We start from the raw sequence: 111,683 nt of genomic DNA, 5'->3' as shown, positions 1-111,683 counted from the left end.
GGGGCGGACAGTAGCAGTGCACCGGTACAGGCGCATCGGTCTTTAGTCGTAGGGACGGAAATTCGCCATTCTGGCCGGCGCGGCCTCGCGCCTACGACCAAAGACCGATTCGGCGCCGCAGGTCCACTGCTACTGTCCGCGTCGAGCCGTTCAACGGCCGGTGCGTCGGTGTTCCTGTCCGCGGGACCATGGGCTGACGCCGTCCGTCCGCTGACGCTTGGCCGACGCTGGCGCGGCTTCCTTCGTCAGCACACAGCAGGAGAACGGCATGAAGAAAACGGAGCAACCGAACCGGCAGCAGGCTGCCGGGGATCAGATCCGCCCCTTGAGCGCCGAGGAAACCCACGCAGTCAGCGGCGGCGCAAACGGCAAGAAACCGGCGATTCCCGGGCCGCAAGGCGGGCGCGTAAATTCCACGTCTGTAACCAAGGCAAGCTTCTATCGTTGAACGCGGGATCGGGCGGCATGGTTCCCAGCCATGCCGCTCTGAGGCCATAATCCAGAGACAACTGGACGGGCGCGACCGAGGCCTCGGGCACGGAATTTGCTGCACAGCGTTCCCCCGCCGGAACCCTGGCGGCTCGTTTGGGCCCGCAGGCGAGGCCGCGTGCCCATCACTGGGAGAATGCTCATGGCCACGCGAACCATCTGGAAAGGCGCGATCACCTTCGGCCTGGTTCATATCCCCGTTGGCCTGCATACGGCCACGACGGAATCGGGCGTGGATTTCGACTGGCTGGACCGTAGGTCGATGGACCCTGTCGGCTACAAGCGCATCAACAAGCGCACGGGCAAGGAGATCGAATCCAAGGACATCGTCAAAGGGGTCGAGTACGAGGACGGCCAGTACGTCATCATCTCGTCCGATGAAATCGCAGCGGCCTATCCGCGCACGACCCAGACCATCGAAATCCAGCAATTCGTCGAGGCGGCCGAAGTCTCGTTCGTCTATCTGGAACGCCCCTACTATGTCGCGCCGATCAACAAGGGGCAGAAGGTCTACGCGTTGCTGCGCGACACGCTGGTGAAAAGCGGCAAGATCGGCATCGCGAAGGTCGTGATACAGACCAAGCAGCATCTGGCGGCATTGATTCCGATGGGCGACGCGCTGGTCCTGAACCTGATGCGTTGGGGCGACGACGTGAAATCCGTGGAGGATCTGGATCTACCCAAGGCCGGCGCCAAGAGCATGTCGCCCAGCGCGGCCGAATTGAAGATGGCCAAGATGCTGGTGGACGAGATGTCGGCGCAGTGGGACCCGGCCGATTACCAGGACGAATTCAAGGCGGCCATCATGGGGCTGGTGGAAAAGAAGGTAAAGGCGGGCAAGACGGAAACCGTGGTCGAGCCGCAGGAGGAAGCGCCGGCGTATGCGGATAACGTGATCGATCTGACCGAGCTGCTGCAGCGCAGCCTGCGAGGCGGAGAGTCCAAGGGGCGTGCCAAGCCCGCGAAGAAAGCCGCGCCGCGTAGCTCCGCGGTGAAGAAGGCGCCCGCGAAGAAGGCCGCCAAGAGCGCCAGGCAGGCGAAAAAGGCGGCGTAGCGATGGCGGACAGTCTGAAAAAATACCGCGAGAAGCGCAATTTCGCCGTCACGCCGGAACCGGCGGAAGGCGGCGAGTCAGGCGGCGCCGGCCTGGTGTTCGTCATGCAAAAGCACTGGGCCAGCCGTCTGCACTATGACTTCCGCCTGGAACTGGATGGCGCGATGAAAAGCTGGGCGGTGCCGAAAGGGCCGTCGTTCGATCCCTCCGTCAAGCGCATGGCGGTGCAGGTCGAAGACCATCCCATCGCGTACAACCAGTTCGAAGGCACCATCCCAAAGGGGCAATATGGGGCCGGCAAGGTGATCATCTGGGACGAGGGGCGCTGGACGCCCATAGGCGATCCGCGCAAGGGATACAAGACAGGCCATCTGAAGTTCACGCTCGAAGGCGTGAAGCTGCGCGGGCGCTGGGCGCTGATCCGCATGAAGGGCAAAGAGAGCGAGCGCCAGCCGCCCTGGCTGCTGATCAAGGAAAACGACGAGTACGCGCGGCCAGACCAGGATTTCAGCGTCGTGGATGAGATGCCGGACAGCGTGGTGCCGCTGCGGACGAAGAAGAAGGCGGCTGCGCGCAGCAAACCGCAAGCCCGCGCCGCTGCGAAAGCCGCAGAAGCCGTCACGGCCTTGCCGGGCAAGGCCGCTGCCTTGCCTGCATCGCTCAAGCCGCAGCTGGCTACCCTGGTCGAGGGCGTGCCACGGGGCGCGGACGACTGGTCCTACGAAATGAAGTTCGATGGCTACCGGATCCTGGCCAGGCTGGAGGAGGGTCGAGCGAAGCTGTACACGCGCAACGGCCACGATTGGACAGCCAAAATGCCGCGGTTGGCCCAGGAGCTGGCGGCATTGCAGATCGCCAATGCCTGGATCGATGGCGAGATCGTGGTGCTGACGCCCGAAGGCGTGCCCAGCTTCCAGGCCTTGCAGAACGCCTTCGATGCCGCGAGCACGGCGGATATAGTCTTGTATGCCTTTGACCTGCCCTACGTCACGGGGCGCGATTTGCGCGACGAGCCGCTCAGGCTGCGGCGGGATCTGCTGCGGCGGATCATCGCCACGAGCAAGGGCAAGCATCTGAAGTTCAGCGAGGCCTTCGAAAAGTCGCCAGCAGACCTGGTCGCTTCGGCCTGCAAGCTGGGCCTGGAGGGAATCATCGGCAAGCGCCTGTCCGCGCCCTATGTGTCGCGCCGCACGGACGACTGGATCAAGCTCAAGTGCACCAAACGCCAGGAGTTCGTCATCGTGGGCTACACCGAGCCCAAGGGCAGCCGCAAGGGCTTTGGCGCGCTGCTGCTGGCGGTGCATGAGCCGGGCGGCGGGCTGCGCTACGCCGGCAACGTGGGCACGGGTTTCGACGACAGGACGCTGCAGGACCTGCATCGCAAGCTGGCCAGCATCGAACAAAAAGCTAGCGCGTTGACCCAAGGCAAGCCGCGCGCCCTCAAGCAGGTCCACTGGGTCCAGCCTACGCTGGTGGGTGAGGTTTCGTTCGGCGAATGGACTGGCGACGGCCATGTGCGCCATTCGACCTTCCGCGGGCTGCGAACCGACAAATCACCCAAGAAGATCACGCGCGAGGTTGCCATGCCGGCTGAGAAGATATCCACCCGCGAACGCCCCGCCAAGGCCATGAAACAGGGCGCTGCTACGCCTCCGAAGGGGATGAGGCTGTCCAACCCCGACCGCGTCATCGATCCCTCTTCGGGAGCGACCAAGCTCGACCTGGCGCGCTATTACGGGTTGGTGGCGCCTCTGATGATGCCGCACCTGCGCGGCCGCCCGGTTTCGTTCGTCAGGGCGCCCGCGGGGATCCAGGGCCAGCACTTCTTCCAGCGGCATTCGGAATCCCCCATCCCGGGGGTGCTGGCGCTGCCTGAACGCCTGTATCCCGAACATCCGCCGCTCATGGAAATCTCGAACGAAGCAGCGATACTCGCTGCCGCCCAGCTGAACGTGGTCGAGTTCCATACCTGGAATGCGATCAAGACCTCGATCACCAAGCCGGACCGGATGCTGTTCGACCTGGACCCCGGAGTAGGGGTGGATTGGCCGGCGGTGCAGCAGGGCGCGGAACTGGTGCGCGTGCTGCTGCAGGAGCTCGGCCTGCGCGGCTGGCTGAAGACCAGCGGCGGCAAGGGCCTGCATGTGGTCGTGCCGATCCGCAAGCAGTACGGCTGGGACGCCGTGAAGGACTTTTCCGAAGCCATGGTGCGCCATCTGGCGCAAACGCTGCCGAAGCTGTTCGTCGCCAAGAGCGGGCCCAAGAACCGCGTGGGCAAAATATTCGCCGATTACCTGCGCAACGGTTTCGGCGCCACCACGGTGGCGGCCTGGTCGGCCCGCGCCCGGCCCGGCCTGGGCGTGTCCGTACCCGTCCGCTGGGACGAACTGGACGGGCTGAAAGGCTCGACGCAATGGACCATCGCCAACATCCACACCCGCCTGGATGCGGGCAACGAGCCTTGGGACGATTACGCGCCCCAGGCCATCGGCCGGGCCATGAAACAACTCGGGGTCGAACCGAAATCCTGAACCTGAACATGGCCGTCAGCGCGCGCTGACGATTGTTGCCGCCGCGGCAACATCATGGTCCCCTCCGCGGGCCTACTGCCGTTTTGCGGGCAGACCTACGATTTGGCCGTCGTTCAACCCATCGAAGGAGTCACCATGAGTCAACGCCTGAATGCCTTTGCGCAATCGCCCGAACTGTTCAAGAAATTCGTCGAGTTCGGCATGCTCCTGAAGTCCGGGGCGATCGAACAATCGATCCTGCGCCTGGTCGAAATCCGCGCCTCCCAGATCAACGGCTGCGGCTTCTGCCTGGACATGCATGTGAAGGATGCCAAGATCCACGGCGAAGGCGAACTGCGCCTGCATCATGTGGCGATCTGGCGCGAATCCGGCGAGTTCTCGCCGCGCGAGCGTGCCTGCCTGGCCTGGACCGAAGCGCTGACCACGCTGGGCGCGCAGGGCGTGCCGGACGAGATCTATGAACGTGTCCGCACGCAACTGTCCGAAAAGGAAATCTCGGACCTCAGCTTCGCCGTCATGGCGATCAATGGCTGGAACCGCCTGAATGTGGGTTTCCGCACCGTGCCCGGTTCGGCCGACAAGGCATATGGCCTGGATAAGGCCAAGTTCAACTAAGGAACCATCATGAAAATCCTGGTTATTGGCGGCACGGGCCTGATAGGCTCCAAACTTGTCAAACTGCTGGTCGAGCGCGGCCATCAGGCGATTGCCGCGTCCCCCGCCACCGGCGTCAACACCATGACCGGCGAGGGCCTGGACGCCGCGCTCGCCGGCGTCGATACGGTGGTCGATGTCGCCAACTCGCCATCGTTCGAAGACCGGGCCGTGCTGGAGTTCTTCCAGACCTCGGGGCGCAATCTGCTGGCCGCGGAGGCGCGCGCCGGCGTGCGCCATCACGTCGCGCTGTCGGTGGTCGGCACGCAACGTCTGGCCGAAAGCGGCTACTTCCGCGGCAAGATCGCGCAGGAAGCGCTGATCGTGGCTGCTGGAATCCCGTACACCATCGTGCATAGCACCCAGTTCTTCGAATTCCTGGGCGGTATCGTGCAGTCGGGGACCGAAGGGGCGGAAGTGCGGCTGTCGCCGGCCTACGTCCAGCCCATTGCGTCGGACGACGTCGCCCTGGCCATGGCCGATGCGACGCTGGCGCCGCCGGTGAACGGCATCGTGGAAATCGCCGGCCCCGAGCGGGTGCGCCTGGCCGAGCTGGCGCAGCGCTACATGGCCAGGATCGGCGACACGCGCAGCGTGCAGGCAGACGCCGGCGCGCGCTATTTCGGCGCGCTGCTCGACGACGACACGCTGGTTCCGGGCGCGGGCCCACGCCTGGGCCAGATCGACTTCGAAACCTGGTTCAGCCGTTCGGGCGCAAGAAAGTAGCGGCGGATACAAGGACCTTCATGAGCAAACTGCGGCCTCCTTCCCAGAGCCTCCTGGAAAAGTACCGAGGCGGGGATTTCCATCCTCTGTACACCACCAGCGTGACGGTGCGTGGCGGGGAGGCCGCTCATGGGCGGGCTTCCGGCATGGCTATTTCGGACGATGGCGAGCTGATCGTGGAACTGCGCCTGCCAGTGGAACTGGGCGGCACGGGCGGGGGCACCAACCCCGAACAGCTATTCGCCGCCGGCTATGCGGCGTGCTTTCACGGTGCGCTCAGCATGCTGGCCGAACGTGCCGGCCTGGCCATTCCGGACGCTTCCGTGACCGCCACCATCTCGTTCGGTCGCGACCCCGTCGACGGCTTTTTTGCCCTGACCGCGGACGTCAACATCCACCTGCCCGGCGTGCCCAAGCCCATCGCCGAAGAGCTGGTGCGCAACACCGAACGCCTGTGTCCGTACGCCAAGATGGCCCAGGGCGGGATCCGGAGCGTGGTGGCCCTGACTCAGTAGCGTTCAGGCCTGCTTCAACAGCAGGCTGTCGATGCTGTGCAGATCCAGCGCGCGGATGCGTTCCGTCATGAAATCGATGAACACCCGCATGCGCGCCGGCAGGTGCTGGCGGCTGAGAAAGCACAGATAGTGTCCCCGGTCGTCGGGGGCATGCTGCGGCAGGCAGGCGACCAGCGTACCCGCGCGCAGATGTTCGCAGACCTGATAGGCCGCCATCTGCGCGATGCCATGGCCGTCCAGCACCGCCTGCAGCACCAGGTCGGCATCGTTGAAGGTGAGCATGGCGGGCGGCGCGAACTTGCGCAGATGGCCGCCGACCTTGAACTCCCATTCGTATACGCGGCCCGAAGCCAGCAGAAAATTCACGCAGCTGTGGCCGGAGAGTTCATCCACGTCCCGCGGTAGCCCGTGCCGGGCGGCATAGTCGGGCGAGGCGCACAGCATCATTTGCATAGGGATGATTTTCTTGGCGATCACCTGGCTGTCTTCCATGCGGCCATTGCGAAACGACACGTCGACGCGATCCGTGGTGAAGTCGGTCGGGCCGTCATCCAGCAGCAGCTCCACCGAGATGTTCGGATGGGCCAGTCGGAACTCCTTCAGCAGGGGCGCCACGACCTTGCGGCCAAAACCCACGGTGGAGCAGACGCGCACCAAGCCGGAAGGCGGGCCCTCGCGCAGCTCACGCATATCGTCCAGGGCCTGGATGATCCGTTCCACGCCAGGATGGCATTGTTCATAGAAGCGCTGCCCCTCCGCCGTGAGCGAGGTGCTGCGCGTGGTGCGCACGAAGAGCCGCACGCCCAGCTGGTCTTCGAGCTTCTGTACGCTGCGGCTGACCGCCGAACGCCCTATGCCCAGCCGGTCGCCGGCCTTGGCGAAGTTGCCCTCGGCGGCGACGGCCAGGAAGGCCATGACGCCGGCATAGCTGGTGGCGAAACTGTCGGCCAGGGAGTCCGGGCCGTTCGCGGGAGGGGTAACCGGGGAGGCGGGGATAGGGGTAGGCATGGTGGCAGCGCCGCTAGTTGGTTGATCCTACCCGCTAAGACGTTGCGCTGGACGATTTTGTGACGCTACCCCGAAAAAAAATGGCCAGCCCCGGGCGCGAGGCGCCCGGGGCTGGCCAGGATGGGGCGAAAGCCTGTCCCTTATTGGATCGGGATCAGGGCAGGAGCGCCCTTTTTCTTGATCAGCACGACCACGAACTTGGCCGGCTGGGTCTGGCTGGCGTTGCGGCCCACGGTGTGGATATCGTCCGGCCCTTCGTAGAAGGTCTGGCCCGGGGTCAGCGTCACTTCCTTGCCTCCCTTGACCTGCATGACGATGCTGCCCTCCAGCACGTAGACGAAGGCCGAAGCGTCATGGCGGTGCAAGGGGTCGGCGGCCCCGGGCGGGTAGTCGACGACGAGCATCACCGCATCCCGGCCGGGAATGTCGGGCAGGTCCTTACTCATCACTTCGGTGACGATGGGATCGGCCGGCTTGCCGGCAGGCGCGCCGTGGTGCGATGCGGCATGGGCGGGCTGGCCCAGTAGCGCGCCGGCGGCGATGAAAGACAACGCGAGTTTCGTGAGTTTCTGCATGGCCTGTCCTGAGTGGATTGGTGACAGGTCCATCGTAGAAGCGCGCGCGGCGCGGCGGTAGGCCCGTGCAAGGGACCACCATGTTGCCTGTCGTGCACCAACGGGGGCGCAGCGGGCCTCAGCGCCGCGCCAGGGCGGCGGCGATGCGCGCCAGCTTGTCCGGATTGCGCTGCACCAGGACCCGCGTCAGGCGCTTGCCGTCCGTTTCGTAGGACTGCACGGATTCAAGGTGGTCGTCGATGAAACGCAGCAGCGTCCATTGCCCGTTTACCTGGACCACCTCGGTGCGCAGCGCGTCGCGGTAGCGGCGCTTGCCGGCGTAGAACAGCTGCGCCAGCCGCTTGCCGCCCACCAGGCTGGCAAAGGCGCTGACCTTGTCGCCGCCGTCGCCGATGAGCTCGGCGTCGTCGCTCAGCAGCGCGTGCAAGCCGTGGAAGTCGCTGCGGTTCATCGCGTCGGCGAAGGCCTGCAGCAGCCGCTGCAGCGTGGCGCGCGGCACGGCCTCGCGCGGGGCGCCCTGGCGCAACTGCAGCCTGGCCCGCCGCACCAGCTGGCGCACCGCGGCCTGGGTCTTGTTGAGGGTCTGCGCGATGTCGTCGTATTCGGCGTCGAACACGTCGCGCATCAGGAAGGCCGCGCGGGCGTCCGGCGACAGGCGCTCCAGCATGAACAGAAACGCCACCGAAACATCGTCGGCCAATTCATGGATCTGTTCAGGCGTGGACGGCGTTGCCATCAGCATCGGCTCCGGCAGCCAGACGCCCACGTAATTTTCCCGCTCGGCACGGGCGGCGCGCAGGCGGTCGATGGACAGGCGGGTGGTGACGGTGACGAGCCAAGCCTCGGGGTTCTCCACGCTGGCGCGCTCGGCGCCATGCCAGCGCAGCCAGGCGTCCTGCACCACGTCTTCCGCTTCGGCCACCGAGCCCAGCATGCGGTAGGCGATCGCGTAGAGGCGGGGGCGATGGCGGTCGAACAGGGTCACGGAGCCGGTCATGAAGTGGGCCAACGCCAGGGGAAAGGGAAGCGGGAGGGCAGCGTATTTTGCCGTAGCAGCCCGGTCAGGACAAGCGTCGAAAGGCCTCTGGCGGGCGGCGTGCCATGGGCCCTGTTTCCTACAGCACGATCACCGACGTGGGCAGGGCGGGCAGGTCGGCGCTGCCCGCCATCTGCTTCAGGTCCCTTTCAATCATGGCGCTCAGGCGGCTGATGGGCACATCGTTCGCGCTGCCCTCGAAGGGGTTCTCCGTGCTTTCGCCTACCTGCTCCAGCGAGGTGTAGATCCACGAGATGATCACGCTGAAAGGCACCGCCAGCCACGTCATCTGGCCTTGCATGTAGCCGCCGATATCCTGGCCGATCTGGGCGAACTGGCCGGTCAGGCCGAATGGCAACGCCACGCAGAAGGAGCGCACGAACAGGGTGTTGATGATGGCGTACTGGCGCGGATACGGGAAATTCTTGATGCGCTCCGCCTGCCCCTGGAGATCGAGGAGTTCCCGGATGCGGCTGTTGAGTTCGGCGCATTCGGCTGCGGTGATGGCGCCCGCATCCAACAGCCCGCGGGCCGCCCGGCCCTGCATGGCAAGCAGCTGCGCGGCTTTGTCGTCGGCCTGCATCAAGGCCGCGACGTCCTGCGGCGGCAGATAGCGCGACAGCGCGGATTCCAGGGGCTCGGCGCGCTCCGGAATTACATACTGCCTGCGGTACTCGGCATTGGGGCGGCTGCCGACGGTCTCCCATACGCGCGCTTCGCGCAATTGGTAACGAAGCGCCGTCAACCAGGCCAGGTGCTGCTGCACCATTGCCGCGCCGCGCTGGTCATCGCCGGCGTAGCTGCGGCTGATGATGCCCCAGTAGCGGCTGGCGCTGACGATGCTCATCCAGATCTTCTGCGCTTCGACCGTGCGCGCATAGGTCTGCACGTTCTTGAAACCGACCACAAAGGTGGTGGCGGTGCCCAGCAGCGACACCACCGACAAGGGCAGCGTCAGCCATGTCAGCCCGGCAAGCTGATGGAGCAGCACAGGCGCCAGGCCCAGCGCCAGCAGGACGTAGATCTTCCTTCGGGTCCAGATGACGAACTCGCCCAGGCGATAGGATTTTCCCAGATGCATGATGTCGGCCCCCGGTCGGCGCGCGGCTGCGCGTCAGAGGTGGCGGCGCCGGCAATGTGGGTGAGGGCATCCTAAGAGCACCGCGCGTGACGCGGTAGGGCCATGCAAGGACGCATGGTGTTGCCGGCGCGACAACAATCGTCCCTTTCCCTTCCGAGTTGGCGCGGCCAGCGCGGCCCCAGCCCGCGGTGCGTGCGTCGCGGCCACGTTGCGGGTGCACCGGTGCGCATTGGTGCGCGTCGCACAACAGCGTGCTTCCCGCCGCGTGCCTACCGCGCACGAAGTCCCATACCTACCATGCCATCACTCACTTTCCCGACACAGGAGTTCCCGTGAACGACTCGCATGACCCGGCCCGCCGCAGTCTTCTCGCCGGCAGTGCCGTCCTGGCGGCGGGGGCATTTGCCATCCGCGCAGAAGCAGCCGCGCAGAGCAACGCGCAATCCAACCGGAGCACGACCATGACCCGCAATACCTTCACCACCAACGACGGTACGCAGATCTACTTCAAGGACTGGGGCGAGGGCCCCGTCGTTACCTTCTCGCATGGATGGCCGCTGAACGCGGACGCCTGGGATGGGCAGATGCACCACCTGGCGCGCAATGGCTTTCGCGTCATCGCGCACGATCGCCGGGGCCATGGCCGTTCGTCGCAGCCGTCAGCCGGCAATGACATGAACGGCTATGCCGACGACCTGGCGCAGTTGATCGAGGCGCTCGATCTCAAGCACATCACCATGGTCGGCCATTCCACTGGCGGCGGCGAAGTGGCGCGCTACATCGGCCGCCACGGCAGCAAACGCGTGGCCCGCGCGGTGCTGATCGGCGCGGTGCCGCCGGTGATGCTCAAGTCCGCCGCCAACCCCGAGGGCCTGCCGATCGAAGTCTTCGATGGCATCCGCGCTGGCGTGGCGGGGGACCGCTCGCAGTTCTACAAGGAGCTGGCGATTCCCTTCTATGGCGCCAACCGTCCGGACGCCAAGGTCTCGCAAGGCATGCTGGACCAGTTCTGGCTGTGGAGCATGCAGAGCGGCCAGAAGAACGCGTATGAATGCATCAAGGCGTTTTCCGAGACCGACTTCACCGAGGACCTGAAGAAGATCGACGTGCCGACCCTGTTCATGCACGGCGAGGACGACCAGATCGTGCCGGTGCACGATTCAGCGAAGAAGGCCGCGCGCCTGGTGAAGCACGCCAGCGAAATCTATTACTCCGGCGCGCCGCACGGCCTCACCGCCACCCTGCAAGACCGCATCAACGCCGATCTGCTCGCGTTCATCCGCGCCACCGCCTGACGGGCGCACCTTCCTGGAGATACCGCCATGTTTGCCATTGAAAACACTGAATCCATCGACCTGGTCCCCTCGCGCTACGCGCTGCAGATCGGCGACATCGACGCGCTGGTCGTCAGCGATGGCGTGCTGCCGCTGCCGACCGCGACGATGGCCACCAATGCCGATCCCGCCGATCTCGCGGTCTGGCTGGAGCACATGTTCATGCCTCCCGATGCGTTCGACTGGCCGCTGAACGTGATGGTGGCCCGCAGCGGTGATCAGACCATCCTCATCGACGCGGGACTGGGCGGGCAGTTTGCGGGCTTTCCCCGCGCCGGGATGTTCCCCCAGCGCTTGGAGTCCGCCGGCATCGCGCTGGAATCCGTGACCGACGTGATCATCACGCACATGCACATGGACCACGTGGGCGGGCTGCTCGTCCCCGGCGTCAAGGAACGCTTGCGGCCCGACGTGCGCATCCACGTGTCCGCGACCGAAGTGGCGTTCTGGACTTCGCCGGATTTTTCGCACACCGTCATGCCCAAGCCGGTGCCTGCGGTGCTCAAGTCCACCGCCACCAGCTTCTACAACGAATACCGCGACCAGCTGCGGCTCTTCGACGACCGCCATGAGGTGGCGCCGGGCGTCATCGTGCGCATGACTGGCGGCCATACCCCGGGGCACAGCGTGGTCGACCTGGTCTCGGGCGGCGAGCGGCTGACCTTTGCCGGCGACGCCATGTTCCCGGTCGCATTCGATCATCCCGAATGGCAAAACGGTTTCGAACATGATCCCGAGGAAGCGGCGCGCGTGCGCATCGGCCTGTTCCAGGAGCTGGCGCAGAACCGCGGGCTGCTGGTCGCCGCCCACCTGCCGTTTCCGTCCCTGGGCCGTGTCGCGGCCGACGGCGACGCGTTTCGCTGGGTGCCCGTGATCTGGGACTTCTGATCGCGTCGATATCCAGGCCCAGGCCGGACGGCGGGTAAGGCCCGCGTCGTCCGGTTTTTTGCTCGCAAACCGGCAGCGGCGTGCAATCGAACAACGTTGGATGCCCCGGTTTGGATACTTTTGCTTGCCTCTGCGCGAGACGGATTTCCTATTCCGGCAACGATTTTTTATTACTGATTATTAGCAACTGGGACGACGGTTCCAAGCCCCGATTCCCTCGTGGCCGAGGGCGACGATTGCTAATTTTGTTGCACCGAACCATGCGGAATATTGCGAATATCAAATTCCATGGTTTTACATGGGTTGGCGCAGTTTTACAAAGTCGAGGTGAGCGGAAAAACACGAAGTTTTGATAGGGTCAGTTTCTGCGGAAAATCCGGAAATTTCGTTAAAATCAATTGCTTGGGATTATGAGCGGGAGCCTCGTCTCCCGCTTTGCATTCAGGTTCGCACACCCGTACCAGCGTTTGCGAGCCGTGAGTGGAAACGGGTTAACAGCCCTTTTTTCCTCCAGAGTCAGCCTTCGCTCGCCAATCCGGCGAGCGTGATGACGCGTTGCAGCATGGAAACCCAGCCCCATTCCGATTCTGGCAACTCGTCCCAGTGCAAACCGGGATTGTCCCGGCGCGGCTGGGGACTTGGTTGTGTCTCAGGCTTAGGATATCCACCGCATGAATCTCCGGTTTCTGGAAACGTTTGTTCGCGCCGCCAGGCTCAAGAAAATGACATTGGCCGCGGAAGAGCTGCATGCTTCCCAGGCAGCCATCTCGGCTCGCATAGCAGCCTTCGAAGAAGAGCTGGGGGTAAGAGTATTTGTACGGGAAAAGGGTAAGCAGCTGAGTTTGACGCCGGTTGGCGCGGAAATGCTCGGGCCCGCGGAAGAATTGCTGGCTCATGCAAGAGCATTCACCAGCAGGTTTGGGACCACGGATGTCAGGCTCACGCAGGTCAGCATCGGCATGAGTGGAACCGTCGCGCAAGCCATACTTGAACCCATGGCGGCAACGCTTTACAGGCAGTGGCCGGACGTTACGGTGCACCTGCAGTCGTTGACCAGCACCGATATCCGTCAGCAACTGCTGGACGGCGCGCTCGACATAGGGCTGCTGCTGGGCAGCATCGACGAGCCGAATGTGGTCAACCGGAAGTTGCTGGAACTGGATTATGTCTGGGTCTGCAGTCCGAAACTGATCAACTGTGACACGGAACCCACGCTGGACCAGATGAAGCAGCTTCCCCTGCTGTGCTATCCGGTGGATTCGCTGCTGTATTCGGCGATAGCTGCCCACTTTGCGTCTCCACAGATGCAGGGCTTCAAGCTGATCGTGGTGAGGTCGCTGTCGGTCATGCTGCGCCTGGTACTCGCGGGCGCCGGATACGCGGTCTTGCCGGCCGATCTCATCCGCGATGAACTCGACTCAGGCAAGCTTGCGCAGTTGCCATTTTCCAGGCGGTTTCCGGCGCAGACGTACTTCGCCTCTTATGTTGACCAGCCCGCGGTTCCTCTGCGCACCGCCATGGTGGATTGCATCTGCGAGGTCGCGCGGCAGGTCTTGAACAGTGTGCCGGAAGATCCGTCGATGACGGCATGAAGAACCTGTCCTGAGAACGACGGAGGGCGCGGCATCAATCTCGTTCCGACGCGCGGGACGCCGCGATGATCTGTCGCCACGCCAGGGCATCGCGCTCAATCGTCTGCGCAAACGCTTCGGGGCCTGCGCCTATCGGTTCCACAATCTGCGTGGCGAACTTTTCCCGCAACGCCGGTTCGGCCAAGGCCTGCTGCACGCTGCGGGCGATCTTGGCGATGAATGCGGGCGGCGTGTCCCGTGGCGCGCATATGCCGACCCAGCCCACGAAACCCAGGTCGCCCAGGCCTTGTTCGGCCAAGGTCGGCACGGACGGAATCCGCGGCATGCGCTGTGCCATGCTGACGGCCAAGCCCTTGACGCGGCCAGACTCGACAAAAGGCAAGGCCGAAACGATGCTGTCCATCATCAGGTTCACGCGTCCCGTGGCGAGGTCCGCATAGGCGGGCGTGGAACCCCGGTAAGGCACGTGCAGCATGTCCAGCCCATTGCGCGCCTTGACCTCCTGGCCAGCGAGGTGGGGCATGGTGTTGGTGCCTCCGGAGGCGTAGCTGTATCTGCCGGGAGCCTGCCGGGCCGTGGCGATGAATTCCTTGAGCGTGGAGACGGGAGCGCCGGGATCGGCGACCCATATCGTGGGCGTATTGGCGATGTGGACGACGGGCACCAGATCGTCGACACGATAGGGCAAGCTGGGATAGAGCGCGGTGGCCACGACCAGGCTGCTGGTGGAGCAGAGCAGCAGGGTATGGCCATCGGGGCGGGCCCGCACCACGGTTGCGGACCCTATGGTGCCGCCGGCGCCCGGCCGGTTATCCACGACCAGCGGCTGGCCCAGCGCTAGGCCCGCCGGGCCCGCGATCTGGCGCGCGACGGTGTCATTGCCCCCGCCAGGAGGAAAAGGCACGACCAGCGTCACGGGTTTGGTGGGCCAGTCGGAGGACTCGGCCGACCGCGCAGCGGGCATCAGGGCGCAAGCAATGGCCAAGAGCACGGCCATGGCGGAGCAACGCAAGGGAAGTCGGCGAATCATGCTGCTGCTTGGTGGCAAGGATGGAAGGGAGGGCTGCGCGAAGCACAACATCCTGCCGGACATCCTTGTTCCGGTGAAGCTAATAAATATTCATACCCACCAAGGAAAATCTATAGCCTGACTTTCGCGACAGGGAACCCCCGCGCCGCCCGCTTGCGGACGACACGGGGGCTGTGGATTCAATCGTCCAGCGCCGGCACCGTCCCGATCTGCATGAGGATGCGCGGCGATTCCATGTCGCCGGTTTCCTTGTCGATCAGCACTTCATAGGCTGCGACGCCGGCGAACTTGGACGCCATGGAGTTGGCGATGCGTATGGCGCCGAACTCGCTGCTGGCGGGGCGGATTTCACCGGGAGCAACACCATTGGCCGCGGCGCGGTAGGGAACGACGATGTACTGGACGAGATGGGCAGCTTCTGACACAGGATTCTCCTGGACGACAGTTTTTGGGCGAGCGAAATGTATCACGTTGTACTGTGTTTTTGTACAGTATTGTTTGGTGCCGCGCCAACAATTTTCAACCGGCCTGGGAAAACCCCTAGCGCGCGCTCGTTGCCCGAATTCCGGCTCGCCTCTATTATTTTCGAAAATATTTAAATTTTTATAAAAAGAGGCAAGGGATGGAAGCGAACCGCTACGACGCGTACCGCGAGGACACCATAGGCCGCGCCAATGTGGCCGACTCGCCCGAGCTCATCGCCTACTACAAGGAGCTGGCCCGCCTGGAGACCGGCGCCCTGTGGACGGTGGCGAACAAGATCGAGCCCTGGGCGCCGCGCTCGGTCTCGGTGCCGGTGGTGTGGCGCTACCAGGACCTGCGCGGCCACGTGCTGCGTTCCGCTGAACTGGTTTCCCCCGAAGAGGCGGGCCGACGCGTGATCTACCTGAACAACCCGGGCCGGCGCGATGTGGCCGCCGCCGTGGGCTGGCTGTATTCGGGCCTGCAGGTCATGAAGCCCGGCGAACTCGCTTCCGCCCACAAGCATTCGCATTCGGCGCTGCGTTTCATCATGGAAGGGCGGGGCGCGTTTACCGTGGTCGACGGCCACAAGATGACGCTGGGCGCGAACGATTTCGTGCTGACGCCCAACGGCACCTGGCACGAGCATGGCGTGGCCGAGGACGGCACCACCTGCATCTGGCAGGACGGCCTGGACATTCCGCTGGTCAACGCCATGGAAGCCGGGTTCTACGCCGTGCATCCGGATCTGAACCAGACCGTGACCTACCCGGTGGACGACACCACCGCCGCCTGGGCCAACGCGGCGTTGAGGCCGCAAGTGTCCGGCTGGACCAAGCCGTATTCGCCGCTCTTCAAGTACGAATGGGAGCCCACCTACGAGGCGCTGCGCCGCTATGCGCGCACCACCGCGGGCAGCCCCTACGACGGCATCCTGCTCGAATACGTCAACCCGGCCACGGGCGGCCCGGTCATGCCCACCATAGGCGCCAGCATGCAGCTGCTGCGGCCAGGCGAACACACCAAGGCCCACCGCCACACCGGCAGCTTCATCTACCAGGTGGCCAAGGGCAGCGGCTATTCCATCATCGACGGCAGACGCTATGACTGGACCGAGCGCGACATCTTCTGCGTGCCGTCCTGGGCCATCCATGAACACGTCAATCTGTCGTCCAACGACGACGCCTGCCTGTTCAGCTTCAACGACCTGCCCGTGATGCGCGCGTTGGCGCTCTACCGCGAAGAAGCGGTCAAGGAAAACGACGGCCATCAAGTGCTGATCTAGCGTCACCGGTTCCCTATTGGATTTTTTTCCGCCGCGCGGGCCAGGCCCGCGCGCCTGACTCAACTCGTCCTGAATTTATGGAGTTCTTATGCGCCTGGTAACTTTTCGCGCCCATCCCACCGCCGCTGCCCGATTGGGCGCGCTGGCCGAAGGCTATGTGATCGACCTGGCCCTGCTGGGCCGCGCCGGCGGCGTGGACCTGCCCGACGACATGCTGACCTTCATCGACCTGGGCCCCGTGGCCGTGGCGCAGGCCAGCAAGCTGATGGAGGCCTATCGCGGCAACTGGCCCGTGGGCAGCGCGCTGCCGCAGGAAAACGTCAAGCTGCTGGCGCCGATTCCGCGTCCGCGCAAGAACATCTTCGGCATCGGCCTGAACTACGTGGAGCACGTGGCGGAATCCAGCCGCACGCTGGATACCTCGGCCGACCTGCCCAAGCAGCCGGTGATCTTTTCCAAGCCGCCCACCACCGTCATCGGCCCGGGCGATGCCATCGAGCACAACGCCAAGATCACGCAGCAACTGGACTGGGAAGTGGAGCTGGCCGTGATCATGGGCCGCCGCGCCTCGCGCGTGGCCGAGGCCGATGCGCTGTCCTACGTGTTCGGCTACAGCGTGATGCTGGACATGAGCGCGCGTGATTGCCGCCGCGCGGGCCAGTGGATCTATTCCAAGGGCCAGGACACCTATGCGCCCTTCGGCCCCTGCATCGTGACCGCCGACGAGATCCCGGATCCGCAGGTGCTGGATCTGTGGCTGACGGTCAACGGCGAGAAGAAGCAGGGCTCCAACACGCGCCACATGCTGTTCAAGGTGCCGTTCCTGATCTCGGACATCAGCGCGGGCATCACGCTGGAGCCGGGCGACATCATCGCCACCGGCACGCCGGAAGGCGTGGGCGCTGGCCGCAAGCCGCAGGAATGGCTGTGGCCGGGCGACGTGGTGGTGGCGTGCGTGGAGGGCATCGGCACGCTGCGCCATCCGGTGGTGGCCGTCTAGAAAACGCCTGGCCGCGCCGCGGCGGGCAACGCAGTCTCAAAGGGGAAAACATGATCAAGAAACAGATACTGGGCGGCGCGTTGTCCGTCGCGCTGGGCGCCGCGGCGTCCATGGGGGCGGCCCATGCCGCGGAACCGGTCAAGATCGGCTTCATCGCCACCTTGTCCACGCCGGCGGGTTACATCGGCGAGGACGAGCGCGATGCGTTCAACCTGGCCATCAAACAGGGCGGCGGCAAGCTGGGCGGCGTGCCGGTGCAGCTGGTGATCGAGGACGACGGCCTGAAGCCCGCCAACGCCAAGCAGGCGGCCGACCGCCTGCTGCAATCGGGCGTCAAGCTCTATACCGGCGTGAACTTCTCCAACGTGCTGGCGGCCGTCGTGCCCAGCGTGGTGAAGTCGGGCGCGTTCTACGTCAGCCTGAATCCTGGCCCGTCGAACTTCGCGGGCGAAAAATGCGATCCCAATTACTTCGTCGCGTCCTACCAGAACGATGCCTTCCATACGGCGGGCGGCGTGGCGGCCAACGAACTGGGCTACAAGAAGGTCGTGCTGCTGGCGCCCAATTACCAGGCGGGCCGCGACGCGATCGAAGGCTTCAAGCGCACCTACAAGGGCGAGGTGGTCGCCGAGATCTACACCAAGCTCGACCAGTCGGACTTCTCGGTGGAATTGGCGCGCCTGCGTTCGCTGGCGCCCGACGCCATCTATCAGTTCCATCCGGGCGGCACCGGCATCAACTTCGTCAAGCAGTACGCGGCGGCCGGGCTGAACAAGAGCATCCCGATGCTGATGCCCAGCTTCTCGATGGACGCGCGCATGATCCAGGCCACGGGCGACGCCTCGGCCGGCGCCTACATCACCGGCATCTGGTCGCAGGACTTCGACAACGCGCAATCCAAGGCTTTCGTGCAGGCGTTCAAGGACGCCTACGGCCGCGTGCCAACGGACTACGCCATGCAGGCTTACGACACCGCGCAGCTGATCGGCGCCGGCCTGAAGGCCACCGGCGGCGACCTGTCCAAGGCAGCGGAGTTCCGCGCCGCGCTGCGCAAGCCCGAGTTCACGTCGTTGCGCGGCAAATTCAGCATGAACACCAACCAGCATCCGATCCAGGACCTGTACCTGATGCGCATCGAGAAGGGCAGCGACGGCAGCCTGTCGCCGAAGCTGGTCCGCAAGCTGGTGTCCGATGACAAGGACGCCTACGCGCAACTCTGCAAGATGCCGTCATGACGCTTCTGTTTGAACAGCTGCTCAACGGGTTGCAGTTCGGCGCCATGCTATTCATGCTGGCGGCCGGACTGACGCTGATCTTCGGCATCATGGGCGTGGTCAACCTGACGCACGGCTCGTTCTACATGGTGGGGGCGTATTGCGCGGCCTACGCCATCGGCACCACCGGCTCGTTCCTGGCGGGTGTGCTGGCGGCGTTGCTGGGGGCGGGCCTGTACGGCATTTCGGTCGAGGTGCTGGTGATACGCAAGCTCTACAAGCGGGATCACCTGTACCAGGTCCTGGCCACCTTCGGCCTGCTGCTGTTCTCGAACGAAGCGGTCAGCCTGATCTTTGGCCGGCGTCCGCCGCTGGTGGGCATCCCAAGCTTCCTGGAAGGCGCGGTGACGCTGGCGCCGGGGTTCCAGTATCCGCTGATCCGCCTGTCGTTCATCGCCATCGGCGCATTGGTGGCCGTGGGCCTGTGGTGGCTGGTCAACCGCACGCGCATCGGCATGCTGATCCGCGCGGGCGCCGACGATCGCGAGATGGTCGACGCGCTGGGCATAGACATCCGCAAGCTTTACACGCTGGTGTTCGGCCTGGGCGCCTTGCTGTGCGGCCTGGCCGGCGTGATGGCCGCGCCGCTGCTGGCGGTGGAAATCGGCATGGGCGAACGCATCCTGATCACCACCTTCGTGGTCATCGTGATCGGCGGGGTCGGTTCGGTGCGCGGGGCCTTGGCCGGCGCCTTGCTGGTGGGCATGGTGGACAGCCTGGGGCGGGCCTTCCTGCCGCAGCTGTTGTCGACGATGTTCTCGCCCGCCACCGCGGACCCGCTGGCTGCGGGCCTGGCTTCGGCCAGCATCTATGTGTTGATGGCGATCGTGCTGATCGCCAAGCCGGGCGGGCTGTTCCCGGCGCGAGGATGAAGATGGCATACACACTTACGAACCGCGCGCGCTGGGGGCTGGGCGGCCTGGCGGTGCTGATCCTGCTGCCAGCCGCGGCGCTGGCCTCGGGCTCGCCGTTCCTGATCGGCGTGGTGACGCGCTTTTTGATCTACGGCCTGGCCGCGGTCAGCCTGGACCTGGTGATCGGCTACGGTGCCATGGTCAGCTTCGGCCACGCCATGTTCTTCGGGCTGGGCGGCTATGCGGTGGGCATCATCGCTTTCCATACGGCGGAGGCCGGGCCGATCTTCGGCTGGGCCGGCAGCAACGCCGCGCTGGTGGTGTGGCCGATAGCGCTCATCGTGTGCGCGCTGGCCGGCTGGCTGTTCGGCTATCTGGCGCTGCGCACGCGCGGCGTGCAGTTCATCATGATTACCCTGGCGTTCGGCCAGATGGTGTACTTCGTGCTGGTGTCGCTGCAGTTCTACGGCGGCGACGATGGCCTGATGATTCCGCAGCGCAATGAGCTGCCTGGCATCAATCTGGAAAGCCCCATGGTTTTCTACTACGTGTGCCTGGCGCTGCTGACCTTGTGGACGCTGCTGTGCATCCGCGTGACCAACTCGCGCTTCGGCATGGTGCTGCAGGCGCTGCGCCAGAGCGAGCGGCGCGCCATCAACCTGGGCGTGGCGCCCACGCCTTACCGGCTCAGCGCCTTCGTGCTGTCGGCGGTAGGCACGGGACTGGCCGGCGTGCTGTGGGCCAACTATGCCGGGCTGGTGACGCCCGACATGGCGGCCTGGACCAAGTCCGGCGAACTCATGGCCATCGTCATCCTGGGCGGCGTGGGCACCTTGCTCGGGCCGATCGCGGGCGCGGCGGTGTTCCTGGGGCTGGAGCAGATGCTGTCGTCCCTGACCGAGCACTGGCTGTTGTACATGGGACCGATCCTGGTGCTGGTGGTGCTGTGGGGCCAGAAGGGCCTGTTCGGAAAGCTGCTGGAGACGCGCCATGCCGACTGACGCAAGCGCCAGCCTGTTGCGCCTGACGCAGCTGCGCAAGGCCTTCGACGCGGTGGTGGCCACCAACGGCGTGGACCTGGACGTGCGCGCCGGCGAGATCCACGCCATCATCGGCCCCAACGGCGCGGGCAAGTCCACCTTGATCGCGCAGATCTGCGGCGAGATCCGGCCGGACTCCGGCACCATCCATTTGGATGGGCAGGACGTGACCGCGCTGCGCGCCTTTGAGCGCGCCCGCCTGGGGCTGGGCCGCTCGTTCCAGATCACCGAGCTGTGCCAGGAGTACACCGCGCTGGAGAACGTGATCCTGTCGCGCATGCTCAAGGGCGGCCGCGCCTTCCAGGCTTGGTCCAATCCGCGCCATGACGCGGCGTTGAAGACCGAGGCCATGCAGTGGCTGACGCATGTGGGGCTGGAGGACCGCCGCCACGTGCGCTCGGCGGATCTGGCGCACGGCGAGAAGCGGCAGCTGGAACTGGCGGTGGCGTTGGCGCGCGCGCCGCGGCTGTTGCTGCTGGACGAGCCCATGGCCGGCATGGGACCCGAGGAATCGGCGCGCATGACCCGGCTGCTGCAAGGCATGAAGGGCGACTACGGCATCTTGCTGGTGGAGCACGACATGGACGCGGTCTTCGCGCTGGCCGACCGCATCAGCGTGCTGGTCTACGGCCGCGTGGTGTTCAGCGGCTCGCCCGAGGAAGTGCGCCGCCATCCGGAAGTGCGCGCCGCCTATCTGGGAGAAGAGCATGTTGAAGGTTGAAGGCCTGACGGGCGGCTATGGCTCCAGCAAGGTCCTGTTTGGCATGTCGTTCGAGGCCAGCGAGGGCGAGGTGATCTCGCTGATCGGGCGCAACGGCATGGGCAAGACCACCACGATCAAGACCCTGATGGGCATGCTGCCCGCCACCGGCGGCGCGGTGCAGTTCCGCGGCCAGACGCTGGGCCGCTCCGCGCCCAGCAGCGTGGCGCGCCTGGGCGTGGGACTGGTGCCCGAAGGCCGGCGCGTGTTCGGATCCCTGACGGTGCAGGAAAACCTGGTGGCGACCTCGCGCGCGGCGCCGGGGGGATGGGATCTGGAGCGGGTCTATACGCTGTTTCCGCGATTGAAGGAACGCCGCGGCCAGTCGTCGCGGACGCTGTCGGGCGGTGAGCAACAGATGTTGGTGGTGGGCCGTGCGCTCATGACCAATCCCAAGCTCCTGATCCTGGACGAAGCCACCGAGGGGCTGGCGCCGCTCATCCGCCAGGAGATCTGGCGCTGCCTGCGGGCGCTGAAGGCCGAAGGACAGACCATCCTGGTCATCGACAAGAACCTGCCCGAAATGGCGACGCTGGTGGACCGCCATTACATCGTGGACAAGGGCCGCGTGGCCTGGTCGGGGCAGCCCGCGGAACTGTCCGCCCAGCCTGAGCTGGCGCAGCGCTACCTGGGCATATGAACAGGCCATGCGTCGAGGATCATTGCCCCGGGCAGGGCGCCGGCGTGCGCTGCCCAGGGCTGGAGTGCGCGGGTAGAATGGGCCGCCTGCGCGCGGATACGCGCCCCGGCCGCTGACATCTGGAGACCATCTTGAAGCCTAGAATCAAAGCTTCCCGCCAGGACGATCCCGGATCGGACGGGAGCGCCGGCATTGAGGAAATCACGCTGTCCGAGCAGGTCTACCGCCTGCTGCGGCGCGACATTATGCGCGGCGCCTTCGCGCCGGGCCAGTCCTTGCGGCTGGAATTGTTGAAGCAACGCTACGGCAGCAGCTTTTCGCCCATCCGCGAGGCGCTCAACCGCCTGCGCAGCGAACGCATGGTCATCAGCACCACCTCGCGCGGCTTCAGCATCGCGCCCTTGTCGGTCGAGGAAATGTGGGATGCCTGTGAAACCCGCATCCTAATCGATTGCGATGCGCTGCGCCGTTCGCTCGCCAACGCCGACGACGCCTGGGAAACGCGCCTGGTCGGCGCGTACCATGCGTTGACGCTGGCCGCGCAGCGTGCCGAGGCCGCCGCCGAGCCTTCGGAAGAGTTGGACGAACTGCTGGAGGCGCGCCACCTGGAATTCCACCACGCGCTGATCGGCGCCTGCCGCTCCCATTGGCTGCTCGACCTGTCCACCCAGCTCTACGCGCAGACCGAGCGCTACCGCCGTCCCGCGCGCGCCGGCGCAACCGCCTACGGACCGGAACGCAACGTCGACGACGAGCATCGCCAGTTGCTGGACGCCGCCATCTCGCGCGACGTGGAAGGCTCGGTCGCCATGCTGGCCGCGCACTACCGCAAGACCGCGCAGTTCATCGAACGCATCATTTCCCAGCCCAAATCGCAGGCCAGGCATGCATAACACCGACATCGATCTCTTCTTTCCCACCATCGCCGAGCGCGAGGTGCAATACAACGCGCGCGAATCGGTGCCGGATTTCGACGCCTGCGTGCGCCGCTATGCCGAATCCTCGGCCCGGGTGCGCACGCGCCGCCCCGGCGTGCTGGACCTGCGCTACGGCATGGGCCAGGATGAACGGCTGGACCTGTTCCTGCCCGCCGCCTCACAGGCGCCGGCGCCGTTGTTCGTGTTCATCCACGGCGGCTACTGGCGCGCGCAGCGCAAGGAAGACGCGCCCGTGATGGCCGAGGCCTTCAATGCCGCGGGCGCCGCCGTCGCTACCCTCGAATACACGCTGGTGCCCGAGGCCACCTTGGGCGAGGTGGTGCGCGAGGTGCGTTCCGCCGTGGCCTGGCTGTACCGCAACGTGGCGGCCTACGGCGTGGATCCTGAGAGGATCTACGTCAGCGGCAGCTCGGCGGGCGGCCATCTGGCCGGCATGCTGGTGGCGCCAGAATGGCAGGCACGCTACGGCGTGCCGGACGACGTGATCAAGGGTACGCTGGCGTTGAGCGGGCTGTTCGATCTGCGTCCGCTGTGCGATGTCCTGCCCAACACCTGGCTGCAGCTGACGCCCGAGCAGGCGGCGCACCAAAGCCCGATCTTCCATCTGCCGAAACGTGCAGGCCCGATGCTGCTGGCCGTGGGCGGGTTGGAGACCCAGGGCTTCAAGAACCAGACGGCCGCATACGAAGCCGCCTGGAATGCCGCGGGGCTGGCTTCCACCCGCATCCCGACGCCCCACTGCAACCATTTCGACCTGGTCAACGAGCTGGAAGATCCAGATAGCGACCTGACCCGCGCCACCCTGGCGATGATGGGGCTGGGCGCCAAGTGAAGGGCCGGCCGATGGCGTAAGCTTGACGCCCATGGCCGACCTGAAACTCCTTGAGGACCTGATTGCCCTGGCGCAGACCGGCAGCTTCGTGCGCGCGGCCGAGCTGCGCCACGTGACCCATCCTGCGTTCGGCCGGCGCATCCGCGCGCTGGAGGCCTGGGCGGGCGCGCCGCTGATCGAGCGCCAGCGCCTGCCGGTGGTCCTGACCGCCGAAGGCGAGGCCCTGCTCAAGACCGCGACGCAGGTGGTGGAGCAGATGGGGCAGGTGCGCCATCGCATCCGCAGTTTCGGCGCGGGCGGCGAGGCCGTGCTGCGCATCGCCACCGGCCGCAGCCTGGCGCGCACGCTGGTGGCGGACTGGATCGCGCGCCTGCGCCACCGCACGCCCAAGGTGCTGACCGAGGGCACCCAGGTCGAATTGTCCACCGGCATGATGCAGGACATGGCGGCCCGGCTGGAGCAGGGCCGGGTGGACCTGCTGTGCTGCTATGAGCATCCGGCCCTGTCCGTGCAGTTGAGCCCCGGGCGCTACCGCTACATGACGCTGGGCACCGACAAGCTCGTGCCCGTCAGCCAGGCGGATTCGCGCGGCCGGGCCCGCTACGTGCTGCAGGAAGGCGGGCCGTCCGTGCCCCTGATCACCTATGCGGGCGGCCTGGCGATGGAGCGCATCGTGGGCGACCGCCTGGAGGCCACGCCCTACGCCCTGGCGCCATTCCTGCGCAGCGATTCGCTGGACGCGGCGCATGGCGCGGTCGCCAAGGGCCTGGGGGTGGCCTGGCTGCCCTGGTCCATGGTGGCGGCGGACTGCCGCCGCGGCGCGCTGGCCGCCCTGGGCGGGCGTAGCGAGGAAATCTCGTTCGAGGTGCGGCTGTATCGGTCGCGGGCGCGCCTGGCCGACCTGGCCGAGGCGGCCTGGGAAGCCACGGCCAGCCGCAAGGCCTGACATCCGATTGCCACCTGGCGTGCGTGTGCCAAATCCGCACGGCAATGTGTCGATTCGGCACGGAATATCCCTGGTGTACGTCCGAGAATAGCTCCCGAAACGTCAAATGAGACGGCGACGCCGTCCGCCACAGTACCCAGGGAGAAAACATGAAATCCGTCCTGCATCCGTTGCGCGGCGCGCTAGCCGCCATCTGTACCGTCTCCGCGCTGGCCGCGGCGCCTGCCGCCCACGCCGAGTATCCCGAACGCGCCATCTCGCTGGTGGTCGGCTATCCGGCGGGCGGCAGCGTGGACCTGACCGCGCGCCTGTTTGGCGAAGAGCTGGCCAAGCGCCTGGGCCAGAGCGTGGTGGTTGAGAATGTGGGCGGCGCCGGCGGCACCATCGGCGCGCAACGCGTAGCGCGCGCCGCGCCCGACGGCTACACGTTGCTGCTGGGCTCGACCAATGAGATGGTCATCGCCAGCATGATCAACAACGCGGTCAAGTACGACAGCGTGAAGGACTTCTCGCCGCTGGGCGTGATCGCCTCGCAGCCCATGCTGCTGGCCGCCAGCAAGAATTCGGGCGTGAAGACCGCCGCCGAGTATCTGCAGAAGCTGCGCGCCGCCGCGCCCGGCAGCTTCAACTACGGTTCCTCCGGCGTGGGCACGACCCTGCACCTGGCCGGCGAAATGATCAACCAGTCGACCGCCACGCGCGCCGAGCACGTGCCATACCGCGGCGTGGCGCCGCTGGTGACGGACCTGATGAGCGGCCAGCTGGACTACGGCATGCTGGTGCTGTCCTCGGGCCTGCCGCAAGTGCGCGCCGACAAGATCGTGGCGCTGGGCGTCACCGAAAAGAAGCGTTCGCCGGTGGCGCCGGACCTGCCGGCCCTGGCGGAAACCCCGGGGTTCGAGTCCGTCGACATCAGCGTCTGGTTCGCGCTCTATGGTCCGGCCGGCCTGCCCGAGCCGGTGGCCGCCAAGCTGCGCAGCGCGCTGGCCGACACGCTGAAATCGGAGCAGTTCCGCGCCAAGATGCAGGAAGCCGGCGGCGTGCTGTCGCAGCCGGGCCTGGACCCGGCGGCCTATCAGGCCGAGGAAACCAAGAAGTACGGCGCGCTGGTCAAGGCCGCCAAGATCGAAGCCCAGTGATCCGAAACCGGATCATCGCAACACCCTAGCACCGCAGCGGACGACATCCATGGAATTCAAGCTTCCCGTACCCGACCTGAGCGCCGAGCGCGCCGGCAATACCGGCACTCCTGGCGTGTGGCATTTCGATTCAGGCCTTCCGGGGCGCGCGTTGATGCTGTCCGCGCTGGTGCATGGCAATGAGCTGTGCGGCGCCTGGGCCTTGAAGGACCTGCTGGCGGCGGGCCTGCGGCCGCGCCGCGGCAGCCTGACGCTGGCGTTCTGCAATCTCGACGCGTTCGACCGTTTCGACCACGCCAACCACGATGCCTCGCGCTTCGTCGCCGAGGACATGAACCGCGTTTGGAGCGCCGAGCGCCTGGACAACCCGACGACGCCGGACCGCCGGCGCGGCGCCGAGCTGCGTCCCTGGGTGGAACGCGCGGACTGGCTGCTGGACCTGCATTCCATGCATGAGCCGGGCGCGCCCCTGCTGCTGACCGGCGTCCTGCCGCGCAACATCGCGCTGGCGCGACGGCTGAAGGCGCCGCAACACGTGATCGTGGACGCGGGGCACAAGGACGGCGTGCGCATGCGCGACTTCGGCCAGTTCGGCGACCCCGCCCGCGAAGACGCCTGCGCCTTGCTGATCGAATGCGGCTTCCATGGCGAATTGGCCGCGCGCGACGTGGCGCGCGACATGGTGGCGCGCATGCTGCTGGAGTCGGGCGTGGCGGATGCGACGGACGTGCCAGCAGGCTGGCTGCTGCCGGATGCCGAAAACCAGCGCGTGCTGGAAGTGACGGACGCGGTGGTCGCGCCCTCCATGGACCTGCGCTTCTCCGAGCCCTGGACGGGCCTGGAGACGTTCGAGCGGGCCGGTTCGACGATAGGCTGGGCCGATGGCCAGCCCATCGTGACGCCGTATGATCAATGCACGTTGGTCATGCCGTCGCTGCGGCAGCTGAAGCCAGGCGTGACGGTGGTTCGGCTGGCGCGCGACTACGCAGGATAGGGCGCCGCGGCGCGTCTTACTTCTGTGGCGTGAACCGCAGTTCGTCCAGCTGGTAGCCTTGGGCCTTGGCGGCGTCCAGGGCCTTGTCCAGTTCTTCCTTGGGCAGTTGCGGCGAGCGCGACAGGATCCACAGGTATTTCCTGTCCGGGGTGCCGACCACCGACCAGCGGTATTCGGGATCCAGGCCGATCACCCAGTAATCGCCCTTGAACGGCTTGAAGAACGAGACTTCGAGCTTGGTGTTGTTGCTGCCTTCCACCACGGTGGCGGTACCCGAGGCGGAGTCGACGTCGCCATCCTTGGTGCGGCAGCGGTTGTTCACGCCTACCGTGCCGTCGGGATGCGCGGTGTATTCGGCGGTGGTGTCTCCCACGCAGTCGCGCTGGAAGAACATGGGGAAATTCGCGATCTCGTACCACATGCCTGCGTAACGCTTCAGGTCCACCGATTCCACGGTCTGCATGGGCGGCGGCGCGGCATGGACTATCCCCGCCACGCTGGTGGCCAAGGCCAACAGGAATGTTGCGGTGCGGCGCATGGGGAAAACCTCCTGATGTGACAGAGCGGTCCGCGCCGGCCGGAGGGCCGGCGGCGCGGATCAAAACCCTAACGATACGCCTTATTTGCGCGGGGCCTTCAGTGCGGCGTGGTAGCGGGCCACATAGGTATCGAAATCCTCGGTGTCCGATTGCTCCAGGCGCAGTTGTTCCGCCGTAGATTGCGCGGCGGCCTGTTCGTACGCTGCCGCCAGGTCGGCGGGCAAGGCCTGGGCGCGCAGCGCATCGGCATGCTTGCGGCTGAGGTCCAGCGAATAGTCATGGAACGACAGGCCGCTGTCGGAAAGCGAGGCCAGCAGGCGCGCCGACGGCGTGGAGTCGGGCTGGTCGAGCTTGGCGCGCTGGGCCGCCAGGGCCTCGGCATAGGCGCTGCCGCCCAGGGCGGAGTCGAATAGCGCGGCGTAGGGCGCGATCTGGTCCAGCAGTTCGTGGCCCCATTGCACCAGGTCGATGGGCTGGCCTTCGCGGTCCAGCGTCAGGCCGGGCTTGCGGCCTTCCTTGACCACGGTGGAGAAGTTGTCGGCGCTGCGCTGACAGTAGCCATTGGCGGGGAAGTAGGGGCTGTCGGACGCGGTGCAGAACAGCAGGAACGCATCGACGAAGCGGCCCGTGTCGGCGTCGATGCCGACCGGCGAGTTCGGATCGATGTCCAGGCAACGCACTTCGACATATTGCACGCCGCGTTCGGCCAGCGCCGTGATCGGGCGTTCGCAGCGGCCGGTGGCGCGCTTGGGGCGGATGCTGGAGTAGTACTCGTTTTCGATCTGCAGCACGTTGGTGTTGAGCTGGATCCATTCGCCGTCGCGGTGGGTGCCGATCTTCTGGTAGTCGGGCCAGGGCTGCGTCACCGCGTCGTACAGGCGGCCCAGGAACGTGTCCAGGTCGTTGTAGCAGAGCTTGAGCTGCGACTGCGCTTTGTTCTGGTAGCCCAGGTCGCTCATGCGCAGGCTGGTGGCGTAGGGCAGGTACAGCGTGCTGTCGCCCAGTTTCTGCAGCGGGTGCTCGCGTCCGCGCAGGAAGTCGCTGGCCAGCGCCGGGGCGGCGCCGAACAGGTACATCAGCAGCCAGGAATAGCGCGTGAAATTGCGGATCAGGCCGATGTAGCCGCGCGAACGGCGGTCCTGGGCGCTGCCCGGCTGCGTGTCCAGCACGGACCACAGGTCCTCGGCCAGCGAGAAGTTGTAATGCACGCCGGCGATGCATTGCATGGTCTTGCCGTAGCGCACGGCCAGGCCGCGGCGGTACACGTGCTTGAGCATGCCGGTGTTGGACTTGCCGTACCAGGCGATGGGAATGTCGGCTTCGGACGGCAGCGTGGCGGGCATGGACTGGTTCCAGATCAGTTCATGGTCCAGCACGCTGTAGACGTGACGGTGGGTGTTGGTCAGTTCGGCCAGCAGCGCATCCACGTCCTTGTGGGTGCCCGTGATGAGTTCGAGCAGGGATTCGGAATAATCGGTGGTGACGTGTTCGTTGGTCAGCGCCGATCCCAGGCCGGCGGGGTGCGGCTTGCGGGACAGGACGCCCTGTTCGTCCACGCGCAGGCCTTCCTTTTCGATGCCCCGCAGGGTCTGGGTCAGCAGCGATCGGTTGGCCTCCAGGCGGGAGAGGCGGTTGGCGGCAGTATCAGTCACGGGTTCTTCTCGTTTGGGTCTGTCGCCGGATTTTACGGGGTGCTGGCCTCCTGTGCCGAGGGAGTCAATACTGGGGACAGGGACAATGCCTGTGCGGTGCGCGCCAGCCACTCGTCGAGGTCGGCATAGACCGGGTCGGCGATGGGGGCGGTTTCGTTGAAGATTTCGTGCCAGGCGGTGTCGTACCAGCGCAGCGTCAGCAGTTCGGCGGGCGCGCGTTGGGCGAACTGGCGGCTGCCTTCGGCGGCGACGATGGAGTCGTCGCCCGCCACCATCAGCAGGGTGCGGCAGGCGAGTTGCGGGGCGTCGCGCAGGGAGTCGCGGCCGCCTTCGTCCACGAAGCGTGCCAGGCGCCCCGTCATGTGGCGGCGCACCAGGGGATCGCTGCGGTAGGCCTTCACCACGGCCGGGTCATGGGAGATGCGGGCGGGCGCCAATCCGTGGGGCACGCGCAGGTCGGGCGCATGCAGCGACATCCAGGTCAGCGTGCGCCGCACCCAGGGCGGCACGTGCACCACGAAGGGCGGCGAACTGAGCACCAGGCCGTCGATCTCGGCCAGGCGGCGCAAGGCGATCCGGACCGCGACCAGGGCGCCCAGGCTGTGGCCCAGCAGGATGGGCGGGCGGCCGTGCGCAGCGGTCCAGGCCCGCAGCCGGTCGACCGCGTCGACGACCAGATCGTCTTCGTGGCTCAGGGTCGCGGGCCGGCCGCCGGATCGGCCATGGCCGCGGTGGTCGTGGGCGCCCACCGTCCAGCCGCGCGCGGTCAGCCAGCGCGCCAGGCGGTCATAGCGCCCGGCATGCTCGCTAAGTCCGTGCAGCAGGTAGATACTGGGAGTGCCCGGACCGGCGATCGGCGCGGGCACGTTGGGCGCGGCCGGCCACGCATAGTTGGCCAGTGGCGTGCCGTCGGGCGCGGGGGTCATGGAAATCGGCGACAATTTCTGGCTTCCTCGAGATGAATAAACAGTCCAGGTCCACGGGTAATGACGATTTCATCGCTGTTTCGTTTCATGTTCAAGAAAGCCGGAGCGATTGCCGCACTGGCCCTGCTGATCACGGCCTGCTCGCCCAGTTACAACTGGCGCGAAGTGGACGTGGCCGACGGCCACGCGCGCGCGGCCTTTCCGGACCGGGTGACGACGGACACCCGCGACCTGAAGCTGGACACCCATACCTTGCGTTTTACCCTGGCCAGCGCCACCGTGGGCGAGGCGGTCTTCGCCGTCGGTTCGGCGCCCCTGCCCCCGGACATTGCGAAGGATCCCGCCGCCAAGCAGGCGCTGGGCATGGCGCTGATGCACTCGCTCTATGCCAACATGCAGTCGCCGCCGCCCAATGAATGGCCTGCCTACGGACAGGACATCGAGGTCCAGGGCAAGGCCATGGGCAAGCCGGGCTGGCTGCGGGCCAGGGTCTGGGTGACCGACACCATGCTGATCGAGGCCGTGGCGGCCGGCACCGTGGAAAGCCTGCCGGCAGAGCGGGCGCATGAGTTCCTGCGTTCCGTCGTCATCAAGCCGTGACGGGCTGGATCAGGCCCAGCCGCAGCGCCGTGACCACCGCGGCGCGCCGGCCGCGCACGCCGAGTTTCTCGCAGGCGTTGCACAGGTGGAAATTCACGGTGCTTTCGCTGACGCCCAGGATGCGGGCGGTTTCCCAGCTGGTCTTGCCCATGGCGGCCCAGTGCAGGCAACTGGCCTGGCGTTCCGACAAGGGTTTGATGGGCAGGGCGGGACTCGGCGCTGCATGCAGCGTGGATGTCTGGGCCGGGTTCGCGGCCGAATGCGGGGGCGTGGCGGAAAGTGCGGTGGCAGGCATGGCGGTTGGGGGCAAAAGCCCGGCGATTGACGAGTTGCCCCATGCTGCCGCCCGGGTAGGCCGTCCGGCAAGCGATGATGCCTTCGCGCATCGATCTTCTTATCTCTAACGGAATAAGCGCATGTCCGCCGTCGTGCAGTTCTATTTCTCATCGATCGTGCTGATGCTGCCTTTGCTCTTTTGCGCGGGCATAGGGGTGTATTGGGGCAAGCGGGACCTGCCGTTCGGCGGTTCCTTCATCACCATGCTGGTGACCTCGGTGACCACGCCTGCCCTGGTGTTCCACACCTTCGTCACGACCCGCCTGGACGACCGCGCGCTGGCCGACGTGGCGGTGGCGACCTTGCTGGCGCTGTTGCTGTGCGCATTGATATGCGCGCTGCTGCTCAAGGCATGGAAGCTGCCCGTGCGCACGCTGCTGCCCACCGCCTTCCTGCCCAACGCCGGCAACCTGGGGTTGCCGATTTCGCAGATGGCCTTCGGCGACGCTGGCCTGTCGGTGGCGGTCGCATTCTTCGCGGTCAGTTCCTTTGTCATGCACACCATCGCGGTGCGCCTGTTGCCGGGCGTGAACACCAAGGGCAGCTGGAAGAGTCCGATTTTGCTGGCTTCGCTGGTCGCCGTGGCCCTGCGCCTCATGCACGTACCGGTGCCCGAGTGGCTGATCGAGACCTCGCGCATGCTGGGCGCGGTGACCGTGCCGCTGATGCTGCTGAGTCTGGGCCATGCGCTGGCCCTGATTCCGTCCAACGGCTTGCGCGACGGCGCCAAGGTCGCCGCCATCCGCCTGGCCGTGGGCCTGGGGGCGGGGCTCGCGGTCGTGTGGGCGCTGGATCTGGAGCCGGTGCTGGCCGGGGCGCTGAGCCTGCAGATGGCCATGCCCTGCGCGGTGGTGAGCTACATGTACGTCAAGCGTTACACGACGCAAGGGGATACCGCGGCGGGCGCGGTGCTGGTGTCGACGGTGGCGTTCCTGCTGCTGGCGCCGGTGATGCTGTGGTTCAGCCGCGGGGTTTGATATCGGGACAATTGTCGCGACGCTGTCGCGACAATCGAGTGTCCCCGCGAGCGCTGCGGAAAACGATCTACGCCGCGCCCGACATCGCGCGCAATTGCGTCATCAACGCGTCCGGAATCGCCACGCCATGCTTGAGCGCTTCGTCGCGCAGCTTGCGGCGGCGGTCGCCCGGCAGGCGCACGCCTTCGTCTTCCAGCATGGCGTCGACCAGGACTTCGACGCGGTCCAGATAGGTGTTGTTGCCTGCCAGGGCGCCGGGGTCGATCGCCATGAAGGCCTGGCCCAGACGCGCCGGGCCGCCTTCGTCGACGAAGAAGGATTCGGTCTCGAAACCGAAGTGCGAGCCGGTCAGCGCGCAAGCCAGCAGTTCGACGATCAGCGCCAGCATCGCGCCCTTGACGCCGCCCGCGGGCAGCATGCTGCCCGCCAGGCCGGCCTTGGGATCGGTGGTGGGCTGGCCGTCGGCGTCCAGCGCCCAGCCCAACGGGATGGGCTGGTTGTCGCGGGCCGCGATCATCAGCTTGCCGCGCGCGACCTGCGACAGCGACAGGTCGATCACCAGCCGGGCGCCGCCGCGCCGCGGAAAGACGGCGGCGATGGGGTTGGTGCCGAAGAGCGGCCGCTTGCCGCCCCAGGCAGGCATGGCGGCGGGCGAGTTGCTCAGTGCCAGTCCCACCAGCCCCAGGTCGGCCAGGGCTTCGAGGTGGTAGCCGGCTTCGCCGAAGTGATGGCTGTTGGCGACGCCGATGAAGGCCACGCCGTGTTCGCGGGCGCGCAGGCCGGCCTGCTCGATCGCCATGGCGCACGCGGGAAAGGCCAGGCCGGAGCCGGCGTCGATCAGCGCCGCGCCGCCGCGCTCATGCACGATGCGCGGCACCGCCGTACCGATGGCGCGGCCGGCGCGCAGGTGCCCGGCATAGAAAGGCACGCGCGACAGGCCGTGGGAGCTGAGCCCCTGGCTTTCGGCGAAGACCAGCGCGCGCGCGGTGCTGTCGGCCATGGCGGGGTTGGCGCCGGCGGCGGCCAGGCCCGCCGCCGCCAGGTGTTGCAGTTCGTCCAGATAGATGTGAGCCATATCCTTCTCTTCAAGGGCGCGCGCCGGGCCGTGTGGCTTCATCGGTCGCCGCCGGTAAGCGCCATTGTCACCCCGGCGGCCACCATGTCGGAAACGCGGGTGTTGGCTTCCTGCGTCAGTCCGGCGATGTGCGGCGTCAGGATCAGGTTGGGCGCGCCGGCCAGCGGACTGCCGGCGGGCAGGGGTTCCTGCTCGAACACATCGAGCGCCGCGCCGCGCAGATAGCCGGTACGCAGCGCATCCGCCAGTGCGGCTTCGTCCACGATGCCGCCGCGCGAGGTGTTGATCAGCACGGCGCCCCGCCGCATGCGCGCGATGCGGCCGGCATCCACCAGCCGCCGCGTGCCAGGCGTGAGCGGCAGGTGCAGGGTGACGGCATCGGCCTGGGCCAGCAGTTCGTCCAGCGGCAGGGCGGTGACGCCGGTTTCGCGCCAGGCGGGATGATTCGGCGGTAGCGCCGCGTCGCAGCCGGCCACGCGCATTCCCAGTCCTTGCGCCAGGCTGGCGGTCAGCCGGCCTATGCCGCCGAAGCCCACGATGCCCAGCAGGCGGTCGTGGGCCTCCAGCCCCTGCGAGAGCGCGTTGCGCGGCCATGCGCCCGCCGCGACCTCGGCCGTCGACCCATAGGCGCCGCGCAGCAGCAGCAGCATGGCGCCCACGACGTACTCGGCGACGGCGCGCGCATTGGCGCCGGTGGCCGGTATCACCGCGATGTTGCGCGCGGCGCAACCGTCCAGGTCGATGTTGTCCAGCCCTACGCCCAGGCGGCCCACGGCCCGCAGCCGCGGGGCCGCCTGCAGCAGGGCGGCGTCCACCTTGCTGCGGTTACGCACGATGAGGGCGTCGGCATCGGCCGCCGCGGCCAGCAGGGCGTCGCGCTGTTCCACCAGTTCAGGCTCGTACCGCACCTTGAACCGCTGGCGCAGCGCGTCGACCGCGGGCGCGTCCATGAACTCGGAAATGAGGATATGCATCGATTGGGACTCCAAGGTGCTCAGGCGATCTGGATGTTGGCGTCGCGGATGATCTTGGCCCAGCGGTCCACCTCGGATTTCAGGTAGGCGCCGAACTCCGCCGGGCCGCGCGGCTGCGGCGCAAAGCCCAGCTGCAGCAGCGCCTGTTTCATGGCGGGCTGCGAGACCTGCCGGACGATGGCGTCGCCGATGCGCTGCACCAGCTCGGGCGGCGTGCCCGCGGGTGCCAGCACGCCGGTGAAATTCTCGACGATCAGGTCTGGCAGGCCGGCTTCCTTCACGGTGGGCACGTCGGGCAGGTCAGCGCTGCGTTCGCGCGTAGTGATGGCCAGCGCCCGCAACGAGCCATTTTTCACGTGCGAGAGCGATTCCGGATAATTGGAGAACACCACGTCCAGGTGGCCGCCTATCAGGTCGGTGAGGGACGGCGCGCCGCCCTTGTAGGGGATGTGCATCATCGGCACGCCGGTGAGCTTCTGGTACAGCGCCAGGGTCAGGTGTGGCGGCGTGCCGTTGCCGCTGGACCCGGCAGAAAGCGACTTCGAGCGGGCCGCCTTCGCCAGGTCGGCCATGCTCTTGATGTCGCTCTTGGCGTTGACCACCACCATGATGGGCGAGGACGCCAGGCCCGCCAGCGGCGTGAGGTCGCGCGTCAGGTCGTAGCCCGCCTTGCCGGCAAAGAGCGTGGCGTTGGCCGCGTGCGACAGCGTGATCGCGAGCCACGTGTAGCCGTCCGGGGCGGCGTGGGAAACGTGCGCGGCGCCGATGTTGGCGCTGCCGCCGGGCTTGTTTTCCACCACCACGTTCCAGCGCTCGGCGTCGCTGAGCGCCTTGCCTACCTGGCGAGCGGCCACGTCGGTCAGGCCGCCGGGCGGAAACGGCACCACGTAGTTGATCGGCCGTTCGGGCCAGGCTTTCTGCGCCAGCGCGCGCTGCCATGGCGCCAGGGCACAGAGGCCGGCCGCGCCCAGGGCGCCGAGCAGGCGCCGGCGTTGCGCGGCGTCGGGGTGGTGATCGTGTTCGCTGTTCATCTGTCTTCCTCCTTGGGGGATGCCCGGGTAGGAATGCAACCGCCTGTGCTGCCGTGGCGGGTGTCGCCCGGGTCTGCTGGTGTGGTTCTGAGACGATGCTGCGGGGGATGCTGGCGGCAGGACGGCGCGTCCGCAATCCTGCTTGCGGACGCGCCGTTGCCAGGGACGACAGGCGCGATTAAGCGCTTTCGAAGATGCGCGTCAGGACGAATTCGCGGTGGCCCAGCGCTTCGGCCGCGGTCCAGCGGCCGTTGGCGGTGGCCAGCATGCATTCCAGCAGCTTGTCGCCGGCCTGGTTCAGGTCGATATCACGCTGCAGCAGGCCGCTGGTGTCCACGTCGATGTGTTCGGACATGGTGCGCACCGTGCGCGGATTGGCGCAGATCTTGATGACCGGCAGGATCGGGTTGCCGATGACGTTGCCCTGGCCGGTGGGGAAGAAGTGCACCGCGTAACCGGAGGCCGCGCACAGCGTCACCATTTCGGCCGCGGCCGAGGACGAGTCCATGAACCACAGGCCGGGACCGTCGGGGATCTCGGCCTTGTCGATCACGCCGTCCACGCGGCATTGCTTGCCGATCTTCTGGATATTGCCCAGCGCTTTTTCCTCGATGGTGGTCAGCCCGCCGGCGATGTTGCCCTTGGTGGGCTGGGATTCCGACAGGTCGCTGGTCTTCCAGCGGTCGATCATGGCCTGGTAGCGGTCGAACATGAACATGAAGCGTTCGCGCACCGCGTCGTTGGCGCAGCGCTCGGCCACGATGTGCTCGCCGCCGGTCAGCTCCGAGGTTTCGCCAAAGACCAGCGTGGAGCCCAGCGCGTACAGCTTGTCGAACGCGTTGCCCACGGTGGGGTTGGCGCCACAGCCGGAGGTGGTGTCGGATTCGCCGCACTTGGTCGATACCCACAGATCCGCGATGGGGCACTCGCTGCGCGTGAGCGCCGTGGCGTAGTGCACGAATTCCTTGGCACAGCGCGAGGCGCGCATGATGGTGTCGTGGTCGCCATGCAGTTCGATGCTGAAGCCCATGACGGGCTTGCCGGTGGCGGCGATGCCGTCCACCACGCGCTTGGTCCAGCCTTCCTCGATGCCGATCACCACCACTGCGGCGACGTTGGGATTGCAGCCGGTGCCGATCAGGGTGCGGAAGTGCAGCTCCAGGTCCTCGCCGAATTGCAGTCGGCCATAGGGATGGGGCAGGGCCATCGTGCCCTTGATGTTGTTGGCCACGGCTTCGGCCGCGGCATTGGATATATCGTCCACCGGCAGGACGATGACGTGGTTGCGGACGCCGACGCGGCCGTTGTCGCGGCGGTAGCCCTGGAAAGTGGTCGAGGCGTTGATGATGGACATGGCGGATTCCTGTGCGGGTTGAAGGGCTTACCAGCGCTTGGTCTTGATGTTGTGCACATGGGCGTGCTGCCCGGCCTTGATGGGCTCCACCACGCGGCCGATGTCGACGCCGTACTTGAAGACGGTGTCGCCCACGGCCATGTCCTTCATCGCCACTTTGTGGCCGATGGGTATGTCCTGCGATGCGCGCACGTGGATGATCTTGTCTTCATCCATGATCCAGGCGTTCAGTTCAGTTCCGGCGGTGACTCCTTCCACCACGGCGACCGCCACCGTGTCCTTGGCATCGTGCAATACGGCGTGAATCATTTGTCTTCCTCTCTTGGGCTTTGGGGGCGCCCGGCGGATGCGGCGGCGGGGCGCGGATCACTACGGCCAGGAAATCTTAGGACCGGGTTTCGCGCATGTCAACTAAATCATATATATGAATTGTATGACTTGAGCAGGTTCCGTCCCCGCCGCTACACTGTGGGTTCCTGATTTTCGCGATGCACCCATGAACACCAGCCTGTCCACGACCGTGCCTTTGGGCAGCCCCCTGTACGCGCAGGTCAAGCAGGCCGTGCTGGCCGCGCTGGCGCAGGGCGAATGGAAGCAGGGCGAGGCGATTCCGCCGGAGAAGCTGCTGGCGGAACGCTTCGGCGTATCCATCGGCACCCTGCGCAAGGCCATCGACGAGCTGGCCGCGGAAAACATCCTGGTGCGCCATCAGGGCCGCGGCACCTATGTGGCCGTGCATACGCGCAACCACCATTTCTTCAAGTTCTTCCGCATCGTGCGCCAGGACGGCGACAAGTCCTATCCCATGACCGAGCTGCTGCGTTTTCGGCGCGTGCGGGCCTCGGCCATCGCGCGCGAGAAGCTGAATCTGGAGGCCGGCGCCATGGTGATCGAGTTCCTCAATGTGCTGTCGCTCAATGGCGACGTGGTGATGATGGACGAGATCTGCCTGCCGGAATCGTGCTTCCCGGGCATGACCGAGGCGCACCTGCGCGACCGCGCCAGCACGCTGTACGCGCTGTACCAGGACGTTTTCGGCGTGAACGTGATCGCCACCGACGAGCGGCTGCGCACTTGCGTGGCCGAGCGCGTGCAGGCGCGGGCGCTGGGCGTGGCCGAAGGCAGCCCCTTGCTGGAGATCCGCCGCGTGGCGTTTTCCTACAAGCGGCAGGCGGTGGAATGGCGCATATCGCGCGTCAACACGGAGCGCTACGAGTACCTGGGTCAGGAACCCTGGGAGGCCGGCGCCTGAAGCCCGCCGCATGCCGCCGACGGGGCGGGCAGGCCGCCCGCCGTTGCGGCGCGCTTCAGCAGTGCTAGAATTCCTGCTGCAGTACAAAATTTTTCGGCGCCGATTTGCCTGATCCGCTTGCGGGCGCCTTCCAATAAATCCAGCTAAAGAGGTCCGTATGACCACTCCTGCCCAGAATTTGGCCGGTGATTCGGCCAGCGGGTTCGTACCCGCAACCGTCACGACTTCCGATGCCGTTGATCCCGGTTCGGTCGGCCTCGTCGCTCCCACCTTCATCCGTTTCGATGAGCCGCTGCCTTTGCAGAGCGGCCAGTCGCTGGCCGCCTACGAGCTGGCCGTCGAGACCTACGGCACGCTCAACGCCCAGCGCAGCAACGCGGTCCTGATCTGCCATGCGCTGAACGCCTCGCACCACGTGGCCGGCCAGGCGGCGGACAACCCCAGCGACGTGGGCTGGTGGGACAACATGGTGGGCCCCGGCAAAGCGGTGGACACCAACATCTTCTTCGTCATCGGGGTCAACAACCTGGGCTCCTGCTTCGGCTCGACGGGCCCGGCCAGCATCAATCCGCAAACCGGCAAGCCCTGGGGCGCCGCCTTTCCGGTGCTGACCGTCGAGGACTGGGTGCGGGCGCAGGCCAGGGTCGCGGACCACTTCGGCATCGAGCGCTTCGCCGCGGTGATGGGCGGATCGCTGGGCGGCATGCAGGCTCTCAGCTGGGCCATCACGCTGCCGGACCGCGTGGCCAATTGCGTGGTCATCGCCAGCACGCCGCGCCTGTCGGCGCAGAACATCGGCTTTAACGAAGTGGCGCGCCGCGCCATCATCACCGATCCGGATTTCCACGGCGGCGACTATTACGCGCAGGACACCGTGCCGCGCCGCGGCCTGTCGGTGGCGCGCATGCTCGGCCACATCACCTACCTGTCCGATGACGACATGGCCGAGAAGTTCGGCCGCGCCCAGCGCGCGCCGGCCGAGAACGGCGCCTACCACTACGGCTATGACGTCGAGTTCGAGGTGGAGTCGTACCTGCGCTACCAGGGCGAGAAATTCACCCGCTATTTCGACGCCAATACCTATCTGTTGATCACGCGCGCGCTGGACTACTTCGATCCCGCGCGCACCACCGGCGGCGACCTGGCCCGCGCGCTGGCGCCGGCCAAGGCCGATTTCCTGCTGGTGTCGTTCTCGACCGACTGGCGCTTCCCGCCGGAACGCTCGCGCGAAATCGTGCGCGCGCTGCTGAAGAACGCCAGCCCGGTGACCTACGCCGAGATCGACGCGCCGCATGGCCACGACGCCTTCCTGCTGGAAGACGCTCGCTACCATGCCGTGGTTCGCGGCTATTACGAACGCATCGCGCGCGAGCTCGGGCTCGGCGATGCCGCCCAGACCGAAGGACGTTCCGCATGACTCCCGTGACTCCCCGACCCGCGCACAACGTCCTGCGGCCCGACCTGGCGCGCATCGCCAGCTGGATCGAGCCCGGCAGCCGCGTCCTGGACCTGGGCTGCGGCGATGGCGCGCTGCTGGCGCATCTGCGCGACCACCGGCAGGTGCGCGGCGCGGGCGTGGAACTGGACGACAACTGCGTCATCGCCTGCGTGCGGCGCGGCGTCGAAGTGATCCAGCAGAACCTGGAAGACGGGTTGGCGCTGTTCGACGACAAGCAGTTCGATACCGTGGTGCTGTCGCAGACCCTGCAATCCATGCACCGCACCGAGCATATCCTGCGCGAAATGGCGCGGGTGGCGCGCTTTGGCGTGGTGTCGTTTCCCAACTTCGGCTATTGGCCGCATGGCTGGGCCATCCTGCGCGGCCGCATGCCGGTCACGGGCCAGATGCCCTACCAGTGGTACAACACGCCGAACATCCACCTGTGCACGCTGCGCGACTTCGAGCAACTGGCGGGCGAGGTGCGCCTCAGCATCCTCGAACGCGCCACCTTCAACGAAGGGCGCGAGGTCAAGCTGCTGCCCAGCTGGCGCAGCACCCTGGCGGTGTACCGTTTCGCGTCTCCCTGACATTCCGACACGCCTGCCGCCTGCGGCGCGGGCGCATAGGCCCTAAAATGCCGCAAGCCTGCAGCCGCCAGCGGCGCGCCGGCGCGTTGTTTTAGGAGACCGTCATTACCGCTGCATCCAACGTCTACACCAGCCCCCGCGTGGCCCCCTTGCTGGTCCTGGGCTTTGCCAGCGGACTGCCGTTGGCCCTGACCAGCGGCACCTTGCAGGCCTGGGCCACGGTGGAAAACGTGCCGCTGCAGCAGATCGGTTTCCTGACCCTGGTGGGCAGCGCCTACACCCTCAAGTTCCTGTGGGCCCCGCTGGTGGACCGCTATGCGCCGCCCTTGCTGGGGCGGCGGCGCGGCTGGATGCTGCTGACGCAGTTGCTGCTGGCCGTGGCCATCATGGCAATGGGGGCGCTGTCGCCTTCGTCCGCCTTGCAGACCCTGGCCCTGCTGGCCGTGCTGGTGGCGTTTCTGTCGGCCACGCAGGACATCGCCTTCGACGCCTATTGCACGGACGTGCTGCGCAAGGACGAGCGCGGCGCGGGCGCGGCCATCAAGGTCATGGGCTACCGGCTGGCCATGATCGTGTCGGGCGGGCTGGCGCTGATCCTGGCGGACCAGTGGATAGGCTGGGGCAGCACCTATGTGCTGATGGGCGGGCTGATGCTGCTGTGTGCGCTGGCCACGTTCTGGGCGCCCGAGCCCGAGCACGTCGCCCGCCCGCCGCGCACGCTGCGCGAGGCCGTGGGCGAGCCGCTGCGCGAGTTCTTCACGCGGCGCGGGGCGCTGGCCGTGCTGCTGCTGATCGTGCTGTACAAGCTGGGCGACGCGTTCGCGGGCGCCCTGTCCACCACCTTCCTGATCCGCGGCGCGGGCTTCACGCCGACGGAAGTGGGCACGGTGAACAAGGTGCTGGGACTGGCCGCCACCATCATCGGCGCGCTGGCCGGCGGATCGCTCATGTCGCGCTGGGGCCTGTACCGCTCGCTGATGGCGTTCGGGCTGCTGCAGGCCGTGTCGAACCTGGCGTACTGGCTGATCGCCATCAGCCCCAAGAACCTCTGGCTGATGGCCGCGGGCGTGGGCATCGAGAACCTGTGCGGCGGGCTGGGCACGGCGTCCTTCGTCGGCCTGTTGATGGCCCTGTGCCGCCAGCGCTTTTCCGCGACCCAGTTCGCGCTGCTGTCGGCGCTGTCGGCCGTGGGCCGCACCTATCTGGCCGGTCCGCTCACGCCGCCGCTGGTGCAAGCCATGGGCTGGCCTGGCTTCTTCCTGCTGACCGTGGTGATTGCGCTGCCCGGCCTGGTGCTGCTGCACCTACTGCGCGGCACGATAGAAACCATGGAGAAGCAGGGCGAACAAGCCTAGGGCCGAATCCGGCGCCAGCCAGGCGGCTCGGAGAGCACCGCAAAAAAAACGGCGCCGAGGCGCCGTTTTTCATTGCCGGATGGGCTTATTCGTCGCCAAGCAGCCTGACGATCAGCACGTCGCTGGGCAGGGACTCCAGCAGCCGTTCGGCCACGCTGCCGATGGCGGTGCGCAGGATGCCGGTGCGGCCGTGGGTGCCGGTCACGACCAGGTCGGAGCGGTGGTTGAACGAGTATTCCGACAGCACGGTTTCCGGTTGGCCGCTTTCCAGCACCACCGTGGGGGCGGCGACCTGGGCCAGTTCGGGGGTTTCGGCGATGAACTCGCGGGCGCTCTGCTCGGCAGCCTTGTAGAAGCTGCGGGTAATGGCGTCGTCCGGCACGTTCTTGCCCTGGAAGGGGACGTCATAGGAGTGGAACAGCGTCAGGGCTGCGTTCGGCACCAGTTGCAGCGCGGCACGCAGCGCCTGGCGCGAGCCGGCGGAGAAGTCGGTGGCGACCAGCACGTCGCGGTACGGACGGCGCGGACGGGTCTTGACCACCAGCACCGGCTGGCGTGCCTGGCGCGCCAGCTTTTCGACCGTGGTGCCCAGCAGCAGGCGGCCCAGTGTTTCATCGCGCGCGGTGCCGGTGACGATCAGCGAGCAGCCATAGCTGTCGGCGGTTTCCATGATGCGGACCAGCGGATCGCCGCTGACCACGACCACTTCGGTGGGCACGTCGGCGGCGGCCAGGTCGTCGGCCAGCTCGCGCTCGGCCAGGGCCTTGTGGTCCGTCGACAGGCGCCGCCACACGGGCGTGGTCAGGCGGGCCGGCGTGGCATGGGACTCCATGACATGCAGGACGATGAGCTTGGTGCCGAGTTCCTTGGCCAGTTGCAGCGCGCGGTCCAGGGCGCGGTCGCCGCGCGCGCTCAGGTCGGTGGCGAGCAGGATGGGGCCAGTTTGCTGTGTCATACGTTCTCTCCCGGTTGTGGCTGGACCGCCGACTCCCGCATGCGTGCGTTCCAGCCGTTCCGCCCTCGCGGGCCTTATCCCCATTGTCCCGCGGCTGCGCGGAGGGGGACTTGATAGATATCAACGCAAAGTCGAGCGTAAGGGATGGCGGGCGCGCAGGCAATGGCCGCCCGCCGCGCCGCCGGCTTAATACAATGGGGCCAGTCCAACTTCCTGCCTGCCCATGTTTCCGGATCTGTCTCCCGCCTTGCTGCACACGTTGTATCTCGTCGCCATCGTGGCGGAAGCGATGACTGCGGCGCTTTCGGCCGGCAGGCGCGACATGGACTGGATGGGCGTCTGCATCATTGCCTGCGTGACGGCGCTGGGCGGCGGCTCGCTGCGCGACGTGCTGCTGGGGCATTACCCCCTGACCTGGGTGGTCCATCCCGAGTATCTCTGGATGACCGCGGGCGCCGCGATCGTCACCGCCCTGATCGCGCCGGTCATGCGGCGCCTGCGCAGCGTGTTCCTGCTGGCCGATGCGCTGGGCCTGGTGGCGTTCACGGTCATCGGCTGCCAGGTGGCGCAGCTGATGCAGTTGCCTATCACGGTGGTGCTGATCAGCGGCATGATCACCGGCTGCGCCGGCGGGGTCTTGCGCGACGTGCTGTGCAACGAGGTGCCGCTGCTGTTCCGCAAGGAACTCTATGCCAGCGTGTCCTTCGTGACCGGCGGACTGTACCTGGGCTCGCAGGCTCTGGGCTTGTCCGCCAACGCCGCGGTGCCGATCGCGCTGGCCGCGGGCCTGGCGGTGCGCCTGTTGGCCCTGCGCTTCAATTGGCAGATGCCGAAGTTCGTGTACCGGGACGACTGGGACTGAGGCGGGGCGGCAGGACGCCCTGCAACAATTTTCTTATTTGTGTTTCAAGAGATTTCTAGTATCTTCACGAAGTCTCATACCATGCATTGCGCAGTACAAGGGGAGCCGATTGGACGTCAAAGCGCCCGCCACGATTCCGTATTTCCTGCAGGAACAGATTCGTGAATTGATCGTGGACGGCTCCATCCGGCCGGGCCAGCCCCTGCGCGAACAAGAACTGGAGCAGCGTTTCGGCACCAGCCGCAGCCCGATCCGCGAAGCGCTGCGCCTGCTGGAGCTGAGCGGCCTGGTCACCCATATTCAGCGCAAGGGCTTCAGGGTCACGCTCTACACCGAGGCGCAGATCCGCCATCTTTACCAGTTGCGCGCTGAACTCGAGGCCTATTGCATCCGCCAGGCGGCAGAGGCGGCCGATCAGGCGCCGCTGCTGGCCGAACTGCGCGTCCATGATGCCGCCATCGGGGCCGCGCTGGCCTCGGGCGATGGACGCGCCGCCATTGCCTCGGCCTGCGCGTTCTACCTGGCCGCGGCCCGCAGCACGGGTAATACCCCGCTTGCCGACATGCTCAGCAAGCTTTACGAGCAGATCGAACCGCTGCGCTACCTGCTGGCCAGGCAGGCGCTGCCGTTCAGCGGCATCCAGGCCTGCACCAGCGGCGTCATCGAGGCCTTGGCCGGCCGCGATGTCGAGCGCGCGGCCAATCTGACGCGCAGCTATCTGGCGGATGTGCTGCCCAGCGTGGTGGAAGCGTATCGCTACGCCTCGCTGCAGGACGGGGAAGAACCGGTGCAGCGTTACGGCCGCGCCTAAGCCGGCCGCGCCTAAAGCCGGCCGCGCCTAAGCCCTCGGGGGCGTGCGGACTTCGATGCCCGCCTGTTCCAGCGCCTTGCGGATGCCGTCGGCGAAAATCAGCGCGTTGGGCTGGTCGCCATGGATGCAGAGCGTGTCCGCCTGCACCGGCACGTCCTTGCCGTCGACCGAGCGGACCTTGCCTTCGCGCACCATGCGCACCACCTGCGCCACCGCCTGATCCAGGTCTTCGATCATTGCGCCCGCGCGGTTGCGCGGCGTGAGCGAGCCGTCGTCCTGGTAGGAGCGGTCGGCAAAGACTTCGTTGGCGGCGGCCAGGCCGATGGCGCGGGCCGCGTCGATCAGCTTGCTGCCCGCCAGCCCGTACAGGATCAGCGAGGCGTCCACGTCCTTGACGGCCTGGCAGATCGCGCGCGCCAGTCCTTCGTCTTTGGCGGCCATGTTGTAGAGCGCGCCGTGCGCCTTCACGTGGTGCAGCCGCGCGCCTTGGGAGGCGGCCACGCCGGCCAGCGCGCCGATCTGGTAGACCACGATGTCGTAGGCTTCGTCGGGACTGATCTGGATGACGCGGCGTCCGAACCCGGCCAGGTCCTGCAGGCTGGGGTGCGCGCCCAGCGCCACGCCGCGCGCCAGCGCGGCCGCCACGGTCTTGCGCATGGTGGCCGGGTCGCCGCCATGGAAGCCACAGGCGATATTGGCGGAGCTGACGAACTGCAGCACCGCCGCGTCGTTGCCCATGGTCCAGGCGCCATAGCTTTCGCCCATGTCACAGTTCATGTCGATGCGGGTGGTCATGGCAAATTCCTTTCTAGGCCAGGAGCGCGCGCAACGGCGCCAGCGCGTCCTGCAATTGCGTGAAGGCGCGTTCGCGTTCGCCGTCCAGACGTTGCGCTTCTGCCAGTTCGATCAGCTGGAAGCGCAGCGTCTGGCCTGGCGCGCACTGCGCCAGGACGGGCAGGTCCACCGTGGCGATCTGCGCGATCTTGGGGTAGCCGCCGGTGGTCTGCCGGTCGGCCATGAGGATGATGGCCTCGCCGCCCGAGGGCACCTGCACCGTGCCGAAGCTGGCGGCTTCCGACAACATCTGGCGCGGCTGGCTCATGGACAGCGTCGGGCCCAGCAAGCGGTAGCCCATGCGGTCGGACTGCGGGCTGATGCGGAATTCGGCGTCGCCGCAGAAGGCCTGGCGGGTGGTTTCGGAGAATTCTTCCCAGTGCCTGCCGGGCAGGAAACGGATGAATTCGCGGCGCTTGGCGCCCAGCGCCGCCGGCAGGTAGACGCGCTGGTTCCACAACGCTTCCTGCAAGGCGTCCAGGTCGCGGCCGGCGGCCAGAGGCGCATGCAGCGGCACCTGGTCGCCCTTGGCCAGCGCGCGCCCCTGGAAGCCGCCGAAGCCGCTGCGCAGGTAAGTGCTTTCGCTGCCCATGACGCGCGGCAACGCGAAACCGCCGTGCACCGCGAGATAGCCGCGCACGCCCACGGCCGGCCTGGCGCCGAAGGCCAGGGTGTCGCCGGCCCGCGCCACCAGGGGGCGGTGGACCGGGATGTCCTGGCCGTTGAGCGTGGCGCCCAGGTCGGCGCCGGCCAGCGCGAAACAGGCCGCCGCGTCGAAGCGCAGGGTCGGGCCCGTCAGGGTCATTTCCAGCGTGGCGTGTTCGTCCTGGTTGCCGGCCAGCGCGTTGGCCAGCCGGTGCGCGCGCTCGTCCATGGCGCCGGCGGCCGGGATGCCCTGGTGCTGGTAGCCCTCGCGGCCGCGGTCCTGGAAGCTGGACAGCATGCCGGGCTTGATCACGGCGACGCTCATGCCTGGGTTCCCCTGATGCGGTCGAATTCCTCGGGCCCGATGGGCACGAAGCGGACCGAGTCGCCGGGTTGCAGCAGGGCGGCGGGGTCGCGGGCCGGGTCGAACATGGTGAGCGGCGTGGCGCCGATGATGTTCCAGCCGCCCGGCAGGCGGTTCGGGTAGATCACGGTCTGCCGGTTGGCCACCGCCACGGCGCCGGACGGCACCGCGGTGCGCGGCGAGGCGCGGCGGGGGATATTCAGTTTCTCGTCGTGCACGCCTAGATAGGCATGCCCGGGCGCGAAGCCCAGCATGAAGACCATGCTGCGGGGCTGGCTGTGCAGTGCGATGACGCCTTCGGGCGTGAGGCCGGCGGCCTCGGCCACCTCGGCCAGGTCGGGACCGTGTTCGCCGCCGTAGCAGACCGGGATGTCGATCTCGCGTCCGCCCAGAGCGTCCGCGGCGATGCCTTCGGACAGCAGTTGGCCGATGCGTTCGGCCAGTTGCGGGTAAGTGGGGCCGCCGCTGGCGCCGGGACGGTAGTGCACCGCCACCGCGACGAACGACGGCACCACGTCGGTCACGCCGGGAAGCCGCGCATCGCGCAGCTTGCCGGCCGCGGCCAGACAGGTTCTGCCCACGCCCGCGTCGATCTGGTCGCCAAAGGAAACGATCAGGCAGCGGTCACCCTGGGGCAGGATGCGCCACGAGGTTTCGGCCGGAGAAGGAGGTTCTGAATTTGCGTTCAACGACACGAAACCTGTAGAGACGGATTACTTGGCGAACAGGGAATCCAGGTTCTTGAACGCCTTGAATTCCAGCGCGTTGCCCGACGGATCCAGGAAGAACATGGTGGCTTGTTCGCCGACTTCACCCTTGAAGCGGATGTAGGGCTCGATGACGAATTCGGTGCCGGCGTCGGTCAGACGCTTCGCCATCGCTTCCCATTGTTCCATGGAAAGCACGGCGCCGAAATGGCGCACCGGCACATTGTGCGAGTCCACGGCGCTGGTGGCCTTGTGGCCGCATTCGCTGGGCGCCAGGTGGGCGACGATCTGGTGGCCGTAGAAGTTGAAGTCGATCCATTCGGGCGAGCTGCGGCCCTCCGGACAGCCTAGTTTTTCGCCATAGAAGGCGCGGGCTTCGGCCAGGTCGCGGACCGGGAAGGCGAGGTGGAACGGCGGCAGGTTGGTTTGAGCGGTCATGGAAGGCTCCGGGTCAGGCAAAGGAAAAATGATCGAACAGATTGCGGGCCATCGCAAGACTGCGCAGGCTTGGCATCAGTGCCTAGTTTAAGTATTGTTTTTTTGATTGAAAAACGATATTTTTCTTTTCTTAGCATCGAAATTATTGATCGTGATCAAAGAGTTCAAGACCTTTCTGGCGGTGGCGAGGGACGGCACCTTCACTGGCGCCGGCGCTCAATTGGGGCTGACCCAGTCGGCCGTCAGCGCCCAGATCAAGCGCCTGGAGGAATACCTGGGCGTGGCGCTGTTCGACCGCAGCGCCCGCGCGGCCGTGCTGAACATCCATGGGCGCGAAATGCTGCCGCAGGCGGAGGAACTGGTGGCGATGGCTGAGCGCATGGCGGCCACGGCCGGCGCGGGGCATGTCAGTGGATCGCTGCGCATCGGCGCGATCGCCTCGGTGCAGCAGGATCTGTTGGTGCAGGCGCTGGGAGAGTTCCGGGCGGGCTATCCCGACGTGCGTGTGCGGATCGTGCCTGGCGTGTCGCTGTCGCTATTGGGTCAGGTGGATGCGGGCGAGGTGGACATGGCGTTGCTGATCCGGCCGCCGTTCGCCTTGCCGCCGGAATTAGGCTGGCAGCCGCTGCTGCGCGAGGAAATGGTGCTGGCGATGCCAGAATCGATGGCGCCGGCGCCTTGGCGCGAGCTGTTGGCCACGCAGCCGTTCATCCGCTACGACCGGGCCTCGTTCGGCGGACGGGGAGTGGATCTGTTTCTGAAAAAGCAACGCATCAGGGTGCACGAGGCGGTGGAACTCGACGAGATCGAGGCCATCGCCAACATGGTGCGGCATGGTCTGGGGGTGGCGCTGCTGCCGCGCTTGTTGGGGCTGGATCTGGACGGCTTGCGCCTGGTGTCCCTGGATGAGGCCGCCTTCTACCGCGAGATCGGCATCATCGGGCGGCTGCCGTTCGACGCGGCAAGCGTGAGGGGCAAGATGGCAGAATGCCTGGTCCGCGCGGCGCCATCCGCCGATGGCTCGCATCGTCTGCTTCGCTAGTTCTTGCGCTTGCGCCACAGGTAGAGGCCGCTGCCCAGGACCACTATCGTGATCAGGTCCAACGCGGCCCAGATCAACTTCAGCGGCAGGCCGGCGGTGTCGCCATAGTGCAGCGGCCGCGAAAATTGCAGTACGCGCAGGTACCAGGGCATTTCGAGTACCGCGGTCAAGCGGCCCGTCCGCGCGTCCACCAGGACACCGTCGAAGAGCTCGGCGGCCAGCGGCGTTTCACCCTTGGCCCACAGCAGGTAGTGGTGGGGCAGGCCCAGGCCCGCGTCCGGGAAGCGCAGGGACTCCACCACACGGCCAGGGACGGCAGCCCGCGCGGTGGCGTAAGCCTGTTGCGTCGAGGCCAGTTGCGACGGGTCGGCGGTCGGATGGCCGTCGGCCGTCGCCACCGCGGCCTGGACGTCGTGGGACAGCCAGTATCGGAAGAGTGGCACGGCCAGTTCGTGGATGGCGCCAGTGACGCCCATCATCAGCGCCCAGACCAAGGTGACGATTCCCAGGAGGTTGTGCAGGTCCAGCCACTTCAAGCGCTTGGCGCGCGTGGCGCGGACGGTGCCAAACGGGGTTTTCTTCATGTAGGGGTGATAGAGGACGGCGCCGGATATCACCGCCACCGCGAAGAGCAGGGCCATGAATCCCAAAAATAGCTGGCCGGGAAGGAGCGCGTAGAGATCAATGTGCAAGCGCGTCATGATGGTCATGGCGCGCGTGCCCAGGCCTTCGTTGGCGCTATCCAGCGACTGCTGCAGCAAGCCGTTGCGAGCGTCGTAGTGCAGCTGGATCGAGGATGTTCCGGACGGAGCCTGGTCGCCAGGGGCCAGCGCCAGGATGACGCGGGGCGAGCGGGCGGCCACTTCGACCTCGACGATGCGATGCGCCGGATGATGGTGGAGAGCCTGCGCGATCAGGCCGTCGAGAGCGGGCGCGGACGGGTCTGGCGCGACGCTGGGCCAGGGCGGCGGAGCGTCCAGCCACTCCACGATTTCGTCGTGGAAGATCAAGGGCAGGCCGGAGACGCAGACCACCAGCATGAAGAGGGTACAGGCCAGGCTGGTCCATTTGTGGACTAGATACCAGGTCTTGCTGCGCACCGCCCGCGCGGGCGATGCGCTCCCTGCAAGCAGCCGCATCAGAACTCCGCGGTGACGGACAGCAGCAGCGTGCGTGGCGCGGCTACCGTCAGGCCTTCACGCGCGGCCGACAGCCAGTAGTGCTTGTTGAACACGTTCTCCACCGTCGCCCGCAAGGTGACCGGCGTACGGTTGATATTCATCGCGTAGCGCGCGCCCACGTCGAAGCGGGTCCAGGCGGGCAGCTGCTGTGTGTTCGCCGCATCGACATACTGGGTGCTGGTGCGCAGCACGCGCGCCATCAGGGTCAGGCCTTGCGCGAAAGGCGTATCCCATTCCGCCGAGGCGTTGAACTGCCAGCGCGGCACGGCAGGCGCGACGTGGCCGTCGTTGACGCCGCCTTCCGTCTTGGTCAGGACGCCAGCGGTGTAGGCCACGCCGCCCAAGAGCCGGACGTGGCGTGCCGGCTCGCCCTGAATCAGGAATTCCACGCCGCGATTGCGCTGCCTGCCGGATGCCTGGTAGCGCAAGGTAACCGGGTCCAGGTAAGCGCTGGGCTGCTCGATCTGGAACGCGCTCAAGGTGGTTGCGACGGTGCCGAAGTCGTACTTGGCGCCGACTTCATATTGCTTTGAGACGCCGGGCTTGAAGGTCTCGCCTGCGTTCACGGCCTCGGCCGGCGCCGTGCCGCCCTGGCTCAGGCCCTCGATGTAGTTGCCGTACAGCGCCAGTTGCGTGGTCGGCCTCACCGTCAGCGCGAACGCCGGGGTGAGTGCGGATTTGCCGTAGTCCGATACGCGCTCGCCGGTCGCGGGGTTGTAGTTCACCGATTGCACGCGTTGCTGGCGCAAGCCGCCGGTCAGCTGCACCGCGCCGTCCATCGCCGAAAGCGTGTCGGCCAGTGCAACGCTGTACAACCGTGTCTCGCTGGTCTTGCCCAGATCGTTGGGCTTGGGGATGTTCGGCTTGGCCAGATCCGCCGGGTCGTACAGGTCGGAGAAAACCGTGGTGGTGGAGCGCACCCGCGCCGACGAGTAATCGATATCGAGGAAGCTGGCCGACAGCACCGGTTCATGCTTGATCGGGCCGGTATTGAAGCGGCCGCGGATGCCGACCTCGCCGGTCTTGCTCAGCAGCCTTTCGTTCAGGCGGGCGGGTACGGAGCCTATCATGCCGGCCGAGTCGAGCATCAGCCAGGTGGTCTGCAGGCTTTCGAAGTCGTGCTTGCGCGCGCCCAAGGCGCCGTACACCGTCCAGTCGTCGGACAGGTCGTACTCGGCGCGCACGTCGCCGGTCCACTCCTTGGCTTTCCAGTAGGTCCAGTCGGGGAAGAAATTGCGCTTCGGGTCCGGTGCATGGCCGATGTCCTCGCCCGAGGGGGGCGGGAATAGCAGGCCGCTGCGCGCGTCGGTCACGCGGTTCTGGTAGTTGATGTCGCCTTCGATGCGGAAGCGGTTGCCGCGGTAGTCCAGGCCGAGAGAGAGCGCGCCCATGTCCTCGCCAGCGCCGGCGATGTTCATGTCGCCGCCGCTGCGCAGCATGTTCAGGCGCACGCCGGTGCGCTGGTCCTCGCCGAAACGGCGGGCGATGTCCGCCTGCAGGCCGAATTGGCTGTTCTCGAGATAGGACAGCGTCACGCGGTTCAGGGGCTCGGCGTCGGCGCGCTTGGGCACCAGGTTGATCGAGCCGCCCACCGAGCCGTACGGCGCCATGCCGTTGAGCAGCGCGTTCGGACCGCGCAGCACCTCGACGCGCTCGATTCCTATGAGGGACGTGGAGTTGCGGGGAGAAATGCCATAGAGGCCGTTATAGGCGACGTCATAGTTGAACAGCGTGAAGCCCCGGACATTGAATTCGTCTCGGCCCGCGCCGCGCGAGTAGGTATTGCGCACCGAGGGATCGTTGAGCAGTACGTCGCCGATGTTCTGTGCCTGTTGGTCTTCGATCAGCTTGGACGTGTATGAGGTCACGCTGAAGGGCGTATCGAGAAAATCCCTGTCGCCGAGCAGGCCGATCTTGGCGCCGCGCGCGACCTCGCCGCCCGGGTATGGCTCGTTGTACGCCGCAGTGGCGGAGCCGGTCACCAACACGGCGGGCAGTGTGGTTTCGGCGGATACGGGTGCTGGCCGTAGCGAGTAGCCGCCGTCAGCTTGGCGCACGGCTTCCAGGCCGGTGCCGTTGAGCAGCAGCCGGAATGCGCCATCGACCGTATGGGTGCCGCGTACCCCGGGACTGGTCTTGCCCGCAGTCATGGCTGCGGGCACGCTGAGAAGAATATTGGCCTGATCGGCGTAGCGGCTCAATGCGCCCGCCAGAGGGCCAGGGGGGACGTCGTAGGCGCGGACCGAGGTGCTTGCGGCGGCGGGTCCGGCGGCTTGCGCGTGGACCGTGCTGGCGCCTGCCACCAGGATCGCTCCCAGCAAGGCCTTGCGCGCCACGGCGGCAGGGCGCAGCAACCGGGAAGTGGACGATACGGGGTGGGCAGGTGGCGGCAGGCGGCGCATGGAACGGCTTTCCTTGGAATGGAGTTGGGCAAGGAGAGGTCCACCGCTTACGGACATGGGCGTCAGCCGGCCGTCACTGACCGGTATTGCCGCAGGGGTGTGGCAAAGGCCGGCGGGGTCCTCTTTCCTTGTTGATCGAACGAACACGAGAAAAGCGAACCGCGCTGTGAAAATTTTCCGGGGGGCGTGCTCACCGGGGCGCTAGCGTTACCCACCAGGGCAGCGTGCGCTGGATGCGTATTGGCAGGTCCCGCGCGACCATGGCCAGGGTGCGCTCCAAATCATTGGCCGGATAGCGGCCGACCACGCGCAGGCCGGCGATGCGGGGATCGACGCCGACATGCCCGAGGTGATAGCGGCCCAGTTCCGCGATGAGATCGGCGAGCGACAGGTTCTCCGCCAGGATCACGCCGCGCGACCAGGCTTCGCGCGCGGGATCGGCCGGAGCCGCCGCGGAAATATCGTCCGCGGTGTAGCGCCTTTGCTCTCCGGCCCGGACGAGCGCATTGCGGCTGGCCAGATTCTGGATGCCCACCTGTCCGTCATAGACCGCCAACAGGACATCGTCGTCCGTCTGCCTCACCGTGAAACGGGTGCCCAATGCCTGTACGCGGCCAAAGCGGGTATCGACGAAGAACGGCCGTCGCTGCGTATCGTGGCCGGTTTCGACAAGGATTTCGCCGTCGGCCAGCGTCAACAGACGGTGATCCTGGTTGAAATCGACATTGATCGCGCTGCGGGTATTGAGCCAGACGCGGGTGTCGTCGGCCAGGACGATGTTGCGTTGTTCGCCGACCCCGGTGGCATAGTCAGAGCGCCAAGCGGCCACGATGGCAGGCAAAGGCGTGCGCCGCCAGGCGAGCCAAGCCAGGATCCCCACGCCGCCCAGCGCCAGGACGTGGCCAACGGCCCGGCGGCGCGAGGGCGTACGGCGGGAGGCGACCTGTACTGCTTTCTCCGCGGCTTCGCGCTCGCCGTCGTTGCGCAGCGGCGCAAAGCGCCGGCTGACCGCCATGACATGCGCCCAGGCGCGGTGGTGTTCCGGCCGCGCATCCAGCCAGGATTGCCAGGCGGCGTGCTGCCGGGAGCCGGCTTCGGCATCCTGCAAAACCGCATACCACTCGGCCGCCGCTTTCAGGCTTTCATAATCTGCTTGTGCGGGGAGGGGGCCGTCCGCGAGGACCGGCCGGGGCGGCGCAGGCATGGTCAGGGCCTGTGGATACCGGACGAAGCCAGCCCGGCGTCGATCAGCGCGAGATGCAGCATGGCCTGAGCCAGGTACTTCTGCACCATGCGCATGGACACGCCCATGTGGTCAGCGATCTCGCGGGTGGAAAGCCCATGTATCTGGGCCTGGATGAAGGCTGTGCGCACCTTTTCCGGCAGGCGCCCCAGCCATTCGCCGACTTCCATCAGGGTTTCGATGACCAGCGACTGGTGCTCCGGAGACGGCGCATAGGACATGGGCTGCGCAGCAAGGCTTTCCAGCCAGGCGTGTTCCACTTCCCGCCGCCGCCAGAGATCGGTGCATAAGCCTTGCGCCATGGTGCGCAGATAGGCGCGAGCGGCGCCCGCACTGGCAAACCCGTCGGGCGCCGGCCGGACGATCAGACGCAGGAAGGCGTCGTGCGCCAGGTCGGCGGCGTCAGCGGCGTTGCCCAACCTGCGGCGCAGCCATCCCAGCAGCCAGCCGTGATGATCGCTGTATAGAGCGTGCAGGTCTTGCTGCACGGGGAGATCGGCGGCGGACATCGGGCAACCCAGGCGCGAGATGTGCGCCCCATTTGGTAAGAGTGGGAATGGTTATCGTTTATAACTGAAGTCTGCCGCATTGCGCAATGCCGATACGCGTGGGGAGCTGGACTGCTGTTGGAGCGCGGCAGCAAGAAGGCCCGCTTGCGCGGGCCCTCTCCTTCCATCTCGGCGAACTTACAGCCGGTCGCAGCGGACCGTAATGGGATGGTCGCGTAAGGTGGTCATGACGACGTCGTTGACTTCGCCTTCCACGTCGGTGATCACGTAGCCGATCTGGCCGCGGGTCTGCAGGGTCTGGCTGACGATGTTCAGGCCGTGCTGCGCCATCAGGTTGTCCAGCGTGCCCAGCGCGCCTGGAGCGTTGCGGTGCACGTGCAGGATGCGCGTGCCGCCGGCCGGTTCCAGATACGGCAGTTCGGGGAAGTTGACCGCGCCCTTGGTGGTGCCGGCCTGCAGGAAGCGCACCAGCTTCTCGGCCACTTCGCGGCCGATGTTCTCTTGCGATTCCTGCGTGCTGCCGCCGATGTGCGGGGTCAGGATCACGTTGGGCAGGCCGATCAGCGGGCTGGCCAGGGGCTCGTCCGCGCCCTTGGGCTCGGTCGGGAAGACGTCCAGCGCGGCGCCGGCCAGATGGCCGGATTTCAGCGCCGCGTGCAGCGCGTCGATATCCACCACCGTGCCGCGCGAGGCGTTGATCAGGATGGCGCCACGGCGCATGCGTCCGATGGTTTCCGCATTCATGATCTTTTCGGTGGTCTTGCCGCCCGGCACGTGCAGGGTCACCACGTCGGCCTGCTCCAGCAGCTCGTTGAGCGTGGCGGCGGGCCGGGCGTTGCCCAGCGGCAGCTTGGCTTCGACGTCGTGATAGACGACGCGCATGCCCAGGCCTTCGGCCAGCGTGCTGATCTGCGAGCCGATGTTGCCGTAGCCCACGATGCCCAGCGTCTTGCCGCGGGTTTCGAATGCGCCCGCGGCGCTCTTGTCCCAGTGGCCCAGGTGCACGCGTGCGTTCTTTTCGGGAATGCGGCGCAGCAGCAGGATGGCTTCGCCCAGCACCAGTTCGGCCACCGAGCGGGTGTTCGAGAACGGCGCGTTGAACACCGGAATGCCGCGCTGCATGGCCGCGTCCAGGTCGACCTGGTTGGTGCCGATGCAGAAGCAGCCCACGACGCGCAGGTCGGGGTTGCCGGACAACAGGGCGGCATCCAGGTGCGTGCGAGAACGGATCCCCGCCACCTGAGCGCCGCGCAGGGCGTCGCTCAGTTGCGACGCCGGCAGAGCGGCGGCATGCGTGACGATGTCGGAGTAGCCGGCGGCTTCAAAAACAGCGCGGGCGCTCGGGTGGATGTTCTCGAACAGGACGATTTGTGCCATGACAGCCTGAGGGGTGGGTGAGGAATCCGTTTTATTGATTGTGGCCCATTTTTGCTGCAGTGCAAGGAGTAGCCATTGGGGCGGTGTGGATGAATTGTTTCAGGTGCGCAAACGACTCGGGCATCGCCCGCAAGGAGGCGATGCCCGAACAGGACTTCGAGGATTGCGCTTTACCGGTAGGCCTGGAAGACCTTGGCGCCGCCTTGCTTGTCCACCAGCACCACGTCGTGCGGCGTCTTGCGACCGCCGTACTCGGGGCCGTCCATGCCGGGGGAACCCAGCGGCATGCCGGGCGCGGCCAGGCCGGCGGCGTCGGGTTTTTCCAGCAGCAGGCGGCGCACGTCGCTGGCCGGCACGTGGCCTTCGACCGCATAGCCTTCGACCGCGGCGGTGTGGCAGGAGCCGTAGTTGGCCATGCCGGCGTTGCGGCGGATGGGGCCGGTGTCCTGGACGTCGTGGGTGGTGACGGCGAAGCCGTTGTCGCGCATGTGCTTGACCCAGTCTTCACAGCAGCCGCAGGTCGGGGTCTTCCAGACTTCGACCTTGACGGGCGTCTGGGCGGTGGCGAAAGCGGGCGCGCACAGGGCTGCGGCAAGGGCCAGGCGGCGCGTGAGGCGGGTAAGGTTCATGATGCTCCGTTGCGGGACGATGTGGTTGCAAGCGTACTGTAGAGGAACGGGAGTGACCCCATTCTGTCCTGAACATTACGATTTTGTAATGTTGGCCGCAGTGGAGCTGCCCTCGGGCGCGCGCAGCGTGATGCCGACCACGGTGCCGTGCGCGCCCGAGGCCGCGTCGACCTCGCCGCCATGCATGCGCGCGATGGCGCGCACGATGGCCAGGCCCAGGCCGTGGCCTTCGCTGCGCGGCGCGCGTGCCTGGCTGGAGCGGAAGAAGCGGTCGAAGATGCGGGGCAGGTCGGCCGACGGGATAGGCGGGCCGGGGTTGCGCACTTCCACCCGCGCGCCCGCGGGCGAAGCCGAGCAGGTCAGCACGATTTCGCCGCCGCGGGGCGTGGCCTTGATGGCGTTGGAAATCAGGTTGGCCAGCGCACGGCGCACCAATCCCGCGTTGGCGGCCACCGTGGCGTCGCCCACGCAGCGCAGGTGCACGCCGCTTTCTTCCAGCGTGGCTTCGTAGTATTCGGCCACGCGGCGCGCTTCGGCGGCCAGCGACACCGGCGCCAGGTCCGCGGCCCGTTCGCCGCGGTCGGCGCGCGCCAGGAACAGCATGTCATTGACCAGGGTCTTCAGGTCTTCCAGTTCTTCCAGGTTGGATTCCAGCGCGTCGCGCAGTTCGGCCGCGTCGCGCGGCGAGGACAGCATGACCTGCGTGCCGTTGATCAGCGTGGCCAGCGGCGTGCGCAGCTCGTGCGCGACGTCGGCGTTGAAGCCTTCCATCTGCTGGTAGGCGGCCTGCAGGCGCTCCAGCGTGCGGTTGAAGGAACGGACCAGCTCGTGCAATTCGCGGTCGGTGTCTTCCAGCGGCAGGCGCCGCGCCAGATTGTCGGGCTGGATGCTGGCCGCCTGCTCGGACAGCCTGCGCGCTGGCGCCATGCTGCGCCTGACTGCCCAGGCCGCCAGCACCACGGTCGCGCCTACCCATAGCGCGCAGATCAGCACCAGCGCAGTGCCGTAGGCGTAAAGGAACTGCGAACTGGTGCGCGTGCTGACCGCCACGGTCAGTTGCGCGCCGGGCAGGATGCGGTCGTTCATGGCGACCCGCAGGCCGCGCATGCGGCCGCCGTCGGCGGTCTGCAGCACGACCTGCCTGCCGTCGCCCGTCGCCAGCGTTTCGGGAGCGGGGCCGCCGTACACGGAGTGGCCGTGCGCATCCACGATCCAGATGCCGAGCTGGCCTTCGCCCGCGCGCATCTCGTCGAAGGTGGCGGCCAGATCCTTCAGGCCGCGGGCGTTGTTCTGCATGTCGATCAGGTGATCGATCAATTCCAGCTTGCCGCTGACCTCGGTGATCTCCTGGCGCTCCACTTCGCGCTTGAGCGCCCAGAACAGCGTGGCCCCCGCCAGGCTGGACACCAGCAGGGCGATGGCGCCCAGCAGCAGGGTCAGCCGCGCCTGCATGGAGCGCACGCGCAGCGGCTTCATGCGGGGCGGCTGTCCGCGGGACGCGATTCCAGCACGTAGCCCATGCCGCGCACCGTATGCAGCAGTTTGGTGTCGTAGGGGTCGTCCAGCTTGCTGCGCAGCCGCCGCACCGCCACGTCGATGACATTGGTGTCGCTGTCGAAGTTCATGTCCCAGACCTGCTCGGCCAGGGTGGTGCGCGACAGCACCTGGCCCTGGCGGCGCAGCAGCAGGGCCAGCAGATTGAATTCCTTGGCGGTCAGGTCCAGGCGGCGGCCGCCGCGCTGGGCGCGGCGGCGGGCCAGGTCCAGTTCCAGGTCGGCCAGGCGCAGCAGGGTGGGTTCCTGCGAACGCCCGCGGCGCAGCAGCGCCTGCACCCGCGCCAGCAATTCCGAAAAGGCGAAGGGCTTGACCAGGTAGTCGTCGGCGCCGCCCTCCAGGCCGCGCACGCGGTCCTCGACCGCGTCGCGCGCGGTTAGCATCAGGATGGGGGTGTCCTTCTGTTCGCGCACCGCGGCCAGCACGCCGAAGCCGTCCACGCCCGGCAGCATCACGTCCAGCACGATCAGGTCGTAGACGCCTTCCAGCGCCAGATGCAGGCCGTCCACGCCGTCGCGCGCCAGGTCCACGACATGGCTTTGCTCCGACAAACCCTTCTTGAGGTAGTCGGCCAGTTTGGGTTCGTCTTCGATGACCAGGATGCGCATGGCCGAAAATTTACCATCAGCGCCGCGCCAGGGTCCGTTCCCGGTGCGGCGCTGGCGGTTCAGGCCGGGCTGTCGATGGCGATGCGGTCGGGCGGAAAGCGCAGCGCGAACACGCTGCCCTTGCCGGGTTCGCTGGTGATCACCAGTTCGGCGTCGTGGCGCATGGCGATGTGCTTGGTGATCGCCAGCCCCAGGCCGGTGCCGCCCACCGCGCGCGAGCGGCCGCGGTCCACGCGGTAGAAGCGTTCGGTCAGGCGGGGCAGGTGGCGCGCGGGGATGCCGATGCCGGTGTCCTGCACGCTGTAGCGCGCGCCGCCGTCTTCCTCGCGCTCCCAGCGCACGGTGATGGTGCCGCCGTCCGGCGTGTAGCGCACCGCGTTGGTCAGCAGGTTGGACAGGGCCGAGGTCAGCTCGGTCTCGGCGCCCAGCACGTCCAGGGACTCGTCGATGTGCCATTCCAGCAAGTGGCGGCCGCCCGACAGCGCCTCGATCTGCTGGCGCGCCTTCTGCAGCAGCGCGCCCATGTTGACCGCGCGCGGGTCGCTGCCCGGCGAGGATTCCAGCGTGGACAGGGTCAGCAGGTCTTCGACGATGGCCTGCATGCGCTGGGCCTGCTCGTGCATCATGTCGATGTACTGCTCGCGCTGTTCGGCGGGCAGGGCGTCGGCCGGCATGTCGCGCAGGGTTTCCAGAAAGCCCGCCAGCACCGTCAGCGGCGTGCGCAATTCGTGCGAGACGTTGGCGACGAAGTCGCGGCGCGTGGTTTCCAGACGTTCTATCTGGGTGACGTCGCGCGTGATCAGCAGGCGCTGGTTGCTGGCGTAGGCCGTCAGCTGCATCATCATCAGCCGCTCCTGGCCTTGCTGGCCCAGGCGCACCAGGATGGGCTCGGGCCAGGACGGGCGGTGCGCGTATTCCACGAATTCGGGCGCGCGCAGCAGGTTCAGCAGGTTATGGCCGCGGTCGGCCGGCAGGCGCAGGCCCAGATGCTGGCGCGCCATGCGGTTGCACCAGTCGATCTGGAAATCCTCGTTCAGGGTCACCGCGCCGTCCGGCAGCGCCTGGGCCGCGGCCAGCATGCCCTGCATGGTGTTCTGGGTTTCGTTCAGTTCGCGGGCCCGGGCGCGGGTGTAGCGGTACAGCGGGGCGAGGATATCGTCCCAGGGCCCGACCGAAGCGGGCGGCGAGGTGTCCGGGTGGTTCGCCCAATGGGACACCAGGTGCAGCCGCCAGCTGCGCCAGAGCAGCATGGCGGCCAGCGCGAAGGAGAACAGTATCCAGCCCGCCGGGTCTCCTATGAGCCATTGGGCCAGCAATGCGGCAACCGCCCACAGGGCGACCAGGAAAAGAGTGCGCAGCCAGATCATCGTGCGGGAGTTTTACCGCGTGGGGAGCTGGGCCGTAAACCGGTAGCCGCTGCCGCGGACCGTTTCCACGTGCGCGTCGTGGCCGCTGGGTTCCAGCGCCTTGCGCAGGCGGCGGATGTGCACGTCGACCGTGCGCTCTTCCACGAAGACGTGGTCGCCCCAGACCTGGTCCAGCAGCTGCGAGCGCGAGAACACGCGTTCGGGGTGCGTCATGAAGAAATGCAGCAGGCGGAATTCGGTGGGGCCGATCTGCAGCGACTGGCTGTTGCCCGACAGGCGGTGCGTCACCGGATCCAGCTTCAGGCCGCCCACGTCGATCACGTCGTCGGTCAGCTGGGGCGCGCGGCGGCGCAGCACCGCCTTGATGCGCGCCATCAGCTCCTTGGGCGAGAAGGGCTTGGTGATGTAGTCGTCGGCGCCGGCTTCCAGGCCGTCCACCTTGTCTTGTTCGGAGCCCTTGGCGGTCAGCATGATGACCGGGACGGCGCGGGTGCGCTCGTCGTTGCGCAGCTTGCGCGCCATGGCGAGGCCGGAGGTGCCGGGCAGCATCCAGTCCAGCAGGATCAGGTCGGGAAGTTCGGCGCGGATCAGCGTCTGGGCCTGGTCGGCGTCGAAGGCGCGCAGCACCTTGTGTCCGGCGAAGGACAGGTTGACGGCGATCAGTTCCTGGATGGCGGGTTCGTCTTCGACGACGAGGATGGTGCTGGACATGGCGGATTGGGCACACTTCTGAGCGCCGGCGCGGCGCGAACATTGCGATAGTATGGCCGCAATATTTCAGGTATGTGACCGCCGGGCGTCATCGTCGGCGTCCAGCGGCCGCCCGAGGGAGCCCGATAGGCTACCATTGAACGATATATCGGGAATTCACCATGCAAAACCCCTCCGAATCGCAACATTCCGCGGATTCCGCCTCGCAATCGACCCATTTCGGCTTCCAGACGGTGCCGGAAGGCGAAAAGGCCCGCAAAGTCGCCGAAGTCTTCCATTCGGTCGCCCAGCGCTACGACGTCATGAACGACTTCATGTCGGCCGGGCTGCACCGCGTCTGGAAGGCGTTCACCATCGGCCGCGCCGCCATCCGTCCCGGCATGAAGGTGCTGGACATCGCCGGTGGCACGGGTGATCTGGCCAAAGCCTTCGCCAAGCGCGCCGGCCCCACGGGCGAGGTCTGGCTCACGGACATCAACGACTCCATGCTGCGCGTCGGCCGCGACCGCCTGACGGACGCCGGCCTGCTGGTTCCCACCGCCGTGTGCGACGCCGAGCGCCTGCCGTTCCCCACGGGCCATTTCGATCGCGTCAGCGTGGCTTTCGGCCTGCGCAACATGACCCACAAGGATCGCGCCCTGGCCGAAATGACCCGGGTCTTGAAGCCGGGCGGCAAGCTGCTGGTGCTGGAATTCTCGCGCGTGGCCAAGCCGCTGGCCCCTGCCTACGACTGGTATTCCTTCAACGTGCTGCCCTGGCTGGGCAAGAAGGTCGCCAAGGATGAGGCCAGCTACCGTTATCTGGCGGAATCCATCCGCATGCACCCCGACCAGGAAACCCTGGCCGACATGCTGCGCACGGCCGGACTGGACCGGGTGCAGTACTTCAATCTGACCGCCGGCATCGCCGCCTTGCACGAAGGCGTGAAACTGGGCTGATCCGCGCCAGCCATCCGGAGATTTCACCGCCCCTGCGGGAACTTGTGGGGCGGCGTCTTGTCCGTTATTCTTACGGTATTCAGATTAATGTAAGAAAAGTCGCGACGAAGGTCCCGCGGTCCGTGGGACTTCCTGCTGCTCGGGGCGGCAGGGGCGCGAGTACGAGGGAGCAAACCTATGTCCAAATTCTGTCTTTCGCGGTTTGTCGCCGCGGCGCTGATCGCCGTTTCCGGCGCGGCACTGGTGACGGCGTCGTTTGACGCCGAAGCCCGCCGCGCCGGCGGCGGCAGCAGCGTCGGCCGGCAATCCTCCAACGTGACCCAGCAGCGCCAGGCGACCACGCCGCCGGCCGCCGCGAACAACACGGCGGGCGCCACCGCCGCTCCGGCAGCCGCCGGCGCGGCCACGGCCGGCGCCGCCACCGCGGGCGCCGCCGCCAAGAGCGGCGCTTCGCGCTGGCTCGGCCCCATTGCCGGCATCGCCGCTGGCCTGGGTATCGCCGCGCTGCTCTCCAGCATGGGCCTGTCGGGCGCTTTCGCCGAGTTCCTCGGTTCCGCGCTGCTGATCGCCGCGGTCGTGTTCGCCGTCATGTTCATCATCCGCCGCCTGCGCGGCGCCGGTCCGCGCACTGCCACGCAGGGCGCGTTCAACGGGGCCAACAACGCTCCGGGCCAGCAGCAACAACAGCCGATGTGGCGCGAAGCGCTGAAGCCGGCGGCTCCCGCCGCTCCGGCAGCGGCTCCGGTCGCCGCCGCTGCGGCGCCGGCCGCGATGCCCAAGGCGGGCGACGACAACAACTGGTTCGTGCCGGGTGACTTCGACACGCCCAACTTCCTGAAGCAGGCCAAGGAGCAGTTCGTGCGCATCCAGGCCGTTTGGGACAGCGGCAGCACCGAAGGTCTGCGCGACTTCCTGACCGACGACCTGATCACCGAGCTCAAGCCGCAGCTGGCCGAGCGCGGCGCGGCGCCCAACAAGACCGAAGTGGTCCTGCTGAACGCTGAAATGCTGGGCATCGAAACCGTCTCCGACGGCCACCTGGCCAGCGTGCGCTTCTCCGGCATGCTGCGCGAAGCGCCGGGCGCCGAGGCCTTCCGCTTCGAGGAAGTCTGGAACCTGTTCAAGCCCGCCAATGGCGGCTGGCTGCTGGCAGGCATCCAGCAGATCCCGGTGGATCTCGCCAGCTAAGCCTGGCCGGCCGGGGCCGATCCCCACCTCCGTTGCGGATGCCGCAAGGCATCTGTTTGAACCGGCCCTCACAGGGCCGGTTTTTCCATGTGCTTGCGCAAAACACCCAGTCATCTAACCCGTTACACTCCCGATTTACCCATTAACTTCGGCCACCCCGGTAACCGGGGCCGTTGCAGACCGTCATGCTGCCTTTTCCGTTCCTGCCCACCCCCTCGCGACTGGCTGTAAGCGCGCTCAACGCCCTGTTGCGGCGCGAGGATTGGGCGCGCGCGCGTCTGGTCCGGCATGCGGGCAAAACGGTGCGTTTCGCGCTGGGCGGCTTCAGCCTGGGCCTGACCATCGACAGCGACGGCCTGGCGGCCCAGGCCGATGCGGCCGTGGTGCCCGACGTGACCCTGACGGTCGCGCCTGAAAAACTGCCGTTGCCGCGGCTGGGCGCGGACCGCGAGCGTCCCGATTTCGCCGAGGCCACCCATATCTCGGGCGACGCGGCGCTGGCGCAGGTGGTTTCCGATCTGTCCAAGCAACTGCGCTGGGATCCGGAGGACGCGCTGGCCCGGGTGGTGGGCGACATCGCCGCGCTGCGCCTGGTGGGCGGGGCGCGTGCCGCCGCCGGCGGTGCGCGCACGGCCGGCCTGCGCCTGGCCGAGAACGTGTCGGAATACCTGTCCGAGGAAAGCGGCATGCTGGCCAGCCGCCCGGCGCTGGAGCAATGGCGCCTGGACCTGGCCGAACTGAACGCCCGCGCCGACGCGCTGGCCCGTTCGGCTGCCGCGCTGCAAACCCGTCTGGCATCCGCCGGCGCAAAGCGGGGCGCCTGATACATGTTTCCCCTGCTGCGCCTCTTTCGCATCATTGTGGTTTCGCTGCGCTATGGCCTGGACGAGCTGGTGCTCTCCAGCCTGAACCATCCGCTGGCCACCTGCCTGCTGCGCGTCATCCGCCTGGGCACGCGTCCGCGCAAGCCGCGGGGCTTGAGGCTGCGCCTGGCGCTGGAATCGCTGGGTCCCATCTTCGTGAAGTTCGGACAGGTGCTGTCCACGCGCCGCGACCTGATTCCCGCCGACATCGCCGACGAGTTGGCGCTCTTGCAGGACCGCGTGCCGCCGTTCCCCTCGGCGCAGGCGGCGGCCTGCATCGAGGCCGCGCTGGGCGCGCCGCCCGAGAAGCTGTTCGCACAGTTCGAAGTGGACCCGGTGGCTTCGGCCTCGATCGCCCAGGTGCACTTCGCGGTGCTGCATGACGGCCGCGAGGTCGCGGTCAAGGTGCTGCGCCCGGGCATGCTCAGCATCATCGAGAAGGACCTGTCGCTCTTGAAGGTCGTGGCGCGCATCATCGAGCGCCTGGGCGCCGACGGCCGCCGCCTGAAGCCGCGCGAAGTCGTGGCCGAGTTCGACAAATACCTGCACGACGAACTGGACCTGGTGCGCGAAGCGTCCAACTGCAGCCAGCTGCGCCGCAATTTCGGCCCCGAGTCCGGCCGCGGCGACATGCTGATCGTGCCCGAGGTGATCTGGGAATACACCGCGTCCACGGTGTTCACCATGCAGCGCATGTACGGCATGCCGGTGGGCCAGGTGGAGCGCATGCGCCAGGCGGGCATCGACATCCCGACGCTGGCGCGCACCGGCGTGGAGATCTTCTTCACCCAGGTCTTCACCGACGGCTTCTTCCACGCCGACATGCACCCGGGCAACATTTACGTGTCCGACCGTCCGGAAACGCTGGGCAGCTACATCGCCCTGGACTTCGGCATCGTGGGCTCGCTGTCCGAGTTCGACAAGAATTACCTGGCGCAGAATTTCCTGGCCTTCTTCCACCGCGACTACCGCCGCGTGGCGCAGCTGCACATCGAGTCGGGCTGGGTGCCGCCCGATACGCGCGAAGAAGAGCTGGAGGGCGCCGTGCGCGCCGTCTGCGAACCGTACTTTGACCGGCCGTTGTCGGAAATCTCGCTGGGGCAGGTGCTGCTGCGGCTGTTCCAGACTTCGCGCCGGTTCAATGTGGAGATCCAGCCGCAGCTGGTCCTGTTGCAGAAGACCTTGCTGAACGTCGAGGGATTGGGCCGCCAGCTCGATCCCAACCTGGATCTCTGGAAAACCGCCAAGCCCTATCTGGAACGCTGGATGCGTCAGCGCGTCGGATTCAAGGGCTTGCGGCAGAGCCTGGAAAAGGAGGCCGCGCAGTGGTCGCAGATGCTGCCCGCCTTGCCCAGGCTGGTCCATGACCATCTGAGCCGTCCCAATGTGTCGCCCGCCTTGCTGGCGGAGATGATCCAGTTGCGGCGGGCCCAGGAACAGAACAACCGGCTGGTTGCAGCGCTGGTTGGGGTGGCGGCGGTCGCCATCGGGGTCGCGATATGGGCCTTGACCCGATAGGCGGCGCGATGATCTAGACGGTATCTGTCATGTTTCATTCATGAAACGGTCATCATAGCTTCGCGGTACACGGCGAAAAATAGCGCTGCGGTGGATGAATGCAGCGCCCTTGCCGGCAGCGCGCGCGCCATTCTTAATTTCTATATCTATAGCCCCACTAGCGGGACGAATACAAGGGCAGACCATGCTTTATCCTGAACTCTTCAAGACCATGGAAGCCGTGCGCTGGAACATGGCGCATGACATTCCCTGGGGTGATTTCGATCGCAGCAAGCTCTCCGACGAGCAGGCCCACACGATCAAGATGAACGCCATCACGGAATGGGCCGCCTTGCCGGCCACCGAAATGTTCCTGCGCGACAACCGCGGCGATAGCGATTTCTGCGCGTTCATGTCGGTGTGGTTCTTTGAAGAGCAGAAGCATTCGCTGGTGCTGATCGAATACCTGCGCCGCTTCCGCCCGGACCTGGTGCCCACCGAGGAAGAGCTGCACAACGTGCGCTTCGAGTTCGACAAAGCGCCCGAACTCGAAACCCTGATGCTGCATTTCTGCGGCGAGGTCCGCCTGAACCACTGGTACCGCCGCGCCGCCGAATGGCACACGGAACCGGTCATCAAGGCCATCTACAAGACCGTGGCCCAGGACGAAGCCCGCCACGCCGGCGCCTACCTGCAGTACATGCGCCGCGCGCTGCACGACCGCGGCCAGGACACGAGCGAGCAGGCCCGCCTGGCGTTCTCCAAGATCGGCGTGCTGATGGCCTCGGCCGGCCGCACGCAGCAGGCCCTGCACCCGACCAACCTGCACGTGAACAAGGACCTGTTCCCCAACGACACGGTGCAGTCGCGCCTGCCGGAACCGGGCTGGCTGGAGCACTGGCTGGACACGCAGATCCGCTTTGACGGCGAGTGGGAGCAGAAGGTCGCCACCCGGATCCTGCACATCCTGTCCAAGCTGATGGACCGCAGCTTTGAAACGGTGAAGGACCTGAACCGCTACCGCAAGGAAATGACGGCCCTGATCGTGCCCAAGGAAAAGCAGATCATCCTGGGCGGCGCCTGAGCCGGGGCGATACAATCGCCGCATGCTAGCCGCCCGTTTCGAATCCAAGGTCCTGTCCCGCGACGAATGCGTCGCTGCCGTCGCCGCCGGCCGCTTGCCGCGGCCGCTGGTGTTCACCAACGGCGTCTTCGACATCCTGCACCGGGGCCACGCGACCTACCTCGACCAGGCCGCCCAACTGGGCGCGACCCTGGTGGTGGCGGTGAACACCGACGAGTCGGTGCGGCGCCTGGGCAAGGGCGCTGAGCGCCCGCTGAACCGCATGGAAGACCGCGCCGCCTTGCTGGCGGCGCTGGGCTTCGTGACCGTGGTCACGTCCTTCCATGAAGACACGCCCGAAGCCCTGATCGGCCAGCTCAAGCCCGACCTGATCGTCAAGGGCGGCGACTACGACATGGAAAAGCTGCCCGAGACCGCCCTGGTCAAGACCTGGGGCGGGCGCGCAGTGGCGATTCCGTTCGAGTTCGAGCGCTCGACCACCGCGCTCGTGAAGAAAATCCAGAACCAGTAAGCAGGGCGCCGCAACTGGCTCAGCGCGGTTCCCGCAGCAGGCGGTTGATCGCTTCCAGGTCCGCTTCGGCCAGGATGCCGCTGGTGGCCTTCAGGCGCAGGCTGGTGAGCACGGTGCTGTAGCGCGCCAGGGCCAGATCGCGCTGGGTGGCGTAAAGCTGCTGCTGGGCGTTGAGCACGTCCAGGTTGATGCGCACGCCGACTTCGTAGCCGGTGCGGTTGGCTTCGACCGCGGCGCGGCTGGATTTTTCGCCGGCTTCCAGCGCCTGGATGCGCGCCAGGCCGCTGGTGACGCCGGTGTAGTACTGGCGCGCGGCCTGGACGGCCTGGCGGCGCGCCGCCTCGTAGTCGTGGCGCGCCTTCTGTTCGAGCTGGACCTTTTCGGTCACTTGCGACGAGACCCCGCCGCCCGAGTACAGCGGAATCGACAGCACCACGCCTATGGTGCTGTCGATGGGCTTGCCGGGCGCGGCATTGCGCATGACGGCGTCGCTGGCGCTGCCGCTGCTGGCGCGCAGGTTCAGGGTCGGATAATGGCCGCTCTTGGCGATCTGGATCTCGCGTCCGGCGATGCGCGTCAGGAGCTGCGCGCGCAGCACGTCCAGGCTGGAGGACTCGGCCTGGTTGCTCCAGTCGGCCACGCGGGCGGGCTGCGGCGCGGGCAGTTGCACGCCATAGGGCAGTTCGGACAAGGCGCCGGGAGCCGTGCCTATGATCTTGGCCAGTTCGTCGCGGCGGACTTCCAGATCGTTCTGCAGGCGCAGTTCCTGCGCCACCACCAGGTCGTAGCGCGCCTGCGCCTCGTAGGTGTCGGTGATGGTGGCGTTGCCGAGTTCGAAGTTGCGCTTGGCGGACTCCAGCTGCCCGGCCACGGCGGCTTTCTCGGCCTCGGTGGCGGTCAGCGTGTCCTGGGCGTAGAGCACGTTGAAATAGGCGTCGGCCACGCGCAGCAGCAAGTCCTGGTAGGCCTGTTGCAGCTGCACTTCGACGTCGGCGACGATCAGCTTGGATTGCTCGAAGTTCTGCCAGCGGCCCCAATCGAATAGCGGCTGGGTCAGGGACAGGTCCCACACGCCGCGTCCGCCGCTGTAGGCGATGCCCATGCCACGGGTGCTGCGGGTTTCCTGGTAGGCCCCGCCCGCTTCGGCGGAGATCAGGGGCAGGAGCAGGGAGCGCGCCTGGGGTTCTTTTTCGAGGCCGGCGCGGTAGTTGGCGCGCGCGGCGGCGTAGATCGGGTCATTGCCCAGCGCTGATTGCCAGATCTGGATCAGGTTCTGCGCGCGGGCAAGCGACGGGCCGACGCTCGCGGCGCAGGTAAAAACCAGTAAAGCCGTTAGCAATCGGACACGCATGATGGTCAACGATACGCCGGGCCGTCCGGGACGCCGCAGCCCCGTCGGAGGGGCAGGCACCCGGCGGCGGGGTTGGGGGTCAGAACTTGAACTGGGAGACCGTGACGCCGCGCAGCGGCTTGATGACGGTTTCGAACAGGTTCACGGTTTCGAAGCTGGCCGCGGTGGTGCGGGTGATGCGACAGGCCGTCATGACGGGGGCCTGGCCCACGATCACGACCAGGCGGCCGCCCACGCGCAACTGGTACTTCAGCGCGTCGGGGACGGTCGGCACGGAACCGGTGACGAGAATGGCGTCGTATTCGGTGGAACCCCAGCCGTTGCGGGCGTCGCCGGTTTCGACCTTGACGTTGGTGACGTTGTTCATCTGCAGGTTCTGCTGCGCGAACGTCACCAGGCGGCTGTCGATCTCGACCGAGGTGACCTGCTGCGCCAGGTAGCCCAGCAGCGCGGCCTGGTAGCCGGAGCCGGTGCCGATTTCCAGCACACAGTCGGACTTGGTCAGCAGCAGCTCTTGCGCCAGGCGGGCTTCCACCTTGGGCGCCAGCATGTTCTGGCGGGTGTTGACCGCGTTGATCTCAAGCGGCAGTTCCAGGTCGGAAAACGCCAGCGCGCGCAGGGCCGGCGGAACGAATTGTTCGCGGCGCACATCGAACAGCGCTTGCAGCACGTTGGCGTCCAGAACATCCCAGGGGCGGATCTGCTGTTCCACCATGTTGAAGCGGGCTTGTTCTACGTCGGGCAGGGTCGAAGCGTTCATGACGGTCAGAAAAAACAGAGGAATCAACAGACCATTGTACCGATTCGTAGCGCACTGTGACGCCCGACCCCGCCGACAGATGTTTCAGACGCCCGGATCTACCACCAGGCGTGGAAGTGGTGCACCGGACCGTGGCCCGACCCCACCGACAGGCGCTCGGCGTGGCGGATGGCCTCCGTGAGGTAGGCCTTGGCGCGGCGCGCCGCCTCGGGCACGTCCCCGGTTTGGGGCAGCAGCGCGGCCAGCGCCGCGGACAGCGTGCAGCCGGTGCCGTGGGTATTGACGGTCTCGATGCGGTGGCCGGGCAGCTCGATCATGCGGTCGCCGTCGTGCAGCAGGTCGATGGTTTCGTTGCCGGGCAGGTGGCCGCCCTTGACCAGCACCCAGCGCTCGCCCGAATGCGCCAGCTTGTTGCGCAGGCGTTCGGCCACGCGCCGCATTTCCTTGACGGTCTCGACCGGGCGTTCTTCCAGCAGCACGCCGGCCTCGGGCAGGTTGGGCGTCAGCAGGGTGGCCTGGGGCAGCAGGGCCTCGCGCATGGCGCCCACGGCGTCGCGCTCCAGCAGCAGGTCGCCGCTCTTGGCCACCATGACCGGGTCCAGCACCACGTGGGCCGGGGTCCACTTGGCGAGCTTCTCGGCCACCACCTGGATCACCGGCTGCTGGCCCAGCATGCCGATCTTGACCGCGTCGATGCGCACGTCCGCGAACAGCGTGTCGATCTGCTGGCCGACGAAAGCGGGCGGGACGGCGGAGATGCCGGTGACGCCCTGGGTGTTCTGCGCCGTCAGCGCGGCGATCACCGCGCAGCCGTACGCGCCTAGCGCGCTCATGGCCTTCACGTCGGCCAGGATGCCGGCGCCGCCGGACGGGTCGACGCCGGCGATGGTCAGCGCGTTGGGGATGGGACGGCCGCTGGCGGCCTGCTGGCGGCTGCTCATTTGGGGGCGCCTGCCGTGATCAGGCCTTCGTTGGGCGAGCTGGGGGCGCCGCTGTACAGCTTTTTGGGCATGCGGCCGGCCAGGAAGGCCTCGCGGCCGGCTTCCACGCCTTTCTTCATGGCGCTGGCCATCAGGATGGGATCGCGCGCGCCGGCGATGGCGGTGTTCATCAGCACGGCGTCGCAGCCCAGTTCCATGGCGATGGCGGCGTCCGAGGCGGTGCCCACGCCGGCGTCCACCACGATGGGCACGCGCGCCTGCTCGATGATCAGGCGCAGGTTCCAGGGGTTGAGGATGCCCATGCCCGAGCCGATCAGCGAGGCCAGGGGCATCACGGCGACCGCGCCCAGGTCTTCCAGCATGCGGCACTGGATGGGATCGTCGGTGCAATACACCATCACCTTGAAGCCTTCGTCCACCAGGGTCTTGGTGGCCTTGAGCGTTTCCGGCATGTTGGGGAACAGGGTCTGCGGGTCGCCCAGCACTTCCAGCTTGACCAGCTCATGGCCGTCCAGCAGTTCGCGCGCCAGGCGCAGCGTGCGCACGGCCTCGTCGGCGCTGTAGCAGCCGGCGGTATTGGGCAGCAGCGTGAATTTCGACGGCGGGACGTAGTCCAGCAGGTTCGGTTCGCCGGGGTTCTGGCCGATATTGGTGCGGCGGATGGCGACCGTCACGATCTCGGTGCCGCTGGCATCCAGCGCCGCGCGGGTCTGTTCAAAGTCCTTGTACTTGCCGGTGCCGACGAGCAGGCGCGACGAGTAGGCGCGGCCGGCGATGGTGAGAGTGTCTTGAGTGGTCATGGCGGAGGTTCAAAGGGCGGGTGCGCACGATGCGAGGCCCGCGGGGACTGGCGATTCGTTGCTCGAATGATAAAGCACGACGCCGCGCGGCAGACGTGTCCGGTGAAATGTAGCGTTCCACTATTTGCAGATCGCGGCGCGGACATGGGTCAGCGCAGGCGGTCCAGATCGGCGCAGATCGCCTCGGCGGCATCGATCAAGCGCGGACCGGGGCGGTACAGAGCGTCGGCGTCCACGCCGTACACGTGCCCCAGCCGCGCGGCGGGCAGCCCCAGCGCCTGCCAGGCAGCCAGGTTGCGGGCGGCGTCCTCGGGGCGGGAAATGCCGGCCAGCACCGCCTCGGGCCGCGCCGCCAGCACGCTTTCCAGCGTGACCTGGGGCGCCACCACGGGCGCCTGGCCGAAGACATTGACGCCGCCGCAGACGCGCAGGGCGTCGCTGACGATGCTGCTGTCGTTCAGGGTGTAGATGGGATCCAGCCCCGCCTGCACGAAGACGCGCACGGGACGGCGGCCGGCATGGCGCGCGGCCAGGGCGTCCAGGCGCGCGCGCAGGGCCTGGGCCGCGGGCCGCGCCTGCGCTTCGGTGCCGAACAGCGCGCCCATGCGTTCGACCGCGTCGGGGATGGCGGCCAGGGTCTGCGGGTCGCTGTAGAACACCGGCACGCCCAGCTTGTCCATCACCCGCGCCAGCGGCGCGGCGGCGCCGGGCTGCCAGGCGATCAGCAGATCGGGGCGCACGGCCGCCACGCGTTCGGGATCAGGCTGGGTGCCGTCGCCGATGACGGGCAACTGGCGGGCGGCGGGCGGATAGTCGCTGCCGCGGATGGTGGCGACGAGGCGGTCGCCCGCGCCTGCGGCAAAGACCAGTTCGGTGGCGTGCGGGGCCAGCGTGACGGCGCGCCGGGCGGGAGCGGCCAGCGGCACCGTGCGGCCTTGGTCGTCGCGGACCTGGATGGCGGCGGCTGCCGGGCCGGGCGCGGCTTGCGCGGCTGCGGACGGCGGCATGGCAAGGCCCGCCAGAAGGCCCGCAACCAGCAGCGCGCCCAGGGCCGGGTACGGCCCCGGAACGGCGCGGGGATGGGTACGTGCGTAGGTCATGCAGGAAGCCGATATAGCCAGCGGGGAACGCCGACTATATCGGAATGCCGCCATCAATAGCGCAGCGTGAGCGACGCGTAGAAGTTGCGGCCAGGCGCGGGATACAGGCTGTAGTTGGCGACCGGACCCAGCATTTCGAACGAGGCATTGCCGCCGCGGATGCCGTAGGTGGCGTACTGGCGGTCGAAGATGTTGTTTACGCCGATGGCGCCTTCGATGTTGCGCGTGAACTTGTAGGCCACCTTGGTGTTGAACAGCACGTAGGCGTCCAGCTCCTTGGCGAACTGGTTGGCCTGGTCGTTGTCCATGCGCGACTTGCCCACGTATTGCGCCGTCACGTTCCACAGGAACGCATCGGTGGGGCGCCAGGTCACGCCGGCGTTGGCCAGCCACTTGGGCGCCAGCGGCACGGTCTTGCCCGCCAGGTCCACGCCGGCGTAGGTGCCGGAGCGGAATTGCGCTTCCATCCAGGTCAGATTGGCGTCCAGCGACACGCTGCTGGAGATCGCGGTGTGGCCTTCCAGTTCGATGCCTTGGCGGCGGGTCGGGTCCAGGTTGGTGTTGGCGCCCGTGCCCGGACCCCAGATGCCATCGGCCAGCGGGTTGTACTGGATCTCGTTGGTCAGGTCATAGCGGAAGTACGACAGGCGGGCGCTGCTGCTGGCCGACTGCCAGGTCACGCCGATTTCCTTGTCGGTGGAGGTCTGCGGCGCCAGCGGGGTCTGCACCGACAGCAGTTCGTCGGCGTTGGGCAGGCGGAAGCTGCGGCCGACCTTGCCGTACACGCCGAAGCCGGCGGGCAGGTCCTGGCGCACGCCCAGCTGCCAGGCGGTCAGGTGGTTGCTGCGGTCCGACGCCGTGCCCGAGCCGGAAATCACGTCCAGGTCGTCGGAGGCGTATTGGCGGCGCACGCCGGCCGTCACATAGGTGCTGTCGGTGGCGCGCACCTGGCCTTCGGCGAACAGGCCGTACTGGTGCTGGCGCGACTGCCACTTCGAGGGCTGGAAGTCGTAGTAGGCGTTCTGGTTGGCGGTGGTCTTGGCTTCCTGGCCGTCGGCGCCGAAGACGATGCTGTGGCCGCCGTTGATCGGCAGGCGGTAGCGCACGCTGGCGATGTTCTCTTCCAGCTTCTGGTCGCGCAGGATGTCGCCGAAACCGTCGTAGGTCAGGCCGTCGAGCTTCTTCTCGCGGGTCGACAGGTCGGCGTACAGGGTGCCGGCGCCGATCGCCTGCTCGAGCTGCAGGCCGAAGGTGGTGGTGGTGGTCTTGACGTAATCGACGTCGTTCTTCGAGCCGCGCGGATCGTCCTGGTATTCGTTCAGGCCGGTCTTGGGGTTGATCGTGCGCGGGCCGGGCAGCTCCAGCTTCTGCGTGGTGGTGCGGCCGTACAGGCGGATCGAGCCGTCGTCGTGGCGGAAGGTGATGCCGCCGCCGCCGCCTTCGCGGCGCTCGCCGCTGTGGTCGCGGTAGCCGTCGCTGTGCAGCGACTGCATGTAGGCGTCGATGCCGACCTTTTCATTGTTCATGGCCACGGCGGCGTCGTACTGGCGCAGGCCGTAGCTGCCGAAGGTGGCGGTGGCGCGGGCGGTGACCGGCTCCTTGGAGAAATCGGAACGGGTGATGATGTTGATCACGCCGCCGGTGGTGCCGCCGCCGTATTGCACCGAGCCGCTGCCGCGCACGATTTCAATGCGCTCGACCTGATCCAGCGGCACCACGCCCAGGCTGGGCGCCGACAGGTCGTTGGTGTTCTGCTTCACGCCATCGATCAGGATCAGCGTGTTGCTGGCGCCGGTGATGCCGAAGCCGCGCAGGTCAACGATGGAGTTGTCGCTCGAGCTGCTGGTGTTGATCAGGTGGATGCCGGCCTGGGTCGACAGCACTTCCTGCATGGTGCGGGCGCTAGATGCGGCGATGTCTTCGGCGGTGATGACCGAGATCGACACCGGCAGCGTGCGGCCGTCGGTCGGCACGCGCTGGGCGGTGACCGTGACGGCGTCGAGCTGGGGCGTGGTGGAGGCGGCTTGCTGGGCGGCGGCGATGGCCGGGGCGGAGCAGAGCAGGGCGCCGGCGTAGCGCCGGATGGAGCGGGTTTTCATCTACGTAACCTCGATGCGACCCGCGACCCCGCAGGCCATTCACGATGGGGAGGTCGTCCACGCCGCGGCGGGCCGGTGAGGGCCTGGCGGCACTGCATGGACTTCCTGGCGATCGAACTGGCCGGTATCGGGCTGCCATGGGCACATTGCGCGCATGGGGACCGTTGCGGGGGCAGCACAGGCTGGAGCCAGGGTTTGCCGGCGCCTTGTGGGGCCGCAGTCCTGGGAGGTTCTTCCTGTTTCCCGTTTACCTTTCGCGCGCGGCTGGCAAGTGTTGCGTTCTTGCCTGCCCTGTGCGCCGAAAGCACCGGTTCGGGGCCGAAACTGTATCACCGGGAGGCGCGGATAGGCCCATTTTGTTACGATCAGGGCTTGTTTTTGCGGCGTTTTTCGCTTTTTCGCCACATAGCGCCGCCATCGCCAACTCCATCCGGACCTGCCCGTGTCGTATCCCCGCCTGCCTTACCCGCCCGAAGCCTATACCCATGGCGGCGAATTCGCCCGCCTGCTGGGCAAGCGCATCCTGATCCTGGATGGCGCCATGGGCACCATGATCCAGCGCTACAAGCTGGGCGAGGCGGATTTCCGCGGCGAGCGCTTCGCCGGCCATGGCAAGGACGTCAAGGGCAACAACGAGCTGCTGTCGCTGGTGCGTCCGGACGTGATCTCCGAGATCCACCGGCAATACCTGGAAGCGGGCGCCGACGTCATCGAGACCAATACCTTCGGCGCCACCACCATCGCCCAGGGCGACTATGAGCTGCCGGAACTGGCCTACGAGCTGAACCTGGTGTCCGCGCGCCTGGCGCGCGAGGCCTGTGACGCCTACAGCACGCCCGAACGACCGCGTTTCGTGGCCGGCGCGCTGGGCCCGCAGCCCAAGACCGCCTCGATCTCGCCGGACGTGAACGATCCGGGCGCGCGCAATGTCACCTTCGAGGAACTGCGTGTCGCCTACGTCGAGCAGCTCAACGGCCTGCTGGACGGCGGCATCGACATCGTCCTGATCGAAACCATCTTCGACACCCTGAACGCCAAGGCGGCCATCTTCGCCACCGAGGAAGTGTTCGAGGCGCGCGGCGTGCGCCTGCCCGTCATGATCTCGGGCACGGTGACCGACGCGTCCGGCCGCATCCTGTCCGGCCAGACCGTGGAAGCCTTCTGGAACTCGGTGCGCCACGCGCGCCCCATCACCATCGGCCTGAACTGCGCGCTGGGCGCGGCGCTGATGCGCCCCTACGTGGCCGAGCTGTCCCGCATCTGCGACACCTACGTCTGCGTCTACCCCAACGCCGGCCTGCCCAACCCCATGGCCGAAACCGGCTTTGACGAAACCCCGGCCGACACCTCCGCGCTGCTGGAGGAATTCGCCCGCGCCGGGCTGGTCAACATGTCGGGCGGCTGTTGCGGCACCACGCCGGACCACATCCGCGAAATCGCGGCCAAGGTCATGTCGCTGACCCCGCGCGCCGTGCCGGACATTCCGGTCAAGACCCGCCTGTCGGGCCTGGAGCCGCTGAACATCGACGAAGACACGCTGTACGTCAACGTGGGCGAACGCACCAACGTGACGGGCAGCAAGATGTTCGCCCGCCTGATCCGCGAAGAGAAATACGACGAGGCGCTGGCCGTGGCCCGCCAGCAGGTCGAGAACGGCGCGCAGATCATCGACATCAACATGGACGAGGCCATGCTGGATTCGGTGGCCTGCATGCGGCGCTTCCTCAACCTGATCGCCTCCGAGCCCGACATCGCGCGCGTGCCGATCATGATCGACAGCTCCAAGTGGGAGGTCATCGAGGAAGGCCTGAAGTGCGTGCAGGGCAAGCCCGTGGTGAACTCGATCTCCATGAAGGAAGGGCTGGAACCCTTCCGCCACCATGCGCGCCTGTGCCGCCGCTACGGCGCGGCCGTGGTGGTGATGGCGTTCGACGAACTGGGCCAGGCCGACACGCTGGAGCGCCGCAAGGAAATCTGCGGCCGCGCCTACAAGATCCTGGTCGAGGAAGAAGGCTTCCCGCCCGAGGACATCATCTTCGATCCCAACGTCTTCGCAGTCGCCACCGGCATCGACGAGCACAACCACTACGCCGTGGACTTCATCGAAGGCACGCGCTGGATCCGCGAGAACCTGCCCCACGCCCGCATTTCCGGCGGCGTGTCCAACGTCAGCTTCTCGTTCCGCGGCAATGAGCCCATGCGCGAGGCCATCCACACGGTGTTCCTCTATTACGCCGTCAAGGAAGGCATGACGATGGGCATCGTCAACGCCGGCCAGCTGGGCGTGTACGCCGACCTGGATCCCAAGCTGCGCGACCTGGTCGAGGACGTGGTGCTGGATCGCGCCGAGCCCGTGGGCAAGACGGAGGCCGATGACGAGCGCACCCCGACCGAACGCCTGGTGCAGTTCGCCGACAGCGTGAAGGGTTCCGGCGCCAAGAAGGAAGAAGACCTGACCTGGCGCAACGCGGAGGTCGAGGCGCGCCTGTCGCACGCGCTGGTGCATGGCATCACCGCCTTCATCGTCGAGGATACCGAGGAAGTGCGGCAGAAGATCGCCGCGCGCGGCGGCCGTCCGATCGAGGTGATCGAAGGCCCGCTGATGGACGGCATGAACGTGGTGGGCGACCTGTTCGGCGAGGGCAAGATGTTCCTGCCGCAGGTGGTGAAGTCGGCCCGCGTCATGAAGCAGGCGGTGGCCCACCTGATCCCCTTCATCGAGGAAGAAAAGCGCCAGATCGCGGCCGCCGGCGGCGACGTGCGCGCCAAGGGCAAGATCGTCATCGCCACCGTCAAGGGCGACGTGCACGACATCGGCAAGAACATCGTGTCGGTGGTCCTGCAGTGCAATAACTTCGAAGTCGTGAACATGGGCGTGATGGTGCCCTGCGCGCAGATCCTGGAAAAGGCCAAGGAAGAGAACGCCGACATCGTCGGCCTGTCCGGCCTGATCACGCCCAGCCTGGAAGAAATGGCCTACGTGGCCAGCGAGATGCAGCGCGACGAATACTTCCGCAGCCGCAAGCTGCCGCTGATGATAGGCGGCGCCACCACCAGCCGCGTGCACACCGCCGTCAAGATCGCGCCGAACTACGAAGGCCCGGTCATCTACGTGCCGGACGCCAGCCGCTCGGTGGGCGTGGCGACGAACCTGATGTCGGACCAGTCGGCAACGTATCTGGCGGAATTGGCCGAGGAATACGAAGAGGTGCGCCGCCGCCACGCCAACCGCAAGGCCACGCCCATCCTGCCGCTGGCGGACGCGCGCGCCTCGCGTCCCGCGATCGACTGGGACAACTACACGCCGCCGCGCCCCAAGTTCATCGGCCGCCGCACCTTCAAGAGCTACGACCTGGCCGAAATCGCCAAGTACGTGGACTGGGGCCCGTTCTTCCAGACCTGGAGCCTGTTCGGCCCGTTCCCGGCCATCCTGGACGACAAGGTCGTGGGCGAGCAGGCGCGCAAGGTCTACGCCGACGGCCTGGCCATGATGAAGCGCATCATCGAAGGCCGCTGGCTCACCGCCAACGGCGTGGTGGGCTTCTATCCGGCCAACAGCATCAACGACGAAGACATCGAGGTCTACAAGGACGAGACCCGCAGCGAGGTGCTGTTCACCTACCGCAACCTGCGCCAGCAGGGCGCCAAGCGCGAAGGCGTCAGCAACAAGTCCCTGTCCGACTTCATCGCGCCCAAGTCCAGCGGCAAGCTGGACTACATCGGCATGTTCGCCGTCACGGCGGGCCTGGGCATCGAAAAGAAGGAAGCGGAATTCGAAAAGGCGCTGGACGACTACTCCAGCATCATGCTGAAGTCGCTTGCCGACCGCCTGGCCGAAGGCTTCGCCGAATGCCTGCATGCCCGCGTGCGCCAGGACCTGTGGGGCTATGCGCCCGACGAGGCCCTGTCCAACGAGGACATGATCGCCGAGAAGTACGTGGGCATCCGCCCCGCGCCCGGCTACCCGGCCTGCCCGGAACACGTCATCAAGACCGACATGTTCCGCGTGCTGGACGGCGCCGACATCGGCATGATGCTGACCGACAGCTATGCCATGTACCCGGCTTCCAGCGTGTCCGGCTTCTACTTCAGCCACCCGCAGTCGCAGTACTTCAACGTGGGCGTGATCGGCGAAGACCAGCTGCAGGACTACGCCGCCCGCAGCGGCCGCAGCATCGAAGACCTGAAGCGCACCCTGGCGCCGAACCTGGGTTGAACGCTGCCGGGGGAGCGGCCAGGCGTACTCGCCGGCCATTCCCCCGTCCCTGCGGATGCGCCGTTACGCTTGCTCTGCGTCCTGATGCGTCTTGCCACGGCCCACATAGGGTATGGCGTGGTCTATGGTTTCCCAGATGTAGCGCCCGGACGGGCTTTGCTGTTCCTCGGCCACGTGCGACACCAGGCCGGCCGCGCGCGAGATGACGGCAAAGCCGCGCATCAGTTCGGTCGGCACGCCGATCTCGCTGAGCAGCGCCGCGACCGCGCCGGTGGCATTGATGGTGATGTGCTTGCCGTAGGTCTCGTCGATGGCGGCCGAGAGCAGGCGCAGCGCCTTGAGCGAGTCGCCCTTGAGATCCGGCTCGGCCTCGGCCAGCGCCAGCAGCTTGATCGAGCGCGGATCGTCGGGCTTGTGCAGATGGTGGCCGAAGCCTGGCAGGGCGCTGCGCGATTCGCGGAATTCGCGGGCGATCGCCAGGGCTTCCGTGCGACCATCGTCGGCCTGGCGGATGCGGTCCAGCAGGCGCGAACAGTTTTCCATGGTGCCGACGAACTGGCTGCCCACCGCCATCAGCCCCGACGCCACCGCGCCCTGCAGGTTTTCCGGCGCGCTCATGTAGATCAGCCGCGTGGCGATGGCGCTGGGCGTCAGACCATGCTCCATCAGCGTGACCAGCACCGCGTCGACGATGCGCAGGTCCACCGGGCGGGCCTCGCGGCCCAGGATCTGCATGATCATGACTTCGGTGAAGGTCTTCTTGCCGATCAGGTCTTCGACCAGGTCCACGTCGCGGTAGGACATGCCGGTCAGATGATGCGCGCAGAGGCGGGTTTCGGGCGTTTTCATGAGGTCTCCTTCAGGGCCGCGTCGCGCACGGCGTTTTTCAGCACCTTGCCGACGCTGGAGCGCGGCAGGCTGTCATGGATGTGGAATTGCTTGGGCGTGGCCACGGGGCCGAGCAGGCCGCGCACGTGGGCCTTGAGCTCATCCGCGCTGGCCTGCGCGCCGGGATGGAACTGCACGGCGGCGTGGACCGCCTCGCCCCATTTGTCGTCGGGCAGCCCGAATACCGAGCACTCGTAGACGGAAGGGTGCGCGGACAGCGCGTTCTCCACGTCCACCGGATAGATGTTGAAGCCGCCCGTGATGATCACGTCGCGCAGCCGGTCCTTCAGAAACAGATAGCCGCGCGCGTCGATCAGGCCGGTGTCGCCGGTATGCAGCCAGCCGTCCACCACCGTTTCGGCGGTCTTTTCGGGCAGGCGCCAGTAGCCCGACATGACCAGGTCGCCCTGCACCACGACCTCACCGATCTCGCCGCGCGGCAGCAGCGCGCCGTCTGGCGACATGATGGCCACGTCGCTGAGCCAGGTGACGCGTCCGACCGAGGCGCGGTTCTCCGGGGCTTCCAGGTCGGCGGGCCGCAGCACCGTCATGATCTGCGGCGCCTCGGTCTGGCCGTAGGTGGTGCCCAGCACCGGGCCGAAGAATTCGCGCGCCCGGTCGATCTTTTCCACGGGCATGGGCGCGCCGCCGTAGATCAGGTTGCGCAGGCGCGGGAAGTCGGCGCGCGAGACGCCGGGCTGCGCCATGATCATGTAGATCAGCGTGGGCGGCATGAAGCTCAGCGTGCCGCCGCGCTCGCGGAAGGCGGCGGTGATGCTGGCCGGCGTGACGCCATCCAACAGCAGATGGGCGCCGCCGCGCGCCAGCACTGGCAATAGGTAGGTGCCGGTGCCATGCGTGATGGGGGCGGCCACGACGTAGCGGTCTTCGTGGGTGAGCCCCCAGCTCATGATCTGGTTGATGATGCCCGCGTTCCACGCGTGGTACGGCTGCATTACGCCTTTTGGCAAGCCGGTGGTGCCGCCGGTGAACTTGATGGCCTGGGTGGCGTCGCGCGGCAGCGCATGGCGTTGCGGTTCGCGTCCGGCGCAGCGGGCCAGCAGCTCATCCAGCGCCAGCGGCGCCGCCGCGTCTTCCAGATGGATGTGGCGGCGGCCTTGTGGGGCCTGGGCCTCGGGCGCCAGCGGCGCGCCCACGCCGTCCACGATCACGATGGACGGCTCGGTGGCGTCCAGGATGCGCCCGATCTCGCGCTCGGTGCTGCGGTAATTGAGCGGCACCCACACCTTGCCGCTGGCCAGCACGGCCAGCAGCGCCAGGATGTGCCGCGCGGAGTTGCCGGCGCAGATCGCCACCCGCGTCTGCGGCGCCGGATCCAGATCCTGCAAGGCCGCGGCCAGCGCCCGCGTGTCGGCGGCCAGCCGCGAGTACGTGGCCTGGCCTTCGGGGCCGTCCAGCGCGATGCGTTCCGGATACTGCTCGGCGGCGCGGAAGAAGAAATCTATCGGGTACATCCTGGTGTTCCTAGTTGGCTTTGAGGTTGGCGCTCTTGACCACCTTGCCCCACTTGTCGATCTCGCTGGCGATCTTCGTGGCGTAGGTCTCGGGCGTGTTGGGCTGCTGTGGCGCGTAGAAGCCGGACTGCTGGTAGGACGCCTGCAGCGCCGGGTTGGCCAGCGCCTTGTTGATGGCCTGGTTCAGGCGCTCGACGACGGGCTTGGGGGTGCCGGCAGGCGCCATCACGCCGAACCAGGATTCCACGTCGAAGCCGGCCAAGCCGGATTCGGCCAGCGTGGGCGTGTCGGGCGCGGAAGGCAGGCGCTGCGGCGAAGTGACGCCGATGGCGCGCAGCTTGCCCGCCTGCACGTGCGGCAGCGACGAGGGCAGGTTGTCGAACATGGAATCCACCTGGCCGCCCAGCAGGTCGGCCACGGCCGGGCCGCTGCCGCGGTACGGCACGTGCAGGATGTCGGTGCCGGTCTGCATCTTGAACAGTTCGCACGACAGATGGATGGACGAGCCGCTGCCCGACGAGGCGCAGGTCAGCTTGCCCGGGTTCTTCTTGGCGTAGGCCACGTATTCCTGCACGGTCTTGACCGGCAGCTTGGGATTGACCACCAGGATGTTCGGAATGGTCGCCAACAGGCCCACGGGCTCGAAGCCCTTCACGAAGTCATAGTTGAGCTGGCTGTACAGCGTGCGGTTGATGGTGTTGGCGATGGAGCCCACATACAGCGTGTAGCCGTCGGGCGCGGCGCGCGCGACGATTTCCGCGCCGATGTTGCTGTTGGCGCCGGTCTTGTTCTCGACCACGAAAGTCTGGCCCAGCGCTTCCGAGAGGGACTTCGCCATCAGGCGCGCCACGATGTCGGTGGCGCCGCCGGCCGCGTAGCCGACCACCAGCGTCACGGGACGCTCGGGATAGGGCTGGGCCGCCAGGGCCGGGGCCGCGAGCAGCGTGCCCAGGGCGGCCGCCGCGGCGGCCCACCGCTTGCTTTGCATCTTCATTGTTGTCTCCGTCCTGTTTGTCTAATATTTGGACAGCTCTGCGTCTGCCCGGATTCATATTGGGCTTTGATAAGGGCCTCATCAACGCAAGCTGTCCAGAAAATGAACAAACCAGAATCCGAAGGCTCGGGGCCGCGCGTGTTGCGCCGCGGTCTGCGCGTGCTGGGCGTGCTGCGGCAGGCGGGCGCGGCGGGCATGCACGTGGTCGACATCGCGCGCGCGGCGGGCATGCAGCGGACCACGGCCTATCGCTATCTCGACGTGCTGGTGCAGGAGGGCTACGCCTTGCGCGAGTCCGAAGCGCCGCGCTGGCGCGTGGCCGAGCTGGGCGTGATGATGGCGGGCGATCCGCATGCGCAAGCTGTGCGCGGCCTGCGGCCGGTACTGCGCCAGATCAGCGACGTCAGCGGCGATTCCGCTTTTCTCATCTGCCGCGCCGGCAACGATTCGCTCTGCCTGCATCGTGAAGTGGGCAACTATCCCGTGCAGGTGCTGGCGGTCACGGTGGGGCACCGACAGCCGCTGGGCGTGGGGGCGGCCGGGCTGGCGCTATTGGCGGCGCTGCCGCCCGCCGAGTCGGAAGAGGTGATTGCGCAGAACGAACAGGCGCTGCGCGCGTACGGCGGCATGACGGTGGCGCAGATGCGGCGCCTGGTGGAGAACACGCGCGGACGCGGCTGGTCCGTGGTGGGCAATGCGGCGGTGCCTGGCGTGTTGGGTGTGGGCGTGGCCTTGTGCGACGCGGGTGGCTATCCGCGCCTGGCCGTCAGCGTGTCCAGCCTGATCAGCCGCATGCAGGCGGCGCGCCAGCGCAATATCGCCGACCTGATCCGCGCCCAGTTGGCGCAGGATGAGGTCAGGACGCAGCGCTGGGCGCTGCCGGGGTTTCCGGCCGCCTAGGCGGCTGCCGGCGCCGGCACCCGGTAGGTCTTCTGGTAATGCACCGTGAAAGTCCTGAAGGCTTCCAGGGCCTTGTGCGGATCGTGGCCGGGCTTGACCAGGAAGCTGTCGAAGCCGACGCGCGCCTGGTAGTGGATGGTGTCGATCATCACGTCGCCGACCGCGCGCAGTTCCCCTTGCCACTGGTAGCGCGTGCGCAGCAGCTGCGCCAGCGAATACCCGCGGCCATCGGTGTAGACCGGGAAATCCACCGCGATGAAGGCGATGCCGGCGGGATCCAGCGTGCCGTCGGCGTCGGCCAGGTCCCGCAGGTCGGCATCGGGGTCGAGCAGGACTGCGACCGGATGCTGGTGGCGGCGCAAGGTGGCGCGCGAGGTCTTCCAGGTGGACAGCGGCACGATCCAGCCAGGCGCGTCGCCAGGCACCTGACCTTCGGCGGGCACTTCGGGCTCGGGCGTGAAGAGGCGCGCGGTGTCGGCCTCCAGGCGGCCGTTGCGGATCAGGTGCGGGCCGGGGGCGTCGTGCGGATAGATTTCAGACATGGGCGGCCTCGGCTTGCGGCGCGGGTTTGGCGAAGGCGGGATCGGAGTAGACGTCCTGCTTGAAGGGATCGATGCCGACGCGGTCCACCACGTCGATGAAGCGTTCCTCTTCGCTGTCGCGCAGGCCCAGGTAGGTGCGGATCAGGCGGTCCACCACGCCCGCGACCTGCTCGCGCGCGAACGACGGGCCGATGATGCGGCCGATGGCGGCGCCGCCGCCGCGTGTGGATTCGATGTCGGGCAGCGGCTTGGCCGCGCCGTTCTGGCGTCCGCCGATGGTCACCTGATACCACTCCTCGCCGGCCTTATCGACCCCGAGGATGCCGATATGGCCCACGTGATGGTGGCCGCAGGAGTTGATGCAGCCCGAGATGTTCAGGTCCAGCTCGCCGATTTCGAACAGATAGTCGAGGTTGTCGAACTGGCGCTGGATGGCTTCGGCCACGGGGATCGAGACGGCATTGGCCAGCGCGCAGAAATCCCCGCCCGGACAGGCGATGATGTTGGTCAGCAGCCCGATGTTGGGCGTGGCCAGGTTCAGCGCCTGCAGCGTGGTCCAGAGGTCGTGCAGGCGGGCGCGGCGCACGTCGGCCAGGATCAGGTTCTGTTCGTGCGAGACGCGCAGTTCGCCGAAGCCGTATTCGTCGGCCAGGTTGGCCACCGCGTCCATCTGGTCGGCGGTGATGTCGCCCGGGGGCACGCCGGTGGGCTTGAGCGACACGGTGACTGCGGCATAACCGGCCACCTTGTGCGGGTGCACGTTGGTGCGCAGCCAGCGCGCAAAGCGCGGATCGGCGGCGGCCAGCGCGGCGGTGTTGTCCACGTCCTGCGCGGCAGCGGCATCGTATTGCGGCCAGACGAAACGGGCCTTGATGCTGTCGACGAATTCCTGGGTGATGGTGTCCGGGCCGCCCTTGATGAGCTGCCACTGTTCGTCCACCTGCTGCGCATAGACTTCCGGCGTCAGGTCCTTGACCAGGATCTTGATGCGCGCCTTGTACTTGTTGTCGCGGCGGCCATGCAGGTTATAGACCCGCAGCGCGGCCTGCAGATAGGTCAGCAGGTCCTGCCATTCGACGAAGGGATTGATCAGCTTGCCGACGATGGGTGTGCGGCCCAATCCGCCGCCGACCCAGACGCGAAAGCCCAGCTTGCCGTCGCGTTCGACGGCCTGCAGGCCGATGTCGTGCACGCCCACGGCCGCGCGGTCCTGTACCGCGCCGCTGACCGCGATCTTGAACTTGCGCGGCAGGAAGGCGAATTCCGGATGCAGCGTGGACCACTGGCGGATGATCTCGCACCACACCAGCGGATCGACCAGCTCGTCGGGCGCGACGCCGGCGAAGTGGTCGGTGGTGGTGTTGCGGATGCAGTTGCCGCTGGTCTGGATGGCATGCATCTGCACGGTGGCGAGTTCGGCCAGGATGTCCGGCACGTCTTCGAGCTTGGGCCAGTTGAACTGGATGTTCTGGCGGGTGCTGAAATGGCCGTAGCCGCGGTCCCATTTGCGGGCGATGTGCGCCAGCGTACGCAATTGGCGCGACGCCAGGATGCCGTAGGGGATCGCGACGCGCAGCATGGGCGCGTGGCGCTGGATGTACAGGCCGTTCTGCAGGCGCAAAACGCGGAATTCATCTTCCGTTAGTTGGCCATCGAGGAAGCGGCGCGTCTGGTCGGAGAATTGCGCCACGCGTTGCTCGACGAGCTGCTGGTCGACGGGGTCATACACGTACATGTCTACTGCCCTTGAAGTCTTCTCGGTCTGAGCCCTTGCGCTCGCCTGGCGCAATGCGGCAGGGGAAAGGGGTTCATAACCGTAACAGGCAGCTGCGGCGACCGTCTAAGTCATTCTGGTAATAAGATCATGCCGCCTGCGTTCCATGATCCGCGGGCATGAATGGATTGCTGCATGATGGGCGGCGCGCGTTTGTCGCCTGGGTTCTTGCCCCGGTTTTACCGCGCTTCACCCATCCTGCGGGCCACTTCTACAGTGCCGCGTTCACCGCCCACTTCGCCACCACGACCAGGATGATCACCAGACAGGCTGCCATCAGCAGCCCGGTCAATATCAAGGGCGCCGGCTTGTTGTTGGCGATGTCGGCATCGTAGCCGCGCCCGCGGCGTACGCCGAAGAATCCCCACAGCACGGATTTGACCGTGCGCAAGAAACTCAGCATGTTGTCTCTCCTGGCGTCGTGGCGGATAGCGCCAATGTAGGCTGCCGGACGTCGGGGAAACAGATGCAGATCCGCCTTACCCGACCGTATCAGACGCCGGACCGGTCGGGGCGCCGATGCCGCGCACGATGTGGTCCAGCAGTTCGCGCGCGGCGGGGGACACATGGCGGCCGGCGCGGCTCAGCACGTGCAGGCTGCCCTGGTTGAGGATGGGGTTGGCCAGCGGCAGGCTGGCCAGGCGCTGTGCGCGCAAATCGGCGGTGACCGCGATGGGCGGCGTCAGCGCGTAGCCGATGCCGGCGGCGGCAAATTGCCACAGCGCCTTGAAGGACGAGGTGGTCAGCACATTGCGCAGCCGGACCTGCTCGCTGATCTCGGCGGCCTGGATATGCTGGCGCACGCCGAACCCTTCCTGCATGGCGGCGCCGGGATAGTCGGCCAGGTCGGTCAAGAGCAGCGGGCGGCGCAGCAGGGTCAGCGGGTGGTCTTCGCGGACGATGGCGCGGATGGGCTCGGGCCGCGAATAGTGGGTGCGCAGGCGGGCGTCGTTGGGCGGCTGGAACACCAGTCCTATATAGGCGCGGTCGTCGACGATGCGCTGCACGATCTCGGACGTGCGCGCCACGTCGATGTCCAGAGTGACCTCGGGGTGGCTGCGCCAGTAGCCGGGCAGCACGCGCTCGAACATCAGCTCCACGAAACCCTCGCCCAGCACCAGATCGATATGTCCCCGTTCGGCCTTGCGCAGGCTGTCGATCTCGGAGAAGAAGCTCTCCTGGATGTCCTGTTGGCGCTTGATGTAGCGCGCCAGGATGTGGCCCGCGTCGGTCGGCACCACGCCGCGCCCGCGGCGCTCGAACAGGGCGATGCCGCAATCGCGTTCCAGCGCGGCGATGGCGCGGCTGACGGCGGACGGGTCCATGTCCAGCACTTCGGCGGCGCCGCGCACCGAGCCGCGGCTCATGACCTGCATGAAATAGTGAGTGCGGCGGGCGTCGAGTTTTTCATCCATGGCGGGGCTCCGTGGCGGGAGTGCGGCGGCAGATCCACAGCTACAATCTAGGGTTTACCCTTGCATGATCCGAGATCATGCAAAATTTTCCCTGGAAAAGCCTATCCGTTGCATTTTACGCAACGTTTATGCGCCAACCCTGTCATGGTTGCGCGCCGGGCCCCCGGCGAAAATCGGCCCTGCTGCGCGCGCCGTCGCCGCCGCCGCGTTGCGACGTCCACCCGGACGCCGGCCGGCCGGGATCGCGGCGGGCAGCCACGACGACTATTCACGTACTCAGGGGAATCCGATGTCACACGCCAGCGCCAGCCTGGCCGCGCCTTCCATGCCGCTATCCGGGCGCATCCGCATGCTTGCCGCCATCTTGCTGGTGGTTGTCGTTTCCGAAGCGATCGGCAGCGCCACCTTCAACGTAGGCCCGGGCAAGATCATTCTGCAGCCGATGCTGTGGGCCATCTTCATCGGCGCCGTCGTGGCCGCCTTCGGCCAGCGCATGCCGGCCGGCCTGAACATCGACACTGCCATGCAGACCCGCATCAGTGGCTATCTGCAATACGCGCTGCTGCCCTTCCTGGCCAAGCTGGGCCTGATGGTGGGCGGCGCCTTGCCGCAGGTGCGCGAAGCCGGCTGGGCCCTGGTGTTCCAGGAATTCGGCCACTTCTTCGGCACCATGGCCATCGGCCTGCCGCTGGCGCTGCTGCTGGGCATCAAGCGCGAGGCCATCGGCGCCACCTTCTCGGTGGGCCGCGAGCCCAGCCTGGCCATCATCGGCGAGCGTTACGGCATGAACTCGCCTGAAGGCCGCGGCGTGATGGCCGAGTACATCACCGGCACCGTGATCGGCGCGCTGTTCGTGGCGCTGATGGCCGGCTTCATCACCAGCCTGAACATCTTCGATCCGCGCTCGCTCGCCATGGGCGCCGGCGTGGGCTCGGGCAGCATGATGGCTGCCGGCGTGGGCGCGATCGCGTCCCAGCAGACGCCCGAAGTCGCGCACCAGGTGGCCGCGCTGGCCGCCGCCGCCAACCTGCTGACCACGGTGGTGGGCGTGTACTTCACGCTGTTCATTTCGCTGCCGACCACCATCTTCCTGTACGGCAAGCTGGAACCCGTGCTGGGCCGCTTCTCGCGCGGCAAGGCCGAAACCGTCGCCGCTGATGATGAGGTCACGCAGGACGCGCCCGCGCATGGCGTCAAGATGGGCTTCGGCGACCGCCTGACCGCCTACGTCATCTGCGGCCTGTTCGCGCTGGTGGGCAACCGCCTGGGCTACAACGTGCCGTTCGCCGACGCCTTGCCGGGCATGGGCATTATCATCCTGCTGGTCGTCCTCACCGACCTGGTGCTGCGCGTCGTGCCCAAGCTGCCGGCCGTGTTCGTGCTGTCGCTGATCGCCATGACCGCGGGCTGCCCCGGCGTGCTGCCGTACTCGGACCAGATCATCGCCATGGTCGGCAAGGTGAACTTCCTGCCGTTCACGACCGTGATCCTGGCCATGGCCGGCCTATCAATCCTCAAGGACCTGCCGGCGTTCCGCAAGCTGGGCTGGAAGATCGTGGTGGTGTCCCTGGCCGCCAATGCGGGCACCTTCCTGGGTGCGACGATGATCGCGGAATTCTTCCACTGATCGACGCCTGGTTCCGCATGCAAAGCCGCCTGACTTGTCAGGCGGCTTTTTTTTGCTTGGTCAGGGAGCGAAGCCCGGCCGGTAGCGCGCGTTGTCCGTGACATTCTCGGTCGCGCCGATGTTGGCGACCTTGGGGATGCCCAGGCCGGCTGCCTTCATGGCCACGGCGGTCTGCAGTTCCTGGACCTGCGGATTGCCCATGGCGACGCGGTAGGCCTGCAGCGGCATCAGGCCTTCGATGGTGCCCAGGTCGTTGGCGGAGCCGGCGCGCTGGGCCACGGGGTCGGGCTGCGCGGCAAAATCCTCAATGGCGCGGCGCATGCGCGATGCCGCGTGCAGGTCGCGCAGCGCGTCCGTATTCGAGGCGCCAAAGGAGGTCAGCGGCAATGGCTGGCTGTCGCGTTCGCGGTCGATGTGCACCGCGTGGGCGGCGGCCGCTGACCGGGCCGCGTGGACGTGGGCCACGCGTTGGGTTTCGGGGAATGCGCGCGTGGCGTCCAGCGCGGCGGAGCGCGTGGGGTAGGGCGCGTCAGCCCGGTGGATGGCGGAGATCGCAGCGACGTTCATGCTGGGCCCCTTCTGTTGATGGCCGGCGGATCGGCCCGCCTGCCGACTTCACTGTAACAGCTGGGGGCGATCCGGGCGAAAAAAAGGCCCCTGCACGCGTCAGGGGCCTAGCGACGCGGCTCGGGGCCGCGCCGTACCAAGGCAGGTGATGGCCAGGGAGCCCGGCGGGTTCTCCCGGCCCTGCGCCTGCCCGAATTGGATCAGGGCTTGGTGGCCTGCATGGACGGACGCTGGCTGAAGGTCTCGTACCAGGCGGCGGTGGCCGGGTGGCCGGCTCGCCAGTCCAGGTCGGGGAAGCGGAAGTCCAGATAGCCCAGCGCGCAGCCGATGGTGATGGTGCCGATGTCCAGGCGGCCTGCAAGCGCGGCGGCGTTCTTTTCCACCAGCGCGAGGCCGTCGCGGACCTTGCCCAGCTGGCCCTCGACCCAGCCGTCCCAGCGCAGCGCTTCCGGACGCAGCACGGTTTCATAGCGGGCCAGCAGCGCCGCGCCCAGCATGCCGTCGGCCATGGACTGTTCCGTCAGTACCTGCCAGCGCGTCTTGCCGGCCGGGAACAGCGAGCCGCCGCCCAGGTCGTTCAGGTATTCGCAGACCACGCGGCTGTCGTACAGCGCCTGGCCGTCGTCGGTGATGAAGGTGGGCACTTGGCCCAGCGGGTTGGTGGGGATGATGGTCTGGTCGCGCGCGACGGGTCCGGCTGCGCTCGGCAGCTTCTCGATGCGGTCGGCCAGGCCGAGTTCATGGGCGATGACCATGCATTTGCGCACGAAGGGCGAGGCGGGCGAATAGAAGATTTTCATGGGAATCCTTGTCGGTGGAGAGGCGTCAGTGTTGTGCATGCGCCAGATGTTGTCCAGCGATCCAGCCGAAGGTCAGGGCGGGACCGAGCGTGATGCCGGGGCCGGGATAGGCGCCGCCCATCACGGACTGCATGTCGTTGCCGGCCACGTAGAGGCCGGGGATGGGCGCGCCTGCGGCGTCCAGGGCCTGGGCCTGCGGATTGGCGGCGATGCCGCAGGCCGTGCCGATGTCGCCGGGATAGACCTTGACCGCGTAGTAGGGGCCCGCAGCCAGTGGAGCGAGGCAGGGGTTGGGTTCGTGTTCCGGGTCGCCCAGGTAGCGGTTGTAGGCGGTCGACCCCTTGCCGAAGTCCGGATCCCGGCCCTGGGCCGCGTGGGCGTTGTAGCGTTGCACCGTGGCTTGCAGCGCGTCGGCGGGCACGTCCAGCCGGGCGGCCAGCGCCGCCAGCGTGGCGCCTTGCAGCAGATAGCCTGCGTCGATCAGGTGTTGGCGCGGCCGGCCGCCCGGCAGCGCCAGGCCCAGGCCCCAGGTGTCGATGAAGCGCTGGTCGCAGATCAGGAAGGCGGGAATGCTGGGCGTCGCGTCATGGCTGCGGTACATGGCCTGCACGAACTCGTGGTACGAGGCTGATTCATTGACAAAGCGCTGGCCTGCGCCATTCACGGCGATGAGGCCCGGCTTGGCCCGGTCCCACACCAGATGCGGGTAGTGCAGGCGCTTGCCGTCCTTGGATACCAGCACGGAGACGGGCGCCCAGAACGCCGGGCTGGCGTGGCCCGTGCCGAGCGCGGCGCCTGCGGTTTCCGACAGGCGGATGCCGTCGCCCGTGTTGTCCGCGGGCGACATGGACCAGAGACCGGTGGGCTGCGGATAGCTCTGCGCGCGGCGCGCCGGGTCCCAGGGAAAGCCGCCCGTGGCCATCACCACGCCGCGTCGCGCGCGGATGTTCAGCGTCTTGCCGTCGCGTTGCACCGCCGCGCCCAGCACGCGGCCCGAAGTATCGCGGTGCAGCGCCAGCGCCGGCGTGTCCAGCCAGTACTCGATCCTGCGCGCCAGCAGTCCGTGGAATAGCTGCGCGGCCAGCGCATTGCCCAGCAGCAGCCGCGTGCCGCGGTGATAGCCGCGCGCGCGGTCGGCGGCATAGCGCAGCGCCAGCTTCATGCTGTGGCGCCAGGCCGCGAACGAGCGCGTGGCGCGCAGCAGATGGCGCACATCGGTGATGTTGACCATCATGCCGCCCAGCACCGTGAATTCCTTCAGCGGATCGCGCAGCAAGCGGAAGTCCCGGCCCAGCTTGCGGCCGTCGAATTCCAGCGGATCCAGCGACCGCCCGCCCATCGCGGCGCCGGGCAGGTCGGGGTAGTAATCGGGCGAGGCGGTGCGCGCCGCCAGGTCCAGGATGCCGCGCGACACCAGGTAGTCCATCATGCGCGGGCCGGCGTCCAGGTAGGCGCGCTTCATGTCGTCGGGAGCCGCCGCGCCCACGGTTTGCTCCAGGTAGGTCCAGACCTTATCAAAGCTGTCCGGATGGCCGGCGGCTTCCGTCTGCGCGTTCAGCGGTATCCATAGCGCGCCGCCGGAGATCGCGGTGGAGCCGCCGATGCGGCCGGTCTTCTCCACCAGCAGCACGTCCAGTCCTTCTTCCCGCGCCGTCAGCGCGGCGGCCATGCCGCCCGCGCCCGAGCCGACGACCAGCGCGTCGACTTCCTTGTCCCACATAATGCCTTCCATGCTGCCTATGCTCCCGAGCCGCCCAGCGATTTGCCGCCGTCCACGAAGATGACCTGGCCAGTGATGAAGTCCATGTGCGGCGCGGCCAGGAAGGACACGGCATTGGCGATGTCTTGCGGCTGGCCCGCGCGGCCGGTGGGCTGCAGGGCCAGTTGGGCCGCGAGGCGTTCGGGCGTGAGGTTGCGCAAGAGCGGTGTGTCGATGAGGCCGGGGGCGATGGCATTCACCAGGATGCCGCGCGGCGCAAGCTCCATAGCCGAGGCCCGCGTGTAGCCGACCAGGGCCGCTTTCGAGGCCACGTAGTGCGGATGGTTCCTTGCGCCCAGATAGGCGCGCGAGGCGATGTTGACGATCTTGGCGCCCGGCGCCATGTCGCGCGCGGCCTCTTGCGTCAAGCTTGCCACCGCCAGCAGGTTGACGTCGAAAGCGCGGCGGTAGTCGGAACTGTCGACTTCAAAGAACTTGCGCTCGTCGAACAGCCCCGCGTTGTTGACCAGCGCGGCCAGGGGCGCGAGCGCGCGCGCCAGCGCGCGGGTGGCGGCTTCGTCCGTCAGGTCCACCACGCGGTACTCCACGTCCAGCCCTTGCGCATGCAGCGCCTCGGCCTCTTTCGCGGCCAGTTCCGCGTTGCGGTCGGCCATCACGACGCGAAAGCCGTCGCGCGCCAGCCGCTCCACGATGGCAAGACCCATGCCGCTTGCGCCGCCCGTGACTAATGCCGTGCCCAGATTCATGATGGTTCCCTATACGGCCAGATAGCCGCCGTCCACGGGCAGCACCACGCCGTTCACGTAGCTGGCCATGTCCGAGGCCAGGAACAGAACCGGGCCCACGATTTCGTCGGCCCGCCCCGCGCGCGCCATGGGGGCGCGCTGCATGTACCAGTCCGTGCCCTGCGCCTGCGCGCGCTGGCCCGCCGTCATTTCCGTTTCCATCAGACCGGGGGCCACGGCGTTCACGCGCACGCCATGCGGCGCCAGGTCGCGTGCCAGCACCTCCGTGAACGAACGCACGCCGCCCTTGGACACCACGTAGCCCGCGGTCGAAATGCTGCAGCCGTAGGCCACGATGGAACACAGGTTGACGATGGCGCCGCGCGTGGCCTTTAGCTGTTCGACGAAGGCGTGCGTGACGTTGAACGTGCCTTGCAGGTTCACGCTCATCAGGCGGTCCCAGATCTCAGGCGTCTTGGGATCGTCGAACGGGGCGCGCGCCGAAATCCCGGCGTTGTTGATCAGGATGTCCAGATTGCCGTGTTCGGTGGCGGACCGCTGCGCGAAGGCGCGCACGGCGGCGGCATCCGTCACGTCCAGCGCCGCGTCCGCGGCCTTGCCGCCGGCGGCGCGGATGGCTTGCACCGTGGCGGCGGCCAGCGCGGCGTCGACGTCGGCGACGATCACGGCCGCGCCCTGCCTGGCGAAGCCCTGCGCGATGGCCGCTCCCAGGCCTCGGCCCGCGCCTGTCACGAGCACCCGCTTGTCTTGCATCGATATCATGGTCGGTCCTTGCGGCGCGCTAGGCGCCCAGATAGGCGCGCTGCACGCCTTCGTCGCTGGCGAGCGCGGCGGACTCGCCTTCCAGCGCGATCTCGCCGTTTTCCAGGATGTACGCGTAGCTGGACACCGACAGCGCCAGCTTCACGTTCTGCTCCACCAGCAGGATGGTGATGCCTTGCTCGCGGTTCAGCCGCAGCACGATGTCGAAGATCTGTTCGACCACCAGCGGCGACAGGCCCATGGACGGTTCGTCCAGCAGGATCATGCGCGGGCGCGCCATCATGGCGCGGCCCGTGGCCAGCATCTGCTGTTCGCCGCCGGACAGCGTCGCGGCTTTTTGTTCGTAGCGTTCGCGCAGACGCGGGAAGGTGTCGCACACCATCTCCAGGTCCTGCCGCACCGCGCCGCGGTCGGTGCGCAGATAGGCGCCCATCTCCAGGTTCTCGCGCACGCTCATGTCGCGGAAGATTTCGCGGCCCTCCGGCACTTGCACGATGCCGCGCCCGACGATGGCGTCCGCCGCCAGGCGGTGTATGGGCTCGCCCGCGAAGCGCACGCCGCCCGCGGTGGGCGCCACCAGGCGCGAGATCACGTTGAGCGTGGTGGACTTGCCCGCGCCGTTGGCGCCCAGCAGCGCCACGATGGCGCCCTGCGGCACCTTCAGCGATACGTCCTGCAGGGCGCGGATATTGCCGTAGGCGGCCGAGACCGCATCGACTTCAAGCAGATATTCAGCCACCGGCCGCTCCCTTGCCCAGATAGGCTTCGATCACCCGCGGGTTGCTGCGCACCTCGGCGGGCGTGCCCTCGGCGATCTTCTCGCCGAAGGACATGACGGTGATGCGATGCGAGATCGACATCACCAGCTGCATGACGTGCTCCACCAGCAGCACCGTGATGCCGTCGCGCTCGCAGAGTTCGGTCAGCAGGCGGTCCAGCGTTTCGATTTCGCGGTTGCGCAGGCCGGCCGCGGGCTCGTCCAGCAACAGCAGCTTGGGCGATATGGCCAGGGCGCGCGCCAGTTCCAGCATCTTCTGGCGGCCGAAGTCCAGGCTGCACGCCGGCGTGTCTAGGAAGTCGGCCAGTCCGACGCGTTCCAGCAGGTGTTCGACCCGCTCGCGCGTCTGCGCGGTGGCCGGGCGCAGCCGCTTGCCGGCGCTGTCGGCGCCGTGGGCGTAGGTGCCCAGCAGGGCGTTTTCACGCACGCTCAGCGCGCCGAACAACTCCAGGTTCTGGAAGGTGCGGGCCACGCCCAGCGCCGCCATTTCGTGCGGCTTCTTGCGCGTGATGTCGGCGCCGTCGAACCGGATGCTGCCGCTGCTGGGACGGTAATAGCGCGAGATGCAGTTGAAGGTGGTGGACTTGCCCGCGCCGTTGGGGCCGATCAATGCATGGATGCGGCCGCGTTCGACCTGCATGGATAGGCCGTTGATGGCGGTCAGGCCGCCGAACTTCACGGTCAGGCCCTGCACGTCCAGATAGGGATGGCTGCTCATGCCGCGCTCCTTTGGGTCGGTTTGGCCGCGGCCTGGCGCGAGGCAGGGGGCAGGGGAGCGGCGGGCGCCGGAGCCCGCCTGCGCGCGCCGCGGCCCGCAAACAGGCCCTTGGGCGCGAACATCATGAAGCCCATGAGGATGACGCCGTAGATGATTTCCTGGAACGACAGCGCCTGGCGCAGCAGCTCGGAGATCAAGCCGAAGGCCAGGGCGCCCGCGATGGCGCCGCGCACCGAGCCGATGCCGCCGACCACCACCATCGTCAGGATCAGGATGGTGGTCTGGAAGCCCAGGCTTTCCGGATGGATGAATGACGCGAAGGTCGTGTACATGCCGCCGGCGACGCCGGCATAGGCGGCGGACAGCGTGAAGGCCGTGCGCTTGATGGCGTTGACGTTCACGCCCATGGCCTGGGCCGCCACGTCGCTTTCCCGCACCGCGCGGAAGGCCGATCCCAGCTGCGAGCGCGACAGCGCAATGGTGGCCCACAGCAGCAGCGCGGCGATCAGCACCACGAAGGGATAGGCCTTTGCGTCCGACACCAGTTCGTAGCCGAACAACGTGGCCGGCGAGATCCGGAAGCCGTTCGAGCCGTTGGTGACCGATTGCCAGTTCAGGAACACCCACTGCATCGCTTCGCCGAAGGCGAAGGTGGACAGCGCCAGATAGATGTCGCGCATGCGCAGCGCCAGCGCGCCGATCACATAGCCCAGCGCGGCGGCCAGCAGCCCGCCCGCGATGATGGAAATGAAGAAGGGCGGATGCCACAGGTTGTTGATGAGGCCGGCGGTGTAGATGCCCACGCCGTAGAAGGCGGCGTGCGACAGCGCGAACTGCCCGGTTTCGCCGATGACCAGGTGCAGGCCCAGCGCCAGCACCACGAACACCATCAGCAGGTTCACCACATAGATGACATAGCCGCTGGCCGCGAAGGGCAGGATCGCCAGCACCACGGCCATCAGCGCCAGCAGCGCATGGTCGATTTTCTTGCTCATACTTTCTTCACCTGCAGTTTGCCGCCCAGGAGCCCTTGCGGACGCAGCAGCAGCACGACCATGATGGCCACGAAAGGCGCGACCACGATGGCATTGGTCGAAATGAACAGTCCCACCAGGTTCTCGGCCACGCCGATCACGAAGCCGCCCACCACCGCGCCGGGCAGGCTGGTGATGCCGCCCACGATGGCCGCGGCATAGGCCAGGATGGCGATGTGGCCGATGTCGGGCGTGATCAGGATCTTGGGCGTGATGAGCAGCGCCGCGACCGCCGATATCAGGCCGGCCAGCGCCCACACCAGCATGCGGATGCGGGTCAGGTTCACGCCCACCAGCCGGGCGGCCTTGGGATTCATGCCCACCGCGCGCATGGCGCGCCCGACCCGGGTGTAGCTGAACATGCAAAAGAGCAGCAGCATCACCACTACTGCGACCGCGAAGATCACCAGGTCCAGCTGGGTCAGCACCGCGTCGCCGATGACGATGGCGTCGGTCGAGGCCAGCGGCGGCAGCGAACGCGGCGTGTCGCCCAGGCCGGTCTGGCGCACCAGGCCCTTGAGCGCATAGGCCAGGCCCAGCGTGGCGATCACCATCTGCACGCCCACGCCCTTGGAGGCGATGACGCGTTCCATGACGACGCGCTGGAACAGGCCGGACAGGACCGCCACGGCGGCTAGCGTAATGGGAATGACGACGAGATACGGCCAGCCCATCACCAGCGTGAGGAACAGGGCGATGTAGCCGCCGACCATGAAGATTTCGCCCTGGGCGAAATTGGGCACGTCGGTGGTCTTGAAAATGATCACTACGGCGACCGCCAGCAGCGCGTACACGCTGCCCGTCACCAGTCCCGACAGCACCCCCTGCTGCAGGAACAGCCAGATATCGGCAAAGCTCATGATGTTCTCCGGCAGCCCGCACGCTGCTGCGCCAGCGCGCGGGCCAGGCCCATGGCGGGCCGCTGGTTTACTTCTGGTACTGCCAGACGCTCTTGAAGGCGCCGGGCACGAGCGACATGTTGGTGCCGTCGAACTTGATGTAGATGGCGGACTCCTGGGCTGCGCGGTCGTTCGGGCCGAACTCGATCGGACCGGCCATGACGCCGGAGTCGAACTTCATGGTTTCCAGCGCTTGCAGCACTTTTTCGCGGGTGGGCTGGGGACCGGCGGCCTTGAGCGCGTTGACCACCGCCATCGCCGGCGGCAGGCCATAAGGCATGTAGGTCTGCGGGTGGCCCGGCTTGGCGGCCAGGTCGGGGTAGGCCTGCTTGTACATGTCGTAGATCCAGGTCAGCTTGGCGCCGCCGGGCACGTCGGACAGCACTTCCTGGATGTAGACGTTCTTGAAGGCGTCCTTGTTGCCCACGTTCTCCACCAGCTGCTTCAGGTCTGCCGTGCCGTTCACCGCCAGCACGATGGGCTTGTTCCAGCCCAGCTCCTGCGCCTTCTTGATGATGAGCGCGGCGGGGCGGGCATAGGTGGTCAGCAGCAGCACGTCGGCATTGGCCGCGCGGATCTTCAGCATGGGCGCGGTGACGTCGGTGATGTTCGGGTTCACCGACTGGACTTGCAGCGTGGCGTCGCCCAGCTGCTTGATCTGGGCCTGCGCGGCCTCCAGGTTCCAGCCGCCGTAGGCGTCGTCATGGTTGATGTAGCCGATCTTCTTGGCCTTGAGCTGTTCGGCGGCGAACTGCACCATCGAGCCGCCCACCGCGTGCTGGGAGATGGAGAAGGCGCCATAGATGTACTTGGAGGGCGGATAGAGCGCGCCGTCGCCCGAGGCGTTGAGCATGACCAGCGGCACCTTTTCGCGCTCGATGTATTCGCGCGAGGCCACTACCGCGGCGGAGCAGGAGCCCCCGTTCAGCAGGAACACCTTGTCCTGCTCGTTCAGCTTCTTCACCGCGGCGACCAGGTCATTGGCGTTGCAGCGGTCGTCCTCGATCACCAGCTCGATCTGGCGGCCGTGCACGCCGCCTTCCTTGTTGACCTTGGCGTACCACATCTTGGCGGCGTTCAGCACGTCAAAGCCATACGCCATGCCGCTGCCGGACAAGGGCGCGAAGAGGCCGATCTTGATGGTCTTGTCGGTGATGCCCGGCTCCTGCTGCGCCTGCGCGCCCGTGCTCAGCGCCCATGCGCATAGCGCGGCGGCGGCTGCGTAGCGACTGCTTTTCTTCATCTTTGTCTCCCGTTTTCTTTGGTGCGCGCCTTTGTTTGTGGATGGCGCTTTGCTGCGTTGCCGGCCTGGCCGCCGGAATGCCTTACTGCATGCGGTAGCCGCCGTTGACGTCGATGACGCTGCCGGTGATGTAGCCGGCTTCCTCGGATGCCAGGAAGCGCACGGCGGCGGCCACCTCGTCCGCGGTGCCGATGCGGCCCAGCGGAATGGCTTGCGCGGCGGCAGCCAGCGCGCCGCTGCTGGTGACGGTGCTGCGCAGCATGTCGGTGTCGATGAGGCCCGGCGCGATGCCGTTGACCGTGACGCCCAGGTGGGCGGATTCGCGTGCCATGGCCTTGGTCAGGCCCAGCACCGCGGACTTGGCAGCGATGTACGAGGCGCTGGAGCGGTAGCCGCCCAGCTGCGCCGCGACAGAGGTGAACGTGACGATGCGGCCGTGCGCCAGCGGTGCGGCCTCGCGCCGGCGCAGGTAGGCGCGGCCGCACAGGAACACGCCGCGGGCGTTGACGGCGAAGCTGCGTTCCCAGATGTCCAGCGAGGTGTCCTTGATGAGCGGACGTTCGCCGTCTTCCTGGAACAGCAGCAGCCCAGCGGCGCTGACGAGCACGGCGATGGGGCCGTGCCGTGCTTCGATCTGCTCGAACGCGTTCTCGACCGAGCTCTCGTCGCTGACGTCGAAGGCATGCGAGGCGTGCGGCGCACCCAGCTCGTCGGCCACGCGGCGGGCGCGCCCGGCGTCGACGTCCGAGACCACGACGCGGAATCCGGCGCTGGCCAGTTCATGGCAGACGCGGGCGCCTATGCCGCCGCCGCCGCCCGTGACGAGCGCAAGGCGGGGAGCCGGACCCGTGCCGGCCGGCGTGGATACATTGGACATGCTGTCTCCTGGTAGCGTGCCGTCCGCCTAGGGTGGGACATGGCCGCTGGTTTGAATTTTTTGCGATTATGTATACATGGATGAGTGGCAGGTATAGGGGCTTACCCGGAGTTCTGCTTGATTTACATCGTGTTTTACGGAGATGTTCCGAAATTCAACGATGCATCTGGCACCCTATGTATTCTTCATGTATACAATGCGGCTATGGACACGCTATCTCAACACGTTACCGACACGCTGCGGGACTGGGTGCTGCACGGCAAGTTCAGCCCGGGCGCCCGCCTGGAAGAAATCCCGTTGGCGGAGAAGCTGGGGGTGTCGCGCACGCCGGTGCGCGCGGCGCTGGCGACGCTGGGCAACGAGGGCTTGCTGGAACATCTGCCCAAGCGCGGCTACACGGTGCGCGCTTATGACCTCGGCGAAATCGTGGCGGCCTATGAGGTGCGCGCGGCGCTGGAAGGGCTGGCCTGTCGCCAGGCAGCCCTGCGCGGGCTATCGAACGATGCCGTCGCGGTGCTGAAGAACTGCCTGGACGAAGGGGATAGGATCCTGGGCAAGGGCGTCTTGCTGGCCGAGGACCATCTGCCGTACCAGCAGGTGAACATCACGCTGCACAACGGCATCCTGGAAGCGGCGGGCAACCCCTGGGTGCGGCGCTTCGCGACGCAGGCGCAGGCCATCCCCTACGCCTCGGACCGGATCATCCTGTGGGAAGACCACGGGATCATCCTGCGATCGCATGACGACCATCACCGCATCGTCAGTGCGATCATCGCCCGCGACGGTGCGCGGGCCGAGGATCTGATGCGCGAACACGTGTATTACGCGGGCATCATCCTGAAGAACAACTACGAAAGGCTGGCGCAGGCGTACCGGGTGTAAGGCACGCCTGCGGTCCAGCCTCAGGCTGCGGCCGCGGGCGCATCGAGGCAGGGATTGAATTCGCCGGTGGCGGGGTCGCGCAGGTACAGCAGGCCGGTGGCCACGCCGAAGTAGGTGCCGTGCAATTCCAGCTCGCCCTTTTCCACGCGGCGGCGGATGGACGGGAAGGTCATCAGGTTGTTCAGGCTGTGCTCGACCACGGCCAGTTCCAGCCGCTTCAGGTTGGCCTGGCGGTCGCCGGTGCCGGGGCCCAGGCGTTCGGCCACGGGTTCGATCTGCGACATCCACTTGCCGATGAAATCGCCCTTGCTCAGGGGCTTGGCATCGTCGAAGAAGGAGCGGATGCCGCCGCAGGAAGCGTGGCCCAGCACCACGATGTGCTTGACGTTCAGGCCGTTGACCGCGAATTCGATCGCGGCGCTGGTGCCGTGGTACGAGGATTCCGAGTCGGGCTCACAGGGCGGGACCAGGTTCGCGACGTTGCGCACGACGAACATCTCGCCGGGGCCGGCGTCGAAGATGACTTCAGGCGACACGCGCGAATCGCAGCACCCGATGATCAGGATTTCCGGGTTTTGCCCCGATTCGGCCAGCTTTTGGTATCGGCTGCTTTCCGAAGGGAAACGGCCCCCCAGGAAAGATTGATAGCCTTCGGTGAGTCTTTTTGGAAACATGATCTTTTCTTCCTCGTAGCTGAAGCCAGGCGTGCTGGCGCGTCGGCGCACGCAACAAGGGGCTTCGTGTGGAAGCCCCTTTTATTGAGTCGACAAGCTGAATTTTCCCATACTTGACCTTGCGCCATGCTGTCTAAACCCTGAGGTAATCAGGGTTTTTTCTGGCTGGCGGGCGGTAATGGGCGCTTAGCGGGCGCCTAGCGGGCGTCGACGTCCAGCGCGGTGACGCGGGTGAATTGCAGCGGCGTGACGGCCCGGATCTGCTTGATCTGGCCGGGCGCCAGGGGGCCGACGACGTCGTCGCGCACCCGGCCGACCTCGCGGTTCTGCGCGTCGTACAGCACGAAGGTCAGCATGGCGCTGTTGATGTGCCGCGCCGATTGGTTGGATAGCAGCCCGGTGATGGCCGACACGTTCTGGTTGACGTCGCGCACGGCCTGGACGTTGCCCAGCGTGACGCCGTAGACCAGGCTCTGCGCGCCGGCGGCGCCGGACAGGCCGGCGAGCAGCGCGAACCAAGCAAGGGCAAGTCTCATCATGGTCTCCTGTGCAGCCGCGGAGTCGGGCGCCGTTTGGGCCCGCAGGGCGGTCATTGCCTCCTCTACGTCTGGGGGCATGCTTATCTCACACCTTTCCCGTCCTGTACACAACGGGGCAAAGGGATGAATGGGTAACAGGGTGCTTGGATTGGTCGCAAATTCGCCTGCGTGGATGGCGTGTCCAAGGGCGAAGACGCCCGCGGCTTCAGGGGCATGTAAGGCCTTGGCGATTCTTGACTTTCCATACTCTTGCGCAGGGTCCGGGATTGTTCGATCATGACCGGGCCGGCGATTGGGCCGGCGGATCGTGCGGCCCGCCTTTGCGACTGAATCCAGGCGCGCGGGCGCCAAGGGAGGAACCCATGCTTTCCCGTACCAGCCAGTTGGCCTCGGCCTTTCTGTTGACCGCTTGTTTCGCCGGCGCAGCCCTTGCCCAGACGCCCGCGGCTCCCGCCACCGCCAAGACGCCCACGCCGCAGCAGCAGCGCATGGCCGACTGCAACAAGTCCGCGGAAGGCAAGAAGGGCGACGACCGCAAGACCTATATGAGCAGCTGCCTGAAGGGCGAAACCGCCGCGCCCGCCAAGGAACTCACGCCGCAGCAGCAGAAGATGAAGGACTGCAACGCCAAGGCCACCTCGCAGCAACTGACCGGCGACAAGCGCAAGACCTTCATGAGCACCTGCCTGAAAGGCTAGTGCCGGCGCAGCGCGTCATCTCGCGAAAAAAATCGCCAGCCTGTGAAACCGGCTGGCGATTTTTTTGGCATGAAGCGCGGCTCAGCCGCCGGAACGTCCCGGCCCCTGCAAGCGCCCCAGCACGCTTTCCAGCGCCAGCCCGACCGCCAGCACTTCGCGGTCCGCGCCCGGCAAGCCGTCGACTTCCAATCCCACCGGCAGCCCGTCCGCGGACAGGCCTGCGGGCAGGCTCAGCCCCGGCAAGCCGGCATTGCTGCCGGGATCGACGTTGTGCGCCAGGCGGCCGAAGCTCTCGAAGCTGCTGGCCTCGGGCGTGGCCGCCATCGGCTGGATCGGAACGGTGGGAAACAGCAGGCCGTCCAGCGCATGGTCCTGGAATGCGCGGCGGTACACGCCGATGAGTTCGTCGCGGTGCGTCGCCATGGCGCGTTCATAAAGCGGCTGCAGCGGCAGCACTTCGCCCGTGGGTAGAGGCAGCACGCCAGGCACGATCAGGCCGTCGAAGATCCCTTTGACGTCCGGGCTGGAGATCTGCGCCACCACCTGTTCAAAACTGAGTCCGGTGCGGTAGCGGCTGAGATAGTCCGTCAGGTCGCTCTTCTGTTCGTACAGGCAGACCGGCATGCCGACCGCGGCGTTGCTGGCTTCCAACCCTGGCATGTCCAGCTCCACCAGTTGCACGCCGGCCGCGCGCAGCTTGGCCAGCGCGGCATCCATGACGGCCTGTACCTGCGGGTCCAGATCCTTCCAGAAGTAGTCGCACAGGCCCAGGCGCATGCCTGTAAGCGGCAGGGCGGACAAGGGCTGGCGGTCGCCCGTCAGCACCGCGTCCAGCAGCACGATGTCGTCCATGCTGTTGGCAATGGGTCCCGGCGTGTCGCGGGTATGCGAGATCGGCGTGATGCCCGCGCCGTCGTAACGGCCCACCGAAGGGCGAAAGCCCACCGCGCCGTTCACCGCCGCCGGCAGGCGTACCGAGGCGCCCGTGTCCGTGCCCAATGCGGCCGGCGTCAGGCGCGCGCCGACCGCCGCGCCGCTGCCCGAGGACGAGCCGCCGGCGATCAGGCGGGCGTCGTAGGCGTTGCGCGTGCCCTCGCCATGGGGGCCCGGGAAGGCGATGTTGTAGCCCGACACGCCGAACGCCAGTTCGTGCATATTGGTCTTGCCCACGATGACGGCGCCCGCTTCGCGCAGGCGGCGCACCACCGGCGCGTCCTCGGCCGGACGGAAATTCTTCAATGCAGGCGTGCCCGCCGTGTTGGGCAGGCCGGCGACGTGGATGTTGTCCTTGATGGCGATGGGTACGCCGGCCAGCGGCAGCGCGGCCTGGTCTTCCTGGCCACGGGCCGCGTCGCGGGCGCGGGCCTGGGCCAGCGCGCCCTCGCGGTCCACGGTGATGAAGGCGTTGAGATCCTCGCGGGCCGCGATGCGGTCCAGGCAGGCCTGGGTCAGCGCGAGGCTGGTGAGACCGCCCTGCCGGATCAGCGCAGCGGCCTCGGTGACGGTCAGGTTCGCCGCGGACGCGGCGGACAACGGCTGTTTGGACGTATCGGACATGGCGCTTCCTTACCTGTGCGGGATTCTGTCGAACCCGTACCTATACAGGGGGAAGCGGGCCCTGTCGAGCAGGTCCCGCCGCCGCTCCAGGAATCAGCCCGGCTTCCTCACCACGATGGTCGCCGTGTCGCTGGTGAAGGATGCATCGTCCTGCACCTCGAAGTGCGCGCGCACCACGTCCGGCGCGATGCCGAACATGTGGCGCAGCGCCGCCACCAGCGTGTCCGGGGTGCGCATGCGCGTAACCCAGGACTGGAACTCCAGCGGCAGGCGGCGCGGCGTCAGGCCCTGCAGCGTGAAGCCGGCCTCGGTCAGCATGCGGGTCCACTCGGCGACCGAGTAGTCGCGCACGTGCGAGGTGTCGCGCAGCACTTCGATGGTCTGCAGCCAGGTGTCCAAAAGCGGCTCGCCCGGCGACACCACGTCGGCGAACACGGCGATGCCGCCCGGCTTCAGGACGCGGAAGGCTTCGCGCAGGCCGCGTCCGGCGTCTTGCCAGTGGTGGGTGGAATAGCGCGACATCACCAGGTCGAACTCGCCGTCGGCGAAGGGCAGGTATTCCGCCTTGCCCTGCCGGGTGGCCAGATTGGCCAGTCCGCGCTTGGCGGCCTCGCCGGCGACCACGTCCAGCATCTGCTGCGACAGGTCGTAGGCGGTGACGTGTTTGACCTGCGGCGCCACGTGAAAGCTCACGTGGCCGCCGCCACAGCCCAGGTCCAGCAGCCGGGCTTCGGGGTGCTGCACGGCGATGCCGGCCATCTGCAGCAGGTCTTCGCCCTGGGCGTGTACGGCGCTGGTCAGATAGGCGGTCGCGCGCGGGCTGAATTGGCGGTCGACGGCGGCGTCATGGGTACTGGCGGTCATGGGAATCCTTGGGTGGCTGGGGCCGGTACGGGGGGCGGAAAGCGTTGGGAAGCGGCGGCCCAGGCGCTAAGATAGGCGGCTACCCATACACGTACAAGTCCATTGCTCATCCTGGTATGACTACTTCCCCCCAGACCGGCGCCGCTGGTCACGAAGGATCCCCCCTGCGCCGCCAGGCGCTGGGCGAATTCGTGCGCAGCGCCCGCTCCCGCATCACGCCCCAGATGGCCGGCCTGCCCGACGGCATGCGCCGCCGCACTCCCGGGCTGCGGCGCGAGGAAGTCGCCCAGCTTTGCGGCATCAGCGTCACCTGGTACACCTGGATCGAACAGGGGCGGGAAGTGTCGGTATCGCCTTCGGTCTGGTCGCGCATCGCGGGCGTGCTGCAACTGGCCCGCGCCGAACGCGCCTACCTGTTCGACCTGGCCGACTGTGCCGATCCGCAGCACGGCCGCGACGACGCCGGCGCGCCGGGACCGTTGCAGGAATGCGTGAACGCGGTCAACGCTCCGGCTTATGTGCTGGACCGGGCCTGGAACGTGCTGGCCTACAACGAGCCGCTGCGCGACCTGTTCGACAACTGGCCGGTGCGCGATGCCGAACCGAATCTGCTGCGCTACATCTTCCTGGACCCCGCCGCGCGCGAGCTGGTGGTGGACTGGGACCAGCGCGCCCGCCGCGTGGTGGCGGAGTTCCGCGCTGACGCGGGCGCGCACCTGGACGAGCCGGCCGTGCTGGCGCTCTTGGACAGCCTGAACCGGCAAAGCCCGGTGTTCGCCCACTGGTGGACGCGCCACGCGGTGGTGGAACGCGAAGGCGGCCTGCGCGAATTCCAGCATCCGGTCCGCGGCAAGCTGGCCTACCAGCAGATCACGTTCCGGCTGGCGACGCATCCGGATTTGAAGCTGGTGATGCTGTTGGGCGGGGGCGCGTAGCCTGTCAGCCAGTCAGGCCGCGTTTACTTCACCAGGCCGTTTGCCGTCAGATAGCGGATCAGGAATTCCCCGTGGCCTTCGATGTCGCGGCGAATTTCGCGCACCACGGCTTCCGTATCGCCAGTTTCCAGGCCCGCAATGATGCCCTCATGCGGATGCCCGTCAGGCAGGACCGGGAAGGGCGGGGTGTACAGATACGACAGATACGACGCCGTCTGCACCCACAGGTTTTCGATCATGAACAGTAGGTGAGGCATCTGCGCCGCGGCGTACAGCGCGAAGTGGAAATCGAAATTGCGCGCCAGCACGGGAGCCATGAGCTGCTGTTGGCGGCTTGCCATCAGGCTGGCGTGTATGCCCCGCAACTCGGCGATCAGCGCCGGCGTGGCGTGAGGGACCGCGCGGCGCGCCGCAAAGCATTCAAGTTCCAGGCGGATGCTGCGCAGCTCCTGCAGTTGCGCCACGGTCAGTTCGGGTACCTTGACCGACTTGCCGGGGCTGAGCGTCAGCGCCCGCTCCGAGACGAGCTGCAGCAGCGCTTCGCGCACGGGAGTCTGGCTGACGCCCAGGGTGTCGGTGATGGAGCGCAGGGTGATGGTGTCGCCGGGGCGCAACTCGCCCATCATGATCTTCTGCTTGATTTCACGATAAATGCGGGCGGTCATGTTTTCCCGCTGCATCGGCGCCAAATTGATCGTCATCCTGTGTTCCTGGTCGGCCGGGCCGCGAAGTTCTGTGCGAGGTCACCCGCGCAGCCCGATTCTACCGTCCCCGTTCAGCGGCTTTACATTTTATAAAAAATAAAATTATTGACCGTGGAGTTTCGTCTGGCCTATATTTTATAAAATATAAAAGGAGATGAAATGTCCGCGCTACACCCCCTGGCCGCGCCCGGCCTGACCCAACAAGGCACCGTGGCCCACTTGATTGCAAGGGCCCTGATCCGCCATGGCGTGACGCATGTATTCGGCCAAAGCCTGCCCAGCATGCTGCATTTGGCCTGCGAGGAATTGGGCCTGACCCAGGTCGCCTATCGCAGCGAGAATGCGGGCGGCTACATGGCCGACGCTTACGCCCGCATTACCGGCAAGCCCGCTATCGTCACGGCCCAGAACGGCCCGGCGGCCACCCTGCTGGTGCCACCGCTAGCCGAAGCGCTCAAAGTGTCGATTCCGGTGATTGCACTGGTGCAGGACGTCAATCGCGATCAGACCGACAAGAACGCCTTCCAGGAGTTCGACCATATCGGTTTGTTCTCGTCTTGCACCAAATGGGTACGCCGCGTGACCGAGGCGTCGCGGGTCGAGGACTACGTGGACCAGGCTTTTGCCATCGCCTGCTCGGGCCGGCCGGGTCCGGTCGCGCTGATGCTGCCGGCCGACTTGCTCAACGAAGCCGCGGCTGCCACGCAGCGCCAGGCGAACCTGGGCCGCTTCCCCTTGGATCGCAATGTCGCCGCCGATGAGGCGATCCAGGCCGCCGCCGACCTGCTGGCCGGGGCGCAGCGGCCGGTGGTCATCGCCGGCGGCGGCGTGCATGTTTCCGGCGCCTGCCAGGCCCTGGCCGCGTTGCAGGAATCCGCGCACTTGCCGGTGGGTACGACCGTGATGGGCAAGGGCGGCGTCGACGAGCGGCATCCGCTTTCCCTGGGCGTGGTCGGGTACTTCATGGGCCCTAACGGCGCCAGCCGCGACTTGCGTCCGTTGATCGCGGACGCCGACGTGGTGCTGCTGGTGGGTTCGCGCACCAACCAGAACGCCACCGACTCGTGGAAGCTCTATCCCAAGAACGCCCGCTACATCCATATCGATGTGGACGGCGCCGAGATCGGCCGCAACTACGAAGCCTTGCGCCTGGCAGGTGACGCGCGGGAAACCCTCCTGGCCTTGCAACGCGCGCTTGCCAGCCGCGATTTGTCGGCAGCGCAATCGCGCCGCGCAGGACTCGAGGCCGCCATTCAGGCGGGCCGCGCCTCTTCGTGGGAGGCGTCGCGCGCGGTCCGCCTGTCGGACCAGCAGCCGATCCGCCCCGAACGCCTGCTGGAGGAAATCCGGCAGGATGTGGACCAGGACACGATTGTGGTCGCGGATGCCAGCTATTCGTCGATCTGGATCGCCAACTACCTGACCTCGCTGGCGCCGGGCATGCGCTTCCTGACGCCGCGAGGCCTGGCCGGCTTGGGCTGGGGCTTTCCGATGGCGATGGGCGCCAAGGTGGCGCGGCCGGACGCGCATGTGGTCTGCGTGGTGGGCGACGGCGGCTTCGGCCACGTCTGGTCGGAGCTGGAAACCGCAAGGCGCATGGGCATCAAGGTGACGTTGGTGGTGATCAACAACGGCATCCTGGGCTTCCAGAAGCACGCCGAGAACGTGAAATTCGGCGCCCATACTTCCGCCGTGCATTTCCATCCCGTGGATCACGCCGCGGTCGCGCGGGCGGCAGGCTGCCTGGGCGTGCGCGTCGAGGCGCCGTCCGATCTGGCGGGCGCGCTGCGAGAGGCTCGCCGTGCGGAACTGACCACCTTGATCGAGGTCATGTGCGACGAAAACGCGTTTCCTCCCATCACCTTCTTCACGGCGGGGCAGGCATGAAAAAAGATCCGAGCAAAGTGGCGCTGGTGACAGGCGCGGGACGCGGCATCGGCCTGGAGGCCGCGCGTCAACTGCTAGCCAAGGACTACCGCGTCATCGCGGTCAGCCGCGAAGGCGTCGACCCGCAAAAATTGGGAGGCCCCTCCGCCCGGCTGCGCACCGAGCGCGCCGATGTCACGGACTACGCCGCCATGCAGGCGCTGCTTGATAGCGCGCGCGCGGCCTGGGGGCCGGTGTCGGTGCTGATGAACAACGCCGGCATTTCGCCCAAGCAGGCCAACGGCAATTCCTCGGGCATCCTGGACATCAGTACCGAGGAGTGGGAATCCGTGTTGCAGGTCAATCTCACGTCCATCCTGCGGCTGTGCCAGATGGTGCTGCCCGCCATGCGAGATCAGGAGTGGGGGCGCATCGTCAACGTATCCTCGCTGGCCGGCCGGGCCAAATCGCTGGTGGCGGGCGGCAGCTACATGGCGTCCAAGGCGGGCGTGCTGGGCCTGACCCGCGCGATCGCCGCGGAAATGGGGCCGCACGGTATCACCGCCAATGCGATCACGCCGGGGCGCATTCTGACCGAGATGGCGCAGCAGGCCGCGCCCTCGGTGAACGAGAGCTACGCGGCGCAGATCCCTGTGCGCCGCCTGGGCACTCCCGAGGAGGTGGCCGCAGCCATGGTTTTCCTGGCCGCGGAAGAGGCCGGATTCATCAACGGCGCCATCCTCGACATCAATGGCGGCTTCTACATGCCGTGAGCAGGCAGCCGCACGCACAAAAAACCAACAGGAGACAAGCATGAAAGGAGCAACATTGCTGGCGGCGGTTGCCGCCGCCGCTGCGCTGTGCGCGGCAGCGGCGCCGGCCCAGGCATGGCCGGACAAGGAAGTCACGCTGACCGTCAACTACGGGGCAGGCGGCAACACCGACGTCGCCAGCCGCGAGTTGGCGCGCGCGATGGAAGCGGACCTGGGCCGCTCTGTGGTGGTCTTCAACCGGCCTGGGGCGCTGGGCACCATCGGCCCGGCCTACGTGGCCAAGCAGCCGGCCGACGGCTACAACGTGGGCGTGGTGACGTTGTCGTCCATCGCCATCATGCCGCACCTGATGACGATTTCCTACGCTGCCCGCGATTTCGACTTCGTCGCGGCTTACGGCCGCTACCATTACGGCGTGGTGGTGCGGGCGGATTCCCCGTACAAGAGCGTTGCGGATCTGGTTGCGGCGGCCAAGCAAGGCCCGGGCATATTCTTCGGTGCGCCGTCCGCGCCAAACAATCTGGCCATGTTCGACCTGGGGCGGGTCACAGGCGCCAAGTTCGAGCAGGTGTCGTACAAGTCCGGTAGCGAGACCGTCTCGGCCCTATTGGGCAAACAGGTCGACGTCATCGTCCAGAACCCCTCGGACGTGACCAGCTACATCCAGTCGGGCCGCCTGCGCCTGCTGGCGTCCGCGAGCCCGATCCGCTGGCCCGAATTTCCCGACGTGCCCACCTTGAAAGAGGCCGGTTATGACGTCGAGATCGATTCCTGGCTGGGCCTCGCGGTGCCCAAGGGCACGCCAGAGTCCGTGCGGACGCGGCTGGAACAGTCGGCAAAAACGGCCGTCGCCTCCGACCGTCTGCAGCAGACCTATAAGCAGCTGGGCGTGGATCCAGTTTGGCTGTCCGGGCAGGACTACGCCAAGATGGTCGGCACCACCTACGAGCAGATGGGGCGGGCCATCAAGGCGGCGAACCTGCCGCGCATGACCAACTGAGTGGCCTGCGCTGCCGCTGCTCAAAGCTTGAACAAGCTGTCCTGCATGCCTGCGTCGACCAGTCCCTGCAGCAGCTTCTTCACCGGCGCCGGCAGCGCCACCGATGCCAGTTCATCCGCCGGCACCCAGCGCTCGGGTCTTGCGGACTCGCGCAGGCCGGCCCCGCGCACCGGCACCAGCCAGGGCCGGATGTGCAGGCGGTAGTGCGTGAAGGTGTGGGCGAAGGCGGCCAGCTCGAAGCGCTGTTCGGGCTCCAGCCCCAACGCGCGCGAGGCGCTGTCCGGGTCTTGCGATACATCGAATTCGGGCAGGCTCCACAGTCCGCCCCAGATGCCGGGTTCGGGCCGTTGCTGCAGCAGGAAGGCGCCTTCGTGCCGCAGGACCAGCATACAGGTCTCGCGTTCGGGGATCGCCTTGCGCGCTTTCGGCGTGGGCAGTTCGGCCTGGCGGCCTTCGCGCTTGGCCACGCAGCTTTCCGCGACGGGGCAGGACTCGCAGGCGGGCTTGCCGCGCGTGCATAGCGTGGCGCCCAGGTCCATCAGTCCCTGCGTGTAGGCGGCCATGTCCAGGCCGGGCGCGGCCTCGACCTGCGCATCCGCCAAGGCCCACAGCTTCTGTTCGACTTCGCGTTTGGTCGGATCGCCGGCGATGCCGAAGTGCCGCGTGAACACGCGCTTGACGTTGCCGTCCAGGATGGGCGAGCGCTCGCCGTAGGCGAAGGCGGCGATGGCCGCGGCGGTGGAGCGGCCGATGCCGGGCAGCGTGGCGATGGCTTCAGCCGTGGGCGGGAAGCGCCCGCCCCAGTCGCGCGCGATCTCTTGCGCGCAGCGGTGCAGGTTGCGCGCGCGGGCGTAGTAGCCCAGCCCGGCCCAGTAAGGCATCACGTCTTCCTGCGCCGCGGCGGCCAGCGCGGCCACGTCCGGGAAGCGCTGCAGGAAGCGCTCGTAGTACGGGATGACCGTCGCCACCTGCGTCTGCTGCAGCATGATCTCCGAGAGCCAGATGCGGTAAGGGTCCCGGGTGTTTTGCCAGGGAAGATCGTGGCGGCCGTGGCGGCGCTGCCAGTCGACGATACGAGGGGCGAAGTCCATGGCGGCAATTATCGCATCGCCCTATTGCCGGGGGTGGGGCGACCGGTTACAACCAGTGGAAACAGAAGCGCGCCAGCGCCCGCAATTCACGTCCCTTGCTCGCCCGCGTGCGCTTCAAGAGGGTGTCGCGTAAGCCGGCCGGGGTTCCTGGATCCCTTGGAGTAGACATGAACGCTCCTCTTACGCCTGCCTTGCGTGCCGCGCTCGAATCCGTCCAGCTGGACGACAAGTACACCCTGGAATCCGGGCGCGCCTGGATGAGCGGCATCCACGCCCTGGTCCGCCTGCCCATGATGCAGCGCGTGCGCGATGCGCGCGCCGGACTGAACACGGCGGGCTTCGTGTCCGGCTACCGCGGGTCTCCGCTGGGCGGCGTGGACCAGAACATGTGGAAGGCGGCCAAGTACCTGAAGGCCCACCACGTCGAGTTCCAGCCCGGCATCAACGAGGACCTGGCCGCCACCGCGGTGTGGGGCTCGCAGCAGGTCAACCTGTTCCCGGGCGCCAAGTATGACGGCGTGTTCGGCATGTGGTACGGCAAGGGGCCCGGCGTGGACCGCTGCGGCGACGTCTTCAAGCACGCCAATGCCGCCGGCACCTCGCGCCACGGCGGCGTGCTGGTGGTGGCCGGTGATGACCACCCCGCCAAGTCCTCGACCCTGCCGCACCAGAGCGACCACATCCTCAAGGCCTGCATGATTCCCGCGCTGTTTCCGTCCAGCGTGCAGGAAGTGCTGGACTACGGGCTGCATGGCTGGGCGATGAGCCGCTACGCGGGCGTCTGGGTGGGCATGAAGTGCATCACCGACATCGTCGAAGTCTCGGCGTCGGTGGACGTGGATCCGCACCGCGTGCAGATCCTGCTGCCGCAGGACTTCCAGCTGCCGGCCGACGGCCTGAACATCCGGCTGCCCGACACGCCGCTGCAGCAGGAGGCCCGCCTGCTGGACTACAAGCTCTATGCCGCGTTGGCCTATGCCCGCGCCAACCAGCTCAACCGCGAACTCTGGAAGGTGCCGCAGCGCGATGCGCGCTTCGGCATCATGACCTCGGGCAAGGCCTACCTGGACACGCGCCAGGCGCTGTCCGACCTGGGGCTGTCCGAGGCCGTATGCCAGCGCATCGGCCTGCGCCTGTTCAAGGTGGGCATGGTCTGGCCGCTGGAGTCCACCGGCATGCAGCGCTTCGCCGAGGGCCTGGACGAGATCCTGGTGGTCGAGGAAAAGCGCCAGGTGCTGGAGTACCAGCTGAAGGAGGAACTGTTCAGCTGGATCGGCAGCGGCAAGAAGATTCCGCGCGTGGTCGGCAAGTTCGACGACAAGGATGGCGGCGAATGGTCGGTGCCGCAAGGCAACTGGCTGCTGCCAGCGCACTACGAGTTCTCGCCCGCCATGGTCGCGCGCGCCATCGCCGCGCGCCTGCTGCGCTTCGAATTGCCCAAGGACGTGCGCGCCGGCATCGAGGCGCGCCTGGCCTTCATCAGCGGCCGCGAACAGGCGCTGGCGCGCCCGCGTGTGGTCGAAGAGCGCAAGCCCTGGTTCTGTTCGGGCTGTCCGCACAACACCTCGACCCGCCTGCCGGAAGGCTCGCGCGGGATGGCCGGCATAGGTTGCCATTACATGGTCAGGTGGATGGACCGCAGCACTGATGTCTACACGCAGATGGGCGGCGAGGGCGTGCCCTGGGTGGGGCAGGCGCCGTTCACCGAGGAAAAGCACGTGTTCGCCAACCTGGGCGACGGCACTTACTTCCATTCGGGCCTCCTGGCGATACGCGCGGCGGTGGCGGCCAAGGTGCCGATTACCTACAAGATCCTGTTCAACGATGCCGTGGCGATGACCGGCGGACAGCCGGTGGACGGCCCCTTGAGCGTGCCGATGATCAGCCGCCAGATGGAGGCCGAGGGCGTCAAGAAGATCATCGTGGTCACGGACGATCCCGAAAAGTACAAACGCATCGAAGGGCTGGCGCCGGGCGTGCCGGTCAGGCACCGCGACGAGCTGGACGCCGTGATGCGCGAACTGCGCGAGCATCCCGCGGTATCGGTGCTGATCTATGACCAGACCTGCGCCACCGAGAAGCGCCGCCGCCGCAAGCGCAACGCCTACCCCGATCCGGCCCGCCGCGTGCTCATCAACGAACGCGTGTGCGAAGGCTGCGGCGACTGTTCGCAGAAATCGCACTGCCTGTCGGTGGAACCCTTGGACACCGAGTTCGGCCGCAAGCGCACGATCAACCAGTCCAGCTGCAACAAGGATTTCTCCTGTCTGAAGGGCTTTTGCCCCAGCTTCGTGACGGTGGAAGGCGGCAAGCTCAAGAAGCCGGGCGCGCTGGCGCAGGACGGCGTCATCGACGACGATGTGCCGCATCCGGCCGCGCGCGAACTGCATCAGCCCTACGGCGTTTTCATCGTCGGCGTGGGCGGCACGGGCGTGGTCACCATCGGCCAGTTGCTGGGCATGGCGGCGCACCTGGAAGGCAAGGGCTGCTCGGTGCTGGACATGGCGGGTCTGGCGCAGAAGGGCGGCGCGGTGTATTCGCACGTGGTGCTGGCGCAAACGCCGGACCGCCTGCTGAACACGCGGGTCGCCATGGGCGAGGCCGACCTGCTGCTGGCCGGCGACCTGGTCGTGGCCACCAGCGCGGAATCCATGGCGCGGCTGAATCCGGACCGTTCGCGCGTCCTGCTCAACAGCGACACCGCGCCGACCGCGGCCTTCGTCAGCAATCCGGACTGGACGCTGCCGGGCGCCAACCTGACCGCCGACCTGGCGGCCGCTTGCGGCAAGGAGCACCTGGCCACCGTCGACGCCGTAGCGCTGGCCGTGGGCCTGCTGGGCGACGCGATCTATTCCAATCCGCTGATGATGGGCTATGCCTACCAGAAGGGCTGGATTCCGCTGTCGCAGGAGGCGCTCCTGCGCGCCATCGAACTGAACGGCCAGCAGGTGCAGAACAACCTCACTGCCTTCGCCTGGGGCCGCCGCGCCGCGCACGACCTGGCGGACGTGAAGCGCCTGATCGCCAACGGCGCGCCATCGCAGCCCGAGGGCATCATCGAACTCAAGCGCCCGCGCGCCGCCAGTCCGGTTCTGGAACTGAAGAAGCCCGCCGGTGAGCTGGAGCGATTGGTGGCGGTGCGCAAGACGTTCCTGACAGACTATCAGGACGCGGCCTACGCCAGGCAATACACGGAGCTGGTGGACAAGGTGGCGCGCGCCGAGCGCGAGGCCACCGGGACCAACCGCCTGGCGCTGGCGGTGGCGCGCTACTACTTCAAGCTGATGGCCTACAAGGACGAGTACGAGGTGGCGCGCCTGTACTCGGACGGCGAGTTCCTCAAGCGCGTGCAGGCGCAGTTCGAAGGCGACTGGAAGCTGCACTTCCATCTGGCGCCGCCGCTGTTTGCGCGCAAGGATAAGGACGGCCATCTGATCAAGCGCAGCTATGGGCCGGGGATGTTGCGGGTCTTCGGTTTGTTGGCGCGGATGCGGAAGTTGCGGGGATCAAGGCTGGACCTGTTCGGCTACACCGCCGAGCGCCGCGCCGAACGCGAACTGATCCGCGAGTACCGGGAGACCTTGAGCGCGATCCTGTCGAAACTGAATCGCGGGAATCTGGAGCGGGCAGTGGCGTTGGCGAGTTTGCCCGAGGAGATACGGGGGTATGGGCATGTGAAGGAGGCGGCGATGGCGAAGGTGGCTTTGCGGAGGGAGGAGTTGTTGAAGGGGTTTAGTGCGAGTGTGGTTTCTATTGGTGGGGCTCGGGTGGCTTGATGTTGCTGGCTATTGCGGTTGGTGCAGGTTCTTGAGGCGCCTGTCGCGTCGGCGGCCTGCGGGGCGCGGGGCAACGATTGCGGTCCGGAGCCTTCGCTCCGGACTACCCCTTCGTCATCTTCGTCCAGGCCTTCGGCCTTCCCTTCAGATTCCCTCGGGCTTATCGACGCCCCGCGCCCCGCAGGCCGCCGACGCGACAGGC

At 67.0% G+C, this 111,683-nt stretch carries 106 protein-coding genes and 1 riboswitch; of the genes, 46 read left to right on the top strand and 60 right to left on the bottom strand.

Annotated features, from left to right (window positions below):
• Window positions 1-268: 268 nt before the first annotated feature.
• The 6 genes from BRO63_RS33865 to BRO63_RS01050 all read left to right on the top strand — a co-directional run bounded on the left by BRO63_RS33865 (window position 269) and on the right by BRO63_RS01050 (window position 5,969).
• On the top strand, window positions 269-448 hold the full coding sequence (locus tag BRO63_RS33865) for a hypothetical protein (protein ID WP_143219436.1): 180 nt from the start codon (window positions 269-271) through the stop codon (window positions 446-448).
• A gap of 183 nt (window positions 449-631) precedes the next feature.
• Window positions 632-1,543, top strand: coding sequence for a non-homologous end joining protein Ku (gene ku, locus BRO63_RS01070; protein ID WP_088138176.1), 912 nt, complete (start codon window positions 632-634; stop codon window positions 1,541-1,543).
• Window positions 1,544-1,545: 2 nt separating this feature from the next.
• On the top strand, window positions 1,546-4,074 hold the full coding sequence (gene ligD, locus BRO63_RS01065) for a DNA ligase D (RefSeq protein ID WP_088138133.1): 2,529 nt from the start codon (window positions 1,546-1,548) through the stop codon (window positions 4,072-4,074).
• Between the two features lie 135 nt (window positions 4,075-4,209).
• Entirely contained in the window at window positions 4,210-4,689 is a 480-nt protein-coding gene (locus BRO63_RS01060; RefSeq protein ID WP_088138132.1) for a carboxymuconolactone decarboxylase family protein, read from the top strand.
• Between the two features lie 9 nt (window positions 4,690-4,698).
• Complete coding sequence (locus BRO63_RS01055) at window positions 4,699-5,454, top strand: SDR family oxidoreductase (RefSeq protein ID WP_088138131.1); 756 nt, start codon at window positions 4,699-4,701, stop codon at window positions 5,452-5,454.
• Between the two features lie 20 nt (window positions 5,455-5,474).
• Window positions 5,475-5,969, top strand: coding sequence for an Ohr family peroxiredoxin (locus BRO63_RS01050; protein ID WP_088138130.1), 495 nt, complete (start codon window positions 5,475-5,477; stop codon window positions 5,967-5,969).
• A gap of 3 nt (window positions 5,970-5,972) precedes the next feature.
• Here BRO63_RS01050 and BRO63_RS01045 read toward each other — a convergent pair whose 3' ends face one another.
• The 4 genes from BRO63_RS01045 to BRO63_RS01030 form a co-directional block, all read right to left on the bottom strand.
• Window positions 5,973-6,977, bottom strand: a complete 1,005-nt coding sequence (locus tag BRO63_RS01045) for a LysR family transcriptional regulator (RefSeq protein WP_088138129.1) — start codon at window positions 6,975-6,977, stop codon at window positions 5,973-5,975.
• A 140-nt stretch (window positions 6,978-7,117) separates the two neighbouring features.
• Window positions 7,118-7,552, bottom strand: coding sequence for a cupin domain-containing protein (locus BRO63_RS01040; RefSeq protein ID WP_088138128.1), 435 nt, complete (start codon window positions 7,550-7,552; stop codon window positions 7,118-7,120).
• A gap of 118 nt (window positions 7,553-7,670) precedes the next feature.
• Window positions 7,671-8,549, bottom strand: a complete 879-nt coding sequence (locus tag BRO63_RS01035; protein ID WP_088138127.1) for an RNA polymerase sigma-70 factor — start codon at window positions 8,547-8,549, stop codon at window positions 7,671-7,673.
• Between the two features lie 118 nt (window positions 8,550-8,667).
• Window positions 8,668-9,669, bottom strand: a complete 1,002-nt coding sequence (locus BRO63_RS01030) for a bestrophin family protein (protein ID WP_088138126.1) — start codon at window positions 9,667-9,669, stop codon at window positions 8,668-8,670.
• 461 nt (window positions 9,670-10,130) lie between these two features.
• Here BRO63_RS01030 and BRO63_RS01025 point away from each other — a divergent pair, with 461 nt between their 5' ends.
• The 3 genes from BRO63_RS01025 (at window position 10,131) to BRO63_RS01015 (ending at window position 13,483) form a co-directional block, all read left to right on the top strand.
• A complete protein-coding gene (locus tag BRO63_RS01025) occupies window positions 10,131-10,964 on the top strand; it encodes an alpha/beta fold hydrolase (RefSeq protein ID WP_256943217.1) in 834 nt (277 codons plus the stop codon).
• A 27-nt stretch (window positions 10,965-10,991) separates the two neighbouring features.
• Complete coding sequence (locus BRO63_RS01020) at window positions 10,992-11,891, top strand: MBL fold metallo-hydrolase (RefSeq protein WP_088138124.1); 900 nt, start codon at window positions 10,992-10,994, stop codon at window positions 11,889-11,891.
• Between the two features lie 671 nt (window positions 11,892-12,562).
• On the top strand, window positions 12,563-13,483 hold the full coding sequence (locus BRO63_RS01015) for a LysR family transcriptional regulator (protein WP_088138123.1): 921 nt from the start codon (window positions 12,563-12,565) through the stop codon (window positions 13,481-13,483).
• Between the two features lie 34 nt (window positions 13,484-13,517).
• Here BRO63_RS01015 and BRO63_RS01010 read toward each other — a convergent pair whose 3' ends face one another.
• Both BRO63_RS01010 and BRO63_RS01005 read right to left on the bottom strand, forming a co-directional pair.
• Window positions 13,518-14,513: a Bug family tripartite tricarboxylate transporter substrate binding protein gene (locus BRO63_RS01010; RefSeq protein ID WP_256942891.1), complete on the bottom strand. Its 996-nt coding sequence runs from the start codon at window positions 14,511-14,513 to the stop codon at window positions 13,518-13,520.
• Window positions 14,514-14,692: 179 nt separating this feature from the next.
• On the bottom strand, window positions 14,693-14,938 hold the full coding sequence (locus tag BRO63_RS01005; RefSeq protein WP_013391206.1) for a hypothetical protein: 246 nt from the start codon (window positions 14,936-14,938) through the stop codon (window positions 14,693-14,695).
• Between the two features lie 197 nt (window positions 14,939-15,135).
• Between BRO63_RS01005 and BRO63_RS01000 the strand changes: the two genes are divergently transcribed.
• The 12 genes from BRO63_RS01000 (at window position 15,136) to BRO63_RS00945 (ending at window position 26,677) form a co-directional block, all read left to right on the top strand.
• Window positions 15,136-16,260 carry a cupin domain-containing protein gene (locus BRO63_RS01000; protein ID WP_088138121.1) on the top strand — a complete coding sequence of 375 codons (1,125 nt, stop codon included), beginning with the start codon at window positions 15,136-15,138 and terminating at the stop codon, window positions 16,258-16,260.
• A gap of 88 nt (window positions 16,261-16,348) precedes the next feature.
• Entirely contained in the window at window positions 16,349-17,260 is a 912-nt protein-coding gene (locus tag BRO63_RS00995; RefSeq protein ID WP_088138120.1) for a fumarylacetoacetate hydrolase family protein, read from the top strand.
• A gap of 50 nt (window positions 17,261-17,310) precedes the next feature.
• Window positions 17,311-18,495 (top strand): ABC transporter substrate-binding protein, encoded by a 1,185-nt coding sequence (locus BRO63_RS00990; RefSeq protein ID WP_054455062.1) that lies wholly within the window; start codon window positions 17,311-17,313, stop codon window positions 18,493-18,495.
• On the top strand, window positions 18,492-19,406 hold the full coding sequence (locus BRO63_RS00985; protein WP_088138119.1) for a branched-chain amino acid ABC transporter permease: 915 nt from the start codon (window positions 18,492-18,494) through the stop codon (window positions 19,404-19,406). The genes BRO63_RS00990 and BRO63_RS00985 overlap by 4 nt, the downstream gene beginning before the upstream one ends.
• Window positions 19,403-20,389 (top strand): branched-chain amino acid ABC transporter permease, encoded by a 987-nt coding sequence (locus BRO63_RS00980; protein WP_043544628.1) that lies wholly within the window; start codon window positions 19,403-19,405, stop codon window positions 20,387-20,389. Before BRO63_RS00985 ends, BRO63_RS00980 begins: the two co-directional genes overlap by 4 nt.
• A complete protein-coding gene (locus tag BRO63_RS00975) occupies window positions 20,379-21,149 on the top strand; it encodes an ABC transporter ATP-binding protein (protein WP_088138118.1) in 771 nt (256 codons plus the stop codon). The genes BRO63_RS00980 and BRO63_RS00975 overlap by 11 nt, the downstream gene beginning before the upstream one ends.
• Window positions 21,136-21,828 carry an ABC transporter ATP-binding protein gene (locus tag BRO63_RS00970; RefSeq protein ID WP_088138117.1) on the top strand — a complete coding sequence of 231 codons (693 nt, stop codon included), beginning with the start codon at window positions 21,136-21,138 and terminating at the stop codon, window positions 21,826-21,828. Before BRO63_RS00975 ends, BRO63_RS00970 begins: the two co-directional genes overlap by 14 nt.
• A gap of 131 nt (window positions 21,829-21,959) precedes the next feature.
• Window positions 21,960-22,721, top strand: coding sequence for a GntR family transcriptional regulator (locus BRO63_RS00965; protein WP_088138116.1), 762 nt, complete (start codon window positions 21,960-21,962; stop codon window positions 22,719-22,721).
• Complete coding sequence (locus BRO63_RS00960; RefSeq protein ID WP_088138115.1) at window positions 22,714-23,598, top strand: alpha/beta hydrolase; 885 nt, start codon at window positions 22,714-22,716, stop codon at window positions 23,596-23,598. Before BRO63_RS00965 ends, BRO63_RS00960 begins: the two co-directional genes overlap by 8 nt.
• 31 nt (window positions 23,599-23,629) lie before the next feature.
• Window positions 23,630-24,544 carry a LysR family transcriptional regulator gene (locus BRO63_RS00955; RefSeq protein WP_088138175.1) on the top strand — a complete coding sequence of 305 codons (915 nt, stop codon included), beginning with the start codon at window positions 23,630-23,632 and terminating at the stop codon, window positions 24,542-24,544.
• Window positions 24,545-24,693: 149 nt separating this feature from the next.
• Window positions 24,694-25,683 carry a Bug family tripartite tricarboxylate transporter substrate binding protein gene (locus tag BRO63_RS00950; RefSeq protein WP_088138114.1) on the top strand — a complete coding sequence of 330 codons (990 nt, stop codon included), beginning with the start codon at window positions 24,694-24,696 and terminating at the stop codon, window positions 25,681-25,683.
• A 49-nt stretch (window positions 25,684-25,732) separates the two neighbouring features.
• The gene (locus tag BRO63_RS00945; RefSeq protein WP_088138113.1) at window positions 25,733-26,677 is read left to right on the top strand and encodes a succinylglutamate desuccinylase/aspartoacylase domain-containing protein; all 945 of its coding nucleotides are present in this window, start codon (window positions 25,733-25,735) and stop codon (window positions 26,675-26,677) included.
• A 16-nt stretch (window positions 26,678-26,693) separates the two neighbouring features.
• Here BRO63_RS00945 and BRO63_RS00940 read toward each other — a convergent pair whose 3' ends face one another.
• From BRO63_RS00940 to BRO63_RS00930, 3 genes are all read right to left on the bottom strand, one after another.
• A complete protein-coding gene (locus tag BRO63_RS00940) occupies window positions 26,694-27,215 on the bottom strand; it encodes a lipocalin family protein (protein WP_088138112.1) in 522 nt (173 codons plus the stop codon).
• A gap of 81 nt (window positions 27,216-27,296) precedes the next feature.
• Window positions 27,297-28,868, bottom strand: coding sequence for a glutamate--cysteine ligase (gene gshA / locus BRO63_RS00935; RefSeq protein WP_088138111.1), 1,572 nt, complete (start codon window positions 28,866-28,868; stop codon window positions 27,297-27,299).
• A gap of 32 nt (window positions 28,869-28,900) precedes the next feature.
• Complete coding sequence (locus tag BRO63_RS00930; protein WP_179215009.1) at window positions 28,901-29,794, bottom strand: alpha/beta hydrolase; 894 nt, start codon at window positions 29,792-29,794, stop codon at window positions 28,901-28,903.
• A gap of 60 nt (window positions 29,795-29,854) precedes the next feature.
• Here BRO63_RS00930 and BRO63_RS00925 point away from each other — a divergent pair, with 60 nt between their 5' ends.
• Window positions 29,855-30,394 (top strand): hypothetical protein, encoded by a 540-nt coding sequence (locus tag BRO63_RS00925; protein ID WP_088138109.1) that lies wholly within the window; start codon window positions 29,855-29,857, stop codon window positions 30,392-30,394.
• On the opposite strand, the gene BRO63_RS00920 is transcribed toward BRO63_RS00925, so the two are convergent.
• Complete coding sequence (locus BRO63_RS00920; RefSeq protein WP_373557757.1) at window positions 30,384-30,623, bottom strand: helix-turn-helix domain-containing protein; 240 nt, start codon at window positions 30,621-30,623, stop codon at window positions 30,384-30,386. The two genes, BRO63_RS00925 and BRO63_RS00920, sit on opposite strands and share 11 nt — an antisense overlap.
• Window positions 30,624-30,810: 187 nt before the next feature.
• On the opposite strand from BRO63_RS00920, the gene BRO63_RS00915 reads away from it, so the two are divergent.
• Entirely contained in the window at window positions 30,811-31,707 is an 897-nt protein-coding gene (locus BRO63_RS00915; protein WP_088138108.1) for an AEC family transporter, read from the top strand.
• A 67-nt stretch (window positions 31,708-31,774) separates the two neighbouring features.
• On the opposite strand, the gene BRO63_RS00910 is transcribed toward BRO63_RS00915, so the two are convergent.
• The 5 genes from BRO63_RS00910 to BRO63_RS00890 all read right to left on the bottom strand — a co-directional run bounded on the left by BRO63_RS00910 (window position 31,775) and on the right by BRO63_RS00890 (window position 36,450).
• Window positions 31,775-32,782, bottom strand: coding sequence for an Ldh family oxidoreductase (locus BRO63_RS00910; protein WP_088138107.1), 1,008 nt, complete (start codon window positions 32,780-32,782; stop codon window positions 31,775-31,777).
• Between the two features lie 38 nt (window positions 32,783-32,820).
• Complete coding sequence (locus BRO63_RS00905) at window positions 32,821-33,756, bottom strand: hydroxyacid dehydrogenase (protein ID WP_088138106.1); 936 nt, start codon at window positions 33,754-33,756, stop codon at window positions 32,821-32,823.
• Between the two features lie 20 nt (window positions 33,757-33,776).
• Window positions 33,777-34,787, bottom strand: a complete 1,011-nt coding sequence (locus BRO63_RS00900) for a Bug family tripartite tricarboxylate transporter substrate binding protein (protein ID WP_088138105.1) — start codon at window positions 34,785-34,787, stop codon at window positions 33,777-33,779.
• A gap of 178 nt (window positions 34,788-34,965) precedes the next feature.
• The gene (locus tag BRO63_RS00895; protein WP_088138104.1) at window positions 34,966-36,141 is read right to left on the bottom strand and encodes a UxaA family hydrolase; all 1,176 of its coding nucleotides are present in this window, start codon (window positions 36,139-36,141) and stop codon (window positions 34,966-34,968) included.
• Between the two features lie 27 nt (window positions 36,142-36,168).
• A complete protein-coding gene (locus tag BRO63_RS00890; protein WP_042795507.1) occupies window positions 36,169-36,450 on the bottom strand; it encodes a UxaA family hydrolase in 282 nt (93 codons plus the stop codon).
• A 187-nt stretch (window positions 36,451-36,637) separates the two neighbouring features.
• On the opposite strand from BRO63_RS00890, the gene BRO63_RS00885 reads away from it, so the two are divergent.
• The 4 genes from BRO63_RS00885 (at window position 36,638) to BRO63_RS00870 (ending at window position 40,776) form a co-directional block, all read left to right on the top strand.
• Window positions 36,638-37,393, top strand: coding sequence for a GntR family transcriptional regulator (locus BRO63_RS00885; protein ID WP_088138103.1), 756 nt, complete (start codon window positions 36,638-36,640; stop codon window positions 37,391-37,393).
• Window positions 37,394-37,479: 86 nt separating this feature from the next.
• A riboswitch (SAM riboswitch) is annotated at window positions 37,480-37,561 on the top strand.
• Window positions 37,551-38,810: a homoserine O-succinyltransferase MetX gene (gene metX / locus BRO63_RS00880; protein WP_179215008.1), complete on the top strand. Its 1,260-nt coding sequence runs from the start codon at window positions 37,551-37,553 to the stop codon at window positions 38,808-38,810. It overlaps the preceding riboswitch by 11 nt.
• Window positions 38,807-39,421 (top strand): methionine biosynthesis protein MetW, encoded by a 615-nt coding sequence (gene metW, locus BRO63_RS00875; protein WP_088138102.1) that lies wholly within the window; start codon window positions 38,807-38,809, stop codon window positions 39,419-39,421. Before metX ends, metW begins: the two co-directional genes overlap by 4 nt.
• A 104-nt stretch (window positions 39,422-39,525) precedes the next feature.
• The gene (locus tag BRO63_RS00870; protein ID WP_088138101.1) at window positions 39,526-40,776 is read left to right on the top strand and encodes a muropeptide transporter; all 1,251 of its coding nucleotides are present in this window, start codon (window positions 39,526-39,528) and stop codon (window positions 40,774-40,776) included.
• A gap of 85 nt (window positions 40,777-40,861) precedes the next feature.
• On the opposite strand, the gene BRO63_RS00865 is transcribed toward BRO63_RS00870, so the two are convergent.
• Complete coding sequence (locus BRO63_RS00865; RefSeq protein ID WP_088138100.1) at window positions 40,862-41,731, bottom strand: universal stress protein; 870 nt, start codon at window positions 41,729-41,731, stop codon at window positions 40,862-40,864.
• Window positions 41,732-41,954: 223 nt separating this feature from the next.
• Between BRO63_RS00865 and BRO63_RS00860 the strand changes: the two genes are divergently transcribed.
• Window positions 41,955-42,593 carry a trimeric intracellular cation channel family protein gene (locus BRO63_RS00860; protein ID WP_088138099.1) on the top strand — a complete coding sequence of 213 codons (639 nt, stop codon included), beginning with the start codon at window positions 41,955-41,957 and terminating at the stop codon, window positions 42,591-42,593.
• Between the two features lie 109 nt (window positions 42,594-42,702).
• The gene (locus BRO63_RS00855) at window positions 42,703-43,404 is read left to right on the top strand and encodes a GntR family transcriptional regulator (protein ID WP_088138098.1); all 702 of its coding nucleotides are present in this window, start codon (window positions 42,703-42,705) and stop codon (window positions 43,402-43,404) included.
• A gap of 27 nt (window positions 43,405-43,431) precedes the next feature.
• Here the strand turns inward: BRO63_RS00855 and BRO63_RS00850 are convergent, their stop codons facing one another.
• The 4 genes from BRO63_RS00850 to BRO63_RS00835 are packed head-to-tail and all read right to left on the bottom strand — an operon-like array spanning window position 43,432 to window position 46,392.
• Window positions 43,432-44,199, bottom strand: coding sequence for a LamB/YcsF family protein (locus tag BRO63_RS00850; RefSeq protein WP_088138097.1), 768 nt, complete (start codon window positions 44,197-44,199; stop codon window positions 43,432-43,434).
• 13 nt (window positions 44,200-44,212) lie between these two features.
• Window positions 44,213-45,208 carry a 5-oxoprolinase subunit C family protein gene (locus BRO63_RS00845; RefSeq protein ID WP_088138096.1) on the bottom strand — a complete coding sequence of 332 codons (996 nt, stop codon included), beginning with the start codon at window positions 45,206-45,208 and terminating at the stop codon, window positions 44,213-44,215.
• Complete coding sequence (gene pxpB / locus BRO63_RS00840; protein WP_088138095.1) at window positions 45,205-45,936, bottom strand: 5-oxoprolinase subunit PxpB; 732 nt, start codon at window positions 45,934-45,936, stop codon at window positions 45,205-45,207. The genes BRO63_RS00845 and pxpB overlap by 4 nt, the downstream gene beginning before the upstream one ends.
• Window positions 45,937-45,960: 24 nt before the next feature.
• A complete protein-coding gene (locus tag BRO63_RS00835; RefSeq protein WP_006386852.1) occupies window positions 45,961-46,392 on the bottom strand; it encodes a VOC family protein in 432 nt (143 codons plus the stop codon).
• Window positions 46,393-46,543: 151 nt separating this feature from the next.
• On the opposite strand from BRO63_RS00835, the gene BRO63_RS00830 reads away from it, so the two are divergent.
• Entirely contained in the window at window positions 46,544-47,434 is an 891-nt protein-coding gene (locus BRO63_RS00830) for a LysR substrate-binding domain-containing protein (RefSeq protein WP_179215012.1), read from the top strand.
• Here BRO63_RS00830 and BRO63_RS00825 read toward each other — a convergent pair.
• The 10 genes from BRO63_RS00825 to phoB form a co-directional block, all read right to left on the bottom strand.
• Window positions 47,431-48,573, bottom strand: a complete 1,143-nt coding sequence (locus BRO63_RS00825; protein ID WP_088138093.1) for a PepSY-associated TM helix domain-containing protein — start codon at window positions 48,571-48,573, stop codon at window positions 47,431-47,433. The genes BRO63_RS00830 and BRO63_RS00825 overlap by 4 nt on opposite strands.
• A complete protein-coding gene (locus tag BRO63_RS00820; RefSeq protein ID WP_088138092.1) occupies window positions 48,573-51,017 on the bottom strand; it encodes a TonB-dependent receptor in 2,445 nt (814 codons plus the stop codon). The genes BRO63_RS00825 and BRO63_RS00820 overlap by 1 nt, the downstream gene beginning before the upstream one ends.
• Before the next feature lie 190 nt (window positions 51,018-51,207).
• Complete coding sequence (locus BRO63_RS00815) at window positions 51,208-52,221, bottom strand: FecR domain-containing protein (protein ID WP_088138091.1); 1,014 nt, start codon at window positions 52,219-52,221, stop codon at window positions 51,208-51,210.
• Between the two features lie 2 nt (window positions 52,222-52,223).
• On the bottom strand, window positions 52,224-52,769 hold the full coding sequence (locus BRO63_RS00810; RefSeq protein WP_088138090.1) for a sigma-70 family RNA polymerase sigma factor: 546 nt from the start codon (window positions 52,767-52,769) through the stop codon (window positions 52,224-52,226).
• Window positions 52,770-52,946: 177 nt separating this feature from the next.
• The gene (gene serA / locus BRO63_RS00805; protein ID WP_088138089.1) at window positions 52,947-54,146 is read right to left on the bottom strand and encodes a phosphoglycerate dehydrogenase; all 1,200 of its coding nucleotides are present in this window, start codon (window positions 54,144-54,146) and stop codon (window positions 52,947-52,949) included.
• A gap of 170 nt (window positions 54,147-54,316) precedes the next feature.
• Window positions 54,317-54,775, bottom strand: coding sequence for a DUF411 domain-containing protein (locus BRO63_RS00800; RefSeq protein ID WP_088138088.1), 459 nt, complete (start codon window positions 54,773-54,775; stop codon window positions 54,317-54,319).
• Window positions 54,776-54,850: 75 nt separating this feature from the next.
• Window positions 54,851-56,251 (bottom strand): heavy metal sensor histidine kinase, encoded by a 1,401-nt coding sequence (locus BRO63_RS00795; RefSeq protein WP_088138087.1) that lies wholly within the window; start codon window positions 56,249-56,251, stop codon window positions 54,851-54,853.
• Window positions 56,248-56,937: a heavy metal response regulator transcription factor gene (locus tag BRO63_RS00790; protein ID WP_054454998.1), complete on the bottom strand. Its 690-nt coding sequence runs from the start codon at window positions 56,935-56,937 to the stop codon at window positions 56,248-56,250. The genes BRO63_RS00795 and BRO63_RS00790 overlap by 4 nt, the downstream gene beginning before the upstream one ends.
• Before the next feature lie 59 nt (window positions 56,938-56,996).
• The gene (phoR, locus tag BRO63_RS00785) at window positions 56,997-58,304 is read right to left on the bottom strand and encodes a phosphate regulon sensor histidine kinase PhoR (RefSeq protein WP_088138086.1); all 1,308 of its coding nucleotides are present in this window, start codon (window positions 58,302-58,304) and stop codon (window positions 56,997-56,999) included.
• 12 nt (window positions 58,305-58,316) lie between these two features.
• Window positions 58,317-59,015, bottom strand: coding sequence for a phosphate regulon transcriptional regulator PhoB (phoB, locus tag BRO63_RS00780; RefSeq protein WP_006227196.1), 699 nt, complete (start codon window positions 59,013-59,015; stop codon window positions 58,317-58,319).
• A gap of 161 nt (window positions 59,016-59,176) precedes the next feature.
• Here phoB and ubiE point away from each other — a divergent pair, with 161 nt between their 5' ends.
• The 6 genes from ubiE (at window position 59,177) to rfaE2 (ending at window position 65,096) form a co-directional block, all read left to right on the top strand.
• Window positions 59,177-59,953: a bifunctional demethylmenaquinone methyltransferase/2-methoxy-6-polyprenyl-1,4-benzoquinol methylase UbiE gene (gene ubiE, locus BRO63_RS00775; RefSeq protein WP_013391251.1), complete on the top strand. Its 777-nt coding sequence runs from the start codon at window positions 59,177-59,179 to the stop codon at window positions 59,951-59,953.
• A gap of 177 nt (window positions 59,954-60,130) precedes the next feature.
• A complete protein-coding gene (locus BRO63_RS00770) occupies window positions 60,131-61,141 on the top strand; it encodes a Tim44 domain-containing protein (RefSeq protein WP_088138085.1) in 1,011 nt (336 codons plus the stop codon).
• Between the two features lie 185 nt (window positions 61,142-61,326).
• Entirely contained in the window at window positions 61,327-61,965 is a 639-nt protein-coding gene (locus BRO63_RS00765; RefSeq protein ID WP_088138084.1) for a ubiquinone biosynthesis accessory factor UbiJ, read from the top strand.
• Window positions 61,966-61,968: 3 nt separating this feature from the next.
• Window positions 61,969-63,522, top strand: coding sequence for a ubiquinone biosynthesis regulatory protein kinase UbiB (gene ubiB / locus BRO63_RS00760; protein WP_088138083.1), 1,554 nt, complete (start codon window positions 61,969-61,971; stop codon window positions 63,520-63,522).
• A gap of 184 nt (window positions 63,523-63,706) precedes the next feature.
• Complete coding sequence (locus BRO63_RS00755) at window positions 63,707-64,585, top strand: ferritin (protein WP_088138082.1); 879 nt, start codon at window positions 63,707-63,709, stop codon at window positions 64,583-64,585.
• 22 nt (window positions 64,586-64,607) lie between these two features.
• Window positions 64,608-65,096, top strand: a complete 489-nt coding sequence (gene rfaE2, locus BRO63_RS00750; RefSeq protein ID WP_088138081.1) for a D-glycero-beta-D-manno-heptose 1-phosphate adenylyltransferase — start codon at window positions 64,608-64,610, stop codon at window positions 65,094-65,096.
• Between the two features lie 19 nt (window positions 65,097-65,115).
• Here rfaE2 and BRO63_RS00745 read toward each other — a convergent pair whose 3' ends face one another.
• From BRO63_RS00745 to BRO63_RS00720, 6 genes are all read right to left on the bottom strand, one after another.
• Entirely contained in the window at window positions 65,116-66,447 is a 1,332-nt protein-coding gene (locus tag BRO63_RS00745; protein WP_088138172.1) for a TolC family outer membrane protein, read from the bottom strand.
• 79 nt (window positions 66,448-66,526) lie between these two features.
• Complete coding sequence (locus BRO63_RS00740) at window positions 66,527-67,207, bottom strand: protein-L-isoaspartate O-methyltransferase family protein (RefSeq protein ID WP_059377489.1); 681 nt, start codon at window positions 67,205-67,207, stop codon at window positions 66,527-66,529.
• A gap of 98 nt (window positions 67,208-67,305) precedes the next feature.
• Entirely contained in the window at window positions 67,306-68,148 is an 843-nt protein-coding gene (gene thiD, locus BRO63_RS00735) for a bifunctional hydroxymethylpyrimidine kinase/phosphomethylpyrimidine kinase (protein ID WP_088138080.1), read from the bottom strand.
• Window positions 68,145-68,948, bottom strand: a complete 804-nt coding sequence (locus BRO63_RS00730; protein ID WP_088138079.1) for a thiazole synthase — start codon at window positions 68,946-68,948, stop codon at window positions 68,145-68,147. Before BRO63_RS00730 ends, thiD begins: the two co-directional genes overlap by 4 nt.
• A 149-nt stretch (window positions 68,949-69,097) precedes the next feature.
• Entirely contained in the window at window positions 69,098-69,985 is an 888-nt protein-coding gene (locus BRO63_RS00725; protein WP_373557756.1) for a cobalamin-binding protein, read from the bottom strand.
• A 116-nt stretch (window positions 69,986-70,101) separates the two neighbouring features.
• A complete protein-coding gene (locus BRO63_RS00720; protein ID WP_088138077.1) occupies window positions 70,102-72,147 on the bottom strand; it encodes a TonB-dependent receptor in 2,046 nt (681 codons plus the stop codon).
• A gap of 442 nt (window positions 72,148-72,589) precedes the next feature.
• Here BRO63_RS00720 and metH point away from each other — a divergent pair, with 442 nt between their 5' ends.
• Complete coding sequence (gene metH / locus BRO63_RS00715; protein ID WP_088138076.1) at window positions 72,590-76,363, top strand: methionine synthase; 3,774 nt, start codon at window positions 72,590-72,592, stop codon at window positions 76,361-76,363.
• 63 nt (window positions 76,364-76,426) lie between these two features.
• Here metH and BRO63_RS00710 read toward each other — a convergent pair whose 3' ends face one another.
• Genes BRO63_RS00710 through BRO63_RS00700 form a run of 3 tightly spaced genes read right to left on the bottom strand, consistent with a single transcriptional unit; the run spans window position 76,427 to window position 79,720 of the window.
• A complete protein-coding gene (locus tag BRO63_RS00710) occupies window positions 76,427-77,212 on the bottom strand; it encodes a citryl-CoA lyase (protein ID WP_088138075.1) in 786 nt (261 codons plus the stop codon).
• Window positions 77,209-78,726 (bottom strand): class I adenylate-forming enzyme family protein, encoded by a 1,518-nt coding sequence (locus tag BRO63_RS00705; protein WP_088138074.1) that lies wholly within the window; start codon window positions 78,724-78,726, stop codon window positions 77,209-77,211. Before BRO63_RS00705 ends, BRO63_RS00710 begins: the two co-directional genes overlap by 4 nt.
• A gap of 10 nt (window positions 78,727-78,736) precedes the next feature.
• On the bottom strand, window positions 78,737-79,720 hold the full coding sequence (locus tag BRO63_RS00700; RefSeq protein ID WP_088138073.1) for a Bug family tripartite tricarboxylate transporter substrate binding protein: 984 nt from the start codon (window positions 79,718-79,720) through the stop codon (window positions 78,737-78,739).
• A 102-nt stretch (window positions 79,721-79,822) separates the two neighbouring features.
• Between BRO63_RS00700 and BRO63_RS00695 the strand changes: the two genes are divergently transcribed.
• Window positions 79,823-80,620, top strand: a complete 798-nt coding sequence (locus BRO63_RS00695) for an IclR family transcriptional regulator (RefSeq protein WP_088138072.1) — start codon at window positions 79,823-79,825, stop codon at window positions 80,618-80,620.
• Here the strand turns inward: BRO63_RS00695 and BRO63_RS00690 are convergent.
• The 4 genes from BRO63_RS00690 to BRO63_RS00675 form a co-directional block, all read right to left on the bottom strand.
• Complete coding sequence (locus BRO63_RS00690; RefSeq protein WP_088138071.1) at window positions 80,617-81,162, bottom strand: DUF934 domain-containing protein; 546 nt, start codon at window positions 81,160-81,162, stop codon at window positions 80,617-80,619. The two genes, BRO63_RS00695 and BRO63_RS00690, sit on opposite strands and share 4 nt — an antisense overlap.
• Window positions 81,155-82,897: a nitrite/sulfite reductase gene (locus BRO63_RS00685; protein ID WP_088138070.1), complete on the bottom strand. Its 1,743-nt coding sequence runs from the start codon at window positions 82,895-82,897 to the stop codon at window positions 81,155-81,157. The genes BRO63_RS00690 and BRO63_RS00685 overlap by 8 nt, the downstream gene beginning before the upstream one ends.
• Window positions 82,898-83,147: 250 nt before the next feature.
• Window positions 83,148-83,339, bottom strand: a complete 192-nt coding sequence (locus BRO63_RS00680; RefSeq protein ID WP_088138069.1) for a DUF2970 domain-containing protein — start codon at window positions 83,337-83,339, stop codon at window positions 83,148-83,150.
• Between the two features lie 76 nt (window positions 83,340-83,415).
• The gene (locus BRO63_RS00675) at window positions 83,416-84,351 is read right to left on the bottom strand and encodes a LysR family transcriptional regulator (RefSeq protein ID WP_088138068.1); all 936 of its coding nucleotides are present in this window, start codon (window positions 84,349-84,351) and stop codon (window positions 83,416-83,418) included.
• A 289-nt stretch (window positions 84,352-84,640) separates the two neighbouring features.
• On the opposite strand from BRO63_RS00675, the gene BRO63_RS00670 reads away from it, so the two are divergent.
• The gene (locus BRO63_RS00670) at window positions 84,641-85,978 is read left to right on the top strand and encodes a DUF3100 domain-containing protein (protein ID WP_088138067.1); all 1,338 of its coding nucleotides are present in this window, start codon (window positions 84,641-84,643) and stop codon (window positions 85,976-85,978) included.
• Between the two features lie 60 nt (window positions 85,979-86,038).
• On the opposite strand, the gene BRO63_RS00665 is transcribed toward BRO63_RS00670, so the two are convergent.
• The 11 genes from BRO63_RS00665 to BRO63_RS00615 all read right to left on the bottom strand — a co-directional run bounded on the left by BRO63_RS00665 (window position 86,039) and on the right by BRO63_RS00615 (window position 96,122).
• Entirely contained in the window at window positions 86,039-86,545 is a 507-nt protein-coding gene (locus BRO63_RS00665) for a hypothetical protein (RefSeq protein ID WP_088138066.1), read from the bottom strand.
• 200 nt (window positions 86,546-86,745) lie between these two features.
• A complete protein-coding gene (locus BRO63_RS00660) occupies window positions 86,746-87,345 on the bottom strand; it encodes a glutathione S-transferase (RefSeq protein ID WP_088138065.1) in 600 nt (199 codons plus the stop codon).
• A gap of 25 nt (window positions 87,346-87,370) precedes the next feature.
• A complete protein-coding gene (locus BRO63_RS00655) occupies window positions 87,371-89,077 on the bottom strand; it encodes an FAD-binding protein (protein ID WP_088138064.1) in 1,707 nt (568 codons plus the stop codon).
• A gap of 5 nt (window positions 89,078-89,082) precedes the next feature.
• The gene (locus BRO63_RS00650) at window positions 89,083-89,811 is read right to left on the bottom strand and encodes an SDR family NAD(P)-dependent oxidoreductase (protein ID WP_088138063.1); all 729 of its coding nucleotides are present in this window, start codon (window positions 89,809-89,811) and stop codon (window positions 89,083-89,085) included.
• A gap of 9 nt (window positions 89,812-89,820) precedes the next feature.
• Window positions 89,821-90,573 (bottom strand): SDR family NAD(P)-dependent oxidoreductase, encoded by a 753-nt coding sequence (locus tag BRO63_RS00645; protein ID WP_088138062.1) that lies wholly within the window; start codon window positions 90,571-90,573, stop codon window positions 89,821-89,823.
• Between the two features lie 19 nt (window positions 90,574-90,592).
• Window positions 90,593-91,312, bottom strand: coding sequence for an ABC transporter ATP-binding protein (locus BRO63_RS00640; protein ID WP_088138061.1), 720 nt, complete (start codon window positions 91,310-91,312; stop codon window positions 90,593-90,595).
• Window positions 91,305-92,069, bottom strand: a complete 765-nt coding sequence (locus BRO63_RS00635; protein ID WP_088138060.1) for an ABC transporter ATP-binding protein — start codon at window positions 92,067-92,069, stop codon at window positions 91,305-91,307. Before BRO63_RS00635 ends, BRO63_RS00640 begins: the two co-directional genes overlap by 8 nt.
• Window positions 92,066-93,064: a branched-chain amino acid ABC transporter permease gene (locus BRO63_RS00630; protein WP_088138059.1), complete on the bottom strand. Its 999-nt coding sequence runs from the start codon at window positions 93,062-93,064 to the stop codon at window positions 92,066-92,068. The genes BRO63_RS00635 and BRO63_RS00630 overlap by 4 nt, the downstream gene beginning before the upstream one ends.
• Window positions 93,061-93,963 carry a branched-chain amino acid ABC transporter permease gene (locus BRO63_RS00625; protein ID WP_088138058.1) on the bottom strand — a complete coding sequence of 301 codons (903 nt, stop codon included), beginning with the start codon at window positions 93,961-93,963 and terminating at the stop codon, window positions 93,061-93,063. The genes BRO63_RS00630 and BRO63_RS00625 overlap by 4 nt, the downstream gene beginning before the upstream one ends.
• A gap of 67 nt (window positions 93,964-94,030) precedes the next feature.
• Window positions 94,031-95,245, bottom strand: coding sequence for an ABC transporter substrate-binding protein (locus BRO63_RS00620; RefSeq protein ID WP_088138057.1), 1,215 nt, complete (start codon window positions 95,243-95,245; stop codon window positions 94,031-94,033).
• 82 nt (window positions 95,246-95,327) lie between these two features.
• Window positions 95,328-96,122 carry an SDR family NAD(P)-dependent oxidoreductase gene (locus BRO63_RS00615; protein WP_088138056.1) on the bottom strand — a complete coding sequence of 265 codons (795 nt, stop codon included), beginning with the start codon at window positions 96,120-96,122 and terminating at the stop codon, window positions 95,328-95,330.
• A gap of 204 nt (window positions 96,123-96,326) precedes the next feature.
• On the opposite strand from BRO63_RS00615, the gene BRO63_RS00610 reads away from it, so the two are divergent.
• Window positions 96,327-97,004 (top strand): GntR family transcriptional regulator, encoded by a 678-nt coding sequence (locus tag BRO63_RS00610; RefSeq protein WP_088138055.1) that lies wholly within the window; start codon window positions 96,327-96,329, stop codon window positions 97,002-97,004.
• Between the two features lie 20 nt (window positions 97,005-97,024).
• Here the strand turns inward: BRO63_RS00610 and BRO63_RS00605 are convergent, their stop codons facing one another.
• Together BRO63_RS00605 and BRO63_RS00600 are read right to left on the bottom strand one after the other, a co-directional pair.
• Window positions 97,025-97,678 (bottom strand): carbonic anhydrase, encoded by a 654-nt coding sequence (locus tag BRO63_RS00605; protein ID WP_088138171.1) that lies wholly within the window; start codon window positions 97,676-97,678, stop codon window positions 97,025-97,027.
• Window positions 97,679-97,875: 197 nt separating this feature from the next.
• On the bottom strand, window positions 97,876-98,214 hold the full coding sequence (locus BRO63_RS00600; RefSeq protein ID WP_088138170.1) for an FxLYD domain-containing protein: 339 nt from the start codon (window positions 98,212-98,214) through the stop codon (window positions 97,876-97,878).
• A gap of 365 nt (window positions 98,215-98,579) precedes the next feature.
• On the opposite strand from BRO63_RS00600, the gene BRO63_RS00595 reads away from it, so the two are divergent.
• Window positions 98,580-98,915, top strand: coding sequence for a PsiF family protein (locus tag BRO63_RS00595; protein ID WP_088138054.1), 336 nt, complete (start codon window positions 98,580-98,582; stop codon window positions 98,913-98,915).
• Window positions 98,916-98,996: 81 nt separating this feature from the next.
• Here BRO63_RS00595 and iaaH read toward each other — a convergent pair whose 3' ends face one another.
• Window positions 98,997-100,472 carry an indoleacetamide hydrolase gene (gene iaaH, locus BRO63_RS00590; protein ID WP_088138053.1) on the bottom strand — a complete coding sequence of 492 codons (1,476 nt, stop codon included), beginning with the start codon at window positions 100,470-100,472 and terminating at the stop codon, window positions 98,997-98,999.
• A 93-nt stretch (window positions 100,473-100,565) separates the two neighbouring features.
• Window positions 100,566-101,336: a class I SAM-dependent methyltransferase gene (locus tag BRO63_RS00585; protein WP_088138052.1), complete on the bottom strand. Its 771-nt coding sequence runs from the start codon at window positions 101,334-101,336 to the stop codon at window positions 100,566-100,568.
• Window positions 101,337-101,452: 116 nt separating this feature from the next.
• Here BRO63_RS00585 and BRO63_RS00580 point away from each other — a divergent pair, with 116 nt between their 5' ends.
• Window positions 101,453-102,271 carry a helix-turn-helix transcriptional regulator gene (locus BRO63_RS00580; protein ID WP_088138051.1) on the top strand — a complete coding sequence of 273 codons (819 nt, stop codon included), beginning with the start codon at window positions 101,453-101,455 and terminating at the stop codon, window positions 102,269-102,271.
• A 23-nt stretch (window positions 102,272-102,294) separates the two neighbouring features.
• On the opposite strand, the gene BRO63_RS00575 is transcribed toward BRO63_RS00580, so the two are convergent.
• Window positions 102,295-102,972, bottom strand: a complete 678-nt coding sequence (locus BRO63_RS00575; RefSeq protein ID WP_088138050.1) for a GntR family transcriptional regulator — start codon at window positions 102,970-102,972, stop codon at window positions 102,295-102,297.
• Between the two features lie 162 nt (window positions 102,973-103,134).
• Between BRO63_RS00575 and BRO63_RS00570 the strand changes: the two genes are divergently transcribed.
• The 3 genes from BRO63_RS00570 to BRO63_RS00560 are packed head-to-tail and all read left to right on the top strand — an operon-like array spanning window position 103,135 to window position 106,614.
• Entirely contained in the window at window positions 103,135-104,862 is a 1,728-nt protein-coding gene (locus tag BRO63_RS00570) for an acetolactate synthase catalytic subunit (RefSeq protein WP_088138049.1), read from the top strand.
• Window positions 104,859-105,614 (top strand): 3-oxoacyl-ACP reductase, encoded by a 756-nt coding sequence (locus tag BRO63_RS00565; RefSeq protein ID WP_088138048.1) that lies wholly within the window; start codon window positions 104,859-104,861, stop codon window positions 105,612-105,614. Before BRO63_RS00570 ends, BRO63_RS00565 begins: the two co-directional genes overlap by 4 nt.
• A gap of 40 nt (window positions 105,615-105,654) precedes the next feature.
• Entirely contained in the window at window positions 105,655-106,614 is a 960-nt protein-coding gene (locus BRO63_RS00560) for a tripartite tricarboxylate transporter substrate binding protein (protein WP_088138047.1), read from the top strand.
• A 20-nt stretch (window positions 106,615-106,634) separates the two neighbouring features.
• Here the strand turns inward: BRO63_RS00560 and mutY are convergent, their stop codons facing one another.
• On the bottom strand, window positions 106,635-107,705 hold the full coding sequence (gene mutY / locus BRO63_RS00555; RefSeq protein ID WP_179215007.1) for an A/G-specific adenine glycosylase: 1,071 nt from the start codon (window positions 107,703-107,705) through the stop codon (window positions 106,635-106,637).
• 167 nt (window positions 107,706-107,872) lie between these two features.
• Here mutY and BRO63_RS00550 point away from each other — a divergent pair, with 167 nt between their 5' ends.
• On the top strand, window positions 107,873-111,481 hold the full coding sequence (locus BRO63_RS00550; protein ID WP_088138045.1) for an indolepyruvate ferredoxin oxidoreductase family protein: 3,609 nt from the start codon (window positions 107,873-107,875) through the stop codon (window positions 111,479-111,481).
• Window positions 111,482-111,683: the final 202 nt, after the last annotated feature.

This window comes from Achromobacter xylosoxidans, from assembly GCF_002192695.1.
Lineage (GTDB): Bacteria > Pseudomonadota > Gammaproteobacteria > Burkholderiales > Burkholderiaceae_B > Achromobacter > Achromobacter xylosoxidans_C.
The sequence above is the reverse complement of the archived record's forward strand: the minus strand, read 5'-3'. Positions and strand labels throughout refer to the sequence as shown.

Bases quoted from the DNA above. Each gene is read 5' to 3' on its own strand.
- BRO63_RS33865 (WP_143219436.1), top strand. From the start codon at position 269: ATGAAGAAAACGGAGCAACCGAACCGGCAGCAGGCTGCCGGGGATCAG.
- ku (WP_088138176.1), top strand. From the start codon at position 632: ATGGCCACGCGAACCATCTGGAAAGGCGCGATCACCTTCGGCCTGGTT.
- ligD (WP_088138133.1), top strand. From the start codon at position 1,546: ATGGCGGACAGTCTGAAAAAATACCGCGAGAAGCGCAATTTCGCCGTC.
- BRO63_RS01060 (WP_088138132.1), top strand. From the start codon at position 4,210: ATGAGTCAACGCCTGAATGCCTTTGCGCAATCGCCCGAACTGTTCAAG.
- BRO63_RS01055 (WP_088138131.1), top strand. From the start codon at position 4,699: ATGAAAATCCTGGTTATTGGCGGCACGGGCCTGATAGGCTCCAAACTT.
- BRO63_RS01050 (WP_088138130.1), top strand. From the start codon at position 5,475: ATGAGCAAACTGCGGCCTCCTTCCCAGAGCCTCCTGGAAAAGTACCGA.
- BRO63_RS01045 (WP_088138129.1), bottom strand. From the start codon at position 6,977: ATGCCTACCCCTATCCCCGCCTCCCCGGTTACCCCTCCCGCGAACGGC.
- BRO63_RS01040 (WP_088138128.1), bottom strand. From the start codon at position 7,552: ATGCAGAAACTCACGAAACTCGCGTTGTCTTTCATCGCCGCCGGCGCG.
- BRO63_RS01035 (WP_088138127.1), bottom strand. From the start codon at position 8,549: ATGACCGGCTCCGTGACCCTGTTCGACCGCCATCGCCCCCGCCTCTAC.
- BRO63_RS01030 (WP_088138126.1), bottom strand. From the start codon at position 9,669: ATGCATCTGGGAAAATCCTATCGCCTGGGCGAGTTCGTCATCTGGACC.
- BRO63_RS01025 (WP_256943217.1), top strand. From the start codon at position 10,131: ATGACCCGCAATACCTTCACCACCAACGACGGTACGCAGATCTACTTC.
- BRO63_RS01020 (WP_088138124.1), top strand. From the start codon at position 10,992: ATGTTTGCCATTGAAAACACTGAATCCATCGACCTGGTCCCCTCGCGC.
- BRO63_RS01015 (WP_088138123.1), top strand. From the start codon at position 12,563: ATGAATCTCCGGTTTCTGGAAACGTTTGTTCGCGCCGCCAGGCTCAAG.
- BRO63_RS01010 (WP_256942891.1), bottom strand. From the start codon at position 14,513: ATGATTCGCCGACTTCCCTTGCGTTGCTCCGCCATGGCCGTGCTCTTG.
- BRO63_RS01000 (WP_088138121.1), top strand. From the start codon at position 15,136: ATGGAAGCGAACCGCTACGACGCGTACCGCGAGGACACCATAGGCCGC.
- BRO63_RS00995 (WP_088138120.1), top strand. From the start codon at position 16,349: ATGCGCCTGGTAACTTTTCGCGCCCATCCCACCGCCGCTGCCCGATTG.
- BRO63_RS00990 (WP_054455062.1), top strand. From the start codon at position 17,311: ATGATCAAGAAACAGATACTGGGCGGCGCGTTGTCCGTCGCGCTGGGC.
- BRO63_RS00985 (WP_088138119.1), top strand. From the start codon at position 18,492: ATGACGCTTCTGTTTGAACAGCTGCTCAACGGGTTGCAGTTCGGCGCC.
- BRO63_RS00980 (WP_043544628.1), top strand. From the start codon at position 19,403: ATGAAGATGGCATACACACTTACGAACCGCGCGCGCTGGGGGCTGGGC.
- BRO63_RS00975 (WP_088138118.1), top strand. From the start codon at position 20,379: ATGCCGACTGACGCAAGCGCCAGCCTGTTGCGCCTGACGCAGCTGCGC.
- BRO63_RS00970 (WP_088138117.1), top strand. From the start codon at position 21,136: ATGTTGAAGGTTGAAGGCCTGACGGGCGGCTATGGCTCCAGCAAGGTC.
- BRO63_RS00960 (WP_088138115.1), top strand. From the start codon at position 22,714: ATGCATAACACCGACATCGATCTCTTCTTTCCCACCATCGCCGAGCGC.
- BRO63_RS00955 (WP_088138175.1), top strand. From the start codon at position 23,630: ATGGCCGACCTGAAACTCCTTGAGGACCTGATTGCCCTGGCGCAGACC.
- BRO63_RS00950 (WP_088138114.1), top strand. From the start codon at position 24,694: ATGAAATCCGTCCTGCATCCGTTGCGCGGCGCGCTAGCCGCCATCTGT.
- BRO63_RS00945 (WP_088138113.1), top strand. From the start codon at position 25,733: ATGGAATTCAAGCTTCCCGTACCCGACCTGAGCGCCGAGCGCGCCGGC.
- BRO63_RS00940 (WP_088138112.1), bottom strand. From the start codon at position 27,215: ATGCGCCGCACCGCAACATTCCTGTTGGCCTTGGCCACCAGCGTGGCG.
- BRO63_RS00930 (WP_179215009.1), bottom strand. From the start codon at position 29,794: ATGACCCCCGCGCCCGACGGCACGCCACTGGCCAACTATGCGTGGCCG.
- BRO63_RS00925 (WP_088138109.1), top strand. From the start codon at position 29,855: ATGACGATTTCATCGCTGTTTCGTTTCATGTTCAAGAAAGCCGGAGCG.
- BRO63_RS00915 (WP_088138108.1), top strand. From the start codon at position 30,811: ATGTCCGCCGTCGTGCAGTTCTATTTCTCATCGATCGTGCTGATGCTG.
- BRO63_RS00910 (WP_088138107.1), bottom strand. From the start codon at position 32,782: ATGGCTCACATCTATCTGGACGAACTGCAACACCTGGCGGCGGCGGGC.
- BRO63_RS00905 (WP_088138106.1), bottom strand. From the start codon at position 33,756: ATGCATATCCTCATTTCCGAGTTCATGGACGCGCCCGCGGTCGACGCG.
- BRO63_RS00900 (WP_088138105.1), bottom strand. From the start codon at position 34,787: ATGAACAGCGAACACGATCACCACCCCGACGCCGCGCAACGCCGGCGC.
- BRO63_RS00895 (WP_088138104.1), bottom strand. From the start codon at position 36,141: ATGTCCATCATCAACGCCTCGACCACTTTCCAGGGCTACCGCCGCGAC.
- BRO63_RS00890 (WP_042795507.1), bottom strand. From the start codon at position 36,450: ATGATTCACGCCGTATTGCACGATGCCAAGGACACGGTGGCGGTCGCC.
- BRO63_RS00885 (WP_088138103.1), top strand. From the start codon at position 36,638: ATGAACACCAGCCTGTCCACGACCGTGCCTTTGGGCAGCCCCCTGTAC.
- metX (WP_179215008.1), top strand. From the start codon at position 37,551: ATGACCACTCCTGCCCAGAATTTGGCCGGTGATTCGGCCAGCGGGTTC.
- metW (WP_088138102.1), top strand. From the start codon at position 38,807: ATGACTCCCGTGACTCCCCGACCCGCGCACAACGTCCTGCGGCCCGAC.
- BRO63_RS00865 (WP_088138100.1), bottom strand. From the start codon at position 41,731: ATGACACAGCAAACTGGCCCCATCCTGCTCGCCACCGACCTGAGCGCG.
- BRO63_RS00860 (WP_088138099.1), top strand. From the start codon at position 41,955: ATGTTTCCGGATCTGTCTCCCGCCTTGCTGCACACGTTGTATCTCGTC.
- BRO63_RS00850 (WP_088138097.1), bottom strand. From the start codon at position 44,199: ATGACCACCCGCATCGACATGAACTGTGACATGGGCGAAAGCTATGGC.
- BRO63_RS00845 (WP_088138096.1), bottom strand. From the start codon at position 45,208: ATGAGCGTCGCCGTGATCAAGCCCGGCATGCTGTCCAGCTTCCAGGAC.
- BRO63_RS00835 (WP_006386852.1), bottom strand. From the start codon at position 46,392: ATGACCGCTCAAACCAACCTGCCGCCGTTCCACCTCGCCTTCCCGGTC.
- BRO63_RS00825 (WP_088138093.1), bottom strand. From the start codon at position 48,573: ATGCGGCTGCTTGCAGGGAGCGCATCGCCCGCGCGGGCGGTGCGCAGC.
- BRO63_RS00820 (WP_088138092.1), bottom strand. From the start codon at position 51,017: ATGCGCCGCCTGCCGCCACCTGCCCACCCCGTATCGTCCACTTCCCGG.
- BRO63_RS00815 (WP_088138091.1), bottom strand. From the start codon at position 52,221: ATGCCTGCGCCGCCCCGGCCGGTCCTCGCGGACGGCCCCCTCCCCGCA.
- BRO63_RS00810 (WP_088138090.1), bottom strand. From the start codon at position 52,769: ATGTCCGCCGCCGATCTCCCCGTGCAGCAAGACCTGCACGCTCTATAC.
- serA (WP_088138089.1), bottom strand. From the start codon at position 54,146: ATGGCACAAATCGTCCTGTTCGAGAACATCCACCCGAGCGCCCGCGCT.
- BRO63_RS00800 (WP_088138088.1), bottom strand. From the start codon at position 54,775: ATGAACCTTACCCGCCTCACGCGCCGCCTGGCCCTTGCCGCAGCCCTG.
- BRO63_RS00795 (WP_088138087.1), bottom strand. From the start codon at position 56,251: ATGAAGCCGCTGCGCGTGCGCTCCATGCAGGCGCGGCTGACCCTGCTG.
- BRO63_RS00790 (WP_054454998.1), bottom strand. From the start codon at position 56,937: ATGCGCATCCTGGTCATCGAAGACGAACCCAAACTGGCCGACTACCTC.
- phoR (WP_088138086.1), bottom strand. From the start codon at position 58,304: ATGATCTGGCTGCGCACTCTTTTCCTGGTCGCCCTGTGGGCGGTTGCC.
- phoB (WP_006227196.1), bottom strand. From the start codon at position 59,015: ATGTCCAGCACCATCCTCGTCGTCGAAGACGAACCCGCCATCCAGGAA.
- ubiE (WP_013391251.1), top strand. From the start codon at position 59,177: ATGCAAAACCCCTCCGAATCGCAACATTCCGCGGATTCCGCCTCGCAA.
- BRO63_RS00770 (WP_088138085.1), top strand. From the start codon at position 60,131: ATGTCCAAATTCTGTCTTTCGCGGTTTGTCGCCGCGGCGCTGATCGCC.
- BRO63_RS00765 (WP_088138084.1), top strand. From the start codon at position 61,327: ATGCTGCCTTTTCCGTTCCTGCCCACCCCCTCGCGACTGGCTGTAAGC.
- ubiB (WP_088138083.1), top strand. From the start codon at position 61,969: ATGTTTCCCCTGCTGCGCCTCTTTCGCATCATTGTGGTTTCGCTGCGC.
- BRO63_RS00755 (WP_088138082.1), top strand. From the start codon at position 63,707: ATGCTTTATCCTGAACTCTTCAAGACCATGGAAGCCGTGCGCTGGAAC.
- rfaE2 (WP_088138081.1), top strand. From the start codon at position 64,608: ATGCTAGCCGCCCGTTTCGAATCCAAGGTCCTGTCCCGCGACGAATGC.
- BRO63_RS00745 (WP_088138172.1), bottom strand. From the start codon at position 66,447: ATGCGTGTCCGATTGCTAACGGCTTTACTGGTTTTTACCTGCGCCGCG.
- BRO63_RS00740 (WP_059377489.1), bottom strand. From the start codon at position 67,207: ATGAACGCTTCGACCCTGCCCGACGTAGAACAAGCCCGCTTCAACATG.
- thiD (WP_088138080.1), bottom strand. From the start codon at position 68,148: ATGAGCAGCCGCCAGCAGGCCGCCAGCGGCCGTCCCATCCCCAACGCG.
- BRO63_RS00730 (WP_088138079.1), bottom strand. From the start codon at position 68,948: ATGACCACTCAAGACACTCTCACCATCGCCGGCCGCGCCTACTCGTCG.
- BRO63_RS00720 (WP_088138077.1), bottom strand. From the start codon at position 72,147: ATGAAAACCCGCTCCATCCGGCGCTACGCCGGCGCCCTGCTCTGCTCC.
- BRO63_RS00710 (WP_088138075.1), bottom strand. From the start codon at position 77,212: ATGAAAACGCCCGAAACCCGCCTCTGCGCGCATCATCTGACCGGCATG.
- BRO63_RS00705 (WP_088138074.1), bottom strand. From the start codon at position 78,726: ATGTACCCGATAGATTTCTTCTTCCGCGCCGCCGAGCAGTATCCGGAA.
- BRO63_RS00700 (WP_088138073.1), bottom strand. From the start codon at position 79,720: ATGAAGATGCAAAGCAAGCGGTGGGCCGCCGCGGCGGCCGCCCTGGGC.
- BRO63_RS00695 (WP_088138072.1), top strand. From the start codon at position 79,823: ATGAACAAACCAGAATCCGAAGGCTCGGGGCCGCGCGTGTTGCGCCGC.
- BRO63_RS00690 (WP_088138071.1), bottom strand. From the start codon at position 81,162: ATGTCTGAAATCTATCCGCACGACGCCCCCGGCCCGCACCTGATCCGC.
- BRO63_RS00685 (WP_088138070.1), bottom strand. From the start codon at position 82,897: ATGTACGTGTATGACCCCGTCGACCAGCAGCTCGTCGAGCAACGCGTG.
- BRO63_RS00680 (WP_088138069.1), bottom strand. From the start codon at position 83,339: ATGCTGAGTTTCTTGCGCACGGTCAAATCCGTGCTGTGGGGATTCTTC.
- BRO63_RS00675 (WP_088138068.1), bottom strand. From the start codon at position 84,351: ATGGATGAAAAACTCGACGCCCGCCGCACTCACTATTTCATGCAGGTC.
- BRO63_RS00670 (WP_088138067.1), top strand. From the start codon at position 84,641: ATGTCACACGCCAGCGCCAGCCTGGCCGCGCCTTCCATGCCGCTATCC.
- BRO63_RS00665 (WP_088138066.1), bottom strand. From the start codon at position 86,545: ATGAACGTCGCTGCGATCTCCGCCATCCACCGGGCTGACGCGCCCTAC.
- BRO63_RS00660 (WP_088138065.1), bottom strand. From the start codon at position 87,345: ATGAAAATCTTCTATTCGCCCGCCTCGCCCTTCGTGCGCAAATGCATG.
- BRO63_RS00655 (WP_088138064.1), bottom strand. From the start codon at position 89,077: ATGGAAGGCATTATGTGGGACAAGGAAGTCGACGCGCTGGTCGTCGGC.
- BRO63_RS00650 (WP_088138063.1), bottom strand. From the start codon at position 89,811: ATGAATCTGGGCACGGCATTAGTCACGGGCGGCGCAAGCGGCATGGGT.
- BRO63_RS00645 (WP_088138062.1), bottom strand. From the start codon at position 90,573: ATGATATCGATGCAAGACAAGCGGGTGCTCGTGACAGGCGCGGGCCGA.
- BRO63_RS00635 (WP_088138060.1), bottom strand. From the start codon at position 92,069: ATGAGCAGCCATCCCTATCTGGACGTGCAGGGCCTGACCGTGAAGTTC.
- BRO63_RS00630 (WP_088138059.1), bottom strand. From the start codon at position 93,064: ATGAGCAAGAAAATCGACCATGCGCTGCTGGCGCTGATGGCCGTGGTG.
- BRO63_RS00625 (WP_088138058.1), bottom strand. From the start codon at position 93,963: ATGAGCTTTGCCGATATCTGGCTGTTCCTGCAGCAGGGGGTGCTGTCG.
- BRO63_RS00620 (WP_088138057.1), bottom strand. From the start codon at position 95,245: ATGAAGAAAAGCAGTCGCTACGCAGCCGCCGCCGCGCTATGCGCATGG.
- BRO63_RS00615 (WP_088138056.1), bottom strand. From the start codon at position 96,122: ATGTCCAATGTATCCACGCCGGCCGGCACGGGTCCGGCTCCCCGCCTT.
- BRO63_RS00610 (WP_088138055.1), top strand. From the start codon at position 96,327: ATGGACACGCTATCTCAACACGTTACCGACACGCTGCGGGACTGGGTG.
- BRO63_RS00605 (WP_088138171.1), bottom strand. From the start codon at position 97,678: ATGTTTCCAAAAAGACTCACCGAAGGCTATCAATCTTTCCTGGGGGGC.
- BRO63_RS00600 (WP_088138170.1), bottom strand. From the start codon at position 98,214: ATGAGACTTGCCCTTGCTTGGTTCGCGCTGCTCGCCGGCCTGTCCGGC.
- BRO63_RS00595 (WP_088138054.1), top strand. From the start codon at position 98,580: ATGCTTTCCCGTACCAGCCAGTTGGCCTCGGCCTTTCTGTTGACCGCT.
- iaaH (WP_088138053.1), bottom strand. From the start codon at position 100,472: ATGTCCGATACGTCCAAACAGCCGTTGTCCGCCGCGTCCGCGGCGAAC.
- BRO63_RS00585 (WP_088138052.1), bottom strand. From the start codon at position 101,336: ATGACCGCCAGTACCCATGACGCCGCCGTCGACCGCCAATTCAGCCCG.
- BRO63_RS00580 (WP_088138051.1), top strand. From the start codon at position 101,453: ATGACTACTTCCCCCCAGACCGGCGCCGCTGGTCACGAAGGATCCCCC.
- BRO63_RS00575 (WP_088138050.1), bottom strand. From the start codon at position 102,972: ATGACGATCAATTTGGCGCCGATGCAGCGGGAAAACATGACCGCCCGC.
- BRO63_RS00570 (WP_088138049.1), top strand. From the start codon at position 103,135: ATGTCCGCGCTACACCCCCTGGCCGCGCCCGGCCTGACCCAACAAGGC.
- BRO63_RS00565 (WP_088138048.1), top strand. From the start codon at position 104,859: ATGAAAAAAGATCCGAGCAAAGTGGCGCTGGTGACAGGCGCGGGACGC.
- BRO63_RS00560 (WP_088138047.1), top strand. From the start codon at position 105,655: ATGAAAGGAGCAACATTGCTGGCGGCGGTTGCCGCCGCCGCTGCGCTG.
- mutY (WP_179215007.1), bottom strand. From the start codon at position 107,705: ATGGACTTCGCCCCTCGTATCGTCGACTGGCAGCGCCGCCACGGCCGC.
- BRO63_RS00550 (WP_088138045.1), top strand. From the start codon at position 107,873: ATGAACGCTCCTCTTACGCCTGCCTTGCGTGCCGCGCTCGAATCCGTC.